General features: G+C 65.1%; 81 protein-coding genes and 3 tRNA genes. 47 read left to right on the plus strand and 37 right to left on the minus strand.

Features of this window, described 5'->3' with window-relative positions; translation table 11 throughout:
• The first annotated feature begins 380 nt into the window (after positions 1 to 380).
• The 9 genes from VHO04_RS12780 (at position 381) to VHO04_RS12820 (ending at position 7,228) form a co-directional block, all read left to right on the plus strand.
• Positions 381 to 457, plus strand: a tRNA-Arg gene (locus VHO04_RS12780).
• Between the two features lie 189 nt (positions 458 to 646).
• The gene (locus VHO04_RS12785; RefSeq protein ID WP_329628642.1) at positions 647 to 1,411 is read left to right on the plus strand and encodes an SDR family NAD(P)-dependent oxidoreductase; all 765 of its coding nucleotides are present in this window, start codon (positions 647 to 649) and stop codon (positions 1,409 to 1,411) included.
• Positions 1,380 to 2,066, plus strand: a complete 687-nt coding sequence (locus VHO04_RS12790) for a glutathione S-transferase family protein (protein ID WP_329628643.1) — start codon at positions 1,380 to 1,382, stop codon at positions 2,064 to 2,066. Before VHO04_RS12785 ends, VHO04_RS12790 begins: the two co-directional genes overlap by 32 nt.
• Positions 2,067 to 3,047 (plus strand): thiamine pyrophosphate-dependent dehydrogenase E1 component subunit alpha, encoded by a 981-nt coding sequence (locus tag VHO04_RS12795; RefSeq protein ID WP_329628644.1) that lies wholly within the window; start codon positions 2,067 to 2,069, stop codon positions 3,045 to 3,047.
• On the plus strand, positions 3,044 to 4,033 hold the full coding sequence (locus VHO04_RS12800; protein WP_329628645.1) for an alpha-ketoacid dehydrogenase subunit beta: 990 nt from the start codon (positions 3,044 to 3,046) through the stop codon (positions 4,031 to 4,033). The genes VHO04_RS12795 and VHO04_RS12800 overlap by 4 nt, the downstream gene beginning before the upstream one ends.
• 4 nt (positions 4,034 to 4,037) lie before the next feature.
• The gene (locus VHO04_RS12805; RefSeq protein ID WP_329628646.1) at positions 4,038 to 4,268 is read left to right on the plus strand and encodes a biotin/lipoyl-containing protein; all 231 of its coding nucleotides are present in this window, start codon (positions 4,038 to 4,040) and stop codon (positions 4,266 to 4,268) included.
• Positions 4,265 to 4,657, plus strand: coding sequence for a nuclear transport factor 2 family protein (locus tag VHO04_RS12810; protein ID WP_329628647.1), 393 nt, complete (start codon positions 4,265 to 4,267; stop codon positions 4,655 to 4,657). Before VHO04_RS12805 ends, VHO04_RS12810 begins: the two co-directional genes overlap by 4 nt.
• A 4-nt stretch (positions 4,658 to 4,661) precedes the next feature.
• Complete coding sequence (locus VHO04_RS12815; protein ID WP_329628648.1) at positions 4,662 to 6,311, plus strand: FAD-dependent oxidoreductase; 1,650 nt, start codon at positions 4,662 to 4,664, stop codon at positions 6,309 to 6,311.
• Positions 6,308 to 7,228, plus strand: a complete 921-nt coding sequence (locus tag VHO04_RS12820) for an SDR family oxidoreductase (protein WP_329628649.1) — start codon at positions 6,308 to 6,310, stop codon at positions 7,226 to 7,228. Before VHO04_RS12815 ends, VHO04_RS12820 begins: the two co-directional genes overlap by 4 nt.
• Positions 7,229 to 7,414: 186 nt before the next feature.
• Here the strand turns inward: VHO04_RS12820 and VHO04_RS12825 are convergent, their stop codons facing one another.
• A complete protein-coding gene (locus tag VHO04_RS12825; protein WP_329628650.1) occupies positions 7,415 to 8,839 on the minus strand; it encodes an aromatic ring-hydroxylating dioxygenase subunit alpha in 1,425 nt (474 codons plus the stop codon).
• An 18-nt stretch (positions 8,840 to 8,857) separates the two neighbouring features.
• Entirely contained in the window at positions 8,858 to 10,087 is a 1,230-nt protein-coding gene (locus VHO04_RS12830; protein WP_329628651.1) for an aromatic ring-hydroxylating dioxygenase subunit alpha, read from the minus strand.
• Positions 10,088 to 10,186: 99 nt separating this feature from the next.
• Between VHO04_RS12830 and VHO04_RS12835 the strand changes: the two genes are divergently transcribed.
• Entirely contained in the window at positions 10,187 to 10,723 is a 537-nt protein-coding gene (locus VHO04_RS12835; protein WP_329628652.1) for a VOC family protein, read from the plus strand.
• 103 nt (positions 10,724 to 10,826) lie between these two features.
• On the opposite strand, the gene VHO04_RS12840 is transcribed toward VHO04_RS12835, so the two are convergent.
• The 9 genes from VHO04_RS12840 to VHO04_RS12880 all read right to left on the minus strand — a co-directional run bounded on the left by VHO04_RS12840 (position 10,827) and on the right by VHO04_RS12880 (position 20,741).
• On the minus strand, positions 10,827 to 11,597 hold the full coding sequence (locus tag VHO04_RS12840; RefSeq protein ID WP_329628653.1) for a helix-turn-helix transcriptional regulator: 771 nt from the start codon (positions 11,595 to 11,597) through the stop codon (positions 10,827 to 10,829).
• Positions 11,598 to 11,689: 92 nt separating this feature from the next.
• Positions 11,690 to 12,898 carry an acyl-CoA dehydrogenase family protein gene (locus VHO04_RS12845; protein ID WP_329628654.1) on the minus strand — a complete coding sequence of 403 codons (1,209 nt, stop codon included), beginning with the start codon at positions 12,896 to 12,898 and terminating at the stop codon, positions 11,690 to 11,692.
• 8 nt (positions 12,899 to 12,906) lie between these two features.
• A complete protein-coding gene (locus tag VHO04_RS12850) occupies positions 12,907 to 14,055 on the minus strand; it encodes a thiolase family protein (protein ID WP_329628655.1) in 1,149 nt (382 codons plus the stop codon).
• Positions 14,052 to 14,444: an OB-fold domain-containing protein gene (locus tag VHO04_RS12855; protein WP_329628656.1), complete on the minus strand. Its 393-nt coding sequence runs from the start codon at positions 14,442 to 14,444 to the stop codon at positions 14,052 to 14,054. Before VHO04_RS12855 ends, VHO04_RS12850 begins: the two co-directional genes overlap by 4 nt.
• A complete protein-coding gene (locus tag VHO04_RS12860; protein WP_329628657.1) occupies positions 14,441 to 15,502 on the minus strand; it encodes an acyl-CoA dehydrogenase in 1,062 nt (353 codons plus the stop codon). The genes VHO04_RS12855 and VHO04_RS12860 overlap by 4 nt, the downstream gene beginning before the upstream one ends.
• Complete coding sequence (locus VHO04_RS12865) at positions 15,499 to 16,743, minus strand: cytochrome P450 (RefSeq protein ID WP_329628658.1); 1,245 nt, start codon at positions 16,741 to 16,743, stop codon at positions 15,499 to 15,501. Before VHO04_RS12865 ends, VHO04_RS12860 begins: the two co-directional genes overlap by 4 nt.
• A 75-nt stretch (positions 16,744 to 16,818) precedes the next feature.
• Positions 16,819 to 17,595, minus strand: a complete 777-nt coding sequence (locus tag VHO04_RS12870) for a ThuA domain-containing protein (RefSeq protein WP_329628659.1) — start codon at positions 17,593 to 17,595, stop codon at positions 16,819 to 16,821.
• Positions 17,592 to 18,608, minus strand: a complete 1,017-nt coding sequence (locus VHO04_RS12875; protein WP_329628660.1) for an NADP-dependent oxidoreductase — start codon at positions 18,606 to 18,608, stop codon at positions 17,592 to 17,594. The genes VHO04_RS12870 and VHO04_RS12875 overlap by 4 nt, the downstream gene beginning before the upstream one ends.
• A 9-nt stretch (positions 18,609 to 18,617) precedes the next feature.
• A complete protein-coding gene (locus VHO04_RS12880) occupies positions 18,618 to 20,741 on the minus strand; it encodes a molybdopterin-containing oxidoreductase family protein (RefSeq protein WP_329628661.1) in 2,124 nt (707 codons plus the stop codon).
• 115 nt (positions 20,742 to 20,856) lie between these two features.
• On the opposite strand from VHO04_RS12880, the gene VHO04_RS12885 reads away from it, so the two are divergent.
• Both VHO04_RS12885 and VHO04_RS12890 read left to right on the plus strand, forming a co-directional pair.
• Positions 20,857 to 21,855, plus strand: a complete 999-nt coding sequence (locus VHO04_RS12885) for an NADP-dependent oxidoreductase (protein WP_329628662.1) — start codon at positions 20,857 to 20,859, stop codon at positions 21,853 to 21,855.
• A 10-nt stretch (positions 21,856 to 21,865) separates the two neighbouring features.
• A complete protein-coding gene (locus tag VHO04_RS12890) occupies positions 21,866 to 22,675 on the plus strand; it encodes an SDR family oxidoreductase (RefSeq protein ID WP_329628663.1) in 810 nt (269 codons plus the stop codon).
• Positions 22,676 to 22,684: 9 nt separating this feature from the next.
• Here the strand turns inward: VHO04_RS12890 and VHO04_RS12895 are convergent, their stop codons facing one another.
• The 5 genes from VHO04_RS12895 to VHO04_RS12915 all read right to left on the minus strand — a co-directional run bounded on the left by VHO04_RS12895 (position 22,685) and on the right by VHO04_RS12915 (position 29,876).
• Positions 22,685 to 24,271: a fatty acid--CoA ligase gene (locus VHO04_RS12895; protein WP_329628664.1), complete on the minus strand. Its 1,587-nt coding sequence runs from the start codon at positions 24,269 to 24,271 to the stop codon at positions 22,685 to 22,687.
• 21 nt (positions 24,272 to 24,292) lie between these two features.
• Positions 24,293 to 25,756, minus strand: coding sequence for a carotenoid oxygenase family protein (locus VHO04_RS12900; protein WP_329628665.1), 1,464 nt, complete (start codon positions 25,754 to 25,756; stop codon positions 24,293 to 24,295).
• Between the two features lie 124 nt (positions 25,757 to 25,880).
• Entirely contained in the window at positions 25,881 to 28,274 is a 2,394-nt protein-coding gene (locus VHO04_RS12905) for a TonB-dependent receptor (protein ID WP_329628666.1), read from the minus strand.
• 139 nt (positions 28,275 to 28,413) lie between these two features.
• Positions 28,414 to 29,130: an SDR family NAD(P)-dependent oxidoreductase gene (locus VHO04_RS12910; protein WP_329628667.1), complete on the minus strand. Its 717-nt coding sequence runs from the start codon at positions 29,128 to 29,130 to the stop codon at positions 28,414 to 28,416.
• Positions 29,127 to 29,876, minus strand: a complete 750-nt coding sequence (locus tag VHO04_RS12915; protein WP_329628668.1) for a glucose 1-dehydrogenase — start codon at positions 29,874 to 29,876, stop codon at positions 29,127 to 29,129. The genes VHO04_RS12910 and VHO04_RS12915 overlap by 4 nt, the downstream gene beginning before the upstream one ends.
• Before the next feature lie 140 nt (positions 29,877 to 30,016).
• On the opposite strand from VHO04_RS12915, the gene VHO04_RS12920 reads away from it, so the two are divergent.
• Positions 30,017 to 31,648: a GMC family oxidoreductase gene (locus tag VHO04_RS12920; protein WP_329628669.1), complete on the plus strand. Its 1,632-nt coding sequence runs from the start codon at positions 30,017 to 30,019 to the stop codon at positions 31,646 to 31,648.
• Here the strand turns inward: VHO04_RS12920 and VHO04_RS12925 are convergent.
• Positions 31,645 to 32,439 (minus strand): ThuA domain-containing protein, encoded by a 795-nt coding sequence (locus VHO04_RS12925; protein WP_414713113.1) that lies wholly within the window; start codon positions 32,437 to 32,439, stop codon positions 31,645 to 31,647. The two genes, VHO04_RS12920 and VHO04_RS12925, sit on opposite strands and share 4 nt — an antisense overlap.
• Positions 32,440 to 32,530: 91 nt before the next feature.
• Here VHO04_RS12925 and VHO04_RS12930 point away from each other — a divergent pair, with 91 nt between their 5' ends.
• Together VHO04_RS12930 and VHO04_RS12935 are read left to right on the plus strand one after the other, a co-directional pair.
• Entirely contained in the window at positions 32,531 to 33,313 is a 783-nt protein-coding gene (locus VHO04_RS12930) for an SDR family NAD(P)-dependent oxidoreductase (protein ID WP_329628670.1), read from the plus strand.
• Positions 33,314 to 33,498: 185 nt separating this feature from the next.
• On the plus strand, positions 33,499 to 35,520 hold the full coding sequence (locus VHO04_RS12935) for a TonB-dependent receptor domain-containing protein (RefSeq protein ID WP_329628671.1): 2,022 nt from the start codon (positions 33,499 to 33,501) through the stop codon (positions 35,518 to 35,520).
• A 3-nt stretch (positions 35,521 to 35,523) separates the two neighbouring features.
• Here the strand turns inward: VHO04_RS12935 and VHO04_RS12940 are convergent, their stop codons facing one another.
• Positions 35,524 to 36,753: a histidine-type phosphatase gene (locus VHO04_RS12940; RefSeq protein ID WP_329628672.1), complete on the minus strand. Its 1,230-nt coding sequence runs from the start codon at positions 36,751 to 36,753 to the stop codon at positions 35,524 to 35,526.
• Positions 36,754 to 36,904: 151 nt separating this feature from the next.
• Between VHO04_RS12940 and VHO04_RS12945 the strand changes: the two genes are divergently transcribed.
• From VHO04_RS12945 to VHO04_RS12960, 4 genes are all read left to right on the plus strand, one after another.
• Entirely contained in the window at positions 36,905 to 37,219 is a 315-nt protein-coding gene (locus VHO04_RS12945) for a PepSY domain-containing protein (protein ID WP_329628673.1), read from the plus strand.
• Complete coding sequence (locus VHO04_RS12950) at positions 37,219 to 37,884, plus strand: response regulator transcription factor (RefSeq protein ID WP_329628674.1); 666 nt, start codon at positions 37,219 to 37,221, stop codon at positions 37,882 to 37,884. The genes VHO04_RS12945 and VHO04_RS12950 overlap by 1 nt, the downstream gene beginning before the upstream one ends.
• Positions 37,881 to 39,218, plus strand: coding sequence for a sensor histidine kinase (locus tag VHO04_RS12955; RefSeq protein WP_329628675.1), 1,338 nt, complete (start codon positions 37,881 to 37,883; stop codon positions 39,216 to 39,218). The genes VHO04_RS12950 and VHO04_RS12955 overlap by 4 nt, the downstream gene beginning before the upstream one ends.
• Positions 39,219 to 39,387: 169 nt before the next feature.
• Positions 39,388 to 41,940, plus strand: a complete 2,553-nt coding sequence (locus VHO04_RS12960; RefSeq protein ID WP_329628676.1) for a TonB-dependent receptor — start codon at positions 39,388 to 39,390, stop codon at positions 41,938 to 41,940.
• 262 nt (positions 41,941 to 42,202) lie between these two features.
• Here VHO04_RS12960 and iolG read toward each other — a convergent pair whose 3' ends face one another.
• Positions 42,203 to 43,189 carry an inositol 2-dehydrogenase gene (iolG, locus tag VHO04_RS12965; protein ID WP_329628677.1) on the minus strand — a complete coding sequence of 329 codons (987 nt, stop codon included), beginning with the start codon at positions 43,187 to 43,189 and terminating at the stop codon, positions 42,203 to 42,205.
• A gap of 146 nt (positions 43,190 to 43,335) precedes the next feature.
• Here iolG and VHO04_RS12970 point away from each other — a divergent pair, with 146 nt between their 5' ends.
• The 10 genes from VHO04_RS12970 (at position 43,336) to VHO04_RS13015 (ending at position 55,570) form a co-directional block, all read left to right on the plus strand.
• Positions 43,336 to 44,208 carry a MurR/RpiR family transcriptional regulator gene (locus VHO04_RS12970; RefSeq protein ID WP_257546552.1) on the plus strand — a complete coding sequence of 291 codons (873 nt, stop codon included), beginning with the start codon at positions 43,336 to 43,338 and terminating at the stop codon, positions 44,206 to 44,208.
• A gap of 95 nt (positions 44,209 to 44,303) precedes the next feature.
• Positions 44,304 to 46,244 carry a bifunctional 5-dehydro-2-deoxygluconokinase/5-dehydro-2-deoxyphosphogluconate aldolase gene (locus VHO04_RS12975; RefSeq protein WP_329628678.1) on the plus strand — a complete coding sequence of 647 codons (1,941 nt, stop codon included), beginning with the start codon at positions 44,304 to 44,306 and terminating at the stop codon, positions 46,242 to 46,244.
• Positions 46,241 to 48,076, plus strand: coding sequence for a 3D-(3,5/4)-trihydroxycyclohexane-1,2-dione acylhydrolase (decyclizing) (iolD, locus tag VHO04_RS12980; RefSeq protein ID WP_329628679.1), 1,836 nt, complete (start codon positions 46,241 to 46,243; stop codon positions 48,074 to 48,076). Before VHO04_RS12975 ends, iolD begins: the two co-directional genes overlap by 4 nt.
• Positions 48,073 to 48,966: a myo-inosose-2 dehydratase gene (iolE, locus tag VHO04_RS12985; RefSeq protein ID WP_329628680.1), complete on the plus strand. Its 894-nt coding sequence runs from the start codon at positions 48,073 to 48,075 to the stop codon at positions 48,964 to 48,966. The genes iolD and iolE overlap by 4 nt, the downstream gene beginning before the upstream one ends.
• Positions 48,966 to 49,757 (plus strand): 5-deoxy-glucuronate isomerase, encoded by a 792-nt coding sequence (gene iolB / locus VHO04_RS12990; protein ID WP_329628681.1) that lies wholly within the window; start codon positions 48,966 to 48,968, stop codon positions 49,755 to 49,757. Before iolE ends, iolB begins: the two co-directional genes overlap by 1 nt.
• Positions 49,758 to 49,766: 9 nt before the next feature.
• Complete coding sequence (locus VHO04_RS12995; RefSeq protein WP_329628682.1) at positions 49,767 to 51,260, plus strand: CoA-acylating methylmalonate-semialdehyde dehydrogenase; 1,494 nt, start codon at positions 49,767 to 49,769, stop codon at positions 51,258 to 51,260.
• 242 nt (positions 51,261 to 51,502) lie between these two features.
• On the plus strand, positions 51,503 to 52,837 hold the full coding sequence (locus tag VHO04_RS13000) for an MFS transporter (RefSeq protein ID WP_329628683.1): 1,335 nt from the start codon (positions 51,503 to 51,505) through the stop codon (positions 52,835 to 52,837).
• A gap of 11 nt (positions 52,838 to 52,848) precedes the next feature.
• Entirely contained in the window at positions 52,849 to 54,255 is a 1,407-nt protein-coding gene (locus tag VHO04_RS13005; protein WP_329628684.1) for an alkaline phosphatase D family protein, read from the plus strand.
• 2 nt (positions 54,256 to 54,257) lie between these two features.
• On the plus strand, positions 54,258 to 54,458 hold the full coding sequence (locus VHO04_RS13010; RefSeq protein ID WP_257546535.1) for a hypothetical protein: 201 nt from the start codon (positions 54,258 to 54,260) through the stop codon (positions 54,456 to 54,458).
• Entirely contained in the window at positions 54,455 to 55,570 is a 1,116-nt protein-coding gene (locus VHO04_RS13015; protein WP_329628685.1) for a Gfo/Idh/MocA family oxidoreductase, read from the plus strand. The genes VHO04_RS13010 and VHO04_RS13015 overlap by 4 nt, the downstream gene beginning before the upstream one ends.
• 167 nt (positions 55,571 to 55,737) lie before the next feature.
• Here VHO04_RS13015 and VHO04_RS13020 read toward each other — a convergent pair whose 3' ends face one another.
• Entirely contained in the window at positions 55,738 to 56,601 is an 864-nt protein-coding gene (locus tag VHO04_RS13020) for an inositol monophosphatase family protein (RefSeq protein ID WP_329628686.1), read from the minus strand.
• A 42-nt stretch (positions 56,602 to 56,643) separates the two neighbouring features.
• Here VHO04_RS13020 and VHO04_RS13025 point away from each other — a divergent pair, with 42 nt between their 5' ends.
• Positions 56,644 to 58,647, plus strand: coding sequence for a phytase (locus VHO04_RS13025; protein WP_329628687.1), 2,004 nt, complete (start codon positions 56,644 to 56,646; stop codon positions 58,645 to 58,647).
• A gap of 236 nt (positions 58,648 to 58,883) precedes the next feature.
• On the opposite strand, the gene VHO04_RS13030 is transcribed toward VHO04_RS13025, so the two are convergent.
• Together VHO04_RS13030 and VHO04_RS13035 are read right to left on the minus strand one after the other, a co-directional pair.
• A complete protein-coding gene (locus tag VHO04_RS13030) occupies positions 58,884 to 59,378 on the minus strand; it encodes a hypothetical protein (RefSeq protein WP_329628688.1) in 495 nt (164 codons plus the stop codon).
• Between the two features lie 358 nt (positions 59,379 to 59,736).
• Positions 59,737 to 60,237 (minus strand): hypothetical protein, encoded by a 501-nt coding sequence (locus VHO04_RS13035; RefSeq protein WP_329628689.1) that lies wholly within the window; start codon positions 60,235 to 60,237, stop codon positions 59,737 to 59,739.
• A gap of 318 nt (positions 60,238 to 60,555) precedes the next feature.
• On the opposite strand from VHO04_RS13035, the gene VHO04_RS13040 reads away from it, so the two are divergent.
• The 3 genes from VHO04_RS13040 to VHO04_RS13050 all read left to right on the plus strand — a co-directional run bounded on the left by VHO04_RS13040 (position 60,556) and on the right by VHO04_RS13050 (position 69,204).
• Positions 60,556 to 66,726, plus strand: a complete 6,171-nt coding sequence (locus VHO04_RS13040) for an autotransporter domain-containing protein (protein WP_329628690.1) — start codon at positions 60,556 to 60,558, stop codon at positions 66,724 to 66,726.
• Positions 66,727 to 66,804: 78 nt separating this feature from the next.
• The gene (locus VHO04_RS13045; RefSeq protein ID WP_329628691.1) at positions 66,805 to 68,334 is read left to right on the plus strand and encodes a class I SAM-dependent methyltransferase; all 1,530 of its coding nucleotides are present in this window, start codon (positions 66,805 to 66,807) and stop codon (positions 68,332 to 68,334) included.
• 246 nt (positions 68,335 to 68,580) lie between these two features.
• Positions 68,581 to 69,204: a hypothetical protein gene (locus VHO04_RS13050; RefSeq protein WP_329628692.1), complete on the plus strand. Its 624-nt coding sequence runs from the start codon at positions 68,581 to 68,583 to the stop codon at positions 69,202 to 69,204.
• Positions 69,205 to 69,252: 48 nt separating this feature from the next.
• Here VHO04_RS13050 and VHO04_RS13055 read toward each other — a convergent pair whose 3' ends face one another.
• The gene (locus tag VHO04_RS13055; RefSeq protein ID WP_329628693.1) at positions 69,253 to 69,999 is read right to left on the minus strand and encodes a DUF6118 family protein; all 747 of its coding nucleotides are present in this window, start codon (positions 69,997 to 69,999) and stop codon (positions 69,253 to 69,255) included.
• Positions 70,000 to 70,016: 17 nt separating this feature from the next.
• On the minus strand, positions 70,017 to 73,025 hold the full coding sequence (gene traA / locus VHO04_RS13060) for a Ti-type conjugative transfer relaxase TraA (RefSeq protein WP_329628719.1): 3,009 nt from the start codon (positions 73,023 to 73,025) through the stop codon (positions 70,017 to 70,019).
• A gap of 174 nt (positions 73,026 to 73,199) precedes the next feature.
• On the opposite strand from traA, the gene VHO04_RS13065 reads away from it, so the two are divergent.
• Genes VHO04_RS13065 through VHO04_RS13075 form a run of 3 tightly spaced genes read left to right on the plus strand, consistent with a single transcriptional unit; the run spans position 73,200 to position 73,949 of the window.
• Positions 73,200 to 73,505: a conjugal transfer protein TraD gene (locus VHO04_RS13065; RefSeq protein WP_329628694.1), complete on the plus strand. Its 306-nt coding sequence runs from the start codon at positions 73,200 to 73,202 to the stop codon at positions 73,503 to 73,505.
• Between the two features lie 22 nt (positions 73,506 to 73,527).
• Positions 73,528 to 73,785, plus strand: coding sequence for a conjugal transfer protein TraD (locus tag VHO04_RS13070; RefSeq protein ID WP_329628720.1), 258 nt, complete (start codon positions 73,528 to 73,530; stop codon positions 73,783 to 73,785).
• Complete coding sequence (locus tag VHO04_RS13075; RefSeq protein WP_329628695.1) at positions 73,782 to 73,949, plus strand: hypothetical protein; 168 nt, start codon at positions 73,782 to 73,784, stop codon at positions 73,947 to 73,949. The genes VHO04_RS13070 and VHO04_RS13075 overlap by 4 nt, the downstream gene beginning before the upstream one ends.
• A gap of 3 nt (positions 73,950 to 73,952) precedes the next feature.
• Here VHO04_RS13075 and VHO04_RS13080 read toward each other — a convergent pair whose 3' ends face one another.
• The 4 genes from VHO04_RS13080 to VHO04_RS13095 all read right to left on the minus strand — a co-directional run bounded on the left by VHO04_RS13080 (position 73,953) and on the right by VHO04_RS13095 (position 76,720).
• The gene (locus VHO04_RS13080; RefSeq protein WP_349256067.1) at positions 73,953 to 74,384 is read right to left on the minus strand and encodes a MucR family transcriptional regulator; all 432 of its coding nucleotides are present in this window, start codon (positions 74,382 to 74,384) and stop codon (positions 73,953 to 73,955) included.
• A 289-nt stretch (positions 74,385 to 74,673) separates the two neighbouring features.
• Entirely contained in the window at positions 74,674 to 75,711 is a 1,038-nt protein-coding gene (locus tag VHO04_RS13085; RefSeq protein WP_329628697.1) for a hypothetical protein, read from the minus strand.
• A gap of 5 nt (positions 75,712 to 75,716) precedes the next feature.
• Positions 75,717 to 76,229, minus strand: a complete 513-nt coding sequence (locus tag VHO04_RS13090; RefSeq protein WP_329628698.1) for a sigma-70 family RNA polymerase sigma factor — start codon at positions 76,227 to 76,229, stop codon at positions 75,717 to 75,719.
• The gene (locus VHO04_RS13095; protein WP_329628699.1) at positions 76,226 to 76,720 is read right to left on the minus strand and encodes a hypothetical protein; all 495 of its coding nucleotides are present in this window, start codon (positions 76,718 to 76,720) and stop codon (positions 76,226 to 76,228) included. Before VHO04_RS13095 ends, VHO04_RS13090 begins: the two co-directional genes overlap by 4 nt.
• Before the next feature lie 274 nt (positions 76,721 to 76,994).
• Here VHO04_RS13095 and VHO04_RS13100 point away from each other — a divergent pair, with 274 nt between their 5' ends.
• A complete protein-coding gene (locus tag VHO04_RS13100; RefSeq protein ID WP_329628700.1) occupies positions 76,995 to 77,381 on the plus strand; it encodes an excalibur calcium-binding domain-containing protein in 387 nt (128 codons plus the stop codon).
• A gap of 141 nt (positions 77,382 to 77,522) precedes the next feature.
• Here the strand turns inward: VHO04_RS13100 and VHO04_RS13105 are convergent, their stop codons facing one another.
• Together VHO04_RS13105 and VHO04_RS13110 are read right to left on the minus strand one after the other, a co-directional pair.
• On the minus strand, positions 77,523 to 77,996 hold the full coding sequence (locus VHO04_RS13105) for a hypothetical protein (RefSeq protein WP_329628701.1): 474 nt from the start codon (positions 77,994 to 77,996) through the stop codon (positions 77,523 to 77,525).
• A gap of 154 nt (positions 77,997 to 78,150) precedes the next feature.
• A complete protein-coding gene (locus tag VHO04_RS13110) occupies positions 78,151 to 79,071 on the minus strand; it encodes a nucleotidyltransferase and HEPN domain-containing protein (protein ID WP_329628702.1) in 921 nt (306 codons plus the stop codon).
• A 285-nt stretch (positions 79,072 to 79,356) separates the two neighbouring features.
• Here VHO04_RS13110 and VHO04_RS13115 point away from each other — a divergent pair, with 285 nt between their 5' ends.
• Entirely contained in the window at positions 79,357 to 79,560 is a 204-nt protein-coding gene (locus VHO04_RS13115; protein ID WP_329628703.1) for a helix-turn-helix transcriptional regulator, read from the plus strand.
• A 12-nt stretch (positions 79,561 to 79,572) separates the two neighbouring features.
• Here VHO04_RS13115 and VHO04_RS13120 read toward each other — a convergent pair whose 3' ends face one another.
• Positions 79,573 to 80,805: a tyrosine-type recombinase/integrase gene (locus VHO04_RS13120; protein WP_329628704.1), complete on the minus strand. Its 1,233-nt coding sequence runs from the start codon at positions 80,803 to 80,805 to the stop codon at positions 79,573 to 79,575.
• Between the two features lie 341 nt (positions 80,806 to 81,146).
• Here VHO04_RS13120 and VHO04_RS13125 point away from each other — a divergent pair, with 341 nt between their 5' ends.
• From VHO04_RS13125 to VHO04_RS13165, 9 genes are all read left to right on the plus strand, one after another.
• On the plus strand, positions 81,147 to 82,523 hold the full coding sequence (locus tag VHO04_RS13125) for a site-specific integrase (protein WP_329628705.1): 1,377 nt from the start codon (positions 81,147 to 81,149) through the stop codon (positions 82,521 to 82,523).
• 603 nt (positions 82,524 to 83,126) lie between these two features.
• Entirely contained in the window at positions 83,127 to 83,318 is a 192-nt protein-coding gene (locus VHO04_RS13130) for a helix-turn-helix domain-containing protein (RefSeq protein WP_329628706.1), read from the plus strand.
• 60 nt (positions 83,319 to 83,378) lie between these two features.
• Positions 83,379 to 83,798, plus strand: a complete 420-nt coding sequence (locus tag VHO04_RS13135) for a hypothetical protein (protein ID WP_329628707.1) — start codon at positions 83,379 to 83,381, stop codon at positions 83,796 to 83,798.
• A gap of 412 nt (positions 83,799 to 84,210) precedes the next feature.
• Positions 84,211 to 86,565, plus strand: coding sequence for a phage/plasmid primase, P4 family (locus tag VHO04_RS13140; protein WP_329628708.1), 2,355 nt, complete (start codon positions 84,211 to 84,213; stop codon positions 86,563 to 86,565).
• Between the two features lie 774 nt (positions 86,566 to 87,339).
• Positions 87,340 to 87,633, plus strand: coding sequence for a hypothetical protein (locus tag VHO04_RS13145; RefSeq protein WP_329628709.1), 294 nt, complete (start codon positions 87,340 to 87,342; stop codon positions 87,631 to 87,633).
• A complete protein-coding gene (locus tag VHO04_RS13150; RefSeq protein ID WP_329628710.1) occupies positions 87,633 to 89,054 on the plus strand; it encodes a terminase large subunit domain-containing protein in 1,422 nt (473 codons plus the stop codon). The genes VHO04_RS13145 and VHO04_RS13150 overlap by 1 nt, the downstream gene beginning before the upstream one ends.
• Positions 89,054 to 89,260 (plus strand): hypothetical protein, encoded by a 207-nt coding sequence (locus VHO04_RS13155; RefSeq protein ID WP_329628711.1) that lies wholly within the window; start codon positions 89,054 to 89,056, stop codon positions 89,258 to 89,260. The genes VHO04_RS13150 and VHO04_RS13155 overlap by 1 nt, the downstream gene beginning before the upstream one ends.
• 4 nt (positions 89,261 to 89,264) lie before the next feature.
• The gene (locus VHO04_RS13160; RefSeq protein ID WP_329628712.1) at positions 89,265 to 89,582 is read left to right on the plus strand and encodes a hypothetical protein; all 318 of its coding nucleotides are present in this window, start codon (positions 89,265 to 89,267) and stop codon (positions 89,580 to 89,582) included.
• Positions 89,583 to 89,585: 3 nt separating this feature from the next.
• Positions 89,586 to 90,377, plus strand: a complete 792-nt coding sequence (locus VHO04_RS13165) for a hypothetical protein (protein ID WP_329628713.1) — start codon at positions 89,586 to 89,588, stop codon at positions 90,375 to 90,377.
• Positions 90,378 to 90,605: 228 nt separating this feature from the next.
• On the opposite strand, the gene VHO04_RS13170 is transcribed toward VHO04_RS13165, so the two are convergent.
• The 6 genes from VHO04_RS13170 to VHO04_RS13195 all read right to left on the minus strand — a co-directional run.
• Positions 90,606 to 90,902 (minus strand): HigA family addiction module antitoxin, encoded by a 297-nt coding sequence (locus VHO04_RS13170; RefSeq protein ID WP_329628714.1) that lies wholly within the window; start codon positions 90,900 to 90,902, stop codon positions 90,606 to 90,608.
• 11 nt (positions 90,903 to 90,913) lie between these two features.
• Positions 90,914 to 91,195, minus strand: a complete 282-nt coding sequence (locus VHO04_RS13175) for a type II toxin-antitoxin system RelE/ParE family toxin (RefSeq protein ID WP_329628715.1) — start codon at positions 91,193 to 91,195, stop codon at positions 90,914 to 90,916.
• A gap of 395 nt (positions 91,196 to 91,590) precedes the next feature.
• On the minus strand, positions 91,591 to 92,010 hold the full coding sequence (locus VHO04_RS13180; RefSeq protein WP_329628716.1) for a hypothetical protein: 420 nt from the start codon (positions 92,008 to 92,010) through the stop codon (positions 91,591 to 91,593).
• A 197-nt stretch (positions 92,011 to 92,207) separates the two neighbouring features.
• Positions 92,208 to 92,282, minus strand: a tRNA-Glu gene (locus VHO04_RS13185).
• A 46-nt stretch (positions 92,283 to 92,328) separates the two neighbouring features.
• Positions 92,329 to 92,404: transfer RNA gene (locus VHO04_RS13190), tRNA-Glu, on the minus strand.
• A gap of 183 nt (positions 92,405 to 92,587) precedes the next feature.
• The coding region (locus VHO04_RS13195) for a single-stranded-DNA-specific exonuclease RecJ (RefSeq protein ID WP_329628717.1) at positions 92,588 to 93,706 on the minus strand (1,119 nt) is incomplete at its 5' end.

Consider the following 93,706-nt stretch of genomic DNA (forward strand, 5'->3'; position numbering starts at 1 on the left):
CAGCAGCGCGGAAATTGAAGCGGGATATCGGATAAGAACGTCGCTCCCTAAACTCGAAATATCCAGTGGTTTCAGGTGGATAGCGTACCATAGCGTGCCCTATCGCGTTTTTCGGATGGGCAGCTTAAATTGCTCCGAAGGCAGAGGTCAAGTCCCAAATCTTAGCGTAATAGGCAACCCAAACCTCTGATATATAAATAAATTTATTCCTGTTCGCCGTGAGCCAATTTGGTCAAATTCATCCGCGTAAGCATACCGCATAGTATCATAGCGTACGAAGGATTGGAGCAGGGTAGCGCGGTCGCTAACCGATCAGTCGACTCTATCCTCATCGAATCCGTTGACCGATGCCCGTTCGACCGGCTAGGCACCGCCGCGAAGCACCCGTAGCTCAGCTGGATAGAGTGTCGCCCTCCGAAGGCGAAGGTCACAGGTTCGAATCCTGTCGGGTGCGCCATTCCTTTCTTTCGCTCGTTCGAGCCGACTTGGCGCCGCCGCGAAGGCGCGGGGTCTTGATGCGCGACCATCACGCACGGCTTTCGCGCGGCCGCCGCCGAAAGCACGTTGCCCGCTCCCATTTTTGCTGATGTCTCGGCTCGGAGGATCGCGTTACTCTTTCTCGCAAAATTCGGATGAGGAGGATGCGATGGATCTGGGTCTGGCCGGCAAGAAGGTGATCATCAACGGTGGGGCGCATGGGCTTGGGCTCGCGTCGCTCAAGATTTTTGCGGCCGAAGGCGCCGACGTCGCCTTTCTTTCGCGCGATGCCGACAAGGTGAAGGCGGCGGTCGCGGCGATCGATGCCGCGGGGCCGGGCAAGGTGCATGGCGAGCCATTCGACATGACCGGCAATCCCGACGGCTATCGCGACTGGCTGACCCGGGCATGCGATACGCTCGGTGGCTGCGACATCTTCATCCACACCGCGAGCTCGTCGGGGCAGGGCGCAACCGGCGATTGGCAACGCGGGCTCGATATGGACATCATGGGCGCGGTGCATGGGGTCGAGACGCTGACCGAGGCGCTCGCGGCGTCGGGATCGGGATCGATCATCTTCATGTCGTCGACCGCGGCGGTCGAGACCTTCATCGTTCCGCAGGCGTTCAATGCGCTGAAGGCCGCGCTGATCACCTATGGCTCCCAGCTCAGCCAGGCGCTCGCGCCGCGGGGCATCCGCGTCAACATCGTCTCGCCGGGCGCCATCTATTATCCCGGCGGCAATTGGGAGACGATCAAGGGAGCGGTGCCGGCGCTTTACGATGCGACGCTCGCGCAGATGCCGATGGGGCGCTTCGGCGAGCCCGAGGAGGTCGCGAAAGCGATCGTCTTCATGGCCTCACCCGCCTGCCCCTATATGACCGGCGCGCATCTCGTCGTCGATGGCGGCTTCACCAAGCGCGTCCAATTCTAGGCCGAGCGCGGTGAAGCTCTATCAGTCGCTCGGCCCCAATCCGCGCGTGGTGCTGATGTATCTCGCCGAGACCGGGCTGACGGTCGACCGGCAGTTCGTCGACATCATGGCGGCCGAGAACCGCCAGCCCGATTTTCGCGCCAAAAGCCCGCTGGGCCACACCCCCCTGCTCGAACTCGACGACGACCGCTGTATCGCCGAGAGCATCGCGATCTGCGAATATCTGGACGAGACGCGGGCCGCGCACGCGCTGCTCGGCGGGGCGGCCGAGGAGCGGGCGCAGACGCGGATGCTGGTGCGGATGATCGACCAGCTCGTCGTCGTGCCGATGACCGCGGGCTTTCGCGGCGCCGAGGGGCTGCCGATGTTCGAGAGCCGCCTGCTCTGCCTGCCCGATGCCGCCGCCGACCTGAAACGGCTCGCCGCCGACGGGCTGGCGCAGATCGACGGCATCGTCGGCGCGGGGCCGTGGGTGGCGGGTGCGCGCTTCAGCCTCGCCGACATATTGCTTTATTCCTTCGTCGAGTTTGGCGGCGCGGTCGGCCAGTCGCTCGACCCCGCGCTCGCCCATCTCGCCGCGTGGCGAGGCCGCGTCGATGCGCGACCCAGCGCTGCCGCCAGCGCCAACCCCCAGCAGGGCATCGGAGACAGCTGAATGACCGATACGACGATCGATCGCGACACGTTGCGCGATATCTATACCCGGACGATGCGCGTCGCGCGCGCCGACGAGAAATTCCGTTCGCTGCTGATGACGGGCAAGCTGGCGGTCATGTATTACACGGTGCGCGGGCAGGAACTGGTGTCGGCGGCGGCGATGGCCGCGCTCGAACCCGGGGATTATCTCGTCACCACCTATCGCGGCCAGCACGACCAGATCGCCAAGGGCGTGCCGCTGAACCCGCTGTTCGCCGAGATTGCGGGCAAGGCGGGCGGCACCTGCCGCGGCAAGGGCGGGTCGATGCACATCACCCATCCCGAAAGCGGGGTGATGGTGACCACCGGGATCGTTGGATCGGGGCTGCCGATCGCCAACGGCCTTGCGCTCGCGTCGCAGAACCGCGGCGACGGCAAGGTGACGATCGTCTGCTTCGGCGACGGCGCGACCAATATCGGCGCCTTTCACGAGGCGATGAATATGGCGCAGCTCTGGAAACTGCCCGTCATCTTCCTCTGCCAGAACAATCGCTATGGCGAGCACACCGCCTTTGCCGACCATACGAAGGTCGATTCGATCGTCACCCGCGCCGCCGCTTATGGGATGCAGGGGGTCAAGGTCGACGGCAACGACGCGATCGCGACCTACAAGGCGGCCAGGGCGGCGGCGGTCCGCGCGCGGGCGGGCGAGGGGCCGACGCTGATCGAGGCGATGTGCTACCGGATGATGGGGCATTTCTTCGGCGCCGACTTCTCCTACATGCCGCAGGAGCATCTCGCCGAAATGGCGGCCGAAGACCCGCTGCCGCGGCTGCGCCAGTTGATGCTCGACCACCAGTTCAGTGAGGCCGAGCTCGACGCTATCGTCGCCGACCTCGACGCGCAGATGGACACGGCGGCGGAGTTCGCCGCGAACAGTCCGCTGCCGGGGCCGGAGGAAATCCGCAAGGATGTCTTCGAAGAGGAGATTGCGGCATGAGCCAGATCACGATGACGCAGGCGCTGAACCGCGCCATCGACGAGGCGATGGCCGAGGATGAGGGCGTGATCCTGCTCGGCGAGGACGTCGGCGCGAAGCAGGGTGGCGGGGTGTTCAAAATCTCGTCCGGCCTCACCGAAAAATATGGCGAGCAGCGCATCCGCGCGACGCCGATTTCGGAGCAGGCGATCGTCGGCGCCTGCGTCGGCGCGGCGCTCGCGGGCTTTCGCCCGATTGCCGAGATCATGCTGATGAACTTCACCACCGTCGCGATGGACCAGATCGTCAATCACGCAGCGAAACTGCGCTTCATGTCGGGCGGGCAGACGAATGTGCCGCTGGTGATTCGCACGACGACCGGCGTCGGGGTCGGGTTCGGCGGCCAGCATTCGGACATGCTGGAGGCCTGGTTCGCGCATGTGCCGGGGCTGAAGATCGTCACCCCGTCGAACGCCGCCGATGCGCAGGGGCTGATGCGCGCGGCGATCGCGTGCAACGACCCGGTGATCTTCATCGAAAATATCCTTTGCTATGGCCTGAAGTCCGACGATCCGGGGCCGGGGCATGTCGTGCCGCTCGGCCAGGCGGCGGTGGCGCGCGAGGGGAGCGACTGCACGATCGTCACCTATGGCCGCACCGTGCTCGACGCGCTCGAGGTCGCGGGAAAGCTCGCCGACGAAGGGATTTCGGTCGAGGTCGTCGATCTCCGGACCATCGCCCCCTATGACGAAGCGACGGTCACGGCGTCCGTGGAAAAAACAGGCCGCGCGGTCGTGCTGCACGAGGCGGTCAAGCAATATGGCACCGGCGCCGAGATCGCCTCGCGCCTCAACGAAGCGCTGTTCGGCAAGCTGAAAGCCCCCGTGACGCGCATCGGCGGCGCTTTCTCGGCGGTGCCGATGGCGAATGCGCTCGAACAGGCCTGGATTCCGAACAAGGATGCGATCGCCGATGCGGTGCGCGCCGCCGTGAACTGGAAGGGCTGAGGCGATGGCGGAGGAATTGCGCATCCCGAAGATCGGCATGTCGGCGACCGAAATGACGCTGACCGAATGGATGGTCGGCGACGGCGAGCGGGTCGAGGTTGGCGACGTCATCTATACGGTCGAGACCGACAAGACGACGGTCGAGGTCGAGGCGCAGGTCGCGGGGACCATTCGCCCGACGGGGATGGAGGGCGCGGTCTATCCGGTCGGTGCGCTCGTCGGGACGATCGAATGACGCCGCTCGACGCCAGCAAGGCGATGTATGCCGAAGTCGCCAAGGGCAATTGGGACGCGGTTGCCGATTATATGGCGGATGATTTCGTCATCCACGAACCCGCCTCGCTTCCCTATGGCGGCGAATGGCGCGGGCGCGACGCGCTCCAGCGGCTCTACGCGCATGTCATGGGTTATTGGGACGATCCGGTCGTCGCGTGGCAGGAACTGGTCGGCGGCGAACAATACACCGTTGCGCTGCTTCACTTCACGGTGACGGCGCGCGCGTCGGGCAAGCGGTTCGACACGCATATCGCCGAGGTCACCCGTTTCGACGATGCCGGCAAGATGGCGTCGATGCGCATCCATTATTTCGACACTGCCGCCATGGTCGGCCAGTTGCAGGCATAAGGCGATGGCAGACGCGCCGCATGTCCTCGTCCTCGGCACCGGCGGTGCAGGGCTCACCGCCGCCATTTCGGCGCACGAAGCCGGAGCGAGGGTCTCGCTGTTCGAGAAGGGCGATCAGGTCGGCGGCACGACCGCCTGGTCGGGCGGGATGATCTGGATTCCGAACAATCATCACGAAGCTGAATTGGGCGTCGAGGACAGCCGCGCCAAGGCGCTGACCTATCTCATGTCGATGTCGCACGGGCTGATGCAGCAGCCTCTGGTCGAGGCGTTCCTCGACCATGGGCCGGACATGGTGGCGTTTCTGGAAGCGAATACGCCGGTGCAGTTCCGGCCGATCCCCGAGTTTCCCGATTATCATGCCGAATTTCCCGGCGGGATGCCGCACGGCGGGCGCTCGCTCGATTGCCCGCTCTATTCGTTTCACGAATTGGGCGCGTGGGCGGCGAAGGTGACCATGTCGCCCTATTATCCCTCGCCGCATTTCTCGATCTACGACACGCCGCTCGGGCAGGCGAAGCCCGCGCCGCTCGCGCCCGAAGAGCTGCAGCGCCGGATCGACGGCGACCTCCGCGGGAGCGGGCAGGCGCTCGTCGGGCGCTTGCTGCGCGCTTGCCTCGATCGCGGGATCGAGCCCAGGACCGGCCATCGCGCGGTGCGGCTGCTGATGAACGGGGATCGCGTCGCCGGCGCGGCCTTCGAGACGGTGGCCGGCGCGGTCGAGATCGCCGCCGACGCGGTGGTGCTCGCGACCGGCGGCTTCGAATGGGATGCCGATCTGCTCCGCGCCTTCATCCGCGGGCCGCTGACGCATCCGCTGAGCCCGAAGACCAACGCCGGCGACGGCCTCAGGATGGCGATGCGCGTCGGCGCGATGCTCGGCAATATGCGCGAGGCCTGGTGGATGCCCGTCGCCGAGGTGCCCGAAAGCGAGTGCTCTACCGGCAAGACGCTCGTCGCGGGGCAGCGCAGCCTGCCGCATTCGATCATGGTCAACCGCAAGGGGCGGCGCTTCACCAACGAGGCGGCGAATTACAACGCGATCGGCGCTGCGTTCCACGATCAGGACGTCAGCGCCTTCGACTATGCGAACCTGCCGTGCTGGCTGATCTTCGACCAGCGCTATATCGACCGCTTCGGCTTCGGGATGATCAGCGGCGAGCGCGGCGTCGCGCCGCCGCAATGGGCGATGCGCGCCGAGAGTCTGAGCGACCTTGCGGCGCGATTGGGTATCGATTCCCAGGCGCTGAAAGCAACGGTCGAGCGCTTCAACGCACATTGCGCGAGCGGGCGCGATCCCGATTTCGGGCGCGGCGACGCGGCGCACGACCAATGGTGGGGCGACCCCGACGGACGCGGCTCGACCGCCGCGACACTCGGCCCGATCGGCGAGCCGCCGTTCTTCGCGGTCGAGATCAAGAGCGGCGCGCTCGGTACCAAGGGCGGACCACAGACCGATGCGAAAGCGCGGGTGCTGAGCGTCGACGGGGTTCCGATCCCCGGCCTCTATGCCGCGGGCAACGTCATGGCATCGGCGATGGGCATGACCTACGGCGGGCCCGGCGGGACGATCGCGCCGGGGATGGTCTTCGGCTTCCTCGCGGGGCGCGATGCGGCCGCCTGCCCGGCGAAGCAGGTGGAGAACGCGGCATGAAGAAGGTCATCGTCCTCGGCGCCCCCGCCGATCAGGGGATTCCGCTGGTCGCCGCGTTGCAGGCGCTCGGGCTGGCCGTGACCGCCGGGGTGCGGCGGTCGGGCGCGATGGCGGCGACGCCGCATCCCGATGTCCCCGAAGTCGCCGCCGACCTGTTCGATGTCGAAAGCCTCACCACCGCGTTCAGCGGGCAGGACGCGCTCGCGATGCACCTGCCGTTCGAGTTCGACCGCGTCCGTGCCGCGACGATGGGCCGCAACATCGCCGCCGCGGCGCGCGCTGCGGGCCTGCGCAAGATCGTCTTCAACACGAGCTGCTTCGTCGCCGAGCGCGACCTCGATCTCTCGGCGCACGACGGGCGGCGCGACATCGAGCGGGCGATCCACGACAGCGGCGTGCCTTATGTCGTCATCGAGCCGATGGTGTTCATGGACAATATCATCCGCATCTGGTCGCGCCCGGCGATCGTGAACAGCGGGGTGTTCGCTTATCCGGCGGCCGAGACGCTGAAGATCAGCTGGGTCTGCCTTCAGGATGTTGCGGCCTATATGGTTTCGGCCTTGCTCCACGAAGATCTGGTGGCGGACCGGATCGCGGTCGGCGGACCCGAAGCGCTGGTCGGCGCCGAGGTCGCCGAGCGGCTGAGCGTCGCGGCCGGACGCCCGGTGCGTTTTCAGAGCCTGTCGCCCGACGAATTCGCCGCGCGGATGAGCGAGCTGGTGACGGGCTCGCGCGATGTGCGGCCGTTCAGCATCTATGACGGGATGGCGAAATTCTATCGCTGGTACAACGACCAGCCGGTGTCGCCGGTCGCGCTCGATGCGGTGCCCGCGGCGCGTCTGCTCGGCGTGACGCCGACGTCGTTCGCCGACTGGGCGAAGCGGCAGGATTGGTCGCTGGTAAAGGTTTCGGCTTAGCGTACCGAGCGTTAAATCCGCACCGTCTGAAGCCGTTCGTGTCGAGCGAAGTCGAGACACCCATCCGCCTTGCGCTTGTCCGATGGGTGTCTCGACTGCGCTCGACACGAACGGAACGGTAAGTTGGATACAAGGCTCGATCCATCAATTTGTCATTGTGAGCTTAGCGAAGCAGTTCAGGGCGGTTTACGGCAATTGCCCGCCCACATATTTCCCCAGCGTGCGGTGGAAATGCCGGATGCGGCTTTCCTGATAATGGCCGAGTTCGATCACGCCGTTCGGCGACGATTTCATCCCTTCCTGCACATAGGGCAGATTTTCCATATCCTGATCGAACACCCCGGCGAGCGCGGCGCCGATCAGATGGCTCGCGCTGGTGAAGGGCTGGTCGTCGGGGATCAGATGCATCGGCGTCGAGCGCGGCGCCTTCTCGCCCTTTGGCGTGCGCATCAGGATGCGGACCTCCATCAGGCAATGGTCGACGTCGCCCCACGGCCGCCAGCGATAGATGATGTTCGGCACCAGCCCGCCCCACGGCGCCCAGTTGGGAAAGACGTTGTAGGTGAAATTGTCGAGCATCTCGCTGTCGGTCGCGTCCGAATAATCATGCCCGTTCATCGCCGAAAAGGCGTCGCGGTTCGCCTGCGCGAGCAGCTTGCGCGCCAGCATCGGGTCGTCGGGATCGAAACCCTTGAGGTCGTGCGGCGAGCCTGTGCTGCGCCGCGCGCGGCTGTCGCCGGCGCCGATGAAATCCTCGAGCGACTTCAGGACATAGAATTGATCCTTGCCCTTGATGTGCGGCGACATCGCCCCCGCCGGGGTGATCGCGCGGTTGAGGAAATCGCCGTAGAGGTCGTAGCGGGTGTTGGCGTCGGCGGTGAAGCCCAGAATCTGCGGATGGGTGACGATGCTGTGCCACGCCTCCATGAAGGCCTCGGAGACCGCCTTCCAGTTGGCGGGGATGACGCGACCGATCCACGCGCCGGTGTGGCATTCGTCGAGCCGCCAATTGTCATAATGCTCTATCCCGGCGCCGACCCACTCGCGGAACGGCGGCAGGTCATGATTCTCGCTGACCAGGATGAACCCCTGCCAGTGGTCGACCTTCAATTCGGGCAGGCTCATGTCCTTGTCTTCGAGATGCTGGAAGTCCCACGCGCACGGTGCCTCCTTGAAGCGGCCATCGTGGTGCCAGGAAAAGCCGTGGAAGGGACAGCGCAGGTTAACCGCGGGGCCGCTCTCGGTGCGGAGCTTGCGCCCGCGATGGAGGCAGACGTTATAGAAGGCCTTCACCGACCCGTCCTTCTGGCGGACGAGCAGGATGCTCTTTTCGTTGATGTCATAGACGACCGTATCGCCGGGATCGGGCATATCCTCTTCGCGCGCGGCGAACTGCCAGACGTTCGGCCACATTTTTTCGCGTTCCAGCTTCGCCCAGTCCTCGCTGACATATCGCTCGATCGCGATCGGCGCGTCGCCGAGCTCCTGGTTCGATTCGATCAGCAGATAATCGGGCGCGCGCCGCGTGTCGGCCTTCAGCATGTCGGTGTAGCTGGTGCCGGGGCAGCGGTCGTCGCGGTTCTGGTCCTGGGGAGGTGAAAGGTCGTTCATCGATAGGCTCCGGAAAGGTCAGGCGATCTGGTCGAGCGGCATGGCGCAAGCCGCGGCGATCGAGCGGTGGACGCCGTGCAGCGCGGGCTCGTTCGCGCCGAGCACGACATGGAAATCGGCGGGTGCGGTCATCAGGTTGGCATAGCCGCTGCTCGCGACGCGATAATCCTCGGTCTGCACGACGGTCGCGGTCGCGTCATAGGCCATCTCGCACATCGCGCGATGCTCGTCGCTTTCGATGCCGAAGGGGGCATAGACCGCGAACTGGCAAAACATTTTCCCCGCGCCGTCGGGAAAGAGGCGAAAGACCTGAGTGAAATAGACGCCGGGGGTGACCGCCCCAAAGAAGATGACGGTGTTGGGGAAAAGATAATGGACTCCGCCATAATCGGTCTCGGGCCATTCGCTCTCTTCCTTGCCGACGAGCGCGCCGATCGACAGGTCGGGAAAGCTGACGCGGTGGTGGCGGCCGATCGGTTCATAGACGTTGCGGTCGCTGTAATGCGTGCCGCCGATCGTCGAGGCGTGGAGCATCTTGAAATGATAGCCCTCGCCATAGGTGTCGAGCGCGAATTTCCAGTTGGAATCGGCGGTGAGGATGCCCTTCTTGACCGGCTCGGCGCGGTGGAGTTCGAGCTGGGCGAGGACGGGGCCGAAATCGCCGAGATGCGCCGCGGCGTCGATCGGTTCGCCCTCGGGATCGGCGCGGACGAAGATCAGGCCGAGATGCTCGGCGCAGGGCAGTTCGATGAGGTTGCGGGCGCCGATCTCGCAGCCCGCGAACCCTTCCTTGCCCGGCTGGCCGACGAGCGTGCCGGCGGGGTCGAAGGTCCAGGCATGGAACGGGCAGACGATGCGCGGCCGCGCGCCGCGCCACGGCTCGCGCTCCTCGACCAGCTTCGCGCCGCGGTGCGTGCACATGTTGAGGAAGGCGCGCGCGACGCCGTCCTTGCCGCGCGTGACGAGGATCGACGGACCGACCGCGTCGAAGACGAGGCAATCGCCGGCTTCGGGAATGTCGCCCGACAGCCCCGCGACGATCGGCTCGCCGCGAAAGATATGCGCCATTTCGGCGGCGTGGCGCGCTTCGCCGGTATAGACCGACTTGTGCAGCGGCAACGGCGCGGCCGCGCGGTCGGTGCGGTTTTCGGCGACGATGGCGACCAGCTTGCGCAGCCCCGCGCGCGCGTTGCGTTTGCGGACGGCGAACCAGTCCTGGGGTGCGATCTTCGGATCGGACTCGGCCATGGCATCCCTCACAATTTGCCCAGTATGATTCCGGGTCTCGAACAGCTTATCGCACAAAGCCCGGCGCTTGTGCGCTATCGCTTTTGAGGGGAGAGACCGATGGCCGGACCCGAAACGCTCGCATCGCTCGGCGACATCATGCAACTCGCCTATGTGCCGTCGGATTTCGACGCGGCGGTGAAGCATTGGACCGAAGTCATGGGTGCGGGACCCTTCTTCCTGCTGCCGAACATGTCGCTTCCCGGCGGCCGCTATCGCGGCGCGCCGAGTGATCCCGTCTTCACCATGGCGCTCGGCTATTGGGGCGACATGCAGATCGAACTGATCCGGCCGGAGAATGACGCGCCGTCGATCTATCGCGGCGACTATGCGGTGGGCGAGGGGCTGCACCATGTGTGCGTGCTGGTCGATTCGATCGCCGAAGCACGGGCGCGCTGCGCGAAGTTGGGGGCGGAGATTATCTTCGAGGCGCCGGTGGGCGATGCGGGCGGGGTGATCTATGCCGATCCCGGCACCGGGCCGGGGACACTGGTCGAGCTGCTCGAACCGCAGGCGGGCACGCGCGAATTGTTCGCGATGATGCGCGACGCGGCCAAGGGCTGGGACGGGCGCGAACCGCTAAGATCGCTGGGGTAGGTTCGTCATTGCGAGGAGCCGAAGGCGACGCGGCAATCTCCAGCCATCATTCGAGCGCTGCCGCCGGCTGGAGATTGCTTCGCTACGCTCGCAATGACGGGCCCTAGCTGTTCGCTCCCAGATACCCCAATTGCCCGGCCTTGAAGATCGTCTGCGCACGGTTGACCGAGTTCAGCTTCTCGCCCGCACGGTGGACGTGATAGCGCACCGTCGCGTGGCTCAGCGAGATGATCATGCCGATCTCGCGGTCGGTCTTGCCGATCGCCGCCCAGCGCAGGCATTCGACCTCGCGCTTCGACAATTCACAGTCGGAGGGGATGCGGCGCTTGGTCCGCATCGCCGAGGCATAGCCCGCGATGAAGCGCCGCGTCGCCGCGCCGAGGATATGGCCGATTTCCGCGAACATGTCGCTTAGGTCGACGATATCGGGGCTCGTCGGATGATAGCTGTTCGCCGAAATCTGGCCGAAGGGCAGGTGGACCGGCACGACGATCGCCGCCTTGTAGCGTGCGTTCGCGGCGAAATAGCGCGAAAGGTCGATATCATCGAGATAGGGGTTGGGATTGGCGGTGCGAAAGCCATCGCCATTGCACCAGAAAGGCTCGCTTTCGTAGCGGCACGAACGCGGCAAGGGCGAATGGAGCGCGAGCCGGTGATCCTCCCACCAGCGCTCGCCGTCGCCGAGCCAGCCGAACAGGTCGGCGGCGAGGACTGCGCCGTCGGCATCGACCATCGTTTCCTTGGACGCGATGTCATCGCAGAGCGCGGCGCGAAGGCCGTGCGACGCCGCGAAATCGCGCAGGAGCACCGCCGCGTCATGGATATCCTCCACGCAGCGGACCGTGACCGCTTCGACAAGCGCCCTGACCCTCATCGGAGGGGGGCGCCCGTCGTCCGGCAACCGGGCTGCTTCGGCTCCCATGGCCGGAACTATTTCACACTGACCGGCAAGTCGCAATGCATGTGTCATAGGCGTAGCACCGTCTTGGCTATGATGTTTTTCTGAACTTCGCTCGATCCGCCGAACACGGTCCAGGCGCGGCTGTTGAGGTAGCGCGCGGCGGCGATCTGCGCGTCGGCGTCGCCGATCGCGGGCGGCGCTTCATTGCCGTAGAGCGGGCGCGCCGTCGGCAGTTGCAGCCCGTCATAGCCGTGCAGATCCATCGCCAGCCCGTCGATCCGCTGATGAAGCTCGGACGACAGCAGCTTGACGAGCGAGGTCTGCGGCCCCGCCGGGCGCCCTTTCGCGATGTCGGCGAGGATGCGGAGTTCGGTGGTCTCGAGCGCCTCGGCCTCGAGCCGCAGCCGAGCGATCCGCGTCGCAACCTGGATATCGCCGGCGAGCGCGCCGTTGTGCCCGCTCGGTGCGATACCCGCCAGCGCCTCCAGGTGGTCGATCGCGCGGATCAGCCGCGGCGCGTGGAACGACCCGCCGCGCTCGTTCTCCAGCAGGAATTTGGCGATCGTCCAGCCCTGGCCTTCGTCGCCGATGCGGTTGGCGACCGGGGTGCGCGCGCCGTCGAGGAAGACCTGGTTGACCTCATGATCGCCCGCCATGGTGATGATCGGGGTGACGGTGACGCCGGGCTGGTCCATGGGGATCAGCAGGAAGCTGATCCCCGCCTGCTTGCGCACGTCGGGGTCGGTGCGGACAAGGCAGAAGATCCAGTTCGCATGATGCGCGTGGGTCGTCCAGATCTTCGACCCGTCGACGACATAGTCGCCCCCCTCGCGCCGCGCACGGGTGCGCAGCGAAGCGAGGTCGGAGCCACTCTGCGGTTCGGAATAGCCCTGGCACCAATAATCGGTCCCGGCGCGGATCGCGGGAAGGAAGCGGTCCTTCTGCTCCTGCGTTCCGAAGGCGCAGATAACCGGGCCGACGAGGCGCAGGCCGAGCACCGACAGCGCCGGCGCGCCCGCGATCGCGCATTCCTTTTCGAAGATATAGCGCTGCATCGGCGTCCAGCCGGTGCCGCCGCAATCCTCGGGCCAATGATAGGCGACCCAGCCCTTGTCGTGGAGGATGCGGTGCCAGACTAGGCCGATGTCGGGCTCGACGAACACGCCGGGCGTGCGCCGCGCGCCTTCGCGGACATGGTCGGGCAGCGAGGTGCGGAGGAAGTCGCGGACCTCCTCGCGAAATTCCAGTTCGGCCTTGGTAAGATCGAGATCCATGCGTTCGACTAGCGTTCGAGGATCGCCACCGCCGACAGGCCGGGCGCTCCATAGACATGACTATAGCCCACTTTCGGGCCGTTCGGCACCTGCCGCTCGCCGCCGCGGCCACGCAGTTGCACCATATTCTCATAGACCTGCCGCAGGCCCGAGGCGCCGATCGGCTCGCCGCAGGCCAGGCAGCCGCCGTCGGTGTTGATGGGCATCCGGCCTTTGATTTCGCTCCATCCTTCGGCGAGCCAGTGCTCCTGCTCGCCGTCGGCGCAAAAGCCGTTTTCGGCCATGTGCATGATCTCGGCGCCGCTTTCGGTATCCTGCAATTGCGCGACCGAAACATCCTCGGGACCGATTCCCGCCATCTCGAAAGCGGCGCGGCTGGCGATTTCGGTCGGCTTGCCGCCGCCACCGACCCGGATCGACGGTGCGAAGACCTCGAACGACCCCTCGGGGCGCGTGCGAAAGGCGATGCTTGCGATGCGCACCGCGTCGGCGCCGAGTTCGCGGACCTTCTTCGCGCTGGCGAGGATCAGCGCGACCGCGCCCTCAGCGGGCGAGCAGAACATATATTTGGTCAGCGGATCGTTGACGACCGGCGCGTTCAGGATCGTGTCGAGATCGACCGGCGAGCGCCGCCAGGCATGGTCGCAGAGCGTGCCGTTGCGAAACGCCTTTTCGGCGACGAGGCCGAGCGTCCGCCGGCTGATGCCGTGGAGCGCCATATAGCGCTGAATCTTGAGCGCGAAGAATTGTGTCGTCAGCATCATCCCCGTCTCGCCATACCAGTCGGGCAGGCCATATTCGGCGGGTTTGGCGTTGAAGGCGCCGCGCGGATGCTTGTCGAAACCGACCGCGAGCGCGATGTCGCAGGCGCCCGAGGCAACCGCGTTGCGCGCGGCGGCGAGCGCGCTGCCGCCGGTCGCGCAGCCGTTCGCGACATTGATGAAGGGGACGCTCGTGAGGCCGAGTTCGTTGACCATGATGTCGGCCGATCCCGCCGCCGCCGAGCCGCCATAGGCATATTCGACGTCGCCCCATTCGATCCCGGCGTCCTTCAGCGCCGCGCGCACCGCGAACACGCCCTGGTCGCGCCCCGAGCGGCCGTCGGTGCGGCCGAAGGGGTGGATACCGGCGCCGATGATATGGACGTCGTCGTTCATGGCTGGCGCTCCGGACGAAAGGCATAGGTTGACCGCGCGTCGTCGAAGGGGACGACGGCGAATGTCATCGCCATGCCGATGACGAGATCGGCCGGGGCGGCATCGACGAGGCGCGTCTCGACGATCACTTCGCCGGGCAGTTCGACATAGCCGATCAGGAAGGGCTGAAAGGGCTGCGGGCCGCTATAGGGTTCCTTGGGTTCGAAGCCCTGTGTCGTCCACGACCAGAGCGTGCCCCGGCGCGACAGCAGGGCCGGCTCGGCGCGCGCGGCGGCATCGCCGTCGGGCATGGGAAAGACGATCTCGCCATCGGCGCGGCGGCCGCCGATCAGCCGCGGTTCGGCTTCGTCGGTCCACAGGCCCGGTGCGATCGGGACGCGCGCGCTCATGCCGCCCTCGCATAAGCGTTCAGGCAATGCGCCTGATCGCCGAACAGCCTGTCGAGCAGCATGACGCGCTTCAGCGCATGGCCGATCGCGAGCTCGTCGGTCTGGCCCATACCGCCGTGCATCTGCACCGCCTCCAGCCCGATTCGCGTCGCGGCTTCGCCGACATAGGCCTTGGCGCCCGCGGCGATCCGCGGCCATTTCGCATCGTCGGTCGCGGGGTCGAGCATCGCGGTGCGCAGCACCATCGAACGCGCCTGCTCGAGCGCGGCATAGCATTCGACGAGCCGGTGCTGGAGCGCCTGGAAGCTGCCGATCGCGGCGCCGAACTGCTGGCGCTCGCCGACATAGGCGAGCGTCTCGTCGAACATCGCCTGCGCGAGGCCGAGCATCTCGGCCGCAGCGAGCAGGCGGACGTCGCCGATCACGCGGTCGAATCCGGGCGCGGGCAGATCGGACAATTCGGCAGGAACGCGGTGCAGATCGATCGTCGCGGCGCGCGACCCGTCGATCACCGGATAATCCTGCCGTACGACGCCGGGGGCATCCGCCGCGACCCGTGCCAGCCGGTTTTCAGCCGCCGTGACCAGCAGCGTGTCGGCGAGCGGCGCGCCGAGGACGAAGGTCTTCGCGCCCACGAGGCGGTCGCCTTCGATTCTGGTCGCGGTGGCTTCGGTCTTGTAGCGGCGCCCGGGTTCGGCGAAGGCCACCGCCGCGAAGCGCGCGCCCGCCAGCAGGTCCCCGACCAGCGCGCCGTCGCCCGCCGCCGCCGCGAGCCGGATCGGCAGCACGCCATTCTCGAGCCAGGGATCGATCGCGAGCCCCTTGCCCAGCGCTTCGGCGACGAGCCCGAGATCGACCATCGTCCCGCCGATGCCGCCCATCGCCGCCGGTGCGGCGAGCGCCAGCAGGCCGAGGTCGGCGACCTCGCGCCAGCGCGCGCGGGGATAGCCACCGTCGGCCTGTCGCATCGCGTGCCGCGCCGCGATATCGACCGGGCCGAGGAAGCGGCCGATCGTGTCGCGGGTCAGCCGCTGGTCGTCGTCGAGGTCGAAATTCATGCGCGCCGCCGGAAGGTGATCGGCAGGGTGGCGAGGCCGCGCAGCAGCATGTTCGGCGGCCAGCTCGGCGTGTGGCCGTCGGCGAGGCGGAAATCGGTCAGGCGCGTCAGCAGCTCGGAATAGGCGACCGCCATTTCCTTGCGGCTCAGCATATTGCCGATGCACATATGGATGCCCTTGCCGAAGGCGAGGTGGCTGCGCGCATTGGCGCGTTCGATGTCGAAACGGTCGGGGTCGGGATATCTGGCGGGATCGCGGTTCGCCGCGGCATAGCGCAGCTGCACCATCGCGCCCTTGGGGATCGCGACGCCGCCGAGCTGGGTATCCGTCAGCACCCGGCGCCACATCCCCGCGGTCGGGCTTTCGATGCGCAGCACCTCTTCGACGAGGTTGAGGATCGTGCGCTCGTCGCCCGCGTCGGCGGCTGCGACCGCCTTGGCCATCTGGTCGGGATTTTCGATGAGCTGCAACAGCCCGCCCGCGAGCGCCGAGGTGGTCGTCTCGTTCCCCGCGACCATCAGCTGCTGCATGATCGACAATATTTCGGCGTCTTCGAGCGGGCGCTCGCCATCGACCTCGGCATGGACGAGGTCGGAGAGCAGGTCGTCGGTGCGGCGTGCGCGCCGCTCGTCGATCTTCGCCTTCACATGGTGCTGGAATTCGACGACCTCGCGCGCGCATTCGAGTTCGCGTTCCTTGGGGATCATCCGCCCGAGCCGGTCGACGAACGCGTCGGACCAGCGTTTCACGCGGTCGAGGTCGTTTTCCATGCCGATCTGGCCCGCGATCATCGCGACGGGCAGAGGGATGCCGAAATCGCGGACGAAATCGCCTTCGCCCTTTTCCGCCATCGCGTCGATCAGGCCGACGACGACGCGGCGCATGTCCTCCTCGATCGCGGCGACGCGCTTCATCGAGAAGGCGAGGTTGACGAGCTTGCGGAAGCGCGTGTGGACCGGCGGGTCGGCGGTGAGCAGCGTATCGACCTGCGGCCAGCCTTCGGCGAGGATCGCGGCGACATCGCCGTCCTCGGCCATCGCGCCCGACAGCGTAGCCTGGAAATCGTTCGAGAAGATATCGACCGCGCCCGTCGCCTGCACGCAAAGATCATAGGAGAGGACAAGGAACATGCCCTCCGACAATGGGACGACGGGACTCTTGGGCAGCCAGGCGCGATAATAGTCGAACGGATCCGCGATGACCTGCGGGTCGAAAAAACTGCCTGCGGCGATGTCGTTCACGCGCCTCTTCCCTCGTTCTTCTCTTTATGCGTCCGACTATATGCAGCGGCTCGGGCCGCGCGATGCACATTTTCGTTAGGCCGCCGCGACATGGCCGAGTGCATTGGCGATCAGGCGGCGGAGGTTGGGATCGGCATAGGCGGCGGGACCGTCGCCGGGCTGGATATAGACGAGGCGGCCCTTGCCGACCGGCCTTTCCCACGCGATCAGGTCGCTTTCGGGGCGGTGATCCCAGCCGCTGTTGCTGAACATCCGCCCGGCGACCGCCTGTGCCGCCGAATAGAAATTGTCGCGGACGAAACCATGGTCGGCGCGGAGCAGCGGCGTCACCGCGCCCCACACCGGCGCGAGATAAAGCTCGTCGCGGAGCGGAAAGCGCGGCGGCAGGCCCGCTGTCACCGGATGGCCGGGATCGAGCACGACGGCGTCGTAGCGCACGTCGTGGCGATAGCCCGAATCGAGATGCCGCTCACCATTCGCCTCACCCGGCGCATAGAGGAAGCGCCCGCCGATCATCGCCGCCCATTCGGGCCATGCGGCCCAGCCCGCGATTGCGTGATGCATTGCGACCGCGCTGCGCCCCCGCGCGAAATGGTCGGCGATCGCGCGGCGATAGGGGAAGGAAGGCGGCCGCGTCACGGCCTTGCCGCCCTCGAAGCTGTAGCCGGGCATATCATAGAACAGGATCGCGTCGGCGTCGTCCGCCGCACCTGCGCCGACCGCCGCCTCGGCCTCGGGATGGATCAGATGCGTGACCGCCCAGCCGTCCAGGCTCGCGAGCAGAGCGGCGAAGGGTTCGGCCTCATAGGGATGACCGCCCGACAGGACGAGAAGGCGATGCGCGGCGCTCATGCGATCTTCAGGATCATCTTGCCCTGATTGCTCCCCGCGAACAGCCGCATGAAGGCGTCGAAGCTGTTCTCGATCCCTTCGTCGACATGCTCGTCGGCGATGAGCCTGCCCTGCTGGAGCCACGCCGCCATTTCGGCGCCGCCCTCGGCGAAGCGGTCGATATAGTCGGCGACGAGCAGCCCGCGCATCGCGGCGCGGTGGACGATGAGCTGCCAGATGTTGCGCGCGCCGACCTTGTCGGGGCTGTTATATTCGCTGATTAGCCCGCAGAGCCCGATGCGCGCGCCGTGGCGCAGGTTCATCAGCCCGGCGTCGAGAATGTCGCCGCCGACATTTTCGAAGATGACGTCGATGCCGTCGGGCGCCTCGGCGCGGATCGCGTCGGTTATGGCGTGGACGTCCTTGCCGCGATAGTCGATCGCGGCGTCGAAGCCGTAGCGGTCGACCAGTCGCGCGCATTTTTCGCCGCCGCCCGCGATGCCGATGACCTTGCCCGCCCCCTTGATCTTCGCGATCTGGCCGACGAGCGAGCCGACCGCTCCCGCCGCGCCGGTGACGAGCACGACGTCGCCCGGCTTCGGTTCGCACACTTCGATCAGGCCGAAATAGGCGGTCATCCCGACCGCGCCGAGCACCGAGAGATAGTTGGTCACCGACGGCACGAGCCCCGCATCGATCGGCTGGGTGAAGCCGCCCGCGACGCCGACCGAATAGTCCTCGATCGCGTTCAGTCCGAGCACCCATTGGCCGGGCGCGAAGCCTTCGGCCTTACTCGCTTCGACCACGCCCACCGTCGTCGCGCGCACCGGATCGCCGAGCGGGATCGGCGGCATATAACTCGGCGCATCGTCCATCCAGCCGCGGATCGCGGGGTCGAGCGAGGCATAATGGTTGCGGATCAGGAACTGCCCCTCGACGAGGTCGGGGGCGGGTTCGGTGACGAGCGAGAAATCCTCCCGCACCGGTTCGCCGTTCGGACGGCGGACGAGCAGGAAGCGGCGATTGTCGGGCATGGGGGCTCCTCAGGCGGGGGTGATGGCGACCGGGATCGCGCTTTGCAGCGACTGGCCGGTGACGGGGTCATAGCGCACGCTCTCGCTCACCAGCCGGTTGGTCGAGGCGCCATGCTCGCGCACGCCCTCGGGGCCGATGCCGGGATCGCCGAAGGCGTGCGCCATCGACACGACGCCGGGGCGCATGTTCGGCGCCGCGCGTGCGACCGCGACGACCTCGCCCGCCGCCGATCGGATGCGGACGATATCGCCGTCGCCGCACGGAATCCGCGCAAGGTCGTCGGGGTGCAGGAAGGCGGGGTTGGTCGTGCGTTTGGCGCGCAGCGCGGGCAGATTCTGTCCGGTCGAGTTGAAGCGGTGCCGGCTCCGCCGCGACACCATGCGCCACGGGAAATCGGGGGTCGGCTGGTCGGCGGCGCCATAGGCGATCAGCCGATCGGGCATCCCGCCGGCGGCGAGGTCGAAGCGGCCGGGCGCGTCGGGGTCGCCCGCTTCGACGATCGGGTGAAGCTCGGGATAGATTACCGCCTTGCCGTCCACCGTATCGGCGCGCACCTGGCTCGGCAGCGCTGCGCAGCCCGCGACCATCAGGTCGAGAAACGCCTCCTTGGTCGGCCGTTCGTCCATCGGGCAGGGGCCACCCGCGAGCGGCAGGCCGGTGCCGAGCCGGTGCGCCAGTTCCCAGAGCATCTCCCACTCCTCGATCAGGCCTTCGGGGGCCTCGATCATCGCCTCGGTGTAGCGGGCGTAGGGGATTTCGTACCACCATTCGCTAAGGTTGCTGATATCCTCGCGTTCAAGGCACATTTTGGGCGCGAGGACATAATCGGCGCGCTTCGCGGTCGCGGACTCGGCGTTGACGTCGATCGCGACGAGCAGGTCGAGCCCGGCGAGGGCGCGCGCCATCTTGTCCTGATCGGGGAAGGCGACGAGCGGATTGCCGCCGATCACGATCAGTGCGCGTACCTGCCCCTCGCCGGGCGTCAGAATCTCGTCGGCGAGGACGTTGCACGGCATCTCCATGCCGAGATGGGTGAGGCCGCGAAAACGCGAGGCGGGGAAGCCCTTGCCATAGGGCGTCATCGGCGGCGCGACCTCGGCGCGGCGCGGCGTGACGGGGGTAAAGACGCGCGGAATCGAGCTTTTCTCCCCCTCGCGGCAGAAACGCCCGCAGAGGATGTTGAGCGCCGAGACGAGATATTGGGTGAGGGTGCCGTTGCCTGCCATTTCAGGCCCGGTGCCGGTCGAGACGACGCCTTTGGTGCCGTTCGCGAACATCCGCGCCGCGGCGACGAGCTGATTTTCCTCGACCCCCGCGCGCGCGGCGGCCGCCGCTGGGGGAAAGGCCGCGACGGCCCGCTGCAATGCGTCGAGGCCATCGACGTAGCGCTGGACGAACGCCCGGTCGTAGAGGCCTTCGGACAGGATGACGTTGACGATCCCCGCGAGCAACGCCGGGTCCTCGCCCGGCCGCACCGGCAGATGGATGTCCGCGAGCGCGGCGACGTCGCTCTGGCGCGGGTCGGCGACGATCAGCTTCAGCCCGTCGCCCAGCGCATCGCGCAGGCGGCGCGAGGGCGAGAAGGGCGGCAGACCGCCGGGCGGGCCATAGTGCGAGACGATCGGATTGTTGCCGATGAAGAAAGCGACGTCGGCCTCGGCGAATGTGTGCATCCCGCCCATCCAGCTTCCATATTGCATGGTCGTATAGACCTTCGCCGGCTGGTCGAGCGTCACCGAGGTATAGATGTTGCGCGTGCCGAGCCCCTGCGCGAAGGCGAGGGCGCTGCCGACCCCGGCGCTGTTCTGGAAGGCGTAGGTGCCGCCATAGACGGCGACTGCGTGCGGGCCGTGCCCGGCAATGATCGCGCCGAGCTTCGCGGCGATCTCGTCGAGCGCGGCCATCGTGTCGATGTCGGCGAAGCCCTCGGCGCCCCGCTTCTGCGACACCGTCAGCCGCTGCGGGCCATGATGCGCCTCGGGAAGCTGGCGGCCCTTGATGCAGCTATAGCCGCCGAACACCGGATCGTCGGGATCGCCCTGCACCTTCGTCACGCGCCCGTCCTCGATCGTGACCAGCATCGCGCAATTGGCGTGGCAGAATCGGCAGAAACTGCGGCGGACCTCGGGCATATGTCTCTCCCCGATCGCACCCTACGCGCGGACGCCCTTCGCGCGACTGGCACTTTTGGCGGTGGCTGGCGAAGCGTCGCGGGCGCAATTTCGGTGCCGGACAGGGAGAATATCGATGCCGACATCGCGCCAGTGGCTGCTCAACGGACATCCGCGCGGACGCGGGATCGCGGCGGACGATTTCCGGCTCGTCGAGACCGAGATCGGCGCGCCGGGCGCGGGCGAATTGCTGCTGAAGACGCTCTATCTCGGCTTCGATCCGGCGCAGAAGGGCTGGATGGAGAATATCGCCGACTATGTCGCGCCGATGGCGATCGGCGACGTGATGCGCGGCAGCGCGATCAGCGAAGTGGTGGAGAGCCGCCATCCGGGTTTCGCCGTGGGCGATCTCGTGATGGGGTCGACCGGCTGGACCGAATGGCATCTCTCGGCCGGCGAGGGTTTGGTGAAGATCGATACCGAACTGCCGCCGACCGCGATGCTGTCGGTGCTCGGGACGACCGGGGTCACTGCTTATTGCGGGCTGTTCAAGGTCGGGCGGCCGGTCGCGGGCGACACGGTGCTCGTCTCGGGCGCGGCGGGAGCGACAGGGTCGGTCGTCGGCCAGCTCGCGAAGATCGCCGGATGCCGCGCGGTCGGCATCGCGGGCGGCGAGGGCAAGTGCCGCTGGCTCGTCGAGGAAGCGGGCTACGACGCCGCGATCGATTACAAGGCGGGCGACGTGCGGCGGCAGATTCGCGAGCATTGCCCCGGCGGCGTCAACGTGATCTTCGACAATGTCGGCGGCGCGATCCTCAACGACATGCTCGGCGAGATCGCGACCGGCGCGCGCGTCGCGGTATGCGGCGGGATCAGCCGTTACGAGATGGGGACGCTGCCTGCGGGGCCGCAGAATTATTTCAACCTGATCTTCCGCCGCGGATCGATGGCGGGCTTCATCGTGCTCGACTGGGCGAACGAGTTTCCCGAAATCCGCCGGCGCCTCGAAAGTTTCGTCCGCGACGGCCGGCTCACCTATCGTGAGGATGTGCAGCACGGGTTCGAGAATGCGCCCGACACATTGCAGCGCCTGTTCAGCGGCCGGAACCGCGGCAAGCAACTCTTGAAGCTTTAGGGAGATCGATATGGGCAGGCTGGCCGGCAAGCGCGCCGTCATCATCGGCGCGGCATCGACGGGGAATATGGCGCAGGTCACCGCGCGGCGCTTCGCGCGCGAGGGCGCGACGGTGATGGTCGCGGGGCGGAGGCAGGAACCGCTCGACGCGCTCGCGGCTGAAATCGACGGTCATGCCGCACTTTGCGACATCACCGACCGGGCGTCGGTCTTCGCGCTCGCCGATACGGCGAAGGCGACGATGGGCGGGGTCGACATCGCGGTGAACGCGAGCGGCTGGGGGCTGCTCAAGCCCTTGCTCGACGTCACCGAGGAGGAACTCAACACCATCGTCGCGCTGCAATTCACGGGGGTGCATCATTTCCTCCAGACCTTCGTCGGCGCGATGCTCGCCAACGCGCCGAGCGGCGGGTCGATCATCCAGATTTCGTCGGCAACGACGCGCGCGCCGATCGGCAACCACGCCGCCTATATCGGCACCAAGACGGGGTCGGAGGCGCTGATCCGCTGCGTCGCCAATGATTTCGGCGCCGCGGGCATTCGCGCGAACATCGTCTCGCCGGCGTTCACCGAATCGCCGATGACCCAGGGCGCCTTCGCGACGCCCGGACTCGTCGACGCCTTTCTGCCGCGCTACCCGCTGGGGCGGCTGAACACGTCGGAGGATGTCGCCAACGCCTGCCTGTGGCTCGCGAGCGACGAGGCCTTCGTGACCGGCGAGAATCTGCAGCCGAACGGTGGTCTTACGCTGCGCGGCAATCCGCAGGAACATGACATCGCCGCTGCGGTTGGCGCGGCGATGGCGAAATTGCAGAGCTAGGCCGGCGCCCTAGCCGATCGGCCGCTCGCGCCCTTCCCAATAGGGTGCGCGCAGTTCGCGGCGGAGGATCTTGCCCGACGGGTTGCGCGGCAGCGCGGCGATGAAATCGACCGACTTGGGGCATTTATAGCCCGCGATCCGGTCGCGGGCCCAGCCGATGATCTCGGCCGCCTCGGCAATCGCGCCGGGTTTCAGCACGACGCACGCCTTCACCGCTTCGCCCCACCGGGCGTCGGGCACGCCGACCACCGCGACATCGGCGACCGCCGGATGACCATAGATCGCATTCTCGACTTCGGCGGGATAGACATTCTCGCCGCCCGAGATGATCATGTCCTTCACCCGATCGTGGAGGTAGAAATAGCCCTGTTCGTCGGTGTAGCCGGCGTCGCCGGTGCGCAGCCAGCCGTCGGCGTCGATCGTCTCCGCCGTCGCCTCGGGCCGTCCCCAATATTCGCGCATGTTCGCCTGCGCGCGGATCGCGATCTCGCCGATCTCGCGCGGGGGCAGCGGATGGCCTTCGGGACCGATGACGCGCATCTCCACCCCGCGCAGCGGCTTGCCGATCGATCGCATCCGCTCGTTCCCGGCAGGATCGTGATCCTCGGGCGGCAGCGCGGCGATCGTGCCCGAGGTTTCGGTCATCCCGTACATCTGGACGAAGCCGCACTGGAAGATGTCGATGCACTGGCGCAGCAGCGCGAGCGGAATCGGCGAGGCGCCATAGGCGATATGGCGAAGGCGCGAGAAATCGACCTCGCGCGCGCGGGGCTGATTGACGATGGTCTGCATCGCCGCGGGGACCATGAAGATTTTGGAGATATGATAGGCCTCGATCAGGTCGAGCACCCCGGCGGGATCGAACTCGCGGGTGATGACGCCGGTCGCGCCGTTGGTCATCACCGAAATACCATAGGCGGTGCCGCCGATATGGAAACAAGGCATGGCGACGAGCGCCACGTCATCCTCCTCCCAGCGCTCCCATTCGGCCAGCAGCGCGGGATCGCGGTCGAGCCGCGAGCGCAGCACCGATCCGTTGGTCAGCACCGCGCCTTTGGGCTTGCCGGTGGTGCCCGAGGTATACATCTGGATCACCGCATCCGGCTCGCCGCGCGACACGTCGGGATCGCTGTCGGTAAATGTGTCGCGCCAGCTCCGGTAGTCGGCGAAGTCGTTCGCCGCGCCCTCGATCGCGACGACATGCTCGACGCCCGGAAAAGCATCGCGGTTCGCCGCGACCAAATCGGTGAATTCGGGCCCGACGAACAGGATGCGCGCGCCGCAATCGGCGACGATCCACGCGATCTCGGGCAAGGCGAGCCGCCAGTTGACCGGCGTCATCACCCCGCCGGCCTTGGCGGCCGCCATCAGCAGCTCGAAATACAGGTCGCTGTTCTTGCCGATGTGGGCGACGCGCTCGTCGGGCTTCAGCCCCAGCGCGATCAGTCCGTTCGCGGCGTGGCTGCTGTTGGCGTCGAACGTACGATAATCGACCGTCCGCCCCTCGAAATGAAAGAGCGTCTTGTCCGGACGCTCGCGCCCGCCCCGCCGCGCGATGTCGGCGACCCGCGCAAATGATACGACCCCTTGCGTCACCTTGTTTCCTGCTCCCTGTCTTCAGGCATCCGCTTCGCCGAACGCCTCGCGATAGAGGCGGGAGTCGGCCGCATAAAAATTGCAATGGAATCCCGACGGAACGCGGAAAGGAATCCGCACGCTTGCGATCGGCCCCGCGGCGATGTCGAGCGCGGCGAAGATCGCCAGCTCGCTCGTCGCCGCGCCGGCGCGATGGACGAGCGTCATCGCATAGCCGTCGCCTTCGCCCTCGGCGCCCATCCTGGGCGCGAAGATCAGCTCGCCGCACGCGGCGCCCCTGCCGAAGTCGTAGACATCCTCCTGGCCGCCGACCGTATCGAAGCGCAGCACCGCGTCCATCCCCTCGGCGCGCCCGTCGCGGCTATTGAGGTTGATGTTCGCGAAGGCGTGGCGTGAGGCGCGCGTCATGAAACGGTCGTCCGGGCGCGGGAACTGGATGTCGCGGTCGTTCAGCGTCTCCTCGGTGATCCACGTCCCGTTGCCGTTCGCGCGGGGATCGATCGTCCAGCGGCGAAGGCTCTGCTGCGTATCGCCGTGTGTCCGCTTCGCGCCGGTCTCATCGGGAAAGAGTGCGGTGCCGTTCGCGGCGGCGACGTCGGCGATGATCCTGCCGTCCTGTTCCCAGACGTTGAGTTCGTGGAACATATGGCGCGGCTCATAATCGAACCAGCGGACGTCGCGCGCCGATCCGTCGCGCGGCATCACCGCGAACCGGGTCGGGCGATCGTTGACCCAGGCGGTCATCGGCCCGCCCTTCATCGCGCGGCCGAGGTCGACGTCGATCGGGATGACCGGGAAGACGACCCAGTTTTCGGTCAGGAAGAAGGTGTGCATCAGCGCATTGTGCGGCATGTCGATGACCTCGGCCTTGCGCACGCTGCCGTCGGCGGCGATCACGTCGTAACGAATCTGCGCCGCGCCCATCGGCCCGTTGATCATCGCGCCGATATTGACGAGCTCGCCCGTGGCATGGTCGACCTTGGGATGCGCGGAAAAGCTGGTGGTGATCGTCCCGCCATAATGGTCTTCGCCCAGCGTCTCGAGCGTGCGCGGGTCGAGCGCGACCGCCGGCGCGCCCTCCATCAGCGCGAGCAGTTTGCCGCCATGGACGATGATATTGGTGTTGCCGGTGTTGTAGCGCTTGCCGGCGACCGACGGGTCGGCGGTCATCGGGTTGCCGAACAGGCCGAACAGCCGCTTGCCCGCCGCCTTTTCGAGTTCGAACTTCTCGGTCCGCACCCAGCGGTTGAGCATCGATGCGCGGCCACCGGCGATGTGAAAGGCATAGACCATGCCGTCGCCGTCGAACCAGTGATACTCGCCTTCGCGCGTCGGATAGAGCGGCTCGGGACCATTGCGATAGAAGACGCCGGCGAGGTCGTCGGGGATCGCGCCGTCGACGATCAGGTCGGGGGCCGTCGCCTCGAACCGCACCGGCTGATGATGTCCCGACAGGAAGGGATGGTCGAAAAAGGCCTGCGTCATCCTGCTCCCTCGAAAAATCGTAGGTCGTTAGTCAAACAAGGGCGGTGCCGTGCGCCGCCCCTTGCTCGCTTGAATCCCGCCGTGCCCGTGGCGGGAGACACCGGCCCTGTTCAAATACGGCGCGTCAGAAACGGAAGCCGAGCTCGACGCCATAGGTGCGCGGCTGGATTGCCGCGCCGAAGGTGAAGAGACCCGCCACCGGCAGGGTCGACGACAGCCCCTTGTGGTTGGTGAGGTTGCGGCCGAACAGCGACAGGCTGACCTCGCGCCCTTCGCCGAGGAAGTGCGTATAGCCGATCTCGGCCGACAGATTTTCGCGATCCTCGGTAAAGCAGCGGTTGTCGTTGGTCACCGCGCCGGGAACCACTGGCTTGTTCGGCGTGATGCAGGTGACATAGCGGCTCTGGTAGCGGAGCAGGGTCGAGGCATCGATGCGGCCCGATCCGACGTCCTTCGTATAGTTGAGCCCCGCCGACCATTGGATCTTGGGCGCGCGGCGCAACGTCAGCGTCGACACGTCGTCGGGAATCCCGTCCGCCGCGCTGCCCGTGGTCAGCCCGACGATGTCGTTGAAGAAGCTGTTATATTGTGCGTCGGTATAGCTGAACGAGGCGTTGAAGCTGAAGGCGTTCGACATCTGCGCGATGATTTCGGCCTCGAACCCCTTGATGTCGGCCGAGGAGGCGTTCTGCACCACCGTCTCCTGCGGGCTCGACGACCCCGGCGGGGCGGGCTGAACCACCTCTTCCTGCTTGTTGTTATATTTGGTGTAATAGAAGGCGAGGTTGGTGCGCAGCGTCCGGTCGAGCCAGTCGGCCTTCAGCCCGACCTCATAGGCGTCGACCGTCTCGGGCTGATAGGGGCCGAGCGAGGTTGGCGAGGCCGCGCGGCCGTTGAAGCCGCCCGAACGGAAACCGCGCGAGAAGGAGGCATAGACCAGCTTGCCCGGCTCGATCGTATATTCGGCGTTCGCGCGCCAGGTGAATTTGCCGAAGCTGTCGCTGCCGCTGCAATTGTTCGCGGCGGTGTAGACCGGCAGCACGACCCCCGGGGCCGGGCTGAAAGTGCCGGTCGCCGCGACGCACGACTTGCCGTCGAAGCTCGGCAGGGTCAGCCCGACCAGCGCGCCGATGCGGCCGAAATTATTGAAGATTTCCTTCTTGTCGTCAGTGTAGCGCGCGCCGAGCGAAATCTTGAACGCATCGGTCAGCCGGATCTGCGCGTCGGCGAAGGCGGCGTAGGATTTGGCGGTGTGGTCGACATATTGGCGTAGCACCGCGGTCGATCCGCCGCCCAGCACGGTGCCGAAATTCGTCGACTGGTCGAGCTTGTAATTGCTGTTGAAATAATAGCCGCCGACCAGCAGGTTCACCGGGTCGAGGTCGGCGAGCAGGCGGATCTCCTGGCTGAACTGGTGATAGCGCTGGTCGCGTTTGGTCTCGAAGAAATTGGCCGAGGATCCGTCGAAATCCTGCGTCACCGATTCCTTGTTCTTGATATAGCCGGTGACCGAGCTCAGCGTCAGCCGGTCGCTGAGCTTGATATCGACATTGCCGGTGATGCTGTCGGCGTCGTTGCGCACCGGCGTGTCGATCGCCGAAAAGGTCGTGTAGAGGCCGTGGTCGGGCAGCGTCCAGCGGTTGCATTCGGCAAGCGGCGAAAAGCCCGGCACCCCGGGCGCGGCACACAGCACCTCGCGGCTGGTTTCGGACAGCGCCGACGACACGGTTTCGCCGCGTTCGCGGCTGTGCTGATAGGTGATCTGCGCGGTGATCGCGTCGCTCGGTGTGATGAGCGCGGTGACGCCGCCGGTCAGCGTTTCATATTTGCCCTGCCGCCGGTTCTGGGTGACGTTGAAATAATAGCCGTCGGTCTTGTCGTAATAGCCGAAGGCCTTGAGCGCGATGATGCCGCCCAGCGATCCCGTGTTGACGACCAGCCGGCCGCGCTTGGTGTCGAAATTGCTGTAGGCGAACTGGCCGCGCACGCCGAAGTCCTGGGTCGGCTTGGTGCGGATGACGTTGATGACGCCGCCGATCGTGTTGCGGCCGAACAGCGTGCCCTGCGGTCCGCGCAGCACCTCGAGCCGCTCGATGTCGAAGCTGTCGAGAAGCTGGCCGGTGTTGGTGCCGATGAAGACGCCGTCGACGACCACCCCGACCGCGGGGTCGAAACTCTTTTCGATATCCTCGAAGCTGATGCCGCGGATCGAGATGGCGGCGGCGCTCGGCCCCGCGCCGACCGAATCGACGACGAGGCTGGGGACGCGGCCCGCGATGTCGCGAATGTCGTCGATCGTCGCCGACTCCATCGCCTTTTCGTCGAGTGCGGTGACCGCGATGGGGATCGACTGGACGCTTTCCGAGCGCTTTTGCGCGGTGACGACGATTTCGCGGATGGCGCCGCCGCTGTTGTCGTCCGCCGGGGCGTCCTGCGCAAAGGCCGGCGTGGCGATGGCGAGCGCGGCGAGCGACACGGTGGTGTGGATGGCGGGCAGCAATCGGACATGCGTGGTCATCGTCATTCCTCCCTCTCGCGCCGGCGCATAGGCTCGCCGGTCACGTTGGGGGCAAGGTCCGCCGAATGCCGCGATTCAACAATCATCAAAAATATCAGGCACGCCGTAGCGGCGCGAAAGGCCCTGAATATGTGGGATTCTATTGCCTTTGCGTGGCGCCGCCGTCGACGAAAAGGCCGTGCCCCGACATGAAGCGCGCGTCGTCGGAGGCCAGAAAGGCGGCGACGTCGGCGATGTCTTCGGGCTGCCCGAGGCGCCCCAGCGCGGCCTTGTCGATCCAGCGCTGGCGATATTCGGGCATCGCGGAAAAGGCGGGGGCGGTCATCGGCGTGTCGATCGCGCCCGGCTGGATGCAGTTCACGGTGATGCCGAAGCCGCCGGCCTCTGCCGCGACCGATTTGGTCATGCCGAGCACCGCATGTTTCGATGCGCTATAGGCGGTCATCCCCGCCTCGCCGAAGCTCGACATCACCGATCCGATCAGGATGATCCGCCCGTGCGGCGAACGCTTGAGCAGCGGCAGCGCGTCGCGCATCAACCGGAAGACCGCGGTGACGTTCACCGCCATCATCTGGTCGAAAAATTCATCGCCATGCCCGTCGAGCATCTGCATCCCGGTGATGCCGGCGCAGGCCACGACGATGTCGAGCTTGCCGAAGCGGGCTTCGGCCTCGGCAACGAGCTTTGCGTTGATGCCCGATTCGGTTACATCGGCGACCAGGTCGACGTCGCCCGCGCGGTCGGTGGTCAGCACGCTTGCACCCTCGGTGGCGAAGCGCTTCGCCGTCGCGAGGCCGATTCCCGATCCGGCGCCGGTGACGAGCGCGGCCCGCCCCGCAAGGCGCCCGGCCGTCACAGCGAGCTGCCGCCGTCGATGCGGAACTCGGCGCCGGTTGCAAAGGCGGACTCGTCCGACGCCAGATAGAGGATGATCGCCGAAATCTCCTCGGGTTTGCCCAGCCGTCCGATGGGATGCGTCGCGACCCAGCTTTCGTAAAGCGCCTGGCCGTCCTCGACTTGCGCCATCACCTTGTCGAGGATCGGGGTGTGGATCGCACCGGGGTGCACCGAATTGCAGCGGATGCCATAGCCTTGGCGTGCATAATGGAGCGCGACCGACTTGGTGAGATGGGTGACCGCCGCCTTGGCGGCGTTGTAGGCGGCCAGATCGGCCTGCGCGCGCACGCCGCACATCGACGACATGTTGATCACCGACCCGCCATGATCCTTCATCATGGGAATGACGTGCTTGCAGCCGAGGAAGACGCCGTCGACGTCGATCGAAAATTCGTAGCGAAAGGCCTCGAGCGTCAATGCCTCGATCGACCCGTGCGTGGTGATCCCGGCGTTGTTGACGAGGATGTCGAGGCGATCGCAGGTGTCGAAGGCGGCGATCCATTCCTCTTCCCGCGACACGTCGAGCCGGATGAAGCGCTGGCCGAGGTCGGCGGCGAGCGCTTCGCCCGCCGCAGCATCGATGTCGGCGATCACCACCTCCGCGCCCTCGGCGACGAAGCGGCGGACGATGTCGAGCCCCAGCCCCGACGCGCCGCCGGTGACGAACGCCCGCTTGCCCGCGATGCGGCCCTGCTGCCCGGTCATCCCATTCTCCCTCGCCGGATCTTCCCTTGCTCTGCTTTCGAATTATCACGGCGCCCGCGACCCGCGGGCCTATTGATTGCGCTAGGTGCCGCTCCGCCGCCTCGCTGCCAGTCTGGACCAGATATCCGGGGAGGCGCGGCATGACGGAAAGCTGGGACTATATCGTCGTCGGCGCGGGATCGGCCGGCTGCGTCGTCGCCGAACGGCTGAGCGCCGATCCGCAGGTCCGCGTCCTGCTGCTCGAAGCGGGCGGCGCCAACGACAGCCGCTGGGTCGCGATTCCGAAGGGGGTGGCAAAGCTCGTCACCAACCCCGACCATATCTGGGCCTATGGCGTGACGCAGCCGCGCAGCCCTGGCGCGGCGGCGGGCGAGGTCTGGATTCGCGGCAAGGGGCTGGGCGGATCGTCGGCGATCAACGGCATGATCTGGAGCCGCGGCGAGCCCGCCGATTATGACGAATGGGAAAGGCGCGGCGGTACCGGTTGGAACGGCGAAACGATGACCGAGGCGTTTCGCGCGCTCGAGGATCATGGTCTCGGCGCCAGCGCGATGCGCGGCGCGGGCGGCCCCGTGGGCGTGGCGCCGAAAATCCACAGCTATCCGCTCGCCGAGACGATGGTGGAGGCGGGGGCCGAGATGGGGCTGACGCCCGTCGACGACCTCAACGCCGCGACATCGGATCGTGTCGGCTTTTATGCGCATAATGTCCGCCGCGGCCGGCGCGAAAGCGCGGCGACGACCTTTCTGGCCCGCGCGCGCGGGCGCGCCAATCTGCGCATCGTCACCCGCGCGCTGGCCGAACGGCTGATCGTCGCGGACGGGCGCGTCACCGGCGTCGAGGCAGTGGTCGCGGGGCGGCCAGAGCGGTTCGATTGCGCGGGCGAGGTGATCGTCTCGGGTGGCACGCTGGAAAGCCCTCTGCTGCTTCAGCGCTCGGGCATCGGTCCCGCCGATGGGCTGCGCGCCGCCGGGGTCGTGCCGCTGGTCGACGCGCCCGACGTCGGCGGCCGGATGCGCGAGCATCTGGGGTTCAGCATGCCGCACCGCCTGTCGCGCGACGTCGGCAGCAGCCGCAGCTTCTATGGCCTCGGCCTCGCCCGCGCGATGGCGCGATACTGGCTGACGCGCGGCGGGATCATGGCGACCGGGCCGTTCGAGGTCGGCGCCTTCCTCAACCTGACGAGCGCGGACCGCCGGCCCGACCTGCAGCTTTATCTCGGCGGCTACAGCTTCGCGCTCGGCGACGACAAGCATCCGGTGCCGCTGAACAGCATCGACCGTAAGCCGGGGATGACCATCTATGGCCAGCTCCTTCGCCTGACGAGCGAAGGGCGCCTGTCGATCACCGGCCCCGGCAGCGATGCCGCGCCGACGATCGAGCCCAATTGGCTGTCGACGCCCGAGGACGAACGCACGGCGATCGCTGCGGTCCGGGCGATGCGCCGCTATATGGCGCAGCCCGCGCTTGCGGCTTTCGTCGAGCGCGAACTGCTGCCCGGCGCGGCAGTGCAAAGCGACGCCGATATCCTCGATGCCTTCCGCCGCCTCGCGACCTCGGGGCTTCATGGTGTGGGAACCTGCCGCATGGGCAGCGACAATCGCGCGGTCACCGATGCGCGGCTGCGCGTCAATGGCATCGGCGGGCTGCGGGTCGTCGACTGTTCGGTGATGCCGTCGCCGGTCACCGGCAACACCAACGCGCCCGCGATGGCGCTGGCGCTCCGCGCGGCCGAATTGATCCGCGAGGACCGGCGGACGGTGCGCGCTTAGACCCGCTCGCGCTCTTTGAGCCAGCCGATCCCGCGGCGCAGCAGCTCGTGGAAGACCGGCAGATCCCAGGCGCAGCGGTCGACCGTCGGCCACCAGTCCATCATCGGCTGCAGGTCGTAATGCCCCCGGCAATGGCCGAGCGTCAGGTAGAGGACGGCGCCCGCGCCGTGCCGCTTGATGTAGAAGACCGGATAAGTCCCCGGTGCGTCCTCGGCCTCGACGAAGCCGGTGCCGGGCCCCGTGCATAGGGTGTCGAGCAGGACGTGCAGATGCCCATGGGTTTCGAGGTGATAGAGCTCGTCGGTCGTCTCGAACGGCTCGATGCCGCGGGTCAGCGGGTGGTCGGGGTCGGCGACGCGGACCGTATAGGGCTCGATCGCCGGGTGGCTGATGAACTGCGAGCCGAGCAGGTCCATCATCAGCGGCGCCCAGCGTGGCGCCTCCCACAATCCGCTGTCGAGCAGGCGCAGGATCGAATTGGTGCCGTGGAGTGCATACCAGCGGCCGCCGCGATCCAGCCAGCGTTTCAGCGCCTCCTGCGCGGGCAGCGACGGCGTGACGTCGCAGGTATAGGTGATCAGGATGTCGGCGGCCTCGATCGCCTCGATCGCTTCGTAATTTTCGAAGACGCGGGTGCGGATGCGCGGATCCTCGGCGAGCAGCTTCAGCAACTCCAGCCGCGCATAATCCATGTCGTGCCAGACACCCCCGCAGATCAGCACGCAATCGATGCGGGGCGGATGCTCGCTGTCGCTCATCGGCTCTTTCTCCTCCTGTTCCGCTGGCATCATGCGGGCGCGCCATGCCCGCGTCACCTTATTCTATTGATAGGTTTCGGCGGGGCGCGAAACTGGCAAAGAGGGCAGCGAGAGGAGAGGCGCGATGCGGCAGAGGCTGGACGGCAAGGTCGCCCTGGTCACCGGCGGGACGAGCGGAATCGGCGCCGCGACGGTCGCGCGCTTGGCGCGCGAAGGCGCGACGGTGGTCTTCACCGGCTCCAATGCCGAAGCGGCCGCCGCTGTCGAGGCTGACACCGGCGCGGTCTTTCGCGCCCACCGCGTCGAGGATGCCGCGGCCTGGGAGGGATTGATGGCCGAGGTCGAGGCCGAATATGGCCGGCTCGACATCGCCTTCGCCAACGCCGGGACCGAGGCGGGCGATGCGAGCGTCGAGGAGATCGGCCTCGATGCCTGGAACCATATCGTCGCGGTGAACCAGACGGGCGTGATGCTGACCGTCCAGCACGCGATCCGCGCGATGGCGAAGAATCCGCACGGGCCCGCCGGCTCGATCATCGTCAATTCGTCGATGAACGCGCACCGCGCGATGGGCAATTATGCCGCCTATTCGGTGACCAAGGCGGCGGCGGTCGCGCTCGTCAAATCGGCGGCGATCCACTGTGCGGGAAAGGGCTATGCGATCCGCGTCAACGCGATCCTGCCCGGCGTCGTCGAAACCGACATGATCCGCGGCGTCATTGACCGTTCACCCGATCCCGCCGCGGCGCGCGCGGCGTTCGAGGGGATGGCGCCGATGAAGCGGATGGCGCAGCTGGACGAAGTGAGCGCGCTCGTCGCGTTCCTGGCGTCCGACGAGGCCGCCTTCATCTCGGGCAGCGACTATGTCATCGACGGCGCGACCACCGCCGGCATGATGGGCGTATAGGCAGCCGGTCGGCGGCCGCGAGTTCGATACCCCGGGTGCCAAAGCTCCGAAAGAGAATCCGATCGGTCCGCAGTGCGGCCAAGCTGACAGCAGGCTGACATCGATCGCAGTGCAATTGTCAGCGCGCCCGGCCGATAGGGCTTTGGAGAGCGGGAAGCCATCCCGCCCGCCGAAGGGGCTCGTTCGTGACATATGGCGTTCGCATCGCATGGCTGCTGTCGTTTGGCGTCGTGATACCCCTGCCTGTGGTCGCGCAGGACGGGGCGCAGGCCCCGTCCTATGACGGGCATTTCTTCGACCGGATGCAGCCGTCCAACGCCTATGAAATGGTGGCGCTGCTGCCGGGCTTCACCCTCGTCGAAGGCGACGGCGACGTGCGCGGCTATTCGGGCGCGGTGGGCAATGTCCTGATCGACGGCCAACGCCCCGCGGGAAAGACCGATTCGCTGAGCGCGATCCTGAAACGCATTCCGGCGGCGCGCGTCGAGCGGATCGAGCTGATCCGCGCCGGCTCGGCCAGCTATGATATGCAGGGCTATGCGCTGCTCGCCAATATCGTCCTGACAAAGGCCGGCACGGTCAGCGGCCGGGTGGAGGCCGAGCAGGCCCTCTATCGCCACGGGCGCCGGGCCCCGCGCGTTTCGGTGCAGGCGACGTTCGACGGACACGAGCGGGTGATCGACCTGTTCGGCACCGTCTATCGCGAGATCGACGACGAGCATGGCTTCGGCGTCCGCAACCGCTTCGCGCGCGATGGCACGCCGCTGCGCTTGGTCGATTACGCGCAGCCCGAGGGCGCCGACATCGCGCAGGCGACGCTCGCCTATCGCCAGCCGCTGTTCGGCGGGACGGTGCACCTGAACGGACTGGTGCAGGACAAAAGGAAATTCGCCGACATCGCCTATGCCATCACCTTCCCCGCGCCCGCCGCGATCACCGGCAGCGAGCGCGAGCATGCGCGCACCTGGGAAGGGGGACTGCGCTACGAACGCGCGCTCGGCGCCGCGAACGATCTCGAACTGGTCGGAAGCTACCGGTCGGTGGCGACCGTCGGCATCGATCGCGAGACGGCGGCGTCGGACAGCAGCGTCTCCGACGAACGCGCGCACGCCAGCGAGGCGATCCTGCGCGCGGCGCTCCGCCACCATCGCGGCGACTGGGCGCTCGAGGTCGGCGCCGAGGGCGCGATCAATATCCTCGACAGCCGCAACGCGCTGATCGAGGATGGCGAACCCGTCCTGCTGCCCCAGGCCGATGTCCGCGTCGCCGAGCATCGCGCCGAATTCTTCGCGACCGCGAGCCGGCCGCTCAATGCCCGGATCACTGCGGAACTGGGCATCCGATATGAAATGTCGCGCCTGTCGCAGACGGGCGACATCGACCTCGTCAAATCGCTTGCTTTCTGGAAGCCGCGCGCACGGCTCATCTGGACGCCGACGCCGAACCAGACGCTGCGGCTGCTGGCCGAACGCGAGGTCGGTCAGCTCGATTTCGGTGATTTCGTCGGCGCCGCTTCGCTGACCAGCGGAACGATCAGCGCCGGCAATGCCGATCTGGAGCCCGACAGCCTCTGGCGCATCGAGGCGACGTATGAGCGTCGTTTCGGCGCCGGGTCTTTCACGATCGCCGCGCGCCGCGAATGGATATCCGATCTGGTCGACCAGCTCCCGGTCGTCGTCGATGGAACCGTCTACGACGCGGTTGGCAATATCGGTGCGGCGCAGCGCGATATCGTCGAGGCGTCGCTCAAATGGCCGCTCGATGGGATCGGTGCCAAAGGTGTCGTCGTCACGGCCGACCTTGCCGCGCGGCGCGGCCGGGCGACCGATCCCTCGACCGGCGCGCGGCGTCCTATTTCGGGCGATCTTCCGGTCGAGGCGAAGATCGCGCTGACCCACGACATTCCGGCGTGGAAGCTGCGCTGGGGCGGCAGCTATGCCTTCGCGCGCACCGAAACCGCGTTCAAGGTCGAGGAGATCGAGGCCGATCGCCTGGCCGGGCGGCTCGACCTGTTCGTCGAATATCGCCCCGATGCGCGCTGGACCTTGCGCCTGTTCGGCAAGAATCTGACCGACAGCCCCGCGACGCGGACGCGCGACATCTATGCCGGCGTCCGCGGCGACAGCGCGCTGCGCTATCGGGAATTGCGGGTGCTGCGCAGCGGACGCTATGTCGGACTGACCGTCCAGCGCAGCTTCGGCGGGTGAGGCTTACCCGCGCGGCGCGGCGAGCCGGGCGAAATCACTCCAGCCGCACGCGGTCGCCTCGACCGAATTGCCGCACCCCGGAATGGGAAGATAGCGGCGGAACAGCGCGTCGCCCGACCCCAGCGGCTCGAGATTGCGGAGCTGGTCCATCGTCTGTGCGCGATAGAAGGCGCGGACATAGCGGTCGCCCTTCGCATTGCTCACCAGTTCGAATCCCAACGCGCTGCCGGGCGGAACCTCGTCGGCGGGATAGCTCGGCACCTGCCAGTGCAGGTCGAAGAAGCCGCCGAGGTCGGCGACGTTGGTGTCGTGCCCGGCGAGCAAGGTCAGCCGCGCCGGGCTCCGGTCGCCGAGCGCCGTGACGATTTCGTGGACGATCGGCGCGGCGGCGGCGGCGGCGATATAGCCGGGGCGATTCGAATAGCGGAATTTGAGCGGGTGAAAGCGCAGCAACTGCTCGATTTCGGCGCGGCTCACGCGGCCCCAGCCGACCTCGGCCATCGGCTTGCCTTCCAGATATTCCAGCACCAGCGTCTGGCTCGCGGTCGATCCGATGTCGAGCGGGCCTTCGATCTCGGGGCGATCGTGCGGCTGCGCGACCAGTCGGCTCGGCTCGGCGATCAGCGGGCAGGCGGGCAGCGCGCAATTCAGCACTTTCGCGAGCAAGGTCAGTTCGCCGCGATGGCGTGCGGTTTCGGCGGTCAGCCCGCCCTCGGGCGCCTGGGCGAGCGCGGCATCGAATGCCCGCTTGCCGTCGAACGAGGCGGGGCCGCCGTCGAGCCCATGAAAGATCGCGTCATCGTCCGGACCGGCGGGATGCGCGACATCCGTCGCGCAGCCGGGCATGAACCCTGCGGCCCAGCTCTGCGCGGTCGCGATCGTGCGCTCCTTGTAGCTTGCCTTGAGAACGATCGTGCCCGCCGCCGGGCATCCCTCGGGAAACAGGCCGCGACCGCCGAAAGCGAGGCGGTCGCTTTCGCCGAGAAGCTTGACTCCCGCCGCGCCGTGCGGCGTCAGCAGGCCGAAATCGACCGGCCAGTCGGGCCATGTTTCGGCCGAATAACCGGGCGGCACCACCGCCGCTTTGGTTGGCGGGCGAACGCCGTGGCGCATCAGCATCACGACCTTTTCGAGCTTTAGCGACCCCGGCGCGGCAGGCGATGCGTCGGCGCCGGGCGCGGGCGCGGCGCAGGCCGCGAGCAGCGCGGCGGACAAAAGCAGGCTATGCTTCACGGACTCTCTCCCTTGTGGAATAAATTTATCGATCATGTATAAATCAGAAAAAATATTTCATCAATGCCCGGCATCGAGAAAATGAGACGCCGGACAATATGTCCGATGATGCTATCAGCTTGATGTCAGCCTGAGTGTGGCAAGGAAGGCCATGAAGAAAATCTATCTGCTTGCGGCCGCGATGGTCGCTCTCGCCACTCCCGCCCTGACGCTTGCGAGCGACAAGCACGATGAAGCCGATCAGCGCGCCGCCAGCGCGGCGCTGGCGCGCGGGGAGATCCTGCCGATCGTGCGCGTGCTCGCGATCGCGACCGAACGCGTCCCCGGCGACGTGCTCAAGGTCAAGCTGGAACGCGAATCCTTCGGGTTCAAATATGAGGTGAAAATCCTCACCCGAAGCGGCAGGGTGCGCGAGGTCGAGGTCGATGCCCGCACCGGCCGGATACTCAAGATCGAGGATGATTGATGCGCGCCCTGGTGGTCGAAGACGATCCTGTCGTCGCTTCCGAACTGGTTCGCGGATTGGCTGCCGCCGGGTTCGTCGTCGATCTGGCCGGCGATGGCCAGCAGGCCTGGTTCAACGGCGATGTCGAGGATTATGACGTCGCGATCGTCGATCTCGGCCTGCCGCGACTCGACGGTCTCTCGGTGATCAAGCGCTGGCGCGACGCGGGGCGCGGCTTTCCGGTCCTCATCCTGTCGGCGCGCGGCGACTGGACCGACAAGGTCGCCGGGATCGAGGCCGGCGCCGACGACTATATGGCGAAGCCGTGGGCGATGGAGGAACTGGTCGCACGCGTTCGCGGGCTTCTCCGCCGCGCGGCGGGGCGGTCCAGCCCGACGCTCGAGGTGGGGCCGCTCCGGATCGACACGCACCGGATGACCGCGACCCTCGATGGCGCCTTCGTCAAGCTCTCGCCGCTCGAATATCGGTTGCTCGACTATCTTGCCCATCACGCCGGCCGCGCAGTGCCCGCGACCGAGCTTTCCGATCATCTCTATGGCGATGGCGATGCCGAAAACGCCAACGCGATTGAGGCGCTGGTCGCGCGGCTGCGGCGCAAGCTCGGCGCCGACACGATCCAGACGCGGCGCGGCTTCGGCTATATTCTGCCGGCGACCGCTGCGTGACAGGCGGCTCGCTCCGGCTTCGGTTGCTCGCGGGGGCCGGGGTCGCGATCGCGCTGGCGCTGCTCGTCGCCTGGTTCGCGATGACGTGGCTGTTCGACGGCCATGTCGAGCGGCGCGTCGAGGACGAACTCCTCGTTCAGGTGCGGCCGCTTCTTGCCGATCTGCAATTGGCGCGCGGGGTGCCGGTCGCGGGGTCGGAGCCCGCCGATCCGCGCTTCGCGGTTCCCGCCGGCGGACTCTATTGGCAGGCGTCGACCGGAGCCGGCGCGATCCGCTCGGTTTCGCTCTGGGACAGCCACCTGCCCGCCGCGGCGTCGGCGCCCGCCGACCGCTGGCGGATTCGCCGCGCCGCCGGCCCCTTCGGCCAGCATCTGCTGCTGATGGAACGCGCGATTCGCCTGCAGCCGCAGGAGCCGCCGGTGATCGTCCAGCTCGGCTACGACCTTGCCAAGCTGGCGCCAGCGCAGCGCGAGTTCGGGCGTGAGATGGCGCTGTTCCTCGTGCTGCTGTGGGCGGTGCTCGCGCTCGCGGCCTGGGCGCAGGTCGGGCTGGGCCTCCGTCCGCTGCGGCGTGTCGGGCAGGAGGTCGAGCGGCTGCGCCGCGACGCATCGGCGCGTCTTGGCGGCACCTATCCCCGCGAACTCGCGCCGCTCATCGAATCGATCGACGCGCTGGCCGATGCGCGCGAAGCCGATCTGGTGCGCGCACGCCGCCGCGCCGCCGATCTGGCGCACGGCCTCAAGACCCCGCTCGCCGCGCTCGCCGCGCAGAGTGCGCGCGCGCGCGAGGGCGGCGCCGCGGCGATGGCCGACGGTCTCGATTCGTCGATCGCCGCGATGCGCGCGGCGATCGACGGCGAACTGGCGCGGACGCGGATCAGCCTCGTTTCCGAAGGGCGCAGCACGGTGGCGCTGCCGCTGATCGAGCGGCTGATCGCGGTGATCGAACAGACCGGGGCGGGCGAACGCGTCGCTTTCTCGCTGGCGTGCGACGAAAGCGCGACGCTGCCGCTCGCGAGCGACGATGCCGCCGAACTGCTCGGGCCGCTGCTCGAAAATGCCGCGCGCCATGCCCGCCGCCTCGTCCATGTCGCGGTGGAGACGGTAGGCGACCAGCGGATGCTGATTGTCGGCGACGATGGCCCCGGGCTCGACAGCGCGCAGCGCGACGAAGCGATCCTGCGCGGCGCGCGCCTCGATTCGGGGGGCGAAGGCCATGGGCTCGGCCTTGCCATCGCGCGCGAGCTCGCTGAAGCGTCGCGGGGCGATCTGGCCCTCGCGCGCTCGCCGCTCGGGGGGCTTGAAGTCCGCGTCGGCTGGACGCTATCCGCCTGAACTTCCTGTCAGCCTGGTGTCAGATCGCGCGCCGTGCGCGCCACATCGCTGCGTCTCGCCAAGCCGTTGTGCAAGATATATTCTATTTTACTTGCAATATGGAATAATTGTGCCATTATGATGCCCGAACGAGCGCGGCAGGGAGCCGTGCCGGGGAGGAGAGGCAATAATGACACGGCGGTTCGGACGGGCGCTTTTGCTCACGACATGTCTGGCGATCCCGATGACGGGCGCCTGGGCGCAGGAAGCGCCGACGGAGGGGGCATCTGCGGCCGATCAGGGCGATGCGATCATCGTCAGCGGCCGCCGCGCCGCCGACCGCGCGGCGCTCGAGACGAAGCGCAACACCGATACCCAGGTCGACGAGGTTCGCGCCGACGACGTCGGCCGTCTGCCCGACCAGAATGTCGCCGAAACGCTGCGCCGTCTGCCGGGTCTCAGCGTCTCGAACGACATGGGCGAGGGTCGCTATCTGACCGTCCGCGGCGTGTCGCCCGACCTGCTCAACGTGACGCTGAACGGTCAGACCGCCGCCGCTCCCGAACCCGATTCGCGCCAGGTAAAGCTCGACGACATCCCCTCGGCGCTGATCGGCGCGGTGACGGTGTCGAAGACGCTGACTCCCGACATGGACGCCAACGCGATCGCGGGCGCCGCCAATATCGAGACCGTGTCGGCCTTCGACCGGCCGGGGACCTTCGGCAGCCTGCGCGCCGCCTATGGCAAATATGATCTCAACGGCAAGCATCCCTATGAATTCGATGCGTCGATCGGGTCGCGCTTCGGCCCCGACCGCCAGTTCGGCTTCGTCTTCGCGCTCAACTATTCGAACCGCGAGTTCGAGGCGCAGAACATCCAGTCGGGCGGCAAATGGGAAGAGGTGAACGGCGAATTCGTGCCGCTGCGCCAGACGCTCCGCGACTATCACACCCGCCGTCAGCGCTATGGGGCGGTCGCCAATTTCGACTGGCGCCCGACCGATGACGTGAAGGTCTTCGCGCGCTTCCTCTATTCCAAATATAAGGACAAGGAATCGCGTCCGGGCTTCCAGGTCGATCTCGACGACGAGGAGATCACGAACCAGACCGCGACCAGCGGCGATTTCGCCGCCGCCAAGGCGAAGCGCGCGCTGCGCTCGCGCGAGGAGGATTCGGACACCTTCACCTCGTCGTTCGGCGGTGAGTTCGATCTGGGCCCGAGCTGGCTGCGCGTCGAGGGCAGCTATACCCAGGCCAACAAGCGCGACCCGCATCGCGACGAAATCATCTTCGGGGCCAAGAATATCACGGGATCTTACGACCTGTCGGGAACGATTCCGCTCTACCAATCGGACGCGACGGCGTTCGATCCGACCAAGTATAAATTCGACGAAACCAGCTACGAGCATCGCCGCGCGCGCGAGGATCTGTATCAGGCGCGCGCCGATTTCCGCACCCCGGTCGGCATTGGCGACGACAGTACGATCCAGGTCGGCGTCAAATATACGAGCCGGCGCAAGACCAATGATGCCGAATCGGTGATCTATGGCGGCTATGACGACGATTTCACGCTCGATCAGGTCCAGGACGGCTCGATCGACAGCATCTTCAAGGGCCGCTACCCCTTCGGTGCGACGATCAGCCGCCCGAGCGCCGACAGCTTCTTCCAGTCGAACCTCGCCGGTTTCGAGCTCGACGAGGAAGGCACCGTCGGCGACAGCCTCGCCGCCGACTATCTGATCCGCGAGAAAATCTTTGCTGCCTATGCGATGGCGACGCTGAAATTCGGCAGCTTCACCGCGATTCCCGGCGTCCGCATGGAAAAGACGAAGAGCAATTATGCGGCGAAGGACATTCTCGAAACGACGACCGTCGCCGATCTCGACAAGGATTACGACAGCTTCGGGTCGCAGAGCTACACCGACTTCTTCCCGGGCCTGAACCTGCGCTGGAACGCGACGCCGTCGCTCGTCCTGCGCGCCGCGGTGACGCGGGCGATCGGGCGCGCGAATTATGAACAGCTTGCGCCGACGACGGTCGTCAACACCAGCGATAACGAGGTGACGAGGGGCAATCCCGACCTCAAGCCGCTGACCTCGACCAACTATGACCTCGCGGGCGAATATTATATCGGGCGCAAGGGCATCATCAGCATCGCGGGCTTCTACAAGACGATCGAGAATCCGATCTACACGGCCACCGTCGTGCAGAGCGGCACCTTCGCCGGGCAGGCGCTCGTCGATGCGCAGGTGACGATGCCGGTCAACGCCGACAGTGCCTTCGTCAAGGGCATCGAGATCAACGCGCAGACCGAACTCAGCTTCCTGCCCGCGCCGCTCGACGGCTTCAGCATCGGCGGCAGCATCACCTTCGTGAAGTCGCGTGCCAAGGGCATTCCGGGCCGCGGCGACGAACGGCTGCCGCTCGCCAGCCAGTCGAACCGGGTGGCGTCGGCTTTCCTCTCCTATGAAAAGGGCGGACTGTCGGCGCGCATCGCCTACACCTACCGCTCGGCCTATTTGCTCGAACCCGGCGGGGATACCGATACCGACCTTTATGTCGGCTCCTTCAACCAGTGGGACGCGCGCATCGGCTACGACATCGTCAAGAACGTCACGATCTTCCTCGAAGGGTCGAACCTCAACGACGAACCCTACCGCGTCTTCCAGGGCATTTCGTCGCGGACCGACGAGGTCGAGCGCTACGGCTATTCGGTCAAGACGGGCATCCAGTTCAAATTCTGATCCCTGCAGGGGGCACTGGACCTGGGGCCGGGGAAACCCGGCCCCTTTCTTTTTAGCGGCTATAGATGGTTGCGGTGATGCCTGCTTTGGGGTGGGGGAGCTGCCGTCGCAGATCCTCCCCGTGCCGGGGAGGATATCTTGCCCGCTTCCGGTCGCTGGCAGACATTAGTCATCCCAGGCGCCGTCGCCGTCCCTCCACCACTCGCTTCGCGAGCGCGCCCCCTCCCCACGGCTTCGCCGCAGGGAGGACTTGCAGGTTCGGCTAGAGCAACACCCGCTCGCCGGTCCGCGCCGATCGCGCGGCGGCTTCGGCGAGGGCGAGGGCGGCGACGCCGTCGCGGAAGTCGACCAGTGGCGTGGTCTTGCCATCCAATATGTCGGCGAAATGCTCGGCTTCGCGCGCATAGGCAACGGCATAGCGATCGAGGAAGAAATTCTGGAAGCGGTCCGCGGCGGCACCATTTTCACCCCACGTCTCGACCGTGGTTTCGAGCTGGTTCTGGGCGCGGATCATGCCCTTCGATCCGAACGCCTCGATTCGCTGGTCGTAGCCATAGCCGCTCCGCCGGCTCGACGAGATGACACAGAGCCGGCCCGATGCAGTGCGCAGGATCGTCTTCGCGGTATCGGCGTCGCCCGCTTCGCCGATCGCGGGGTCGACGAGCACCGAGGCGCTGGCGAAGATTTCGGTCACATCCTCGCCGAGCAGCCAGCGTGCCATGTCGAAATCGTGGATCACCATGTCCTTGAAGATGCCGCCTGATATTTTGACATAATCGACCGGCGGCGGCGCGGGGTCGTGGCTGATGATGTGCAGCGTTTCGAGCGTGCCGACCGCACCGCCCGCGAGCCGCGCCTGCAGCGCCGCGAAATTCGGGTCGAAGCGGCGATTGAAGGCGAGGAACAACCGCGCTTTGAGCGCCGCGAACCGCGCCGCCGATTCGCGCGCGGCGGCGAGATCCTGATCGAGCGGCTTTTCGCAGAAGATCGCCTTGCCGGCCTCCGCGGCCGCGAGGCTGTAGGGCAGGTGGGTGTCGGTCGAACTCGCGACGACCACCCCCGCGATCGCCGGATCGGCGAGCGCCTCCTCGATCGTCGAGACGCGCGCGTCATAGTGCGCGGCGATCGCCGCCGCTGCGTCGGGAAAGGGATCGACGACCCGCGTCAGCCGCAGGCGCGGGTTGGCGGCGAGGTTCGCCGCGTGGATTTTGCCGATCCTCCCGGCGCCGATCAGGGCTATGTCGTGCATATTATCCTCTTCCAGTTGAAACCTTGTTCCAACTCTATATCATATGGAACATATATTCCATAGCGTGGAACGAGCCGCAGGGCGACAGTTGCGTTACAAGTTTTGAACAGATATTCCGTTTTTCCGACCAACGGGGGAGAATGATTTTGACCGACGTCCCGACCGCCCCCGCCTCGGCGGAAGAATTGCGCGCCGAGATCGTGAGCCGATACGAGACGCTGAGCAAGCGGCTCAAGCAGATCGCGCGCTATATCCTCGACGAGCCCAACGACATCGCGCTCGAAACGCTCGCGGTGATCGCCGATCGTTGCGGCGTCCAGCCCTCGGCGATTGTGCGCTTCGCCAAGAGCTTCGGCTTCGAGGGCGCGAGCCAGATGCAGCGTCTGTTCCGCGACGGGCTGCTCAGCAACAATGCCGCGCTCGGCTATTCGGAGCGCGTCCGCCAGCTCGACCAGACGACCAGCGCGCAGGATGCGGAACCCGCGAATCTCCTCTCCGAATTCGTCGAGGGGAATAGCCTCGCGATCCAGAATCTGCTGCAGACGGTCAGCGGCGCCGACATGCGCGCCGCGGTCGACCTGTTGATGGCGGCCGACACCGTGCATGTCGCGGGGTTCCGCCGCTCGTTCCCCGTCGCGTCCTATATCGCCTATTCGCTGCTCCAGGCGGGCAAGCGCGCGGTGTTCATCGACGGAGTCGGGGGGCTGGGGCTGCAACAGGTGCACGCGATGGGCCCCGACGACCTGCTGATCGCGATCAGCTTTCATCCCTATTCCGAAGAGACGATCGCGGTGGTCAACGCCGCAAAGGCGAGCGGCGGCCGTGTCCTCGCGATCAGCGACAGCCTGGTCAGCCCGGTCGCCAAGCCCGCCGAGCATGTCCTGCAGATTCGCGAGGCGGAGGTGCGGAAATTCCGCTCGCTATCGGCATCGATGTGTCTCGCGCAGGCGCTCGTCATCAATTTCGCCTTCGAAGCAACACGCGCCGACGGCAAAGCGCGCGAGGACGGGCCGGCATAGCTATTTCATTCCAGTGCTCTGATGAAACATATGTTGCAAACATTCTAAAAGTGGAATAAGCGTTTCAGACCAAGGGAAGGATGGTCTCGAAAGCGATGGCGCAACAAGGGCAGGAACGGGGCGGAGAGGGCCGGCTGGACGTCGTCACGCTGGGGCGCGCGGGGATCGACCTGTACGGCGAACAGATCGGCGGGCGGCTCGAGGATATGGCGAGTTTTGCCAAATATATCGGCGGCAGCCCGACCAACACCGCGGTGGGTGCGTCGCGTCTGGGCTTGAAGGCCGGGCTGATCACGCGTGTCGGCGCCGATCATTTCGGGCGCTTCATCGTCGAGGAACTGGAACGCGAAGGCGTGTCGACGCGCGGCGTCCGCTCCGACCCCGACCGGCTGACCGCGCTCGTTTTCCTCGGTATCCGCGATCCCGATACCTTTCCGCTGATCTTCTACCGCGAGAATTGCGCCGACATGGCGCTGGCCGCCGACGACATCGACCCCGATTTCATCGCTTCGGCCGGCGCGCTGCTGATCAACGGCACGCATCTGTCGCAGCCGGGGGTGTTCGCGGCGAGCCTCAAGGCGGCGACGCTGATGAAGGCGGCCGGCGGGCGCGTCGTTTTCGACATCGATTACCGGCCGGTGCTGTGGGGGCTCGCGGGCAAGGACAATGGCGAGGACCGCTTCGTCGCGGATAGCGGCGTTACCGAAGCGCTCCAGCGCGTGCTGCCGCTCTGCGACCTGATCGTCGGCACCGAGGAGGAGATCCATATCCTCGGCGGCTCGACCGACACGCTGGCGGCGCTCGGTGCGATCCGCGCGAAGAGTCCGGCGCTGCTCGTCTGCAAGCGCGGCGCCGAGGGATGCGTTGCTTTTCCGGATGCGATCCCCGCGTCGCTCGATGCCGGGATCGTCGGCCGCGGCTTTCCGATCGAGGTGTTCAACGTGCTCGGTGCGGGCGACGCCTTCATGGCTGGTTTCCTGCGCGGCTGGCTGAAGGACATGCCGCTCGAAAAATGCTGCGAGATCGCCAATGCGTGCGGTGCGCTCGTCGTGTCGCGGCACGGCTGTGCCCCGGCGATGGCGTCGTGGGACGAATTGCAGCATTTTCTCGGCCGTGAATGGCCGCACCGTCTGCGCGAAAGCGCCGAGCTCGAACAGCTCCACTGGTCGACCAACCGCCACGGCGAGCGCGACGAACTGACCGTGCTCGCGATCGATCACCGCAGCCAGTTCGACGATCTGCTCGCCGAACTCGGCGAAAGCGATGAGGCGCGGGTTCATCATTTCAAGAATCTCGCGCTCGAGGCGCTGCACCGCATGGGTGCGGGCGATCCCAACTATGGCGTGCTGCTCGACGGGCGCTTCGGCGCGCGCGCGCTCGAGGCGGCGGCCGACCATCCGTACTGGATCGGGCGGCCGATCGAGGTGCCGGGGTCGCGTCCGCTGCGCTTCGAGGGATCGCCCGACGTCGGCATGACGCTGCGCGACTGGCCGACCAACCATGTCGTCAAATGCCTCGTCTTCTATCATCCGGACGATGATGCCGAGATGCGCGCGCGGCAGGACCGGCAGATAGCGCGGCTGTTCGACGCGTGCCGCCGCACGCGGCACGAATTTCTGCTCGAAATCATCGCCTCGAAACATGGGCCGGTCGACAGCGGCACGATCGCCTCGGTGATCGACCATATCTATTCGCTCGGCATCTATCCCGACTGGTGGAAGCTCGAACCGACGACCGACGCCGCCGCCTGGGCCGCGAGCGAGGCCGCGATCCTGCGCCACGATCCGCTCTGCCGCGGCATCGTTCTGCTCGGCCTGTCGGCGCCGCAGGACGAAGTGCTTGCGGGCATCGTCGCCGCCGCCGCCTTTCCGCTGGTCAAAGGCTTCGCGGTCGGCCGCACCATCTTTCACGACGTCGCGCAGCAATGGCTGACCGGCGCGATCGACGACGAGGCGGCGATCGCCGCGCTCGGCGCCAATCTGCGCGTCCTTGCCGATGGCTGGCGCGCGGCCCGCCGTGCTAGGGTGGCGGCATGAGCAGGACGGTCAGATTGACGATGGCGCAGGCGTTGTCGCGCTGGCTCGCGGTGCAGCGGGTCGAGGTCGACGGCGTCGAGCAGCCTTATTTCGCAGGCATCTGGGCGATCTTCGGCCACGGCAATGTCGCGGGGATGGGCGAGGCGCTCGCCGCGATGGAAGACACGCTTCCGACCTTCCGAGCGCATAACGAACAGGGGATGGCGCACGCGGCGATCGCGTTTGCCAAGGCGAGCCGTCGTCGCCGCGCGATGGCGTGCACGACCTCGATCGGCCCCGGCGCGACCAATATGGTGACCGCGGCGGCGCTCGCGCACGTCAACCGGCTGCCGGTGCTGTTCCTGCCCGGCGACGTCTATGCCAGCCGCCGCCCCGATCCGGTGCTCCAGCAGATCGAGGATTTCGCCGACGCGACGGTCAGCGCCAACGACTGTTTTCGCCCGGTGTCGCGCTATTTCGATCGCATCACGCGGCCCGAGCAGATCCTCGACGCGCTGCCGCGCGCGATGGGAATGCTCACCGATCCGGCGCTGTGCGGGCCGGTAACGCTCGCGCTCTGTCAGGACGTGCAGGCCGAGGCTTATGATTATCCCGAGGGCTTCTTTACCCCGCGCCTTTGGCGTCAGCGCCGACCGCGCGCCGACCGTGTGGAACTTGACCGTCTCGTCGAAGCGGTTTGCACCGCAAAGGCGCCGCTGATCGTCGCGGGCGGCGGTGTGCTCTATTCCGAAGCCGAGACGGTGCTGGCCGATCTCGCGGGACGGACCGGCATTCCCGTTGCCGAGACGCAGGCGGGAAAGGGCGCACTCGCCTGGGACCATCCGCAAGCACTCGGCAGCATCGGCGTTACCGGCACAAGCGCGGCGAACGCCGCCGCCGAGGCCGCCGACCTGATTATCGGCGTCGGGACGCGGCTGCAGGATTTCACCACCGGGTCGCGCACGCTCTTCGCGGGTAAGCGGCTGGTTCAGATCAACATCGCTGCGCCCGATGCGATCAAGCAGGGCGCCGAGGCGGTCGTCGGCGACGCGCGCGAAACGCTCGAAGCCTTGGCCGAGGCGCTCGACGGATGGCAGGTCGATGCTTCGTGGCGTGACGCGAACTGTGACGCGATTGCCAAGTGGAACGCCGCGTGGGACACCGCGACCGCGCCCGGCGATACGCTTCCGTCCGACGCGCAGGTGATCGGCGCGGTCTGGCGGCAGGTGGGCGAGGATGCGACCGTCGTCTGCGCCGCGGGCGGGCTGCCCGGCGAATTGCACAAGCTTTGGCGGAGCCACCGGCCCGGCGGCTATCATGTCGAATATGGCTTTTCGTGCATGGGCTACGAGGTCGCGGGCGGGCTGGGGGTCAAGATGGCTGACCCGGCGCGCGACGTCATCGTGATGGTCGGCGACGGCAGTTATCTGATGCTCAACTCCGAACTCGCGACCTCGGTGATGCTCGGGCACAAGATCATAGTCGTGCTGCTCGACAACCGCGGCTACGGCTGCATCAACCGGCTGCAGCAGGGGACGGGCGGGCGTCCGTTCAACAATCTGCTCGCCGATGCGGCGCATGCCGTGCTGCCTGAGATCGATTTCGCGGCCCATGCCCGCAGCCTCGGCGCAGCGGCTGAGAAGGTCGGCGGCCTCGCAGACCTCGACGCCGCGCTCGGCCGCGCGAAGGCGTCGGCCCAATCCTATGTGATCGTCATCGACACCGATCCCGCGATCACCACCGAGGCGGGCGGCCATTGGTGGGACGTCGCCGTCCCCGAAGTGTCGGCGCGCGCCGAAGTGCAGGCCGCGCGGCGCGACTATGAACATCGAATCGACGGAGAGAGACAATGACGATCCGCTGGGGCGTGAGCCCGATCGCCTGGTGCAACGACGACATGCGCGAACTGGGCGGTGATACGACGCTCGACGAACTGCTCACCGATGTCCGCGACATCGGCTTCGACGGGGTCGAGCTCGGCAATAAATTCCCGCGCGATCCCGAAGTGCTGGCGCCGATCATGGCGGGATATGGCCTCGACATCGTCGGCGGCTGGTATTCGTCGAACCTTCTGGTCCGCGACGCCGATGCCGAGATTGCGGCGCTGGCGAAGCATCTCGCTTTGCTCGAATATATGGATTCGAGCGTATTCATCCTCGCCGAGACGTCGAACGCGGTCCACGGCGACCGCTATGGCAGCCGGCTCGACACACATCCGTTGCTCCCCGCCGCCGACTGGAAGCAGTTCGGCGAGCGGCTGAATACAGTCGCGCGCTTCATCACCGATCGCGGACTGCGTTTCGCCTATCACCATCATTTGGGGACGGTCGTCGAGACGAAGGATGAACTCGAACGCTTTTTCGACGCGACCGGCGATCATGTCGGGCTGGTGCTCGATACCGGCCACGCGCTGTTCGGCGGAATCGAGCCGATCGACGTGATCAAGGCGCGCCCCGAGCGCGTCGCCCACGTCCATTGCAAGGATGTCCGCACCGCGAAATATGACGCGTTTCTCGCGAACGGGACGAGCTTCCTCAATGGCGTCGTCGGCGGCATGTTCACCGCGCCGGGCGACGGCGACTATGATTATGCGCCCTTCATGCGCGCGCTCGCCGACATGGACTATTCGGGCTGGATCGTGATCGAGGCCGAACAGGACCCGGCGATCGCCAATCCGCGCGACTATAGCCAGCTCGGCCTCGACACGCTGAAGCGGCTCGCGCGCGAGGAGGCGCTGGTCTGATGTCGCTGCTCGTCCGCCCGCACGCCCCCGACGACGATGGCACGCTGCTCGACATCACCCCCGAAAGCGCGGGCTGGCAATATGTCGGCTTCCGCGTGGTCCGGCTGGCCGCGGGTGCGCGCTACAATCATGTCGAGGACGGGCGCGAGGCGTGCCTCGTGATCCTGACCGGCACCGTGTCGGTCGATGCGGGGGGCGAGCATTTCGGCGATATCGGCGGACGCGAGACGGTGTTCGACGGTGCCGCGACGTCGGTCTATATCCCCGCGGGCCATCGCTACACGATCGAGGCGACGTCCGATGCCGAAATCGCGATCTGCACCGCGCCCGGAACCGGCGCGGGCGCGGTGCGGCTGATCCGCTCCGACGCGGTCGAGGTGCGCGGGCAGGGCACGAACACGCGTCACGTCCGCAATATCCTGTCGGATGCCGACGAGGCCGAAAGCCTGCTCGTCGTCGAGGTGATCACCCCCGGCGGCCACTGGTCGAGCTATCCGCCGCACAAGCACGACCGCGACGCCTTCCCCGAGGAAACCTTCCTCGAGGAAACCTATTACCACCGCCTGTCGCCGCCGCAGGGCTTCGCCTTCCAGCGCGTCTATACCGACGAACGCGACATCGACGAGACGATGGCGGTCGAGGACGGCGACGTCGTGATGGTGCCGCGCGGCTATCATCCGGTCGGCGCGCCGCACGGATACGACCTCTATTATCTGAACGTGATGGCGGGGCCCCGGCGCAACTGGGTGTTCCGCAACGACCCCGCGCACGAGTGGATCGTGCGCCAGTAAGGAAGAGCGATGAGACAGATTGACCCCTTCATCGCCGGCGACGCCGCCGGCGGCGGTTCCGTGCGTGCGGGCGAGGTTTTCAACCCGAGCACGGGGCAGGTTCAGGCTCGCGTCGCCTTTTCGACCCCCGCCGATCTCGACTGCGCCGTCGCCGCAGCCCAGGCCGCGCAGCCCGGCTGGGCGGCGACCAATCCGCAGCGCCGTGCGCGCGTGATGTTCCGCTTCCGCGACCTGCTCGAGGCGAATATGCAGGAACTCGCCGAGCTGCTCGCGAGCGAGCATGGCAAGGTCGTCGCCGATGCGCGCGGCGATGTGCTGCGCGGGCTGGAGGTGATCGAATTCTCGTGCGGCATCCCACACGCGCTGAAGGGCGAATATACCCAGGGCGCGGGGCCGGGAATCGACGTCTATGCGATGCGGCAGGCGCTTGGCGTCGTCGCGGGCATCACGCCGTTCAATTTCCCCGCGATGATCCCGATGTGGATGTTCGGCCCCGCGATCGCGGCGGGCAACGCCTTCATCCTCAAGCCCAGCGAGCGCGACCCGTCGGTGCCGGTGCGCCTCGCCGAACTGATGCGCGAGGCGGGACTGCCCGAGGGCATTTTGCAGGTCGTCCATGGCGACAAGGAGATGGTCGACGCGATCCTCGACCATCCGGCGATCGCGGCGGTCAGCTTCGTCGGCTCGTCGGACATCGCGCATTATGTCTATGGCCGCGGCACCGCGGCGGGCAAGCGCGTGCAGGCGATGGGCGGCGCGAAGAATCACGGCATCGTCATGCCCGACGCCGACCTCGACCAGGTGGTCAGCGACCTTTGCGGCGCCGCCTTCGGTTCGGCGGGCGAGCGCTGCATGGCGCTGCCGGTGGTGGTGCCGGTGGGCGACAAGACCGCCGATGCGCTGCGCGAACGGCTGATCCCGGCGATCGCCGCGCTCAAGGTCGGGGTGTCGAGCGATCCCGACGCGCATTACGGACCCGTGGTCAACGCCGCGCACAAGGCGCGTATCGAACAATGGATCCAGACCGGGGTCGACGAGGGCGCCGAGCTGGTCGTCGACGGTCGCGGGCTGGTGCTGCAAGGGCACAAACAGGGCTTCTTCGTCGGCCCGACTTTGTTCGACCGGGTGACGACCGACATGCGCGCCTATCGCGAGGAAATCTTCGGCCCGGTGCTGCAGATCGTCCGCGCCCCCGATTTCGAAACGGCGCTCCGCCTGCCGAGTGATCATCAATATGGCAATGGCGTCGCGATTTTCACGCGCAACGGCCATGCCGCGCGCGAATTCGCGCAGCGCGTCAACGTCGGTATGGTCGGGATCAACGTGCCGATCCCGGTGCCGGTCGCCTATCACAGCTTCGGCGGCTGGAAGCGTTCGGGCTTCGGCGACACCAACCAATATGGGATGGAGGGCGTGCGCTTCTGGACCAAGGTCAAGACGGTGACCCAGCGCTGGCCCGACGGCGGTGCTGGTGACAATGCGTTCCTCATTCCGACGTCATGAGGCTCGAAACCGACAGGGTGAGAAATGCCCTGTTCCCCCGCCAAGGCGGGGGGGCATCACCGGCCGGTGCGAAATGGAACTATCAGGAGATGGGGCCCCGCCTTCGCGGGGACACACCCGCTCCTTTACTTTCGAGCCGGCCGCAAAGTAAAACGAAACAAATCTTCCATTTATATATAAAATGAAATAACATCATGCGCCGGACGCCCGAACGACAGAGGCGCCGGTGCGGGAGAGAGGCGATGCTGAGATATTTCGCGACGGGGCCGGACCTGCCGGTCAGGACCGACGACGGCGTCGATGGCGCTTTCAAGAGCTATCGGATGCGGATCATCATGGCGATCACGCTCGCCTATGCCGTTAGCTACACCTGTCGGCTCGCGATCAACATCGTCAAGAAGCCGCTGATCGATCAGGGCATCTTCACGCCGCTCGAGCTCGGGATGATCGGTTCGGCGCTCTTCTACACCTATGCCGCGGGCAAGCTGATCAACGGCTTCGTCGCCGACCACAGCAATGTGAAGCGGCTGTTCGCGGCGGGGATGATCCTGTCGGCGCTGTGCAACATCGCGATGGGCTTTTCGACGCTCTTCTGGGCGACTTTGCTCATCTGGGGGCTCAACGGCTGGTTTCAGAGCTATGGCGCCCCGGCGTGCGTCGTCGCGCTGGCGAGCTGGTTCTCGAACCGCGAGCGCGGGCGCTATTACGGCATCTGGTCGACCGCGCATTCGATCGGCGAGGGGCTGACCTTTGCCGCGGTCTCGGCGCTCGTCGCGTTCGGCGGCTGGCGCTGGGGCTTCTGGGGGCCGGGCGTCGCCGCGATCCTCGCCGGGATCGCCGCCTTTTACGCGATGGCGGACCGGCCGCGCGCGCTGGGCCTGCCGACCGTCGCCGACTGGCGGAACGATCATTATGCTCCGCCCGCCGAAGGCGCGCCCGAGCGCGGAGTGTTCGCGACCCAGCTTTCGATCCTCAAAATCCCCGCGGTCTGGATCCTCGCGCTGGCGAGCGCCGCCAATTATGTGACGCGCTATGCGATCAACAGCTGGGGCATCCTCTATCTCCAGGAAGCGCGCGGCTATTCGCTGGCCGAGGCGGGCGCGGTGCTCACCGCGAGCACGCTCGCGGGGGTCGCGGGCGCGGTCGCCTTCGGCTTCGTTTCCGATAAATTTTTCGGCGCGCGGCGTCCGCCCGCCAATCTGCTGTTCGGCGTCGTCGAGCTCGTCGGGCTGCTGCTGCTCTTCTTCGGCCCGAACAATCCGGCCGTCGTTCTGGTCGCGGTGGTTTTGTTCGGGCTCGGCATGACCGGCCTTGTCACCTCGCTCGGCGGCCTCTTCGCGATCGATATCTGTCCGAAGCGCGTCGCGGGCGCCGCGCTCGGCCTTGTCGGCGTCTTCTCCTATCTCGGCGCCGCGATCCAGGAACAGGTGTCGGGGGCGTTGATCGACGCCAACATGCATATGGCGAACGGCGCGAACGTCTATGATTTCGGGCCGGTGATCTGGTTCTGGATCGGCAGTTCGGTGCTGGCGACGATCCTCGCCACGACGCTCTGGAACACGAAGCTGCGCGACTGAAGGACATGACGATGCATCGCCGCAATCTGTTGCGCGGGGGCGCCGCGCTTGCCTTTCTCGCCGCGCTGCCGCGCCGGCTTTATGCCGCCGCGATCGGCTATCCGCGGCTGCTCGATGGCCCGATGGTCGGTGCGACGACGCCGGAAAGCATTACGATCTGGTCGCGCGCCAGCGGCGCCTTCGGGGTCGCAGTCGAATATGCGACGCGCCGCGACTTCGCCGATGCAAAGACGACCGCGCCGGTCGCCGCGACGCAGGAGAATGATCTCTGCACCGCGATCGAAGTGAAGGGGCTTCGGCCCGACACCGACTATTATTACCGCATCAAGGCCGACGGGATCGACGACCGGCACCAGCCGCTCGCCTTTCGCACCCGTACCGCGCCCGACCGGCCGCGCCCGATCCGCATCGCTTTCGGCTCGTGCGCGCGCATCCAGCTCTACCCCGAACAACCGGTGTTCGAAGCGGTCGCGGCGATGGAGCCCGACCTCTTCCTGTGGCTCGGTGACAATATCTATGCCGACAGTGATAGCGAGACCGCCTTTTCGGCGCTCTATTCGCGCCAGCGCAATGTGCCGGCGCTCGTCCCGCTGCTGCGGTTGGTGCCGCAGCTCGCGATCTGGGACGATCATGATTTCGGCTATAATGATTCGGACCGCCGCAACGGCGCGAAGGCGATGACGCGCCGCCTGTTCGACCGCTGGTGGGCGAATCCGGCGTCGGGGCTGCCCGATACGCCCGGCATCTTCTTTCGTCACAGCTTTGGGCCGGTCGACATCTTCATGCTCGACGGGCGTTACCATCGCGACCCGCCGTCGGACCCCGACAGTCCGGCCAAGACGATGCTCGGCGCGGGACAAAAGGCGTGGCTGAAGCGCGAGCTCAAGGCATCGAAGGCGGCGTTCAAGATCCTTGCGTCGGGCACCGGCTGGACGCTCGCCGAAAAGGACGGTGACAGCTGGGCCGCCTATCTTCATGAGCGGAACGAGATCCTCGATTTCATCCGCGATGAACGGATCGGCGGCTGTCTCGGCATTTCGGGCGACGTCCATCAGGGCGAACTCAACTGTGTGCCTTGGTCCGAGCAGGGCGGTTATGATTTCTACGATCTGGTGAGCTCGGGTCTCGCCCAATATCTCGCGCCCAAATTCGTCGATCAGCATCCCGAGGTGCGATTGCGTGCGCCGTGGGTGCGGAGCGCCAATTTCGGCCTGCTCGAGTTCAGCTTCGATCCCGAGCCGCGCGTCGAATTGAGCATTCGCGACGTGATCGGGGCTTCGGCGTCGGGCAAACCCGTCGTCCTGCGCGCCGCCGATCTGGTCAACGGCAAGCAGAGCTGGCGCGCAGCGATCGACCCGCATGAACTCGAACGCCGCGAGCGCGTGGAGCGCGGCGGCAGCTATTATGGAGGTGAATGAGAATGCGTTTCGAGATGGAGACGATCGCGCGCGACGAGTTCGAGGCACTGAAGGCGCATCTGCCGTGCGCGACGCGGGAAGGCCTGTTCGAGACCTACCGGATCAGCCAGAATAGCTGGTACAAGCTGCGCGACGGTCAGCCGGTGAAGCGCAAGACGATCGAGCGGCTGCGCGAACGCTTTCACCAGGTCGCGGGCGGATGAGCGGCGCTCCCCTCCATATCGCGCTGATCGGCAGCGGCTTCATGGGCCGCGCCCATGCGCTCGCCTTCGCCGCCGCCGACCGGACCTTCGACCTGCCGCGAGCGCCGCGCGTCACGATCCTCGCCGACCGCGATCTGCCGACGGCGGCCGCTGCGGCTGCCTCGCTCGGTATCCCGCAGGCAAGCGGCGACTGGCGCGAGGCGATCGCCGACGCATCGATCGACATGGTCGCGATTGCCACCCCGAACCTGCTCCACGCCCCGATCGCGATCGCCGCGCTTCAGGCCGGGAAGGCGGTCTATTGCGAAAAGCCGCTGGCGACGACGATTGCGGAGTCCGAAGCGATGACCGCGGCCGCCGCAGCAACGGGGCGGCCGACCGCAGTCGGCTTCACCTATCTCTACAATCCGATGATCGTCCTCGCGCGCGACCTGATCGCCAGCGGCGAGATCGGCGAGGTGACCGCCTTTCGCGGCATCCATGCCGAGGATTTCATGGCGTCGGCCGACGCGCCGTTCAATTGGCGCTGCGAGCCCGAGCAAGCGGGCGGCGCGCTCGCCGACATCGGCAGCCATATCATCGCGATGGCGCAGCATCTGGTCGGCGACATCGCGTCGGTGTCGGGCCGGCTGCATACCGCTTACCCGACGCGCCGCGACGCAGCGGGCACCGACCGCGCGGTGACGGTCGACGACCAGATGGACGCGGTCGTCGAATTTGCCGGCGGCGCGACCGGCACTCTCGCGGCGAGCTGGATCGCGAGCGGGCACAAGATGGGGCTGGCGTTCGAGGTCAGCGGCACGAAGGGCTCGATCGCCTTCACGCAGGAGCAGTTCAACGAACTGCAACTCTATCGTTCCGGGCCGGGCCGCACCAATGGCTTCACGACGATCTGCGCGGGACCTGAGCATGGCGACTATGGCGCCTTCTGCCCCGCATCGGGCCACCAGATCGGCTATAATGATTTGAAGACGATCGAGGTCAAGGCCGCGGTCGAGGCCGCGGCGGGACTGCCCTCAGCGGCAAGGAGCTTCGCCGATGCGCTGGCGGTGGAGAAGGTCGCCGACGCGATCCGCCGCTCGCACCGCGAGGAAGGTTGGGTGAAGCCCTGAGGGGAAGCGGCGGCTGACGACCGGAAGGCGGCCTACCTTACATCGTCATCCCGGACTTGATCCGGGATCCATTCATCCGGCGCTGAGAGAGTGGATCCCGGATCAAGTCCGGGATGACGAAGGAAAGGAATGTCCTCTCTCCACTCCAAGCCCCATGTTTTTCAAACCTAAACCCGTGCCAGCGCCGTGAGCAATTCCCCGTGGATCGCCGGCGTCGATGCCAGCACCGTGCCGTTCATCAGGTCGAGCGCGTTGCCGAGCGTGTCGGTGACGATCCCGCCCGCCTCGCGGACGATCGCGACCCCTGCGGCCATGTCCCAGGCGCTGACGCTCTGTTCCCAATAGGCGTCGTGGCGGCCGCAGGCGACCCACGCCATGTCGATCGCCCCGGCGCCGAGGCGGCGGATGCCGGTGACGCGCGGGGTCAGCCGTTCCATCTCGGCGTAAAATTGTTCGTGATCCGGCTTGGTCGCAAAGGGAATGCCGACCCCCAGCACCGATTCCTCGATCGTCGTGCGCGCCGAAATATGGATGCGCTGCTCGCCCAGCCAGGCGCCGCTGCCGGTTTCCGCCCAGAACAGCTCGTCCATCGCGGGGACGTAAGTTACGCCCGCAATCACCTCGCCCTGTCGCGCCAGTGCAATATTCACGGCGAAGAGTGGGGATCCTGTCAGGAAGTTGGTCGTACCGTCCAGGGGATCGACCACCCACACATGGTCGGCGTCGCGGCCGGGGGTCAGCCCGCCTTCCTCGCCGAGGAAGCCGTAATCGGGGGCATGGGCCATCAACCGATCGCGGACGGTGGCCTCGGCCTTCAGGTCGGCCTCGGTGAACATGTCGGCGGCGCCGGCCTTGCTGTGGATCGTGAGCGTCGCGATGCGCGCGCGATCGGCGATCAATCCTTCGCCCGCGGCGTGAGCAGCGGCGATCATGGCGGAAATAAGGGATGACATTGGCATGGAATGAATATACGTTCTGTTTTCTAATAAAGATAGAAAAATTATTCTGAAATTTAAGGCGAGCCATCGCATCCCGGCGGCCGCCGTCTTTCCGGACGAATGAGGGAGGGTTGAGTGAAAACCAGTCTGTTTGCAATCGCCGCCGCGCTGGCGGCCGTTCCCGCCATTGCGACCGCTGCCCCCGATGGCGCCGCGATTCCTGCCGTCGCCGCCTCGGCGGAGACGCAGGCGACGCAAGGGTCGGGGGCCGATGGCGCCGCCGTGATCGCCGATCCCGGCGATCCGTCGCGCACGCTGATTCTCGCGGGCGCCGAATCGGCGGGAATCGAAGTTTTCGATTTGAAGGGACAGCGTGTCGCGACGCACAAGGTCGGCAATATCCGCGCGCTCGATCTTCGCGCCGACGCCGCGCCGGGCGGTGCGCCGTTGCTTGCCGCGCTCGACGGCAAGGCGAACGCGCCCAGGCTTTTCCGCGTCGGCGCCGGCGGCGCCCCCACGCCGCTCGCGCTGACCGGAATCAAGCCCGATATGACGGTCGCCGGCCTCTGTTTCTCGCGCAGCCATCGCGACGGCACTCTCTATCTCTTCCTCGTCGGCGACCGGGGCGAGATCGAGCAATGGGGGCTCGCCGCCGACGCCTCGGGCGCGATGAGCGGGCGGATCGCGCGCCGCTGGTCGCTGGGGTCGGAGATCGGCTATTGCGCCGCCGACGATCGCGGCTCGGTCTATGTCTCGCAGGAAGCCGTCGGCGTCTGGCGCTTCGCCGCCGAGCCCGAGGCCGAGATCAAGCCCGAAATCGTCGATATCGTCCGCCTCGGCCATATCACCGACGAAGCGAAGGGCGTCGCCATCGCCGCCGACGGACGGCTGCTCGTCTCGGACGCCAAGGCCGACCGGCTCAACATCTACGATCCCGCCGACGATCATGCCTATCTCGGCTCGGTCGCGCTCGCGGCGGGCGCCGACAGGGTCGAGGACGCGGGCAGCATCACCATCGCGGGGCCGGTCGTGGTCGTCGCCGACGACGACAATGCGCCCGAACAGCCCAATTTCAAGATCGTGAGTTGGCCCGCGCTGCTCGCCGCGGCGGGCCTCTCCGAACGCCCCGCCGCCCCGGCGCCCGCGACGATGCCGCTGGCGCGCCCGACGGTCGAGACCGCGCCGGTCGAAACCGGCGGCGATGCCGCCGACGATCCCGCGATCTGGATCGACCCCGCCGACCCCGCGCAAAGCGTCATCATCGGCACGCAGAAGCAGTCGGGGCTCTATGTCTATGGCCTTGATGGTAAGGTGCTCCAATATCTGCCTGACGGACGCGTGAACAATGTCGACCTGCGCAGCGGTTTCCGCCTCGGCGGACGCGACGTGACGCTGGTGACGGCCAGCAACCGCACGACGAAGGGCATATCGATCTATGCGCTCGACCCCGCGACGCGCCGGCTGACCGACGTCGCCGACGGGCTGCAGAATACCGGCTTCGAAGACCCCTATGGCCTGTGCATGTACCGCAGCGCGAAGACGAAAAAGACCTATGTCTTCGTCAACCAGACCGACGGCAAGATGCGCCAGTGGGAACTGGTCGCGACCCCCGCAGGCAAGGTGCGCGCGAAGCTGGTGCGCGACCTGCCCTTCGCGAGCCAGGTCGAAGGCTGCGTCGCCGATGATGAGACGGGGATGCTCTATACCGGCGAGGAGGATGTCGGCATCTGGCGCGAGGGCGCCGAACCGCGCGGCGGCCCCGCGCGCACGATGCTGGCGAAAATTACCGACAATCCCGCGCTCAAGGACGATATGGAGGGCATGGGCCTCTATGCGATGGCGGACGGCAAGGGCTACCTGGTCGTCTCGAGCCAGGGCAATGACAGCTATGCGGTGTTCCGCCGCGAGGGCGACAACGCCTATGTCGGCTCGTTCCGTATCGGCGCCGACATGGCGGCGGGGATCGACGGCGTCTCCGAAACCGACGGTCTCGACGTCAGCAGCCTCGCGGCAGGACCCAACTTCCCGCACGGCCTGATGGTCGCGCAGGACGGCCGCAACGTCTCGCCGCCCGAGAATCAGAATTTCAAGCTGGTGCCGTGGGAACGGGTGGCAAAGGCGCTCGGCCTCGATCTTTGATCGCATCCCGCTGTGCACCTGGTGCGCAGCGGGTCTGCCCCGGCCCGTGGTCGATGTTGTGTCGGAATGGTGACCCCTACGGGCACCCGGCTGCCGCAGCAAGGTATTGATTTAATGTTACTATTTGCCTTTAGCATGGTCGTCATACCATCAGAGATGCCATCTGTCCATTGGGATTATTTGGGCATGAATGATACTGACAGGAGGTTAACGTGGCGTGTGTCGACATCACCGGCCTAGCTAGGTTGTCTGGCCCCGACGCGGGTAAGTTCACTGCCGCTTGGGTCGCGGAGTGTCTTTCGCACATTTTGAAGCCATTCTTCGAACCCTTCCTCGCCGACAACGCTCATGCCTTCCAGAAACTCCTGACGTCGAGTGGTGCGTCGCGGGGCGCGCCACACGTCCACATCGACATTCTCCAAAATCAGACGAGCAACGCGGCGGTTCGTCTCGATCAGCGGAACCCCCACCTCGGTGCCAACCTGGCGCAGACCATGAAGCTCGCGCCTGAGGCTGCCTTGCGCCTGAGCAGGTCCCCTCGTGCCCCAGAGCTTTTCCTGAATCCATGGGCGCCACCGTTCGCCATTGCCGGCTGTAGCAAGGAGACCAAGCAAGGCGATCCCCTTTTTGCTTGAGAAAGGGAGCCGGCTGCCATCTGGCGCTGCCAACTGAAAGGCTCCGAGCAACTTCAGCCGATATCTCGGGTGTCGATCTTCCATCTCGATTAGCATCGGCCTCGCTCGTTTATCTGCGGAATGGCATCCCCGCATGCCCTTGCGTGGCCGTTCTCCTCAAAGTCTTGAAGGCGCTCTAAAGGATTCTTAAAGACTCGGTACCTGCCGAGCGAACGAGCGAAGCCGCTCCTTGAGCGCTCACGATTATCCGGAAATAGAGGCACGGCATGCAGTGTGCTCGAAGCCGTCGGAGACTACGATGAGTAAGGCTGCATAACTTGCATTGACGGGGCCGGGACATTTTGACCCTTGTCCCGGCCCCAACTGCGGCAATGCCTTCCAACCGGGGTAGTGTGGCGAAACGACAATGCGCGCAGCTATGGAAATCCTGCCGACGCGACGCGCGCGAGCGCGGCTAATGCGTCTGATCGAGGCCCACTGGTGAATTGTATTGCTTGTCGGCCGAAGGCATCGGGCCAGACGAATCCGCGATGTTGTTCCGCATTTCGCGGAGCCATTCCTCGAAAGACTCTTCGCCCGCTATATCGATTCCTTCGAGGAACTCACCAGGGGAAAGCATGACGGCCTCCTCATTGCGAATATCGACATCGACGACGTTCAGATTCAGCCGAACCGTCCGGGTCGTTGCCTCGACGAGCGGAAAAGGCGAGCCTGCCGTCAGCTTGCGGAGACCATGGAGCTCGCGCCGCAGGCTCGCTTGCGCTTGTCGGAGCTCGCGCGATCCCCAAAGCTTGTCCTGAATCCAGGCGCGCCATCGCTCGCCCGAGTTGGCACTTGCCAGAAGACCGAGCAGCGCGATCGCCTTTTTGCTGGTGACGTCAATACGCTGTCCGTTCGGCGCAACCAGCTGAAACGCTCCCAAAAGCCGGAGCCGATAAAGCGCCATACCGTTCACCCCCACCCCTCTTTCCCTTCTCCCCGCGCGGATTATGCCGCGCCTCCCGGAGGGCGGATTAAGACGCTGCTGAAGGTGGGAGCAATACCGAACAGCCGCGCGACGAATTAATAACGCTAAGGAAACGCTTAAGAAACGCAGCGCTTACGCTTTGCGAACGCAGCAATTGGCATTTGCCTTCGTGATCGACCGGGCGACCGGTCTGACTCAGGGGGAATGCTTCAGCATCTAAGATTTTTCGCAGTCTTTAGACGGCCGCGCCGATGGCTTCGGGCGCGTGCGCCAATTCGCCATACTATTTCAAGCAGAGGATAAAACATGACGACGAACTCCACTTCTCATTTGCGTCGCTTCGCCAAGGGGGCGCTGCTCGTCTCCGCGGCCTTCCCGCTTTCGGCGCTCCTCGCGGACAGCGCAAACGCCGAGCAGACAGTGGAGGTGAGCGCGGCGGAAACGGCTGCGAGCGTTCAGGCGAAGATCGATGCCGCCAAGGCGACACCCGATCGCGACATCACGATCACCGTGACGTCGAAAGGCGAAGTCACGGGCCCCGGAACGATCGGACTCACTCCCGCCGCAGGGCAGGGCGATGGCACGATCGTCTTCGGCAATGCCGGCAGCATCGGCGCTGTCGATAAGACCGGCGCCGTGACCGATGCGGTCGGCGTTGCTCTCGGCGGCTCCTCCGCCAAGGCCGATAACAAGCTGACCGCCACCAACAGCGGCGTGATCACCGGCGGCTTCTCAGCAAACGGTTTCGGCGGCACCGTGTCGCTCGATAACAGCGGGACGATCCACAATGGTGTCACCATCCAAGGGCCCGGCGATCTTTCGCTGACCTCCTCGGGTGCCATCCGGTCGGGTGATCTGGCTCTTCAGTCAGTGGCTGCCAATGCGTCGACAGTATCGGGAGATACGACAACCGACGTTTATACCAGTGGTGATGTTACGGGCGTGTTCGGCGACGTGGCGAGCGCTGACGGAAAAACCAAGGGCAATGCCACATTTGTTGCGCAGATTGGCAACGTCGAGGTGACGGCGAAGGGGGTGGCAGGTACTGTTACGGGCTATACAATCGGATCCAAGATTACGGTTGACAATACCGCAGCCGTTCCAGTGGCCAGCAAGTCGATTACGACTTCCGAAAGTAACACGACTTTCTTGGCCGGTTCAGTCAAGATTACGACGGCGACAACCAGTAAGCTTGATGCTGTCAATGGCGTGGCCAATGGTGATGTCGAGATTTCAGTGGCGGGAACGGTCGACAGCGGCGTGAATGCAGTCCCGGTCTTCAATGCTAATTCAGCGAGCAAGACCGTTCAGACACGCGATAGCACGAACACCGTGGATCTCGAGCGGGTCGACACATATAGTAGCTCAGGCGTTGCGGGTAATTCCACGATCAAGATCGCCGAAACCGGCGTTGTAGGCGGGGCGTTTGCCCAAGCCACGCGCGATGCGTCCATCACGAATGCTGGAGAAGCTAAGGGTGGGCTTGATGCCTTCGCCGGTGCGGGTGCGTCGACGAACGCCGGCAGCACCACGACGACGCGGAATGCAACCGGCGACCTGCTCAAAATCGTGACAGCGAATACGTCGGCCAGCGCAGTCGGCAAGGCCGCGATCGAGATCGCCGAAGAAGCTTCCGTGGGGGGCAGCGTGTCGGCTACGGCGACCAGCGATGCATCGGTGATCAATGCCGGTGCGGTCGATGGCGCCGTGACCGCTCGCGCGGGCAACGGGTCCCAGTCGACCTTCGATCAAACGCAGACCTTCGACGGCAAGGGCGTCCAGCTCGGCTACACGACCAAGTCAACGAACGCTCCTTCCGCGGGCAATGCGTCGGTTGTGATCGCCGAACCCGGCTCGACGGGTGGAACCGTGCTAGCCGTCGCGACGAACGATGCCTCTGCGGATAATAGCGGTTCGGTCGGCGGCAATCTGAACGCGACCGCCGGAAACGGCACCGCCAGCGTGACCGAGCAGGCGCTCGCCTTCGACAGCACCGGCGCGCTCGTCCTCAGCGACGTCTATGAGGAAAGCAATACGCGCTCGAAGGGCAATGCCACCGTCGTCAACGCGGCGCGAGGCGAAGTCGACGGATCGGTCAACGCCAATGCGACGGGCGACGTCTCGATCACCAATGCCGGCACGATCGGCGGCGGCGTGAACGGCGCCTCGTCGGGCAACGACACGACCCTCAGCCGCACGATTCTGACGCCCGCGGCCGTTGTCGACGCAACCGCCGGGACGACCACCACCAAATATAATTACGCCGAGGAATCGACGAACACCGCCTCGACGGGCAAGGTCGATTTCACCAATGCGGCAGGCGGGATCGTCGGCTTCAATGGCGTCGGCAACGTCAATCTGACGGCGGGCGGCGACATCACGATCCTCAACCAGGGTGAAGTTCGCGGCTCGACCTATGCGGCAAGCAGCGGCGGCGCGTCGTCGAACGGCAACAGCTATGCCTCGACGTCGGTGCTCGACGGCAAGGGTGGAAGCAGCTTCACCGAGGAACGGACCGACAGCGGTTCGTACACGGCGACGGGCGGCAGCGTCACCGGCACCTATGCCGGCGCGAACGGCACGAAGAACTTCTTCCCCGCCGCCATCGGTAACGTCACGCAGGTAGCCGATCTCGCGAGCACCGTAAATGCGACCGGCGCCATCTTCGGCAACGTCAGCTCGACCGCGGGCAATTCGGGGGTCGCAAGCTCGTCCTACGAGAGCAGCAGCACCGAGACGACCGTTCTCGATGCCGACGGCTCGGGTGCCTATACCGGTGAATATGCCGCCAAGTCGGAAACGACGGCGTTGGCCGGCGGCGACAGCAAGGTCACCATCTCGGGCCAGGTCGCGCGCAGCAACGCAGGCGGCAGCGCCAGCGTCAGCTCGCAGGGCACGAATTCCTCGACGGTGGTCATCAGCGGCTCGGTCGCCGACGATGTGACCAGCAACGCCTCGGGCGCGACGGCGCAGACCTCGGAAGAGTCGGGCAACATCGCCCAGACGATCACCAAGGGCAGCTATGTTACCGACGAGCTCAATACCAAGAGCAGCGGCACATCGATCGTCAACGACGGCGTGGGCGCGGCGTCGATCACCGGCAAGGCGACCGCCAGCCAGGATACGGTCGGCGGTTCGGTTACGGTCTATGGCGTGAAGTCGGCCTCGGCCGACGTCGCGAGCAAGGCGATCGTCGGCGGCAACCTCACGGTCAGCGCCAACAATGGCACCGACAGCGAGACGTCGACCGAACGCTCCTATGTCCGCGATGCGGCGACTGGCGTCGCGACCGCTTCGGAAGCCTCGAGCTCGACCTATGGGGCGGCCGCCGCGCAGGGCAATGCCACTGCGACGATCGCCGGCACCGTCGAAGGCGGTACCTATGTCAACGCCGGCCGCGGCGATGCGACCGTCACGCTGACCGGCGTCTCGGAAGACTATGTGAGCGCGATTGCTGGAAGCAGCGTCACCACGTCCGAGGCGACACGCGAATGGACCGGCAAGACCAAATCCTCGTCGGATGATTTCGGCACGCTCGTCAGCAGCCTCACCAACCGCACGTTCGAGGAAAGCGTCACCACCGAAACGGCAGCGGTTGGCGGCAAGGCGACCGTGCTCGTCGACTCCGCCCAGGCGCTGAAGGACAAGGCGGTCGCAGCGACTGACGACGTCTATGCCGCCGGCGTCAGCGGCGCTTCGGTGACCGTGACCAAGGGCTCGATCGTCACCAGCGACGTCGATGCCGAAAGCTATGCCTTCAACACGGTCGGCACCAGCACGACGAGCGATGACGGCAAGGGCACGGTGAACCTCACAAGCTCGACCACGACGACGATCGTCGGCGGTCCGGCTTCGATCACCAACGCCGGCCTGATCGGCGACGATGCGCGCGCAGTGAGCGCAACGTCGGCGACGGTCAGCAATACGGGCCAGATCGGCGACCTGGCAAGCGCCAGCGCCATCGTCATCGGTTCGAACACGACGAGCGAAACGACCAACTTCGGCAAAGCCTCGCTGCAGACGGTCACCGAAACCATCACGCCGGTCGTGGCGCTCGGCAAAGCGAGCGTGACGAACGCGGCGGGGGCAACCATCGGCGGCGACATCCTTGTCGAAGCCGGCGAAGGCACCGTCACGAACAATGGCACCGTTGGTGGAACGACCGTTCTCGGCCGCAACATCGACACGGCGTCGGTCACCGAAGTCCGCACGGATACTTCGACCGACACGAGCTTCACCCCGGCGGATGCGTTGCTCACGCAGACCTACACGGTCGACCAGAACGGCGTGTCGGGCGGCTTTGCAGTCATCGGCGGTCTCGACAATGACCCGACCGGCGAAGGCGCGGCGCTGACCAGCGATGTGAAGGCGACGATCAACCTCAATTCGGGGTCGGCGACGCTCGGTAGCATCACCGGCGAGCGCGACGCAGACGGCAACCGGACGACCAATACCACGGTCAACCTCGTCGGCTCGGGCTTCCTTGGCGCCGATGCCATCCTCTACCCGAACCAGAGCTGGCCGGTCGGTGCCGACAAGCCCAACCCGCTGCTCTCGCTCGGCAAGGATGCACAGAGCCTCTTCGGCGGCTCGAATTATCAGGTTCGCGTGGTTGGCGTCGAAACGCTGAACAAGGAAGGCGCAGGAACGTTCGTGATCAACGGAGCGGCTTATGACCCGGGTCTCCCGGGCGATGAGCCAGCCTACACGCTCGATGTCGGCAACTTCAACATCAACGCGGGCGAGGTCCAGCTGACCACCAGCCAGTCGGACGGCGCTGAATTCGGGGTTCGCGGCAACATCAACAACGCCGCGACGCTCGTCGTCGGCCGCCGCATCACTCCCGGCCAGAACCTGTTCGGCAACAGCCTGGTCGGCCAGACCGAACTGATCGACGGCATCACCGTCCGTCAGGTCGGCGACTTCAACCAGAGCGCCGCGGGCACGACCGTCGTGGGCATCACGCCGACGCTGGTTCGCGTCTACCGGAGCGAGGTCGTGGATGGCTCGACTCTCCCCGAACCGCTCGGTCCGGTGGCAGGCGGCGTCTATGTCGGCTATTTCACCACGCCGCAGGCGCTTGGCTATGAAGCCGACAATTCGCGGGTCGACATCACGGGTAACCTGAACCTCGCCGGCAAGGTCGCGGTGAACGTCTATCGTGACAGCCTCTACGCTAATGGCGATGGCTACACGCTGTTCACCTATACCGGTACGGGCGACGTATCGGCGACGGCGGCACCGACGCTGACCTCGCCCTATGTCGGCTTCAGCCTCGTGCACGACACGGCGACGAAGGAAGTCCGCCTCGAGGTGAAGCGCAGCAGCTATGCGAGCGGGGCGACCAACCCCAACGCCGTGGCGGCCGCGGTTGGCCTCGACTCGGCGCTGACCTCGGCGATCGGCCGCATCCGGAGCGATGCGGCAGGCGGCGCGGGCTTCGCATCGGTGACCGAATTGGGTTACGCTCAGGATATCGCCAATGTCGCGACCGCGCTCGACTTCCGCCTGTCGTCGGATCAGGCCGCCGAGCTCTTCAACGAGCTGTCGTCGGGCGAGATCTACGGCTCGCTCGCCGCGGTCGACCAGAACGCTGTCTTCGGCCAGACGCTCGACATGCTGACGAACCGCCGCTCGTTCGGGGGCGACTTCGCGACGCAGCTCTGGCTCAACCCGGTCGGCAACTGGGCGAAATATGGTGACGGCGACGCCTACGGCGCATCGGACATCCGCGCGAACAGCTACGGCATCGCCGGCGGTCTCGATTTCGCCTACGCGCCGAACGGGGCGTTCGGCTTCGGCGGCGCCTATGCCGAGCATGACATCGCCGCGCGCGGCACGCCGGAGGCGGTCGACGGCCGCACCTGGACCGTGGGCGCTTATGTCACGCAGGGCTTCGGACCGATCTACGCCAATGCGAAGCTCGCTTTCGGCTGGACCAACTATGACGCGACCCGCACGATGAGCCTCCTCGCCCGGACGGCGGAAGCGTCGATCAACGCCAAGCAGCTCGATGCCAGCCTCGAGGTCGGCTACGACTATCGCGCCGGCAGCGTGACGATCACGCCTTATGGCAAGCTGGTCCTCCGCCGCACGTCGCTGGAAGGCTTCACCGAAACGGGTGCAGGCGCGTTCAGCCTCGATGTCGATGGCCGGAAGAAGACGGTCTTCTCGCCGGTTCTCGGCGTGAAGCTCGGCACCGAAACCGAGCTTTCGGACAGCGTGACGCTGCGCCCCTTCGCGAAGGCGTCCTACACCTTCCAGGGCAACCTGCCGAACGATGTGACGGTGGGCTATGTTGGCGGCGGCGACAAGTTCGTCCTCCGCGGCGCCGAGCCCGACAGCTACGGCATGGTCGAGGCCGGGTTCGAGGCGAAGGTCGCCGATAGGCTCAATCTCTTCTTCACCGGCAGCCAGACCTTCGGCGGCGACAATAAGGTGACGGGCGTGCGCGGCGGCGTGAGCTTCCAGTTCTGATCTGAAGAGCAGTCCACTGGGGAACCCCCGTGGGGGGCGTGCCTCGCGCACGTCCCCCTTTTTTTTTGGAGAAACGACATGTGGAATGCGGGCTATGTCTCGGAGGTCGACTATATCTACGGCTATTTCTCCGAGCTCGCGCCGGTCCGGCTCAAATTCGCTCTTCTCTCGCGCGGCATCTCGCACGACGTCGGAGATCGGCCGAACTATCTCGAACTCGGCTTCGGCCAGGGCTTGTCGCTGAACATCAATGCCGCGACCTCATCGGGCTCATTCTATGGGACCGACTTCAATCCTTCGCAGGCGGCCTATGCAAGCCAGGTCTCGCGCGCGAGCGGCAAAGCGCTCAGCATTTTCGACGATAGCTTCGAGGAATTTGCCCGCCGCGATCTGCCCCAGTTCGACATCATCGCGCTGCACGGCATCTGGTCGTGGGTCAGCGGCGAGGCGCGCGACGCCATCGTCGAGATCGCCCGGACCAAATTGAAGCCCGGTGGCATTCTCTACATCAGCTATAATTGCAAACCGGGCTGGGCGCCGATCGAGCCGCTGCGCCATTTGCTCAATCTCTACGCCGCGAAAGCCGCGACCGGGGGTCTGCTCGCGCGCGTCGAGGAATCGCTCCACTTCGTTCGGCGCATCGTCGAGACGAATGCCGGCTATTTCGCGCAATATCCGGCGATCGGAAATATGGTCGAGGCAATCGGGAAACTCGATCGCAACTACGTGAGCCATGAATATTTCAACCGCCACTGGCTGCCCGAATCCTTCTCCGAGGTTTCGGAGCGCCTCGCTGAAGCCAAACTCGATTTCGCTGCTTCGGCAAGCCTGATCGACAATATGCCGGGGCTTGGCGTGCCCGCGCATTGCCATGATCTTCTTGCCGGCATCACGGACCCGGCGCTCTACGAAACGACGCGCGACTATCTCGTCAACCGCCAGTTCCGGCGCGACATTTTCGTCAAGGGCAAGCGCCAGATGACCACGGCCGAAATCGCCGACGGAATTGAGGAATATAGCTTCTTGGCGCTGAATGATGCGAAAGAGCTTCCGCTTTCGCTCGCAACCGCCGCCGGGTCGGCAAGCTTGCGCGAAGAAATCTACAAGCCCGTGTGGAAGGCGCTCATGGCAAAAAGGGGAGCCATCACGTCGTTCGGGGCGCTCGCCGCCGCGGTCCAGGGCGAGGGGATCACACGAACCCAACTCGCTGAAGTGCTGTTCGTCCTGACGGGCCGCGGAGATATCGCGCCTGCCGCGCAATCTGCGACACCCGAGGAGGATCTCGCGGCGTCGGTCGCACTCAACCAGGAGCTCTGCCGGCGATCGAAATATGGCGCCGGCGCCAATAACCTCGCTGCACCCCGTATCGGCGCCGCCGTCACCGTCTCGCGCGTGCAGCAACTCATCCTCCTCGCGCTCTCGGATAGTGTCAAAGACGTCGAGACGACGGTCTGGGACTGGCTCTCATCGCAGGGCGAACGCCTCGTCAGCGACGGCAAGCCGCTCGAGACCCCTGAGGAGAATATCGAGGAAATCCGGAAGCTTCGAAAAGATGTGTCGGCGCGTCTCGTGCCGCTGCTTCGCCGTTTGGGAGCAGTGCCCGAATAGGCGGCAAAAAAGCGATCTTCATATCGCCCGTGGCTGTCGGCCAATTAAGCGAAAAGCTTATTCATTGAAGATGAAAGTTATTTTAGGGTGGAAAAATGCTTAGAATGACGGCAACGTAAATTGGATAACGCGGAAGGACGATGCTCCTATCTCGCGACGGGGCGCAATTACATGGGTCGAGTTTTGGGCTAGGCTCCTTGTTTCGACAAGGGACCTGTCTTGGTTATTCGACGTAGGGGATTGTTCATGTCGCACTCTATAGGCATGCGGAGGCGATTAAATTTCTTCGACGAGGTTTGTGCTGCGACCGACCAACAGGCGCGCCCGGCTCTCCGACGTCCGCGCGGTCATTTCTACCGACTGACGTTTCTGGGCGCGTTTCAGTTGATCGCGCCTGACGGGAATCGTATTGAGATCGGCAGCAAGAAGGCGGTCGCGCTGCTTGCGCTCCTTGCCACCGCGCCGACTGGCGAACGCTGGCGATCTTGGATTCAGGAGAGATTATGGGGCTCGCTCGAAATACCGCGTGCACAAGCTGGACTCCGGCGCGAATTGCACCGTCTCCGCAAGCTGACGAGCCCTTACGGTGTTTCGCTGCTGCACTCTGATTTTCGGACTGTTAGACTCAATCTTGTCGCTGCAGAGGCAGATGTTCGTCACAATATCGCTCCGAACGCTGCGGAGTTTCTTGAAGGGCTCGACCTCTCGGGTGAAGATAATTTTGAGGACTGGTTAAGGGAAATGCGTTGCAACCTCGCCGACTGTCCCACGGCAGTCGATAAAAATCGCATGCTAAAGGATGCAGAATATGAGGATAACCGGTTGCTGATGGTGATGAGGGAGTTGCCAGCAAAGCGCAACTTTACATGATGGTGGATTTTGCTTCCCAGCCTATCTCCGAGTGGCTTGATCGGGTCGCTAGCGCCCTATCCTGATCGTGCATCGCACCGGCTCCTTGGACTTTTCCGCTGCCCTCTCACACGCGGCGATGGTGTCGCGGTTTGCCTGCCGCATGTCGGCGGCATCAACGATGGTCCGCCAGCCTTCCGGGTTTCCGGCGCGCATCAGACGGATGCCTGCATCCCATAGCGTCGACTCGCCCATTGTGCGTCGAGCAACCCGTTCGGGCCAGTGCCAGCTTTGCGGGGCCATGCTCGCCGCCCATCCCGGATAGATCAACCATAGCAGGGATATGGCGAGGATCGCGATGCCGATAGCATAAAGCATATGCCGACGCTGTTCCTCCTTCGCGCGAATCGTGCCGACGGTATTGCTCATGGTGGCATTGTTCTGACGAAGAAGCTCCCGCGTCTCCTTGATGGCGATCCTGTCGGCCTCGCGCGCCGTTTCCGCCGCCGCTGCGATCCGCCCAGCCATGCTGTCCGGCGTAATCCTGAGTGCCTCCGATTGCTCGACCGCCTTCATGCGCTTCGCGAGGTCAGCCAGCGTAGCATTGATCCGGCCAAGCGTCGGGTTGTAGTCGGGAACCTCGATGCTCTGTTTCTCGACGGCAATATGCTCAAGGGCGCGGGCGATCACCGCCAAGCGCCCGTCAAACCGTGCGTCCATCGCCTCCACGCGCGCCGCCAGGCGCGCGAACGCCTCCGCTGCCGTGCCGGTCGGCGGTTGGGGTTCCGGCCCATTCAACAGGGATTGTTCGTCCATTGTCACGTCTCCTTGGTCTAGCGTTCCATGCCGCGGCCGATGTCGCGGCCATGATCGAAGGGGATGGAAGCCGCGAGGTCGCGGCCGATGCTGCGGCTCATGTCGTGGCCGATCTCAAGGCCAAGCTCGCGGCTGCGTAGCCCCAGCACGGATTCAAGCTGGGCGTCGCGCTCAAGGCCTTTCGCCATGTCGGCCATGTGCTGCGCGGTGGTTTTCGCGCCCCGGAAATTGCCGTCGCGCACCAACTCGGCGTGCTGCTCGCGCAACTGCTGCCAGCCCTCTATGAAGTGGTCGGCGCGCTGGAATGGGTCTATGCGGATTTCCGCTTCCGCCTGCATCGCGCGCACGGCGTCTTGGCCGCGCCCCTGCGCCGCCTCGCGGATCAATTCAGGGCCGCCCCGGAACGCGCTGTTCAGGTCCGTGGTGCCTTCGGGCCGGATCGCGTTCAGTGCTTGCCCGGCCCGGTCCAGCGCCTCGCGCTGGTGGGGCATGGGGTCGATGCCCTGCGCGCGCGTCTGCCGAATTGCGTCCAGCGCCTTGGCGTAGCGCTCGACCGCGCCGCGCACGCCGCCCGCCCGTAGCGGCTGCGGGTCATACTCGTGCTGCTGCTGGCGGGCCGGATCGGGCTGGGGCACGAAACGGCCAAGGTCGAGGCCGTCGAACATGCCGCGCCGGGGTTCGGGCGCGGCCGTTGGCTCGCGCTGCTGACCGGGAAGTGAGAGGCGCAGCCCGTCGAAGATCCCGCGCGCCTTCTCGGCCCCCGCGCGGGCCATTTCCATGACGCGCTCACCAAAGCCGATGCCGCGCCGTTCGGCAAATTCCTTGGCCGGATCGACCTGGCGGTAGTCGCTCGCCATGTCCTTGACGCGCTCGCGGGACAGGGTGCGGACAAGGCGGGCGTCGTCCTTGAAGTCGTCACGCCCATAATGCAGCGCCATGTCGTCGCGATGGCGCGACATGCCGACATAAGCGCCGTGCCGGTCCATGCCGGGGGTCGCCAGCACATGCGCCCGGTCCACGGTCATGCCCTGCGCCTTGTGAATCGTGGCGGCATAGCCGTGATCGAAGTCGCGATAATCCTTTGTGTCGAAAGCGACGCTGCGCCCGTCATCGGTGCGGACGGTCATGCCCTGCTGGCTCACCTTCTCGACGGTGCCTAGCGTGCCGTTCTTCACCTCAAGGCTGCGCTCGTTACGAAGGAACATGATGCGATCACCGCTGGCGAAGGCCCGCGCGCCGCGCTCGGCTTTCACCAACACGTCATCACCAAGCTCTCCGGCGGCGCGCATCCGGTCGCGGGCCGCCTCGTTCAACTCGCGCACCTCGTCATTGGTGTGCGTGAGGATGATCCCGGTTTGATCGGGCGCGGCAATGCGCTCGCGGTCCCACCGCTCGACAAGCTCGCCGCGCGCCTGCTCCCGCGTCTCGGCCGCGTGGATCATGCCATGATCGCGATAGGCCCGGATCGCTTCGCCGGTTCGGCCGGTCGCCAGATGCCGGGTGGCGTCCTGTTGCCAGCCCTCATGCTGGCGACGAACCTCCGTAATCTCGACGCCGCCATGCCGTTCGTGGATCGCCCGGAACGCCGCGCCCGCCTCTATGGCCTGCAATTGCTGCGGGTCGCCGACCAGCACCACCTTGGCGCCGGCGTCGGCCGCATGGGAAAGAACGCGCTCCATCTGGCGCGTGCCGACCATGCCCGCCTCGTCTATCACCAGCACGTCGCGGGCGGTGAGCATATCGCGACCCTGTGACCAGCCATGTTCCATGCTGGCGATGGTGCGCGACGCGATGCCGGAGCCGTTCTCAAGTCCCTCCGCCGCGATGCCCGACAACGCCGCGCCGCGCGCCTCGAACCCGGCGCGTTCCCATGCCTCCCGCGCAACGCCAAGCATCGCGCTCTTGCCGGTGCCCGCGTAACCGACGACGACGCTCAAGCCGCGCTCGCCCGTCACATGCTCGAACGCCGCGCGCTGTTCGTCGGTCAACTCCAACCCGTACCCCTCCGCGCGCGCGCGCGCGGCGGCGCGGTCCTTCTCGTCCACGCGGTGCCGCTCGCGCTCCGCCATCAATTCCGATGCGCGCTGCAACCGCTGTTCTGTTTCGATCATCTCGCGCGACGTGAACCGATCATCGCCGCGCCCGTCCTTGCCCAAGGCGACAAGATCGGGCGATGCACGAACGGCGCTCATCGCGCGGTCGAATTGTTCCTTGCCGTCCGTGTGGCGATGCACGAACATCGCCATATCGCGGCGCTTGAACGTCGCCTGATGGTGGGTGATCGCGTCCAGCGCCACGCGCGGCTCCGCGATGATGCGTTCGCCGTTGCGCTGCGCGATGGTGCGGTGATCCTCGATCCGCTCGGATTCAAGCCCGCGCTCGCCCATGCGTGAAGCGGCGGGGCCGATCTTGTCTTGCGGCTCAAGCTCGATGCCCTGCGCTTCGTAGCTGCGATGATCGATCCGTGCATCTATGTCGAGTTCGGCAAGGCGGCTGTTGACATGCTCGGCCCACCGCTCGCGCCATTGCTCGACAAGCTCGGTGCGGTTCCAGTCGCGCTCCTTCTGGCCGAACCCCTGCTCGTTCACTTCGCGCATGGTGAGCATGACATGAGCGTGCGGCTTCGCCAACCCGTCCGCGCCAATATCCCAATGGACATTCAAATCCGCGATCATGCCGCGCGCGACAAATTCCTGACCTACGAAGTCGCGGGCAAGCTCGATGCCCTGCGCCTTGGTCATCTCGCGGGGAATGGCGAACTCGACCTCGCGGGCAAGCTGTGCGTCCTTGCGCTTCTCGAACGCCTCAACGTCATTCCAGAGGCGTTCGCGGTCACGCCACTGTTCGGGCGCGCCTTCGGGCAGCAGGATTTCGCTATGCTCGACGCCCGACTTGGCGCGAAAATCATGGTCGCGGTCAAGGCGCTCGTCGTGCAGTCGCTCGCCCGCCCGATAGGCGGCGGCTCCCACGGCGCTGCGCCCTTGCGTGCGGCTGATGACTTGAACGCTGAAATGGTAGATCGCCATAGCGATCATCCATTTACTATTCTCAAGCGCACGTCGGAACGACGTATAAGCGCGCCCTCCTCGAATAAATTCTCGGCAGGGACTAGGTTGTTCCAGACTGTCCCGGCGACTCTACTGCATCACCGACGCCGCTCTTCTATCATGGTCGCATCGACACTCAATGGAGACTTTGTCATGCGTAAACCCCGCGATATCGATTCGGAACTGAAGACACTCGAAGCAAAAGCGAAGAGCCTCAAGGAACGCCGCGTTCGCCAGCTCGGCGAACTCGTCATCGCCACCGGCGCCGATGCACTCGATGCCGAGATGCTCGCCGGTGCCTTGCTCGGCGCGGTCGCGACGAAGGATGCGGGCGCGAAGGAAGGCTGGCGCAAGGCGGGCGCGAGCTTCTTTCAGGGCAAGGCGCGAAAGCCTGCGCCGCGATCTGAACGCGAGCCGGACGGCGCTCTCCCGTTCGATCGCGGCGCGGCATCGGCTTGAACTGGTGAACGCGCGGACCGACATGCGCGAGTGGCAGATCAAGCGCCGCGAGCGCACGCGCCAACTCATTGAGTTGGGAGGGCTCGTTGTCAAAGCCGAGTTGGTCGAACTCGCCGATGATGATCGCGCGATGCTCTATGGCGCCTTCCTGTGGATGGCCGATAAGCTGCAAAGCGACCAGGGCGATCATGCCGCTGCGCTGTGGAAGCGACGAGGGAAGCGTGCGTTCGAGGCGGAGGCGTTGCCCGACTCCGGCCCGTCTGTCATAGGCGCGCCATGACGCAGGAACTGACAGAGACCATCCTACGCGTGGTCGAGCGGGCGCCGCAATGGATCAGGCGTGATCTCGACAGCAAGGACGCGGTCGCCCGCATCCGTGCCGAGGAAACACTCGCGGCGATGATCGCCGACGCGCTCGATCAGAACGCCGACGCGAAGGTCTGACGGCTATTTGGCGCGACTTGTGGCGGCCTTCTTGCGTCCGCCGCCGCGCCCCTTGGTGCCAAGGCCGATGGCCTTCGCGAGCGTGCGGCGCTTCTCGGCATAGGCTGGCGCAACCATCGGATAATCCTTCGGCAGGTTCCATTTCGCGCGATAGTCGTCGGGCGTCATGTCGTAATGCGTCATCAAATGACGGCGCAGCATCTTGAGCTTCTTTCCGTCTTCAAGGCAGACGATGTAATCGGGCTTCACCGACGAACGGATTGACACCGCGGGCTCCTGTTTGACTTCGGGCTCGGCGGTCTGACCAAGTCCGGCGAGCGCGTCGTGCACCGATCGGATGACCAGCGGAATATCCGATATGGCGACGCTGTTATTGCTGACATGCGCGGCAACAATATCGGCGGTCAGCGTGACCAGCGTTTCAGAATCGTCCATTCCACTCTCCATCAATAAGCGCGGTTCGCAACCTGATTACGACCCGTGACATGCACGCATCCTACGGTCGCTTCAAGGACGGGGGAAGCGAAGTATTTTTCTCTTTGCGAAATACAGTTGGGCGGCGGACAGGGGTCGCGTCCTGTGGCGCCGCCCTTACGATGCCGCCATTCTTTTTTGGGGAAAGAAGGTTCGGCGGCATCGAAACTGCGAGGTCATCCTTATCGGCGCAATGGTTAATCGAATATGGATTTCCAGTCCGCTTTGCAGCAATTAGTGCGTTTGTTCTTCAACCGTAAAAGGCGGACCGGATGCGGTCCCACCATATTCCTAGCCCGAGCCTTCGCACCATGATCGCGAAGCGAATGCGAAACGCCAGCGACGGATAGTCCATGCCGATGATCGCATAGTCGGCCTGCTCGCGGCGGCGTTTGACGCTGGCGCGGCTGATGCCGAGACGGCGGGCAATCTCTTCGGTCGGTCGGCCATAATGATGGAAGAATATCCAGACGTGCCGGGTCAGTTCGGACTGACGGGTCAGCGGCTCCGGTATCTTCACGATGTCGGCGACCTCTTCGCCGTTCTGCTCGGCCTCCGTCAGCGGTCGTTCTTCGGGCAAGGGACGTCGCCGCCGGCGATACTCGGCATAGCCGTGCGGGTAGCGATGATCGGGAATCAGGCGATCGGCCAGCCATTCATCGAACGGCTGCCAGCCTGCGCAACGGAGCGCGTCGTTGACGCGAAGCAGGCGGCGACGCCGACACCGGCGCCACGGTCTGACAAAGCGCCATTGATCGACAGTGGCGACACCGGCCCGGCGCGACCGCAGGACCGCATTGCGCAGCGTCGCCGTCAACTGCGAGACGATAAACGCGGCCGCGGCTTCCTGATCGGTCGGGATGTCGGCAGCAGGATTGGACCATATCATCTCGCCCGGATAGCCGCTCTCGGTGAAGGCGACCGCGAGCGATCGCCGATAGTCCTGCTGCAATCGCGCCTCCAGTTCGATCGCTGCCGCTCCCATACCGGGGACCGGCTCCGTATAGCAGACATGCGCCCGGACGATCGTCCGCGCATCGGCGAGGCAGGCGTCGATAGTGTCACGATCCGCCCCAACTTCTTCCGCCATCGCGCCGATCTCGACGCCATAGAAATTGTGGAGCAGGAACAGTGCGCGCGGGAGTGGTGTCAACCGCCGCATCGCCGTGCAGCGTTGATGGTCGAGGCCCGACATGACCAGCGCCTCCAGCCGCTCGGTACGCACAGCGTCGGGCGCCTCCAAGATGCGGCGACCGAGCAGGCGTTTGAAGGGGCGCCAAGCCTGCAACAGCCTCACCATTGCGCGGCAACCGCGGCGCGGCAGAGCGTCAGTGCCCGCATCATATGATATTCGACCGTCTGGATGCAGACACCGAGCCGCTCGGCGATCTCCTTGTAGGTCAGATGCCGCATTCGGTGCATGACGAAGACGCGCCGGGTCTTGGGTGGCATGGCGCGAACTGTTTGCCGGTAGAGGCGGAACAGGTCCATCGCCTCGATCCGCCATGTCTGCTCGGGACGCGACGATGCGTTTCGCTCTTCGTCGAACAGCGAAAAGATGACCGGATCGCGATGCTTACGGCGCCCGCCGTCGATGATCAGATTCTGAGCGATCCGGGTCAGATAGGCTTGCGGACGTTCGACCCGATCGAATGCCCCGCTGCGCAGCAGGCGAGCGAAGACTTCCTGCACCAGGTCGGGCGCGGCGTCGCCCCCGGCCCTTCGCCCGAAATATCGTAGCATCCGCAGACGCTCGGCACGATAGAAGGCTTCGAACGAAGTGGCGGTCGAGACGGGCGCGGTCATGACCGCGCGCCTTTGCGTTCACGCTCGTTGAACGGTGCATCGCGCGAAGCGCGATAGAGGGTGATACCGGCCTCGATGCGGTCGAGGATGAAGGTGTCGCGCTCGGCTTTCGCGATACGGATGTCGGCTTGGGAGTAAAGCTCAAGGTCGACCGCGCAGCGGTCGCCCAGCTCGTTTTCGATCACCTCACGGGCGCGGTCCCAGCAGCCTCCTTCCTTGAAGAGCGGGTGATTGACGACGATCCAGAGTTCATATTCCGAGAAGTTGATCGTCTCGTCGTCTTCATACCACGACCGCCGAGCATAGGGGCCGATCAGGATGATGCGCCTGATCTGGCCCGGCTCGGGCGCTTGCACCTGACCGGGGTCGAAGAAAGCGCGCAGGATGCGCGTGATGCGCTCGATCTCGCCCTGCTTGCGGCGGATGAGATGGTCGACGCGCGCCATCACGACTTCGCGCGCGTAGAAGTCCTTTTGTTTTGGGGTATTCATTTGCAGCTCGCACAGCGGCGGTCCGCGCAACAGCGCGCGGATGTGCAAGCGATGTTCGCTGTGTGCCGCTAATGCGGTCTACAGCAACTGCCCGACCCTCGGCCGGACCTGCATGATGCTGGCAGGATAATCCTCGGAGATGGCCGCCAGTCATTCCATCCCGTGGCGGCGGTTATGCCAGAATCAGGGGGTCTGGGCAAGTTCAGCCGCCGCTAATCCTTCCGGAGGCGCGCCGAGGAGATCCTCGCAAGCCAGCCTCACCGATCGTTTACCGATGTTGAGCTATTCCGACAGCATGAAGCATCGTCGGTACAATCGATATCATGAGCCGCGTCGTTACGCAGCAGCCGGGTCACGGCGAAGCCGACGCTCATCGCCGGTCGGTGGCTATATCGTTGGCGCGCTCATCCTTGGCGTTACCGTATGGGCAGCATGGTCGGTCACAACTCCCGGCGGACGACAGGCATTCATGGCGAATGCCAATGATATTGCCGTCTCCACGGGCATGATGCGCGAACGCCCCCCTCAAGAGGGTGATTACTGGCGCGGCTGCGACGATGCACGCGCCGCAGGAACGGCCCCGATCTATCGCGGTGAGCCGGGATACCGCGAGGGCATGGACGGCGACAGCGATGGAATTGCGTGCGAGCCTTACCGTTGATGGCGCAATGGCTCAAACCGACCGACTATCTATATTCGCCCCTGCAAATCAGCGCCCCGTTTGCAAACAAAGCAACAACGCGAGCTGGCTTTCCGGTGAGGAAAAAATGCATAATATTGAAAATCAGCGCTTTTTGAACAGTTATTCAGGAGAATAGGAACCTCCGCTTGCGCAATCGGAAAATCCGTGCGGCCATTCGTTGCGCTCCATAACATATATAATGTCTTTGTATGCGCTTATCATTCCTGACATCACATGGGGATCGCCATCACTATGGCGATCCATTGTGTCTCTCAGCAAATGAAACCCAACGAGTTTGTCATATATTTCGTCAAAAGCCCAAACTATTAAAGCCGAGAAAGCATCGCTCTCGCGTTCAATGCCGTGCATTTTTGCCAAGTATATACAAAGCCCAAATATATACCCTCTGGACATGCCGCTTGCCGCATCACATTCTGGACCAATATCCCCCACCCGTAGTCCTATAGCTTCTATCTGGGGGGAAATGATAGATATAATTTTTTTACAAACCGCTTGAACTTTTTCTTCATCTTGGGGCCTGTCGCCTTTTATCTCGTCAGATTGTAGCGACGGTTTCGTAAAAAGGCCGAACATATAAAATCCCTTTTCGCTGCTACGGCCAACCTACATCTGCTCACTGAATTTTTCGTTGATGTCAGAGATATTCCCAATCAGTGCCATGATGGCCGTTTCTGAACATCCATCCCGATAACCACCAGTCCGCTTCCCACCCCAAGTTTGCCGTTTGCTACCTGCGCGTTGCGGTTTCGAGTTCGGCGATCCTGTCGGTGCAGACCTGATGGACAACGCGGCCAAGCTCCTCAACGCGTTCTCCAAGCCAAGCCAGTTCTTCCTCGCTGATCCTGTAGTGCTTGGAGTAGCGGGCCTTCGTGTAAGCCTCTTTCAGCTTCTGGAACGTCGCGCGCTCGCGGCGATTGGTTTCGGGCCAGATGCCGTAGAGACGCCGGTCGAGCCCTTCGGCGAGGGAGCGGAGGAACGCGATATTGTGGTTGAACGGAACGTAGAAGGTCAGCGTCAGAAGCAAGCAACCATAGAGGCGCTCAGTCGCTTGATGGAGATCGAATGCCGCCTTCTTGAAGTCTCCATCATCAACAGCGTGTCGAAATCCACGATGGAAGCTCTGCGCGCTCGGTAGCCAATCCTCGAAATATTCCTTCGCCATCGTGAGCGCCTTTTCTGGCGTCTTGGGCTTCGGCGCTGCCAACTCGCGATCGTCGGCTTCGTAAAGCGCAATCCCATCCTTCGCGACCTCCATGAAGAAGACACGGCCGTGCGCCAGACCGTCGTTCACCTCGTGAAGCGAATGGACGATGAAATTGACCGGCGTCCGGAGCGTCTTCTCGATCGTGTAAGCCCGGATCAGCCGTTCCTCGGCCTGCGCCCAATAGGCGGCGCGGTCGGTCAACTCCTTCTGACTGACGATGACGAGAATGTCATAATCGGATTTATACTGGTTCGCTGACGTGGGCGCATCGACCCAATCGCCCCTCGCGTAGCTGCCGAACAGGATGATCTTGAGGATGCGGGCGCCCTTGCGGCGCCCGGTCGCATTCTCCGTCGCCTGGCCGAACTCGTCGAAGAGAATTTCGACGATGCGCTCAAGCTCGCGCTGCTTCGCGGTGGGTAGATGGTCGATGTCGGTGCGCATGTCCGAGAATCTTCGGGAAGTTCTGCTGCTTTGGCAAGGGCACGTTTTCATCATGCTTCGGATTGATTGAACGTCGCATGATGTGAGTGTTGCGATTGAGACGGCGTGGGAAAATATTTTCCCTACGCCGATAAACGGCAAGCGACGCCGCGGGACGACGGCGGACGCCAGACCTCGATTCCAAAAGCGGCACCATAGTGCCCATACCCTTGCACGACGCGGCTGAATGACCATTCTGGCCCCAGGGGAGCCCAGCAACCGTCAGCAATGGAGTGTGTTCTCCCCATGCCTGCCCCTGAAAGAATCATCCGCCTCAAGACCGTCCTAGCCCGCACCGGGCTGTCCCGCTCGACGCTTTACCGCAAGATCGCCGAGGGGACGTTTCCGGCGCAGTTGAAAATCAGCATCCACGGCACCGGCTGGCATGAATCCGCCGTCAATCGCTGGATCGCCAATCCCACCAGCTACCGCGAAGATCGGGTCGAGTGAGGGGCGGCCGGGCTAACGCCCGCCCTTGGCCTTTCGGAACGTACCCTCGATGACCTTCGCGCCATCGCGGAGGAAGTCGAGATGATCGGACCAATGCTGCATCATGCGGACGCGCTCGTCCCAATATTCGCCCCGCGTATAGGCGCGGCGCACAGCGTTGTTATCGCAATGGGCAAGCTGCCGCTCGATCGCGTCGGGGTGCCATAGCCCCATTTCGTTGAGCAACGTCGCCGCCATCGCTCGGAAACCGTGGCCGGTCATCTCGTCCTGGGCGAAACCCATGCGGCGCAAGGCGGCGTTGATCGTGTTTTCCGACATAGGCCTATCAACCGAACGCAGCGACGGGAACAGGTAAGAGCTATAGTCCGCGTCATGCTCGATCGTTTCGAGAATGGCCACCGCCTGCCGGGAAAGCGGAATGCTGTGGACGCGCCGCATCTTGGTCTTGTGCGGCGGGATGATCCAAAGCGCCTTGTCGAAATCGAAGTCGGCCCATTCGGCAAAACGAAGCTCGCCGGGACGCACGAACACATGGGGCAGTAGCCGCAGCGCCGCCTTGGTGTTGGGGTGTCCCTCGAACGCTTCGATAGCGCGCAACAGCCCGGCCGCTGCGTTGGCATTGGTTATCGCGGCGCGGTGGACGGGCTGAGGTGCAATGAGCGCACCGCGAAGGTCCGCCGCCACGTCGCGCTCTGCGCGGACGGTAGCAATGGCATAGCGGAAGATCTGGCTGCAAGTGCTGCGAAGTCGCTTGGCCGTCTCGTAGCGGCCCTTGCTCTCCATCTTGCGGAGCATGACAAGAAGCTCCTGCGCGGTGATGGAAGCGATAGGGCGCTGGCCGATGGACTCGTAGATGAAGTCCAGCAGCCAACGCAGTTTCTTCATCGTGACAACCGAACGGCCCTCGCGCTCGACCTTCGCAAGCCATTCGTCGGCAACCACCTTGAAGCTGTTGGATGCGGCGACAGCCGCCGCGATCTTTTCCAGCTTGATCTGCTCGGCCGGATCGCAGCCGCGCGCCAGAACCTTCCGGGCCGCGTCGCGCTGCTCGCGGGCTTCGGCAAGGCCGGTGTCGGGATAGACGCCGAACGCCAGCGTCTTTTGCTTGCCGTGGTGGCGGTAGTTCATGCGCCAATAGCGTCCGCCATTGGGCGTGACATACAGAAACAGCCCGTCGCCATCAGTAAGTTTATAGGGCTTTGCGCGGCCCTTGGCATTTTTGATTGCAATAGCGGTAAGCGCCATGATGGTATCTCCGACATGGGGAGGACCGCGCTACCATCAGATATACCATCAAGACGGTGGTATCCGGTGGAACGAAGCCGCTCCGTATGGGAATACCTATACCACGAAAAACCGCAGAAATCAGCCACTTGTGGCATCTTCTGGAACCCTCTGGGAGAGGATTTTGGTGACCCCTACGGGAATCGAACCCGTGTTTCAGCCGTGAGAGGGCTTTGAATGGGGGTGTCCCCGTCCATCACCGTCCATCAAAAACCCCATAAATCCTAGAGTGTGTGCGCTATTGTCCATTGTCGTGCAGTCATATATATTTGACGAATATTAGACGATTTTGGAGCATGGGCATGGCTAGGGTGGTGGAAGATGCAAAGATAACGACCTCCGGTGCGCGGGCCGACCGAGACCCCGGTACGCACTGGCGCGGCATCGATCCCACGACGCACATCGGTTATCGGAAACCCAAACGCGGCGGCGGCGTGTGGCTCGTCCGCTGGGCAAAGCCGAAGGTGTCGAACTCCGAGGGCAAGGAGGTGCACGGTGGGTATTGGCAGAAGGCCATCGGTGCTGCCGACGATACTGGCACGACGGGGACGCTGGACTACTACGCAGCGGTAAAGCTGGCGCGTGAGACTGTGGAAGATGCGCGCCGTGAGGCAGAGGCCAAGGCCGCCGGGCCTATCCAGACGGTGGCGACGGCGATTGCGAAATACATAGCCTATCGAGACGAACGCGAAGCGGTCTGGCGCGAGCGGCCGGGGGTGAAGTCCGACGCCAATGCTCGGCTCAAGAAGTATGTGATAGGCAATGAGGCCAAGGCCGTCGCTGCACAGCCCCTTGCCGCCGTGGCCCTTCATGACCTGACTAGAGACCACCTCAAGGCGTGGCGGAAGGGACCCCCGGCCGCCCTCAAAGCCACGGCGCGCAAGCGGCTGTGCAACGACGTGAAAGCGGCGCTCCATATGGCCATCCGGGGTGCGCCCAAAGGTGCATTACCCGCCGGCCTACGCGAGGAGATCACCGAGGGCTTGCAGATAGACGCCCGCGAAGGCCAGACGATGTCCGGTGATGGTGCCCAGCCCATAACCACAGAGCAGCTACTTACCGAAACAGAGGTGCGCGCGCTGCTCGCGGCGGCTCGAACAGTGGACGAACGGGATGGCTGGGACGGCGACCTCTATCGGATGGTGCTTGTGTTGGCGGCCACCGGGGCGCGATACTCGCAGACCTGCCGGCTGAAGGTGGGGGACCTACAGCCCGACCCTTGCTTGCACGTTCCCGGCTCGCGCAAGGGACGCGACGCCGACCCTACCCAGCGGGAGCCCGTGCCGATCACGCCCAGCGCATATGAGACGCTAGCCGCTGCTACTGTGGGCCGCCCTAAGCGCGATCCCTTGCTGGAGCGCTGGCGGCACGTTCAAACCGAAGGCGCGGTGGGCGTATGGCGTCGCGATCGGCGGGGCGCGTGGGCTCCGGCTGAGCTAAACCGGCCGTGGCAATTGATAACTGACGAAGCGGGCATCGTGCGGGACGACGGAAGGGTGCCGACGCCTTACTGGTTCAGGCACAGCCGGATCGTCACGATGCTACGCGCTGGTATTCCCATGGCAGTTACGGCCAAAGCCCACAACACGAGCGAAGCCATCATAGACCGGCATTATGGCAAGTTCCTCGCAAAAGCCTCGCAGGACCTCCTCGCCGCCGTCGCCCTTTCGGTTGAATGACGCACGGGCTTTGCGGCTGCCGCGTGCCATTGATCGCTATATGTGGCGGTCCCGTCCTCAATAGCCGATTCTACGAGTCCACGTGAGGGGGCTACGCGCTCCCGTGTGACCTGCCATTGGTTCGGATGGCGCGGGCGCCTTCGCAGGGGCTCCATATGCCTGCACACGTCGTCCAGAATGCCCAGTCGGTGCGCAGCGCGGTATGCCTGCGGTGCGCCTTTCTTGAACTCGCCGCGATGGTCGAATTTTAGAGCCTCGGCGAGTATCCGCTCGGGAGTCCAATCAATCGGATGGGGTTTGCGGTCCATGTGCGCGCAGACGGCATCGAGTAGGCCCCAGCGCTGCGCTGCGTTGTAGGCGAGCCGATCGCCCGCGCGGAAATCGCTGCGGTGTTCATAGCGCGCGGCGGCTGCCTGTATCCGGTCGGGCGTCCATCTATACATATTAGTGAACCTAACATGGCGTCCGTGGATGTGCAAGTGCAGTCAACTAGCTGAAATTGGGGGGTGACACCGCCGTCAATAGCTAATGCGCGAGCCAGGTTCTAAGATTGTCCGCACAGGGCCGCTGGTGGCCCGGACAAACCCAGTAGGAGTTAATCCAATGCCCAATACCCCCTACGCTCTGAACGTTGATGAGGCCGTTGCATATTCCCGCATCGGGAGGTCGACTCTCTATACCGCCCTGCGCAACGGCGAGCTAACCGCGCGTAAGGTCGGTCGCCGCACCGTTATCCTTCGGCAGGACCTTGAGGCTTGGCTCGAACGCAGCCCCGCTTACGCCAATGTCGCCTGAAACGGGACGCGCCCCAAACCCTGCCAGGTTCGGAGCGCGTGAATAAGGACTCATTACTCTATGTCTGCTAACTATAGCGCTGACGGTTCCGTCATGCAACCCACGCCCCGTCTCGACTTCATTGCCGAGGCCGTTCGGCACGATCTCATAGGCCTGTATATTGCACTGCCCGGCTATCGCATCGCCCGAGACTGGGCCGAGGCTGAAAAGGGCAATGTCCTCGTCATCTGTGGGGGCGCCAATCACCCCGACCAGTTTGCCGGTGCCGCCGGGCGGCTAGCCGAGTGCCACGGTGTTTTCATCCTCGAGATGGGCGACCCTATCGTCGGGTGGAAGATCACGGACCTTGCACTCGGGGGTTCCAACATCGCCGTCGTGGAATGCAGCGCCGTGGCCCCCGAGGCTTGGCTGTCGCTTCGTGATGGGACGGATGTTGTCGTCCTCACCGCCGATGGCGAACTGAAAGGGGGTGCGGCATGAACCACTTCCCCGAACTTGAGGGCATCGTCCGCGCAATGCCCGTCCTAGAACCTATAGCCGAGATGGTCCGAGGTGGGCGGGGCGCTTTCTCCATCGCCATGCCCGGCCGCCGGGTGGAGGATATATTCTGGGAGCACGGGGGGACCGTGCTGCTAATCCAGGATGGACCCGACAGCCGGGGGCCGGAGGCATTCCCGGGCGTCGGCGACGCTCTCGCGCGCTGCGGGGGCGTTGCGCTGCTGGAGGACTGTTACCCTGCGGCCTATTTCGGTGCGGCCATACTCGCTAGCATGGGCACCAACATGGCCCTCATCCACTGTTCGCCTATCCGGTCTGCCGAGTGGGCGGCGGAGTGCGAGAAGACCACTTCGTCGCTGCTCCACGTTGTCGCGCGTGCGGAAGGGGGCGTTCAGTGACCTACAAGGCGACCTATTTTGCCAGCGTCGACGCCTACTCAGCCCGCCCCGGTCTGATAGAGTGCGGCACCGCCGATGAATTCGCCGACTACCTGCGCAGTGTCGTCGTGCCCGTTAAAGACGATGCCCCGTTGCTTAAGCTGGCCCTATTCAACGGCCACCGGTGCGACGAGAACGTTGTCGAGTTCTACGGTGCGCAGGGTGACGCCGACAGCCAAAGAGTGACCGTTCAGGAGGCGCACCAGCACTTTCAGATGCTCGGAATCGAGGCGGTATTCCATGCGACACACAGCGAGGGCATCAAGCCCCACCATTGCTGGCGAGTTTTCGCGCGGTTCAGCGAGTCGGTGGGGCTGGAGCGCTTCCACGAGTTGGTGGGCCTGCTCAACGGCGTGCTGAAGCTGCTGGACCCCGACGCGACGTTCGCCGCCGAGTCTTGGACGCCTCATCAGCCATTCTTCATCGGCAGCGGGCATGAGGTGCTCGTCTCGCATGGCAAGCCGATCGACCTTGTGGAAGGCATCGAGCCGGCCGACAACTCAGGGGGGCGGAAGGTCAAGCGCTATGATGCGCCGCCCGTCGCCGCCATGGCGTTTGCGGGGATGGTCTCGCCCGCCGATGCGGCCACGCGCGAGCGGTTGCTGGGTGCGGTCCGTAACGCGACCGAGGGCGGGCGGCACGCCAAGCTGTTTGGGGTTACAAAGATGCTCTACCGGCTGGTGTCTGGCGGACGGCTCGACCCCGAGGGACTTGAAGACGACATCATGGCCGCAGCGACCGAGTGTGGCATCGGCGGCTCCATCAATAACCAAATCACTCGCGGCATCGCCGTGGGTATGGCTGACCCGTTGACGGTAGAGCGCGAGGCGGATGAGAAGCTGGGAGGCGTGCCCGCTCCGCCGGCCGCGTGCACTCCGCTCAGCAACGAACAGCATCAGGCCCTTGAGGTCGCGGCCGCCCAGCGTCGGGAGGAGCAAGCCGCCCTGACCGTCTCGGCGGGCCGTATCTTCACTCAAGAGGGCGTCGCTCAGATAGCCGCTCGGCGGTATGCCGATATGATCCGCGTTGTCCCCGCCGAAAAAGACCGGTGGTATGTCTGGCAGCCGGGGCGCGGCGCGTGGCGCAGGGACGACATGAATATCGTCAAAGGCATGTGCTACACCGTGATGAACGAAATGGCGAACGCCGCAGACGCCGCGCAAGACCAAGCAACGGCGAAGGAGCTGAGCCGCAAGGGCGCGCTCGACGGTATGCGGGCTTCGCTGGCGGCAAACCCGGCGCTCACCCTTCCTCCGCGTTCGTTCGATCAGGACGGTTGGTTGCTGGGGGTGCCGGGCGGCGTCGTTGATCTGCGGGACGGCAAGATGCGGCACGGACGGCCCGAGGACATGATCTCCAAGCAAACCGCAGTCGCACCGTCGGATGCCGCCGACTGCCCTGTGTGGTTCGCCCATCTCGACCGCGTGACCGGTGGCGATAAGGAGTTGATCGCCTATCTGAAGCGTTGGTACGGCTACATGCTGACCGGGGTAATCCGGGAGCACGAGTTGCTGTTCTTCTACGGCGAGGGACGCAACGGCAAGGGCATCACCGTCAACACCGTCCAACATGTCATGGGGGATTACGCCTACACCGCCCCGGCGAAGGTGTTTCAATCGGACTCGGATAACCAGCACCCGGCGGATGTCGCTAAAATCCCCGGCTATCGGCTGGTGACCGCGCAGGAAATCCCCGAGGGCGCGAAATGGCACGAAGCCCGAATAAAAATGCTGACCGGTGGGGACAGGATACCCGGACGCAACCTGTACGGTGACCCCGATAATTTCGAGCCGACCGCCAAATTTAACCTCGTCGCCAACTCCAAGCCGGAGTTGCGCAAGCTGGACGTGGCGATACAGGCCCGCTTCAACCTCGTGCCGTTCAACGTCACGATCCCGGAGAGCGAGCGTGTCCTCGACCTAAGCGAGCAGCTCAAGGTCGAAGCGCCGGGTATCTTGAGGTGGCAAATCAACGGGTGCCTCGAATGGCAGAAGGACGGGCTAGGCACATGCGCGGCGGTGAAGGCCGCCACAGAGGCGTACTTCGCCGAGAATGACCCCGTGGGCCGCTGGCTGGGCGAGAACGTAGTGGGGCAGCCCGGCGGGCGGGTGTCGAGCAAAGATTTGCACGACGACTACCAGCGATGGGCCATGCGGGGCGGCGAGCGCCATATTGAGCAGCGCCAGCTAACCAGCGCCCTTAAGGGCAAGGGGCTGCACCATATCGAACCCGGCAGTTTTCGAGGGTTTGAGGGTATAGCGTTTCGCAATCATCCGCTCGGCGATGCGCGCCCGGTCATGCCGGCTGGGTAGCGCCGCAACCCCGTTGGGGGCCATCGGGCCGTCTGGTTAGCGCCGGGCGGCCCTTCTTTTTGAGCGGGCGATGGCGTCGGATTGAGCGCCCGCCCATCGCCCGCTGAGCGCCCACCTAGTGGCGCTGTAAATTACCGAGCCGCTCTATAAATCTCGGGCGGGCGATGCGGGCGATGAGCGGGCGCTGAAAATGGATTGAGCGCCCGCCTGAAACCAGCAGAAATCCTAAGGGTTTAAGGGGAGCGGGCGATACGGGCGCTCATTCTCTAAGAGTCCACATAGGGAAAAAAGACCCTCTATAATTACTATAATCCCCCTGACGGCATATTTCCCCACATGAAAAAACTCTTGCGAAATGAGCGCCCGTATCGCCCGCTCGGCTTTTCGGCACCCCCAACGGAAGGTGTAGCAACCCGCCCCGGACAACCCCCAGCGGGTCCGCTAAAAGGTATAAGTGGACGACTGCTTAGCGCGGCGCCTCACGGTGCCACTCAATAAGCAAGAATCGTGCCAACTCGCCACGCGCAAACCGGCACCTCCTCTACCGCCATTTTCCACATCGTGTATCCGCCTTGTTAAGGCACATTAATGGATGGTTATGGACAGTCGCGGACGGCAATAAACACAATAATTTCAGATACTTGTAAATATAGGCCGGGCTTGCTACATTCTTGAATGCACTATCCGTCAAGAAAGGCCCCTATTGTGACTGCCCCATCAACCAGTTTCGCGACCCGCGTTGGTACAGGTGCCGCGCCACTTCCGGGGCTGGACATGCGCACGACGCAAGGCCGGCGGATTAAGGAGATTGTCGGTTCGCTTGTAAGTGATTTGGGGGGCGATCCGACCGAGGGGCAATTCATCCTCATTCAGCGTATCGCCGTGCTCACTAGCCAATTGGAGTTGATCGAGGCCGCCGTGGCCAATGGTGAGCGGCCCTTCAGCATTAGCGAGTTCGCTACCGGCGCTAACAGCCTCAACAGGCTGCTCGGTGCGATTGGTCTGGAACGTGTGGCCCGCGACGTGACGCCTAACCTCGATCGCTACATTCGGCAGACTGCCGCCTGATGGCCGTCACGCCGCGCCTTTCCTTTACCCGTGCGGTCAGCGACCCCATGCTGCTGGGCAACGTGCTCGGCGGCGATAGCTGGGTGGCGCACCGCGCAATGTGGAAGGCGGTATTCTGTGAGCCGCTTACCGACGACGAGCAGCCCTATTTCGATATGCTGTCCGGCGGGCGCGACATGCCCGCCGCACCCGTTAGCATTGCCGCAATGGTGGCCGGTCGCCGATCGGGCAAAACCCGCAGCACCGCCGCCGCGATCGTGTGGCTGGCGTGCCTGTGTGACTGGTCCGCTAAGCTGGTGAGCGGTGAGACCGGCGCGGTTGTCGCCATCGCGCCATCGCAGGCCCAGGCGAAGCTCCTTTTTGGGTATATCGCGGGCATTATCGACGAAAGCCCCGTGCTGGCCCAGATGGTGACCAACCGGACGGCCGATAGCATCAAACTGGATAACGGCATCGAGGTCATGGTGCGGCCCGCATCGTTCCGTAAGCTGCGCGGCCTGACGATCTGCGCGCTGGTGATCGACGAGGTTGCGTTCCTGTTCAACGAAGCGGACGGCAGCCGCAACAGCGACGAGGAAATCCTGCACGCCGCAATCCCCGCGCTCGCCACGACCGGCGGCCCGCTCGTTATGATTAGCAGCCCCTATCGCAAGACCGGCGTGCTGTGGGACTATTTCAACCGCTATTTCGGCAACGATAGCGACCCCGACGTGCTCGTATTTCGCGGTGCATCGCTCGACCTTAACCCCACGCTGTCGCCCAGCATCGTCGAGCGCGCGTTGGCCAAGGATTTTGAAGCGGCCCGCGCCGAATGGCTTGCCGAATTTCGCACCGACCTGAGCAGCTATGTATCGCACGATGCGGTCATGGCGTGCGTCGAGATGGGCCGCGCCGTGCGCCACTATGTCGAGGGCCAGTCCTATGTCGGCTTTGTCGACGTGGCGGGCGGGCAAGGCAAGGATAGCTACACGCTGGGTATCGCGCACCGCGAGGAAGATCAGATTTACGCCGATCTTGTGGCCGAGGTGCGCCCGCCCTTCAGCCCCGACGCCGTGACCGCCGAGTTCGCCGCCCTGTGCAAGCAATACGGTATCGGTGAGGTGCTGGCTGATAAGTTCGCGGGAAGCTGGCCCGCCGAAAGCTGGGAAAAGCACGGCATCCGGTATCGCGCCGAAGCGGACCCCAAGAGCGTCATCTATGCGGCGTTCCTGCCCTTGGTCAGCGGTGGCAAGGTGTCCTTGCTCGATCACGAGCGCAGCCTGTCGCAACTGCTCAACCTCGAACGCCGCACCGGCCGGGGGCGCGACACGATCGACCACCCGCGCGGGATGCATGACGACTGCGTCAACGTGCTGGCGGGGGCCGCCGTCATGGCTGCGCAGCCCCGCATGGATTTTTCGAAGCGATTGGCGGGGTGGTGATGGCTAACCGGATTTACAAATATCACGGACGGGTCATCCCGCGCAGCCGCGCCGTTGATGAGGACGGCGTCATGTATCCGGGGGTTACGGTCAATGATGACCCCGACCGCGAAGCCAACGCCGCCGCAGTGGCGAACGGCTATCCCAACGCAAAGGCCTACCGGGCCGCAATCGATCACATCCGCAACGCCACAAGGAGGGCATAATACCATGACGTTTCAACCCATTCGCAAGCGCAGCTATCGAGGGCCTGACGGGGTGATGTGCGACCAGTCGGAGGCGGTCGGCGCCGACGGCATCGTGAAATCGGGCTATTCCGTGTCGGTCGGCGTTATGGCCGCCGATAGCGTGCCCCCCGGCGTGACCCCCGTGCGCGACACGCCCACCGAGGACGATCAGGCCCATGCTCGATATGTCGAGCGCATGTCCAAGCGCGCGCCAGCAACCGCGAAGGCGCCTGCCGATCCCGCCCCGGCAGAGGGGCACTCGGGCTACTTGGCCCGCATGACCACCAAAAAGGGAGCCTGAACCATGACCGTCTCACCCGTAAGCTTCGTGGGCTCCGCGCCCGATAAACCGGCCGCCACGCCCGTTACGCCGTTCCGTAAGACTCCGATCGATCCGGTCGGCTATTTGCCTGAAGAGAGCCGCGTGTGCTTGGCGCTGCTAAAAGCCGCGAAGGCGGACGCTGAGAGCGCGATGGAGAACGCAACGGAGGCGGGCGTCCCGGCGTCCCACATGGGCGGGCTCCAGGCCGAGCGCGCGGTGACCGCGGCGAATCTCCGCGCCGTCGAGGAGTATGTCGGCGGCCTCCGCGCGCCCGTCGAGGCGCTGCCGCCGGCCAACGTGGCGAAGCTAACGATGGACGGCGTCCGGGCGGAGATCGCTGCCGTGGAGGAGCGCTGGACAGCGCTTCAGCTTATGCGTCCGACCCGTGCCGAGCAAATCGACAAGCTTAAGGCGATGGTGGCGGGATCGGCGGCGAACTGCGCCCCCGAAACCTTTCGCCTAGCTCATGACCATTCGAACGCGGCGGACCCGGCATTGGCGTTTCGCCAGTTGTTGGGCCTCAAGGGTGATGCGCTCGGCCTGCTCGCCGCGATATTCCCCGACGCCATTGTCGAGAAGCTCAGCGAAACGATTCCCGACGATCCCGACGGCGCGTTGCCCCATGCCGAGCGCATGAGCGCCATCGAACAGTGCCGCAAGGACCTGCTGCACCTCGGCTGGCAGGAAGAATGCTTGATTCGTCAGGCCGCAACGCCCCCGCTGCGTCGTGCAACCGCCTTGGCCGTGTGTTTGCTCGGGGTGGTCGCGCGCTGACATGAGATTCGCCGTGCCGCGTGGGTGCCTCCTCCTCGCGCTGCACGGCGAGTATGGCCGGGTTTCATATCCCGGCCGCAACCGGAGACGGCCGGTTTAGTGGTTGCCGGCCGTCTCCACCCAAGTCGCTGAGGCCTTCCGCGACCCGCTATGCCAGCGTGCTAGCAACAGGGGACGGCATCACCGCAACATGGCCCGCCGGACGATGCCCTCCCGCGTCCGGCGGGCTTATGCGGCTTCCATTTCGAGCGGACGGACGCCCGATAGATCAACATGGTCCCGCGCCTCTGCGAGGTCGTAGGCGTGCTGCAAATTCATCCAAAAATCAGCGGTGTTGCCAAAAAACGCCGACAGCCGAAGGGCTGTGTCCGCAGACACTCCCGTCTTGCCGTCCACGAGGCGCTCAATCCGCGTGCGGGGCACGTCGAGGCGCTTTGCAAGCGCGCCTGCGCTCATATCGAGCGGCTCAAGAAACAAATCCTTCAGCACCTCACCGGGGTGCGACGGGTTAGTAAGTACGATCATCGCGGTCCCTTTCAATGGTAGTCCACTATCTCAACATCAGCGGGGCCGGCTTCAGTCCAAACAAAGCAAATACGCCATTGTTTGTTCAGTCTTACCGAATGTTGCCCGTCCCGATCGCCGCTCAAAGCCTCAAGGTGATTGCCCGGTGGGACGCGCAAATCTTCAAGGACCGATGCGGCGTGCAGGGTAGACAGCATCACCCGCGTTCGCTTCACCAGATCACTCGGAAAGCCTTTGCCGAATTTATCGGATATCGCTTCAGCCGCCAGTTTTCCCTTAGTGCTCTGAATCATGTATCACGCCATGATACACATATTGACGGAACCGTCAATGGGCATCGGACGCGGCGCCCGCAGAGCAGTCCAATTCGCCGACGAGGTGCGCATCGCGCCAAAAGTCTTCCACCAAGTGGCACCCCGTCACAATACGGACCGCTTCACGCATCTGGCGTCGCCGCTCAATCGATCGCCCCATACGTACTGCGGTGATACCTGAACGATTGTGGACCCGTACCTCACCCTTTCTGACGCGAACTTGGTACGCGTTGCCTTCAACATCGGCTCGCTCGTTGATTGGTTCGGCAGAGGAGGGTGGGGGCGTGCTGATCGGAGCAGTTATAAGGGCAGCAATGGCGATCATAGATACTGTCATAAGCGCTCCCATTTGTCAGTCGGATGCAACGCCGGTATTAGAATTTTGTCTCGAACTTGGGGAAGCCGCTGAACTCAGTGCGTTCACACTGCCCAACCCACTTGAGCAATAAGATGGAATCCGCCCTGTTGTTCCGTTTTGACGTTGCCGTAATCATGTGCGCGCCAGTCTCTCGGTCAACTCGATTCAGTAAGAATGACTTCACGGTCGACGTATCAACATCTTCGTATTCAAAGAGCAGTTGAGTCGCGTCAATCCGGTTGAAATCCTTAAGCGCCTTGCACTCGCTTTCGCACCACTTCTTTTGTTCTAGGTCGATCCTGTAAACCGTTTGATACGGCTCTTCCTGCTTACTGCCATAACTTTCGGTATTTAACGTCCCCTCGCAACGCAAATCAAACCGATCAGCCTGAGCCGCGCTAGCATTTTGTGCGGCGCTGATCGCTGCGATTGTCATTATGCACCTGTTCAACATCGCTCTCCCACCTAGGCCCACTGCCCTTGACGGGCATACCGTAATTCGCGAAATTAGGGAGGACTATCTGCGGGAAAAGCGGCCACGCAAAGCCAACGAAATGCACCGCCGTCCGCTGGCGGTTATTTGACGCATACTCGATGAGGCGGGGTGTAACCCAGCTAAGTGCTTGATTTTGTTGGTGACCCCTACGGGAATCGAACCCGTGTTTCAGCCGTGAGAGGGCCGCGTCCTGACCGCTAGACGAAGGGGCCTTATGGTCGGATGTCTAGAAGGGCGAGCCGACCGCCCGCTACACCGTGGTGACCCCTACGGGACTCGAACCCGTGTTTTCGCCGTGAAAGGGCGACGTCCTAGACCGCTAGACGAAGGGGCCGTCAAACCGGTGAAGCGGCGCCTTAGACGGGCGCTTCCATGCGGTCAAGCGCCGATTGGCGTGGGAACGCCCGCCGGTTCCTGGAGTGTTTTCGAGTCAGGTGGAATCACCGGACGATTCGAAAAACACGGCAACACAAGAATCTGGAGTGCCTGTTTTGATTCCATCAAAACCGAACACACTCTAGTCGGCCCAGGCGGCATCTTCGAGGTGAAGTTCGGCGGCGGGACGGCTGCCCCAGTCGTCGCGTTTCGCACGGCCCGCGAGCCACAGCTTGCGCCCGCGCGCATTCAGCAGCGATTGCCCCAATTCGCTCTCGGCGCTGCGGAAGGCGATCGCCTTGAAGCGCGCGCCGTCGTCGCCCGCCACGATCAGCCGGACATGGTCGGTGCCGACGATCCCCGATTCGACGATCCGCACCGGCCCCGTTGCGACGCGCGGCGCGGGCCAGCCGGCACCGTAAGGCCCCGCGCTCTCGATCGCCTCGCACCACAGCGGATTGATCCCGCGCGGCGCGAGCACCGCGTCGATCAGCAGCGACTTGTCGCCGCTCGCGCGCTCGACGTCGGCGGCGAGCCGGTCGTTGAGGAAAGCGCCGAGCGCGTCGACCTTGCCCGCCTCGACGGTCAGCCCCGCCGCCATCGCATGGCCGCCGCCCGCGACGAGCAGCCCGGTCTCCTTCGCGGCGAGGATCGCGGCGCCGAGGTCGACGCCCGAGATCGAGCGCCCCGATCCCTTGCCGACGCCGTCCTCGTCGACCGCGATGACGATCGCGGGACGATGCAGCTTTTCCTTCAGGCGCCCGGCGACGATCCCGATCACGCCGGGATGCCAGCCTTGCCCGGCGACGATCGCGACAGGTGCGTTGGCGCAGGCGCCGCTCGCCGCCATCGCTTCGTCGAGCACCGCCGCCTCGATCGCGCGGCGCTCTTCATTGAGGCGATTCAGTTCCTGCGCGATCTCGGCGGCTTCCTGCGGATCGTTCGTCGTGAGCAGCCGCACGCCGAGGTCGGACTTGCCGACGCGTCCGCCCGCGTTGATCCGCGGGCCAAGCGCGAAGCCCATGTCGCTCGCGGTCGGCGGCCTGGTCAGCCGCGCCGCGTCCATCAGCGCCGCCATGCCGATATTGCCGCGCTTCGCCATCACCTTGAGGCCCTGCGTCACCAGCGCGCGGTTGAAGCCGGTGAGCCGCGCGACATCGGCGACGGTGCCGAGCGCGACGAGGTCGAGCAGTTCGATCAGCGCGGGCTCGGCGCGGCTGCCGAAATGCCCGCGCGCGCGCAATGTGCGGAGCAGCGCGGC

Origin of the sequence: Sphingopyxis sp. (genome assembly GCF_036261875.1) — a bacterium.
Taxonomy (GTDB): Bacteria; Pseudomonadota; Alphaproteobacteria; order Sphingomonadales; family Sphingomonadaceae; genus Sphingopyxis.

Coding starts and splice junctions, on each gene's coding strand:
- VHO04_RS12785 (WP_329628642.1), top strand. CDS start 647: ATGGATCTGGGTCTGGCCGGCAAGAAGGTGATCATCAACGGTGGGGCG.
- VHO04_RS12790 (WP_329628643.1), top strand. CDS start 1,380: ATGGCGGCTTCACCAAGCGCGTCCAATTCTAGGCCGAGCGCGGTGAAG.
- VHO04_RS12795 (WP_329628644.1), top strand. CDS start 2,067: ATGACCGATACGACGATCGATCGCGACACGTTGCGCGATATCTATACC.
- VHO04_RS12800 (WP_329628645.1), top strand. CDS start 3,044: ATGAGCCAGATCACGATGACGCAGGCGCTGAACCGCGCCATCGACGAG.
- VHO04_RS12805 (WP_329628646.1), top strand. CDS start 4,038: ATGGCGGAGGAATTGCGCATCCCGAAGATCGGCATGTCGGCGACCGAA.
- VHO04_RS12810 (WP_329628647.1), top strand. CDS start 4,265: ATGACGCCGCTCGACGCCAGCAAGGCGATGTATGCCGAAGTCGCCAAG.
- VHO04_RS12815 (WP_329628648.1), top strand. CDS start 4,662: ATGGCAGACGCGCCGCATGTCCTCGTCCTCGGCACCGGCGGTGCAGGG.
- VHO04_RS12820 (WP_329628649.1), top strand. CDS start 6,308: ATGAAGAAGGTCATCGTCCTCGGCGCCCCCGCCGATCAGGGGATTCCG.
- VHO04_RS12825 (WP_329628650.1), bottom strand. CDS start 8,839: ATGAACGACCTTTCACCTCCCCAGGACCAGAACCGCGACGACCGCTGC.
- VHO04_RS12830 (WP_329628651.1), bottom strand. CDS start 10,087: ATGGCCGAGTCCGATCCGAAGATCGCACCCCAGGACTGGTTCGCCGTC.
- VHO04_RS12835 (WP_329628652.1), top strand. CDS start 10,187: ATGGCCGGACCCGAAACGCTCGCATCGCTCGGCGACATCATGCAACTC.
- VHO04_RS12840 (WP_329628653.1), bottom strand. CDS start 11,597: ATGAGGGTCAGGGCGCTTGTCGAAGCGGTCACGGTCCGCTGCGTGGAG.
- VHO04_RS12845 (WP_329628654.1), bottom strand. CDS start 12,898: ATGGATCTCGATCTTACCAAGGCCGAACTGGAATTTCGCGAGGAGGTC.
- VHO04_RS12850 (WP_329628655.1), bottom strand. CDS start 14,055: ATGAACGACGACGTCCATATCATCGGCGCCGGTATCCACCCCTTCGGC.
- VHO04_RS12855 (WP_329628656.1), bottom strand. CDS start 14,444: ATGAGCGCGCGCGTCCCGATCGCACCGGGCCTGTGGACCGACGAAGCC.
- VHO04_RS12860 (WP_329628657.1), bottom strand. CDS start 15,502: ATGAATTTCGACCTCGACGACGACCAGCGGCTGACCCGCGACACGATC.
- VHO04_RS12870 (WP_329628659.1), bottom strand. CDS start 17,595: ATGAGCGCCGCGCATCGCCTTCTCGTCCTGTCGGGCGGTCATCCCTAT.
- VHO04_RS12875 (WP_329628660.1), bottom strand. CDS start 18,608: ATGCCCGACAATCGCCGCTTCCTGCTCGTCCGCCGTCCGAACGGCGAA.
- VHO04_RS12880 (WP_329628661.1), bottom strand. CDS start 20,741: ATGCCCGAGGTCCGCCGCAGTTTCTGCCGATTCTGCCACGCCAATTGC.
- VHO04_RS12885 (WP_329628662.1), top strand. CDS start 20,857: ATGCCGACATCGCGCCAGTGGCTGCTCAACGGACATCCGCGCGGACGC.
- VHO04_RS12890 (WP_329628663.1), top strand. CDS start 21,866: ATGGGCAGGCTGGCCGGCAAGCGCGCCGTCATCATCGGCGCGGCATCG.
- VHO04_RS12900 (WP_329628665.1), bottom strand. CDS start 25,756: ATGACGCAGGCCTTTTTCGACCATCCCTTCCTGTCGGGACATCATCAG.
- VHO04_RS12905 (WP_329628666.1), bottom strand. CDS start 28,274: ATGACCACGCATGTCCGATTGCTGCCCGCCATCCACACCACCGTGTCG.
- VHO04_RS12915 (WP_329628668.1), bottom strand. CDS start 29,876: ATGACCGGGCAGCAGGGCCGCATCGCGGGCAAGCGGGCGTTCGTCACC.
- VHO04_RS12920 (WP_329628669.1), top strand. CDS start 30,017: ATGACGGAAAGCTGGGACTATATCGTCGTCGGCGCGGGATCGGCCGGC.
- VHO04_RS12925 (WP_414713113.1), bottom strand. CDS start 32,439: ATGATGCCAGCGGAACAGGAGGAGAAAGAGCCGATGAGCGACAGCGAG.
- VHO04_RS12930 (WP_329628670.1), top strand. CDS start 32,531: ATGCGGCAGAGGCTGGACGGCAAGGTCGCCCTGGTCACCGGCGGGACG.
- VHO04_RS12945 (WP_329628673.1), top strand. CDS start 36,905: ATGAAGAAAATCTATCTGCTTGCGGCCGCGATGGTCGCTCTCGCCACT.
- VHO04_RS12950 (WP_329628674.1), top strand. CDS start 37,219: ATGCGCGCCCTGGTGGTCGAAGACGATCCTGTCGTCGCTTCCGAACTG.
- VHO04_RS12960 (WP_329628676.1), top strand. CDS start 39,388: ATGACACGGCGGTTCGGACGGGCGCTTTTGCTCACGACATGTCTGGCG.
- iolG (WP_329628677.1), bottom strand. CDS start 43,189: ATGCACGACATAGCCCTGATCGGCGCCGGGAGGATCGGCAAAATCCAC.
- VHO04_RS12975 (WP_329628678.1), top strand. CDS start 44,304: ATGGCGCAACAAGGGCAGGAACGGGGCGGAGAGGGCCGGCTGGACGTC.
- iolD (WP_329628679.1), top strand. CDS start 46,241: ATGAGCAGGACGGTCAGATTGACGATGGCGCAGGCGTTGTCGCGCTGG.
- iolE (WP_329628680.1), top strand. CDS start 48,073: ATGACGATCCGCTGGGGCGTGAGCCCGATCGCCTGGTGCAACGACGAC.
- iolB (WP_329628681.1), top strand. CDS start 48,966: ATGTCGCTGCTCGTCCGCCCGCACGCCCCCGACGACGATGGCACGCTG.
- VHO04_RS12995 (WP_329628682.1), top strand. CDS start 49,767: ATGAGACAGATTGACCCCTTCATCGCCGGCGACGCCGCCGGCGGCGGT.
- VHO04_RS13000 (WP_329628683.1), top strand. CDS start 51,503: ATGCTGAGATATTTCGCGACGGGGCCGGACCTGCCGGTCAGGACCGAC.
- VHO04_RS13005 (WP_329628684.1), top strand. CDS start 52,849: ATGCATCGCCGCAATCTGTTGCGCGGGGGCGCCGCGCTTGCCTTTCTC.
- VHO04_RS13010 (WP_257546535.1), top strand. CDS start 54,258: ATGCGTTTCGAGATGGAGACGATCGCGCGCGACGAGTTCGAGGCACTG.
- VHO04_RS13015 (WP_329628685.1), top strand. CDS start 54,455: ATGAGCGGCGCTCCCCTCCATATCGCGCTGATCGGCAGCGGCTTCATG.
- VHO04_RS13020 (WP_329628686.1), bottom strand. CDS start 56,601: ATGCGATGGCTCGCCTTAAATTTCAGAATAATTTTTCTATCTTTATTA.
- VHO04_RS13030 (WP_329628688.1), bottom strand. CDS start 59,378: ATGCTAATCGAGATGGAAGATCGACACCCGAGATATCGGCTGAAGTTG.
- VHO04_RS13040 (WP_329628690.1), top strand. CDS start 60,556: ATGACGACGAACTCCACTTCTCATTTGCGTCGCTTCGCCAAGGGGGCG.
- VHO04_RS13045 (WP_329628691.1), top strand. CDS start 66,805: ATGTGGAATGCGGGCTATGTCTCGGAGGTCGACTATATCTACGGCTAT.
- VHO04_RS13050 (WP_329628692.1), top strand. CDS start 68,581: ATGTCGCACTCTATAGGCATGCGGAGGCGATTAAATTTCTTCGACGAG.
- VHO04_RS13055 (WP_329628693.1), bottom strand. CDS start 69,999: ATGGACGAACAATCCCTGTTGAATGGGCCGGAACCCCAACCGCCGACC.
- traA (WP_329628719.1), bottom strand. CDS start 73,025: ATGGCGATCTACCATTTCAGCGTTCAAGTCATCAGCCGCACGCAAGGG.
- VHO04_RS13065 (WP_329628694.1), top strand. CDS start 73,200: ATGCGTAAACCCCGCGATATCGATTCGGAACTGAAGACACTCGAAGCA.
- VHO04_RS13070 (WP_329628720.1), top strand. CDS start 73,528: ATGCGCGAGTGGCAGATCAAGCGCCGCGAGCGCACGCGCCAACTCATT.
- VHO04_RS13075 (WP_329628695.1), top strand. CDS start 73,782: ATGACGCAGGAACTGACAGAGACCATCCTACGCGTGGTCGAGCGGGCG.
- VHO04_RS13080 (WP_349256067.1), bottom strand. CDS start 74,384: ATGGACGATTCTGAAACGCTGGTCACGCTGACCGCCGATATTGTTGCC.
- VHO04_RS13090 (WP_329628698.1), bottom strand. CDS start 76,229: ATGACCGCGCCCGTCTCGACCGCCACTTCGTTCGAAGCCTTCTATCGT.
- VHO04_RS13095 (WP_329628699.1), bottom strand. CDS start 76,720: ATGAATACCCCAAAACAAAAGGACTTCTACGCGCGCGAAGTCGTGATG.
- VHO04_RS13100 (WP_329628700.1), top strand. CDS start 76,995: ATGTTGAGCTATTCCGACAGCATGAAGCATCGTCGGTACAATCGATAT.
- VHO04_RS13105 (WP_329628701.1), bottom strand. CDS start 77,996: ATGTTCGGCCTTTTTACGAAACCGTCGCTACAATCTGACGAGATAAAA.
- VHO04_RS13110 (WP_329628702.1), bottom strand. CDS start 79,071: ATGCGCACCGACATCGACCATCTACCCACCGCGAAGCAGCGCGAGCTT.
- VHO04_RS13115 (WP_329628703.1), top strand. CDS start 79,357: ATGCCTGCCCCTGAAAGAATCATCCGCCTCAAGACCGTCCTAGCCCGC.
- VHO04_RS13120 (WP_329628704.1), bottom strand. CDS start 80,805: ATGGCGCTTACCGCTATTGCAATCAAAAATGCCAAGGGCCGCGCAAAG.
- VHO04_RS13125 (WP_329628705.1), top strand. CDS start 81,147: ATGGCTAGGGTGGTGGAAGATGCAAAGATAACGACCTCCGGTGCGCGG.
- VHO04_RS13130 (WP_329628706.1), top strand. CDS start 83,127: ATGCCCAATACCCCCTACGCTCTGAACGTTGATGAGGCCGTTGCATAT.
- VHO04_RS13135 (WP_329628707.1), top strand. CDS start 83,379: ATGTCTGCTAACTATAGCGCTGACGGTTCCGTCATGCAACCCACGCCC.
- VHO04_RS13145 (WP_329628709.1), top strand. CDS start 87,340: ATGCGCACGACGCAAGGCCGGCGGATTAAGGAGATTGTCGGTTCGCTT.
- VHO04_RS13150 (WP_329628710.1), top strand. CDS start 87,633: ATGGCCGTCACGCCGCGCCTTTCCTTTACCCGTGCGGTCAGCGACCCC.
- VHO04_RS13155 (WP_329628711.1), top strand. CDS start 89,054: ATGGCTAACCGGATTTACAAATATCACGGACGGGTCATCCCGCGCAGC.
- VHO04_RS13160 (WP_329628712.1), top strand. CDS start 89,265: ATGACGTTTCAACCCATTCGCAAGCGCAGCTATCGAGGGCCTGACGGG.
- VHO04_RS13165 (WP_329628713.1), top strand. CDS start 89,586: ATGACCGTCTCACCCGTAAGCTTCGTGGGCTCCGCGCCCGATAAACCG.
- VHO04_RS13170 (WP_329628714.1), bottom strand. CDS start 90,902: ATGATCGTACTTACTAACCCGTCGCACCCCGGTGAGGTGCTGAAGGAT.
- VHO04_RS13175 (WP_329628715.1), bottom strand. CDS start 91,195: ATGATTCAGAGCACTAAGGGAAAACTGGCGGCTGAAGCGATATCCGAT.
- VHO04_RS13180 (WP_329628716.1), bottom strand. CDS start 92,010: ATGACAATCGCAGCGATCAGCGCCGCACAAAATGCTAGCGCGGCTCAG.